At 71.5% G+C, this 112,165-nt stretch carries 107 protein-coding genes and 1 pseudogene (2 of these 108 only partly in view); 60 read left to right on the top strand and 48 right to left on the bottom strand.

The window, feature by feature from the left end:
- A protein-coding gene (locus ACH4F2_RS25100; protein ID WP_398134987.1) for a thymidine phosphorylase crosses the window boundary here: on the top strand, positions 1-471 show its 3' end. 813 nt of this gene lie to the left of the window's left edge; 471 of the gene's 1,284 nt are visible here — the last part of the coding sequence; its start codon lies beyond the left edge, outside the window; it ends in the stop codon at positions 469-471.
- A 244-nt stretch (positions 472-715) separates the two neighbouring features.
- Here the strand turns inward: ACH4F2_RS25100 and ACH4F2_RS25095 are convergent, their stop codons facing one another.
- Entirely contained in the window at positions 716-1,639 is a 924-nt protein-coding gene (locus ACH4F2_RS25095; protein ID WP_398134986.1) for an AEC family transporter, read from the bottom strand.
- 126 nt (positions 1,640-1,765) lie between these two features.
- Here ACH4F2_RS25095 and ACH4F2_RS25090 point away from each other — a divergent pair, with 126 nt between their 5' ends.
- Positions 1,766-2,152 carry an STAS domain-containing protein gene (locus ACH4F2_RS25090; RefSeq protein WP_398134985.1) on the top strand — a complete coding sequence of 129 codons (387 nt, stop codon included), beginning with the start codon at positions 1,766-1,768 and terminating at the stop codon, positions 2,150-2,152.
- Here the strand turns inward: ACH4F2_RS25090 and ACH4F2_RS25085 are convergent.
- Both ACH4F2_RS25085 and ACH4F2_RS25080 read right to left on the bottom strand, forming a co-directional pair.
- Positions 2,045-3,049 (bottom strand): sigma-70 family RNA polymerase sigma factor, encoded by a 1,005-nt coding sequence (locus ACH4F2_RS25085; protein ID WP_398134984.1) that lies wholly within the window; start codon positions 3,047-3,049, stop codon positions 2,045-2,047. The genes ACH4F2_RS25090 and ACH4F2_RS25085 overlap by 108 nt on opposite strands.
- A gap of 107 nt (positions 3,050-3,156) precedes the next feature.
- Positions 3,157-4,464, bottom strand: a complete 1,308-nt coding sequence (locus ACH4F2_RS25080; protein ID WP_398134983.1) for an MFS transporter — start codon at positions 4,462-4,464, stop codon at positions 3,157-3,159.
- Between the two features lie 63 nt (positions 4,465-4,527).
- Here ACH4F2_RS25080 and ACH4F2_RS25075 point away from each other — a divergent pair, with 63 nt between their 5' ends.
- Positions 4,528-5,481, top strand: a complete 954-nt coding sequence (locus tag ACH4F2_RS25075) for a LysR family transcriptional regulator (protein WP_398134982.1) — start codon at positions 4,528-4,530, stop codon at positions 5,479-5,481.
- A 23-nt stretch (positions 5,482-5,504) separates the two neighbouring features.
- Here the strand turns inward: ACH4F2_RS25075 and ACH4F2_RS25070 are convergent, their stop codons facing one another.
- Entirely contained in the window at positions 5,505-6,269 is a 765-nt protein-coding gene (locus ACH4F2_RS25070; protein ID WP_398134981.1) for a dienelactone hydrolase family protein, read from the bottom strand.
- 145 nt (positions 6,270-6,414) lie between these two features.
- Between ACH4F2_RS25070 and ACH4F2_RS25065 the strand changes: the two genes are divergently transcribed.
- On the top strand, positions 6,415-7,569 hold the full coding sequence (locus tag ACH4F2_RS25065; RefSeq protein ID WP_398134980.1) for an adenosine deaminase: 1,155 nt from the start codon (positions 6,415-6,417) through the stop codon (positions 7,567-7,569).
- Positions 7,570-7,747: 178 nt separating this feature from the next.
- Positions 7,748-8,109 (top strand): annotated as a pseudogene (locus ACH4F2_RS25060) (ATP-binding protein).
- A gap of 106 nt (positions 8,110-8,215) precedes the next feature.
- Here the strand turns inward: ACH4F2_RS25060 and ACH4F2_RS25055 are convergent.
- From ACH4F2_RS25055 to afsQ1, 5 genes are all read right to left on the bottom strand, one after another.
- A complete protein-coding gene (locus ACH4F2_RS25055) occupies positions 8,216-8,419 on the bottom strand; it encodes a PspC domain-containing protein (RefSeq protein WP_398134979.1) in 204 nt (67 codons plus the stop codon).
- A 94-nt stretch (positions 8,420-8,513) separates the two neighbouring features.
- Positions 8,514-9,065, bottom strand: a complete 552-nt coding sequence (locus ACH4F2_RS25050) for a VanZ family protein (protein ID WP_398134978.1) — start codon at positions 9,063-9,065, stop codon at positions 8,514-8,516.
- 138 nt (positions 9,066-9,203) lie between these two features.
- Positions 9,204-9,833: a hypothetical protein gene (locus ACH4F2_RS25045; RefSeq protein WP_398134977.1), complete on the bottom strand. Its 630-nt coding sequence runs from the start codon at positions 9,831-9,833 to the stop codon at positions 9,204-9,206.
- On the bottom strand, positions 9,833-11,470 hold the full coding sequence (locus tag ACH4F2_RS25040) for an ATP-binding protein (protein ID WP_398134976.1): 1,638 nt from the start codon (positions 11,468-11,470) through the stop codon (positions 9,833-9,835). Before ACH4F2_RS25040 ends, ACH4F2_RS25045 begins: the two co-directional genes overlap by 1 nt.
- On the bottom strand, positions 11,467-12,144 hold the full coding sequence (gene afsQ1, locus ACH4F2_RS25035; RefSeq protein ID WP_003974066.1) for a two-component system response regulator AfsQ1: 678 nt from the start codon (positions 12,142-12,144) through the stop codon (positions 11,467-11,469). The genes ACH4F2_RS25040 and afsQ1 overlap by 4 nt, the downstream gene beginning before the upstream one ends.
- Before the next feature lie 256 nt (positions 12,145-12,400).
- Between afsQ1 and ACH4F2_RS25030 the strand changes: the two genes are divergently transcribed.
- Positions 12,401-13,144, top strand: a complete 744-nt coding sequence (locus tag ACH4F2_RS25030; RefSeq protein WP_398134975.1) for a SigE family RNA polymerase sigma factor — start codon at positions 12,401-12,403, stop codon at positions 13,142-13,144.
- Positions 13,145-13,374: 230 nt separating this feature from the next.
- On the opposite strand, the gene ACH4F2_RS25025 is transcribed toward ACH4F2_RS25030, so the two are convergent.
- On the bottom strand, positions 13,375-13,977 hold the full coding sequence (locus ACH4F2_RS25025) for a uridine kinase (protein WP_398135010.1): 603 nt from the start codon (positions 13,975-13,977) through the stop codon (positions 13,375-13,377).
- A gap of 181 nt (positions 13,978-14,158) precedes the next feature.
- On the opposite strand from ACH4F2_RS25025, the gene ACH4F2_RS25020 reads away from it, so the two are divergent.
- The gene (locus ACH4F2_RS25020) at positions 14,159-14,518 is read left to right on the top strand and encodes a hypothetical protein (protein ID WP_398134974.1); all 360 of its coding nucleotides are present in this window, start codon (positions 14,159-14,161) and stop codon (positions 14,516-14,518) included.
- 271 nt (positions 14,519-14,789) lie between these two features.
- On the opposite strand, the gene ACH4F2_RS25015 is transcribed toward ACH4F2_RS25020, so the two are convergent.
- The 3 genes from ACH4F2_RS25015 to deoC are packed head-to-tail and all read right to left on the bottom strand — an operon-like array spanning position 14,790 to position 18,095.
- A complete protein-coding gene (locus ACH4F2_RS25015; RefSeq protein ID WP_398134973.1) occupies positions 14,790-15,683 on the bottom strand; it encodes an aldehyde dehydrogenase family protein in 894 nt (297 codons plus the stop codon).
- Entirely contained in the window at positions 15,676-17,124 is a 1,449-nt protein-coding gene (locus ACH4F2_RS25010; RefSeq protein WP_398134972.1) for an aldehyde dehydrogenase family protein, read from the bottom strand. The genes ACH4F2_RS25015 and ACH4F2_RS25010 overlap by 8 nt, the downstream gene beginning before the upstream one ends.
- 5 nt (positions 17,125-17,129) lie before the next feature.
- A complete protein-coding gene (gene deoC, locus ACH4F2_RS25005; protein ID WP_398134971.1) occupies positions 17,130-18,095 on the bottom strand; it encodes a deoxyribose-phosphate aldolase in 966 nt (321 codons plus the stop codon).
- Positions 18,096-18,208: 113 nt separating this feature from the next.
- Here deoC and ACH4F2_RS25000 point away from each other — a divergent pair, with 113 nt between their 5' ends.
- Positions 18,209-18,889, top strand: coding sequence for a PH domain-containing protein (locus ACH4F2_RS25000; RefSeq protein ID WP_398134970.1), 681 nt, complete (start codon positions 18,209-18,211; stop codon positions 18,887-18,889).
- Positions 18,890-19,130: 241 nt separating this feature from the next.
- Here ACH4F2_RS25000 and ACH4F2_RS24995 read toward each other — a convergent pair whose 3' ends face one another.
- From ACH4F2_RS24995 to ACH4F2_RS24985, 3 genes are all read right to left on the bottom strand, one after another.
- Positions 19,131-20,762 (bottom strand): phospho-sugar mutase, encoded by a 1,632-nt coding sequence (locus ACH4F2_RS24995; protein ID WP_398134969.1) that lies wholly within the window; start codon positions 20,760-20,762, stop codon positions 19,131-19,133.
- A 220-nt stretch (positions 20,763-20,982) separates the two neighbouring features.
- The gene (locus ACH4F2_RS24990) at positions 20,983-21,807 is read right to left on the bottom strand and encodes a purine-nucleoside phosphorylase (RefSeq protein WP_398134968.1); all 825 of its coding nucleotides are present in this window, start codon (positions 21,805-21,807) and stop codon (positions 20,983-20,985) included.
- Positions 21,808-22,009: 202 nt separating this feature from the next.
- On the bottom strand, positions 22,010-22,447 hold the full coding sequence (locus tag ACH4F2_RS24985; protein ID WP_398134967.1) for a gamma-glutamylcyclotransferase: 438 nt from the start codon (positions 22,445-22,447) through the stop codon (positions 22,010-22,012).
- 84 nt (positions 22,448-22,531) lie between these two features.
- On the opposite strand from ACH4F2_RS24985, the gene ACH4F2_RS24980 reads away from it, so the two are divergent.
- Positions 22,532-23,980, top strand: a complete 1,449-nt coding sequence (locus tag ACH4F2_RS24980; RefSeq protein ID WP_398134966.1) for an NAD(P)H-quinone dehydrogenase — start codon at positions 22,532-22,534, stop codon at positions 23,978-23,980.
- A gap of 179 nt (positions 23,981-24,159) precedes the next feature.
- Positions 24,160-25,164: a DeoR/GlpR family DNA-binding transcription regulator gene (locus ACH4F2_RS24975; protein WP_398134965.1), complete on the top strand. Its 1,005-nt coding sequence runs from the start codon at positions 24,160-24,162 to the stop codon at positions 25,162-25,164.
- 238 nt (positions 25,165-25,402) lie between these two features.
- Here ACH4F2_RS24975 and ACH4F2_RS24970 read toward each other — a convergent pair whose 3' ends face one another.
- Positions 25,403-27,175, bottom strand: coding sequence for an acetyl/propionyl/methylcrotonyl-CoA carboxylase subunit alpha (locus ACH4F2_RS24970; RefSeq protein WP_398134964.1), 1,773 nt, complete (start codon positions 27,173-27,175; stop codon positions 25,403-25,405).
- Positions 27,176-27,548: 373 nt separating this feature from the next.
- On the opposite strand from ACH4F2_RS24970, the gene ACH4F2_RS24965 reads away from it, so the two are divergent.
- A complete protein-coding gene (locus ACH4F2_RS24965) occupies positions 27,549-28,028 on the top strand; it encodes a hypothetical protein (protein ID WP_398134963.1) in 480 nt (159 codons plus the stop codon).
- Here the strand turns inward: ACH4F2_RS24965 and ACH4F2_RS24960 are convergent.
- From ACH4F2_RS24960 to ACH4F2_RS24945, 4 genes are all read right to left on the bottom strand, one after another.
- The gene (locus ACH4F2_RS24960) at positions 27,997-28,620 is read right to left on the bottom strand and encodes a Maf family protein (protein ID WP_398134962.1); all 624 of its coding nucleotides are present in this window, start codon (positions 28,618-28,620) and stop codon (positions 27,997-27,999) included. The two genes, ACH4F2_RS24965 and ACH4F2_RS24960, sit on opposite strands and share 32 nt — an antisense overlap.
- 47 nt (positions 28,621-28,667) lie before the next feature.
- Complete coding sequence (gene mmpB / locus ACH4F2_RS24955) at positions 28,668-28,796, bottom strand: morphogenic membrane protein MmpB (protein WP_398134961.1); 129 nt, start codon at positions 28,794-28,796, stop codon at positions 28,668-28,670.
- Between the two features lie 135 nt (positions 28,797-28,931).
- Entirely contained in the window at positions 28,932-29,138 is a 207-nt protein-coding gene (locus ACH4F2_RS24950; protein WP_398134960.1) for an acyl-CoA carboxylase epsilon subunit, read from the bottom strand.
- 18 nt (positions 29,139-29,156) lie between these two features.
- Complete coding sequence (locus ACH4F2_RS24945; RefSeq protein WP_398134959.1) at positions 29,157-30,749, bottom strand: acyl-CoA carboxylase subunit beta; 1,593 nt, start codon at positions 30,747-30,749, stop codon at positions 29,157-29,159.
- Between the two features lie 111 nt (positions 30,750-30,860).
- On the opposite strand from ACH4F2_RS24945, the gene ACH4F2_RS24940 reads away from it, so the two are divergent.
- Both ACH4F2_RS24940 and ACH4F2_RS24935 read left to right on the top strand, forming a co-directional pair.
- The gene (locus ACH4F2_RS24940; RefSeq protein WP_398134958.1) at positions 30,861-31,727 is read left to right on the top strand and encodes a biotin--[acetyl-CoA-carboxylase] ligase; all 867 of its coding nucleotides are present in this window, start codon (positions 30,861-30,863) and stop codon (positions 31,725-31,727) included.
- 139 nt (positions 31,728-31,866) lie between these two features.
- On the top strand, positions 31,867-33,009 hold the full coding sequence (locus tag ACH4F2_RS24935) for an adenylate/guanylate cyclase domain-containing protein (protein WP_398134957.1): 1,143 nt from the start codon (positions 31,867-31,869) through the stop codon (positions 33,007-33,009).
- Between the two features lie 120 nt (positions 33,010-33,129).
- Here the strand turns inward: ACH4F2_RS24935 and ACH4F2_RS24930 are convergent, their stop codons facing one another.
- Positions 33,130-33,867 carry a hypothetical protein gene (locus ACH4F2_RS24930; RefSeq protein WP_398134956.1) on the bottom strand — a complete coding sequence of 246 codons (738 nt, stop codon included), beginning with the start codon at positions 33,865-33,867 and terminating at the stop codon, positions 33,130-33,132.
- Between the two features lie 212 nt (positions 33,868-34,079).
- Between ACH4F2_RS24930 and ACH4F2_RS24925 the strand changes: the two genes are divergently transcribed.
- The 3 genes from ACH4F2_RS24925 (at position 34,080) to hutH (ending at position 37,760) form a co-directional block, all read left to right on the top strand.
- Entirely contained in the window at positions 34,080-34,880 is an 801-nt protein-coding gene (locus ACH4F2_RS24925; protein ID WP_398134955.1) for an enoyl-CoA hydratase/isomerase family protein, read from the top strand.
- A gap of 98 nt (positions 34,881-34,978) precedes the next feature.
- Entirely contained in the window at positions 34,979-36,127 is a 1,149-nt protein-coding gene (locus tag ACH4F2_RS24920; RefSeq protein ID WP_398134954.1) for a diguanylate cyclase domain-containing protein, read from the top strand.
- 94 nt (positions 36,128-36,221) lie between these two features.
- Complete coding sequence (hutH, locus tag ACH4F2_RS24915; protein ID WP_398135009.1) at positions 36,222-37,760, top strand: histidine ammonia-lyase; 1,539 nt, start codon at positions 36,222-36,224, stop codon at positions 37,758-37,760.
- 144 nt (positions 37,761-37,904) lie between these two features.
- Here hutH and ACH4F2_RS24910 read toward each other — a convergent pair whose 3' ends face one another.
- A complete protein-coding gene (locus tag ACH4F2_RS24910) occupies positions 37,905-38,222 on the bottom strand; it encodes a hypothetical protein (protein WP_398134953.1) in 318 nt (105 codons plus the stop codon).
- Positions 38,223-38,331: 109 nt separating this feature from the next.
- Here ACH4F2_RS24910 and ACH4F2_RS24905 point away from each other — a divergent pair, with 109 nt between their 5' ends.
- From ACH4F2_RS24905 to ACH4F2_RS24895, 3 genes are all read left to right on the top strand, one after another.
- The gene (locus ACH4F2_RS24905; RefSeq protein WP_398134952.1) at positions 38,332-38,685 is read left to right on the top strand and encodes a hypothetical protein; all 354 of its coding nucleotides are present in this window, start codon (positions 38,332-38,334) and stop codon (positions 38,683-38,685) included.
- Positions 38,686-38,908: 223 nt separating this feature from the next.
- The gene (locus tag ACH4F2_RS24900) at positions 38,909-40,156 is read left to right on the top strand and encodes an Ig-like domain-containing protein (RefSeq protein ID WP_398134951.1); all 1,248 of its coding nucleotides are present in this window, start codon (positions 38,909-38,911) and stop codon (positions 40,154-40,156) included.
- 377 nt (positions 40,157-40,533) lie between these two features.
- Positions 40,534-43,839 (top strand): S8 family peptidase, encoded by a 3,306-nt coding sequence (locus ACH4F2_RS24895; protein WP_398135008.1) that lies wholly within the window; start codon positions 40,534-40,536, stop codon positions 43,837-43,839.
- Between the two features lie 63 nt (positions 43,840-43,902).
- Here ACH4F2_RS24895 and ACH4F2_RS24890 read toward each other — a convergent pair whose 3' ends face one another.
- On the bottom strand, positions 43,903-44,796 hold the full coding sequence (locus ACH4F2_RS24890) for a helix-turn-helix domain-containing protein (RefSeq protein WP_398134950.1): 894 nt from the start codon (positions 44,794-44,796) through the stop codon (positions 43,903-43,905).
- Between the two features lie 169 nt (positions 44,797-44,965).
- On the opposite strand from ACH4F2_RS24890, the gene ACH4F2_RS24885 reads away from it, so the two are divergent.
- Together ACH4F2_RS24885 and ACH4F2_RS24880 are read left to right on the top strand one after the other, a co-directional pair.
- On the top strand, positions 44,966-46,006 hold the full coding sequence (locus ACH4F2_RS24885; protein WP_398134949.1) for an NAD(P)-dependent alcohol dehydrogenase: 1,041 nt from the start codon (positions 44,966-44,968) through the stop codon (positions 46,004-46,006).
- Positions 46,007-46,228: 222 nt separating this feature from the next.
- Positions 46,229-47,044, top strand: a complete 816-nt coding sequence (locus tag ACH4F2_RS24880) for an SDR family oxidoreductase (protein WP_398134948.1) — start codon at positions 46,229-46,231, stop codon at positions 47,042-47,044.
- Between the two features lie 9 nt (positions 47,045-47,053).
- On the opposite strand, the gene ACH4F2_RS24875 is transcribed toward ACH4F2_RS24880, so the two are convergent.
- Positions 47,054-48,073, bottom strand: coding sequence for an aldo/keto reductase (locus ACH4F2_RS24875; RefSeq protein WP_398134947.1), 1,020 nt, complete (start codon positions 48,071-48,073; stop codon positions 47,054-47,056).
- A gap of 202 nt (positions 48,074-48,275) precedes the next feature.
- Here ACH4F2_RS24875 and ACH4F2_RS24870 point away from each other — a divergent pair, with 202 nt between their 5' ends.
- A complete protein-coding gene (locus ACH4F2_RS24870; protein ID WP_398135007.1) occupies positions 48,276-48,866 on the top strand; it encodes a TetR/AcrR family transcriptional regulator in 591 nt (196 codons plus the stop codon).
- 10 nt (positions 48,867-48,876) lie between these two features.
- Here ACH4F2_RS24870 and ACH4F2_RS24865 read toward each other — a convergent pair whose 3' ends face one another.
- Both ACH4F2_RS24865 and ACH4F2_RS24860 read right to left on the bottom strand, forming a co-directional pair.
- A complete protein-coding gene (locus ACH4F2_RS24865) occupies positions 48,877-49,503 on the bottom strand; it encodes a DUF4291 domain-containing protein (RefSeq protein ID WP_398134946.1) in 627 nt (208 codons plus the stop codon).
- Between the two features lie 179 nt (positions 49,504-49,682).
- Positions 49,683-50,351, bottom strand: a complete 669-nt coding sequence (locus tag ACH4F2_RS24860; protein ID WP_398134945.1) for a maleylpyruvate isomerase family mycothiol-dependent enzyme — start codon at positions 50,349-50,351, stop codon at positions 49,683-49,685.
- A 293-nt stretch (positions 50,352-50,644) separates the two neighbouring features.
- On the opposite strand from ACH4F2_RS24860, the gene msrA reads away from it, so the two are divergent.
- Positions 50,645-51,157, top strand: a complete 513-nt coding sequence (gene msrA, locus ACH4F2_RS24855) for a peptide-methionine (S)-S-oxide reductase MsrA (protein WP_398134944.1) — start codon at positions 50,645-50,647, stop codon at positions 51,155-51,157.
- A gap of 57 nt (positions 51,158-51,214) precedes the next feature.
- On the opposite strand, the gene ACH4F2_RS24850 is transcribed toward msrA, so the two are convergent.
- Positions 51,215-52,333 carry a hypothetical protein gene (locus tag ACH4F2_RS24850; protein ID WP_398134943.1) on the bottom strand — a complete coding sequence of 373 codons (1,119 nt, stop codon included), beginning with the start codon at positions 52,331-52,333 and terminating at the stop codon, positions 51,215-51,217.
- A 97-nt stretch (positions 52,334-52,430) separates the two neighbouring features.
- Here ACH4F2_RS24850 and ACH4F2_RS24845 point away from each other — a divergent pair, with 97 nt between their 5' ends.
- Positions 52,431-53,585: a cystathionine gamma-synthase gene (locus ACH4F2_RS24845; protein ID WP_398134942.1), complete on the top strand. Its 1,155-nt coding sequence runs from the start codon at positions 52,431-52,433 to the stop codon at positions 53,583-53,585.
- 28 nt (positions 53,586-53,613) lie between these two features.
- On the opposite strand, the gene ACH4F2_RS24840 is transcribed toward ACH4F2_RS24845, so the two are convergent.
- The 3 genes from ACH4F2_RS24840 to ACH4F2_RS24830 form a co-directional block, all read right to left on the bottom strand.
- Positions 53,614-53,871, bottom strand: a complete 258-nt coding sequence (locus ACH4F2_RS24840; protein WP_398134941.1) for a hypothetical protein — start codon at positions 53,869-53,871, stop codon at positions 53,614-53,616.
- Between the two features lie 46 nt (positions 53,872-53,917).
- Entirely contained in the window at positions 53,918-54,433 is a 516-nt protein-coding gene (locus tag ACH4F2_RS24835) for a sigma factor-like helix-turn-helix DNA-binding protein (protein ID WP_398134940.1), read from the bottom strand.
- A 132-nt stretch (positions 54,434-54,565) separates the two neighbouring features.
- On the bottom strand, positions 54,566-55,072 hold the full coding sequence (locus ACH4F2_RS24830; protein ID WP_398135006.1) for a MarR family winged helix-turn-helix transcriptional regulator: 507 nt from the start codon (positions 55,070-55,072) through the stop codon (positions 54,566-54,568).
- 162 nt (positions 55,073-55,234) lie between these two features.
- On the opposite strand from ACH4F2_RS24830, the gene ilvA reads away from it, so the two are divergent.
- The 3 genes from ilvA to ACH4F2_RS24815 all read left to right on the top strand — a co-directional run bounded on the left by ilvA (position 55,235) and on the right by ACH4F2_RS24815 (position 58,642).
- Positions 55,235-56,464: a threonine ammonia-lyase gene (ilvA, locus tag ACH4F2_RS24825; protein WP_398134939.1), complete on the top strand. Its 1,230-nt coding sequence runs from the start codon at positions 55,235-55,237 to the stop codon at positions 56,462-56,464.
- 322 nt (positions 56,465-56,786) lie between these two features.
- Positions 56,787-57,788 carry an ATP-binding cassette domain-containing protein gene (locus ACH4F2_RS24820; RefSeq protein ID WP_398134938.1) on the top strand — a complete coding sequence of 334 codons (1,002 nt, stop codon included), beginning with the start codon at positions 56,787-56,789 and terminating at the stop codon, positions 57,786-57,788.
- Entirely contained in the window at positions 57,785-58,642 is an 858-nt protein-coding gene (locus tag ACH4F2_RS24815) for an ABC transporter permease (RefSeq protein WP_398134937.1), read from the top strand. Before ACH4F2_RS24820 ends, ACH4F2_RS24815 begins: the two co-directional genes overlap by 4 nt.
- A 96-nt stretch (positions 58,643-58,738) precedes the next feature.
- Here the strand turns inward: ACH4F2_RS24815 and greA are convergent, their stop codons facing one another.
- Entirely contained in the window at positions 58,739-59,236 is a 498-nt protein-coding gene (gene greA / locus ACH4F2_RS24810; protein ID WP_055418146.1) for a transcription elongation factor GreA, read from the bottom strand.
- A gap of 181 nt (positions 59,237-59,417) precedes the next feature.
- Complete coding sequence (locus ACH4F2_RS24805; RefSeq protein ID WP_398134936.1) at positions 59,418-59,816, bottom strand: DUF4307 domain-containing protein; 399 nt, start codon at positions 59,814-59,816, stop codon at positions 59,418-59,420.
- Between the two features lie 182 nt (positions 59,817-59,998).
- On the opposite strand from ACH4F2_RS24805, the gene mca reads away from it, so the two are divergent.
- Complete coding sequence (mca, locus tag ACH4F2_RS24800; protein ID WP_398134935.1) at positions 59,999-60,880, top strand: mycothiol conjugate amidase Mca; 882 nt, start codon at positions 59,999-60,001, stop codon at positions 60,878-60,880.
- Positions 60,873-61,109 carry a hypothetical protein gene (locus ACH4F2_RS24795; protein ID WP_398134934.1) on the top strand — a complete coding sequence of 79 codons (237 nt, stop codon included), beginning with the start codon at positions 60,873-60,875 and terminating at the stop codon, positions 61,107-61,109. The genes mca and ACH4F2_RS24795 overlap by 8 nt, the downstream gene beginning before the upstream one ends.
- A 138-nt stretch (positions 61,110-61,247) precedes the next feature.
- Here ACH4F2_RS24795 and ACH4F2_RS24790 read toward each other — a convergent pair whose 3' ends face one another.
- Positions 61,248-64,565 (bottom strand): tetratricopeptide repeat protein, encoded by a 3,318-nt coding sequence (locus ACH4F2_RS24790; protein ID WP_398134933.1) that lies wholly within the window; start codon positions 64,563-64,565, stop codon positions 61,248-61,250.
- A gap of 216 nt (positions 64,566-64,781) precedes the next feature.
- Between ACH4F2_RS24790 and ACH4F2_RS24785 the strand changes: the two genes are divergently transcribed.
- From ACH4F2_RS24785 to ACH4F2_RS24765, 5 genes are all read left to right on the top strand, one after another.
- A complete protein-coding gene (locus ACH4F2_RS24785; protein WP_398134932.1) occupies positions 64,782-66,824 on the top strand; it encodes a thioredoxin domain-containing protein in 2,043 nt (680 codons plus the stop codon).
- Between the two features lie 207 nt (positions 66,825-67,031).
- Positions 67,032-68,294, top strand: coding sequence for a glycosyltransferase (locus ACH4F2_RS24780; protein ID WP_398134931.1), 1,263 nt, complete (start codon positions 67,032-67,034; stop codon positions 68,292-68,294).
- Entirely contained in the window at positions 68,291-69,940 is a 1,650-nt protein-coding gene (locus ACH4F2_RS24775; RefSeq protein ID WP_398134930.1) for an ArnT family glycosyltransferase, read from the top strand. Before ACH4F2_RS24780 ends, ACH4F2_RS24775 begins: the two co-directional genes overlap by 4 nt.
- On the top strand, positions 69,937-71,127 hold the full coding sequence (locus tag ACH4F2_RS24770) for a glycosyltransferase (RefSeq protein WP_398134929.1): 1,191 nt from the start codon (positions 69,937-69,939) through the stop codon (positions 71,125-71,127). The genes ACH4F2_RS24775 and ACH4F2_RS24770 overlap by 4 nt, the downstream gene beginning before the upstream one ends.
- Positions 71,124-73,535 carry a galactose oxidase-like domain-containing protein gene (locus tag ACH4F2_RS24765; protein WP_398134928.1) on the top strand — a complete coding sequence of 804 codons (2,412 nt, stop codon included), beginning with the start codon at positions 71,124-71,126 and terminating at the stop codon, positions 73,533-73,535. Before ACH4F2_RS24770 ends, ACH4F2_RS24765 begins: the two co-directional genes overlap by 4 nt.
- Here ACH4F2_RS24765 and ACH4F2_RS24760 read toward each other — a convergent pair.
- The 3 genes from ACH4F2_RS24760 to ACH4F2_RS24750 form a co-directional block, all read right to left on the bottom strand.
- On the bottom strand, positions 73,522-73,890 hold the full coding sequence (locus ACH4F2_RS24760) for a hypothetical protein (protein WP_398134927.1): 369 nt from the start codon (positions 73,888-73,890) through the stop codon (positions 73,522-73,524). The two genes, ACH4F2_RS24765 and ACH4F2_RS24760, sit on opposite strands and share 14 nt — an antisense overlap.
- Before the next feature lie 71 nt (positions 73,891-73,961).
- Positions 73,962-74,693, bottom strand: a complete 732-nt coding sequence (locus tag ACH4F2_RS24755) for a Mut7-C RNAse domain-containing protein (RefSeq protein ID WP_398134926.1) — start codon at positions 74,691-74,693, stop codon at positions 73,962-73,964.
- Between the two features lie 113 nt (positions 74,694-74,806).
- Positions 74,807-75,511, bottom strand: coding sequence for a hemolysin III family protein (locus ACH4F2_RS24750; RefSeq protein ID WP_398134925.1), 705 nt, complete (start codon positions 75,509-75,511; stop codon positions 74,807-74,809).
- Between the two features lie 295 nt (positions 75,512-75,806).
- On the opposite strand from ACH4F2_RS24750, the gene ACH4F2_RS24745 reads away from it, so the two are divergent.
- On the top strand, positions 75,807-77,639 hold the full coding sequence (locus ACH4F2_RS24745; protein ID WP_398134924.1) for a phosphoenolpyruvate carboxykinase (GTP): 1,833 nt from the start codon (positions 75,807-75,809) through the stop codon (positions 77,637-77,639).
- A 269-nt stretch (positions 77,640-77,908) separates the two neighbouring features.
- Here the strand turns inward: ACH4F2_RS24745 and ACH4F2_RS24740 are convergent, their stop codons facing one another.
- Entirely contained in the window at positions 77,909-78,502 is a 594-nt protein-coding gene (locus ACH4F2_RS24740; RefSeq protein ID WP_398134923.1) for a TetR/AcrR family transcriptional regulator, read from the bottom strand.
- Positions 78,503-78,563: 61 nt separating this feature from the next.
- Between ACH4F2_RS24740 and ACH4F2_RS24735 the strand changes: the two genes are divergently transcribed.
- On the top strand, positions 78,564-79,436 hold the full coding sequence (locus tag ACH4F2_RS24735; protein ID WP_398134922.1) for an oxidoreductase: 873 nt from the start codon (positions 78,564-78,566) through the stop codon (positions 79,434-79,436).
- A 330-nt stretch (positions 79,437-79,766) separates the two neighbouring features.
- Here ACH4F2_RS24735 and ACH4F2_RS24730 read toward each other — a convergent pair whose 3' ends face one another.
- The 4 genes from ACH4F2_RS24730 to ACH4F2_RS24715 form a co-directional block, all read right to left on the bottom strand.
- Positions 79,767-80,189: a hypothetical protein gene (locus tag ACH4F2_RS24730; RefSeq protein WP_398134921.1), complete on the bottom strand. Its 423-nt coding sequence runs from the start codon at positions 80,187-80,189 to the stop codon at positions 79,767-79,769.
- Positions 80,190-80,270: 81 nt separating this feature from the next.
- Positions 80,271-81,482 (bottom strand): pyridoxal phosphate-dependent aminotransferase, encoded by a 1,212-nt coding sequence (locus ACH4F2_RS24725; RefSeq protein ID WP_398134920.1) that lies wholly within the window; start codon positions 81,480-81,482, stop codon positions 80,271-80,273.
- 79 nt (positions 81,483-81,561) lie between these two features.
- The gene (locus ACH4F2_RS24720; protein ID WP_398134919.1) at positions 81,562-83,172 is read right to left on the bottom strand and encodes an amidohydrolase family protein; all 1,611 of its coding nucleotides are present in this window, start codon (positions 83,170-83,172) and stop codon (positions 81,562-81,564) included.
- 21 nt (positions 83,173-83,193) lie between these two features.
- Positions 83,194-84,489 carry an amino acid deaminase gene (locus ACH4F2_RS24715; protein WP_398134918.1) on the bottom strand — a complete coding sequence of 432 codons (1,296 nt, stop codon included), beginning with the start codon at positions 84,487-84,489 and terminating at the stop codon, positions 83,194-83,196.
- A gap of 149 nt (positions 84,490-84,638) precedes the next feature.
- Between ACH4F2_RS24715 and ACH4F2_RS24710 the strand changes: the two genes are divergently transcribed.
- The 7 genes from ACH4F2_RS24710 (at position 84,639) to ACH4F2_RS24680 (ending at position 92,472) form a co-directional block, all read left to right on the top strand.
- The gene (locus ACH4F2_RS24710; protein WP_398134917.1) at positions 84,639-85,706 is read left to right on the top strand and encodes a sugar kinase; all 1,068 of its coding nucleotides are present in this window, start codon (positions 84,639-84,641) and stop codon (positions 85,704-85,706) included.
- The gene (locus ACH4F2_RS24705) at positions 85,703-86,506 is read left to right on the top strand and encodes an IclR family transcriptional regulator (RefSeq protein ID WP_398134916.1); all 804 of its coding nucleotides are present in this window, start codon (positions 85,703-85,705) and stop codon (positions 86,504-86,506) included. Before ACH4F2_RS24710 ends, ACH4F2_RS24705 begins: the two co-directional genes overlap by 4 nt.
- On the top strand, positions 86,503-86,913 hold the full coding sequence (locus ACH4F2_RS24700; RefSeq protein ID WP_398134915.1) for a RidA family protein: 411 nt from the start codon (positions 86,503-86,505) through the stop codon (positions 86,911-86,913). The genes ACH4F2_RS24705 and ACH4F2_RS24700 overlap by 4 nt, the downstream gene beginning before the upstream one ends.
- A 125-nt stretch (positions 86,914-87,038) precedes the next feature.
- On the top strand, positions 87,039-88,517 hold the full coding sequence (locus ACH4F2_RS24695; protein ID WP_398134914.1) for a GntP family permease: 1,479 nt from the start codon (positions 87,039-87,041) through the stop codon (positions 88,515-88,517).
- Positions 88,518-88,607: 90 nt separating this feature from the next.
- Positions 88,608-89,318 (top strand): hypothetical protein, encoded by a 711-nt coding sequence (locus tag ACH4F2_RS24690; protein WP_398134913.1) that lies wholly within the window; start codon positions 88,608-88,610, stop codon positions 89,316-89,318.
- A gap of 68 nt (positions 89,319-89,386) precedes the next feature.
- The gene (locus tag ACH4F2_RS24685; protein WP_398134912.1) at positions 89,387-90,709 is read left to right on the top strand and encodes an Nramp family divalent metal transporter; all 1,323 of its coding nucleotides are present in this window, start codon (positions 89,387-89,389) and stop codon (positions 90,707-90,709) included.
- A gap of 203 nt (positions 90,710-90,912) precedes the next feature.
- Complete coding sequence (locus tag ACH4F2_RS24680) at positions 90,913-92,472, top strand: carbohydrate-binding protein (protein ID WP_398134911.1); 1,560 nt, start codon at positions 90,913-90,915, stop codon at positions 92,470-92,472.
- Between the two features lie 152 nt (positions 92,473-92,624).
- Here ACH4F2_RS24680 and ACH4F2_RS24675 read toward each other — a convergent pair whose 3' ends face one another.
- The 3 genes from ACH4F2_RS24675 to ACH4F2_RS24665 form a co-directional block, all read right to left on the bottom strand.
- Positions 92,625-93,896 (bottom strand): hypothetical protein, encoded by a 1,272-nt coding sequence (locus ACH4F2_RS24675; protein ID WP_398134910.1) that lies wholly within the window; start codon positions 93,894-93,896, stop codon positions 92,625-92,627.
- Positions 93,897-93,966: 70 nt separating this feature from the next.
- Entirely contained in the window at positions 93,967-94,476 is a 510-nt protein-coding gene (locus tag ACH4F2_RS24670) for a SigE family RNA polymerase sigma factor (protein WP_398134909.1), read from the bottom strand.
- 265 nt (positions 94,477-94,741) lie between these two features.
- The gene (locus tag ACH4F2_RS24665) at positions 94,742-96,451 is read right to left on the bottom strand and encodes a chitinase (protein WP_398134908.1); all 1,710 of its coding nucleotides are present in this window, start codon (positions 96,449-96,451) and stop codon (positions 94,742-94,744) included.
- Positions 96,452-96,823: 372 nt separating this feature from the next.
- On the opposite strand from ACH4F2_RS24665, the gene ACH4F2_RS24660 reads away from it, so the two are divergent.
- From ACH4F2_RS24660 to ACH4F2_RS24585, 16 genes are all read left to right on the top strand, one after another.
- Positions 96,824-97,741, top strand: coding sequence for a hypothetical protein (locus ACH4F2_RS24660; RefSeq protein ID WP_398135005.1), 918 nt, complete (start codon positions 96,824-96,826; stop codon positions 97,739-97,741).
- 70 nt (positions 97,742-97,811) lie between these two features.
- Entirely contained in the window at positions 97,812-98,519 is a 708-nt protein-coding gene (gene cpaB / locus ACH4F2_RS24655; protein ID WP_398134907.1) for a Flp pilus assembly protein CpaB, read from the top strand.
- 8 nt (positions 98,520-98,527) lie between these two features.
- A complete protein-coding gene (locus ACH4F2_RS24650; RefSeq protein ID WP_398134906.1) occupies positions 98,528-99,787 on the top strand; it encodes a CpaE family protein in 1,260 nt (419 codons plus the stop codon).
- On the top strand, positions 99,784-100,197 hold the full coding sequence (locus ACH4F2_RS24645; protein ID WP_398134905.1) for a TadE/TadG family type IV pilus assembly protein: 414 nt from the start codon (positions 99,784-99,786) through the stop codon (positions 100,195-100,197). The genes ACH4F2_RS24650 and ACH4F2_RS24645 overlap by 4 nt, the downstream gene beginning before the upstream one ends.
- Positions 100,198-100,306: 109 nt before the next feature.
- Complete coding sequence (locus ACH4F2_RS24640) at positions 100,307-100,639, top strand: TadE/TadG family type IV pilus assembly protein (RefSeq protein WP_398134904.1); 333 nt, start codon at positions 100,307-100,309, stop codon at positions 100,637-100,639.
- A gap of 53 nt (positions 100,640-100,692) precedes the next feature.
- Positions 100,693-102,030, top strand: a complete 1,338-nt coding sequence (locus ACH4F2_RS24635; RefSeq protein WP_398134903.1) for a CpaF family protein — start codon at positions 100,693-100,695, stop codon at positions 102,028-102,030.
- A gap of 10 nt (positions 102,031-102,040) precedes the next feature.
- Entirely contained in the window at positions 102,041-102,985 is a 945-nt protein-coding gene (locus ACH4F2_RS24630; RefSeq protein WP_398134902.1) for a type II secretion system F family protein, read from the top strand.
- Positions 102,986-103,000: 15 nt separating this feature from the next.
- A complete protein-coding gene (locus tag ACH4F2_RS24625) occupies positions 103,001-103,894 on the top strand; it encodes a DUF5936 domain-containing protein (protein WP_398134901.1) in 894 nt (297 codons plus the stop codon).
- Positions 103,895-104,239: 345 nt separating this feature from the next.
- The gene (locus ACH4F2_RS24620) at positions 104,240-104,437 is read left to right on the top strand and encodes a hypothetical protein (RefSeq protein WP_398134900.1); all 198 of its coding nucleotides are present in this window, start codon (positions 104,240-104,242) and stop codon (positions 104,435-104,437) included.
- The gene (locus ACH4F2_RS24615; RefSeq protein ID WP_398134899.1) at positions 104,437-105,045 is read left to right on the top strand and encodes a pilus assembly protein TadG-related protein; all 609 of its coding nucleotides are present in this window, start codon (positions 104,437-104,439) and stop codon (positions 105,043-105,045) included. Before ACH4F2_RS24620 ends, ACH4F2_RS24615 begins: the two co-directional genes overlap by 1 nt.
- A gap of 16 nt (positions 105,046-105,061) precedes the next feature.
- On the top strand, positions 105,062-105,640 hold the full coding sequence (locus tag ACH4F2_RS24610) for a hypothetical protein (protein ID WP_398134898.1): 579 nt from the start codon (positions 105,062-105,064) through the stop codon (positions 105,638-105,640).
- An 8-nt stretch (positions 105,641-105,648) separates the two neighbouring features.
- Positions 105,649-106,275, top strand: a complete 627-nt coding sequence (locus ACH4F2_RS24605) for an OmpA family protein (protein ID WP_398134897.1) — start codon at positions 105,649-105,651, stop codon at positions 106,273-106,275.
- 73 nt (positions 106,276-106,348) lie between these two features.
- Positions 106,349-106,876, top strand: a complete 528-nt coding sequence (locus ACH4F2_RS24600) for a hypothetical protein (RefSeq protein WP_398134896.1) — start codon at positions 106,349-106,351, stop codon at positions 106,874-106,876.
- 443 nt (positions 106,877-107,319) lie between these two features.
- Positions 107,320-108,261: a hypothetical protein gene (locus tag ACH4F2_RS24595; RefSeq protein ID WP_398134895.1), complete on the top strand. Its 942-nt coding sequence runs from the start codon at positions 107,320-107,322 to the stop codon at positions 108,259-108,261.
- 69 nt (positions 108,262-108,330) lie between these two features.
- Positions 108,331-109,212, top strand: coding sequence for a lipase family protein (locus ACH4F2_RS24590; protein ID WP_398134894.1), 882 nt, complete (start codon positions 108,331-108,333; stop codon positions 109,210-109,212).
- On the top strand, positions 109,209-109,583 hold the full coding sequence (locus tag ACH4F2_RS24585; protein WP_398134893.1) for an IPT/TIG domain-containing protein: 375 nt from the start codon (positions 109,209-109,211) through the stop codon (positions 109,581-109,583). The genes ACH4F2_RS24590 and ACH4F2_RS24585 overlap by 4 nt, the downstream gene beginning before the upstream one ends.
- Before the next feature lie 9 nt (positions 109,584-109,592).
- Here the strand turns inward: ACH4F2_RS24585 and ACH4F2_RS24580 are convergent, their stop codons facing one another.
- The gene (locus ACH4F2_RS24580; protein ID WP_398134892.1) at positions 109,593-109,784 is read right to left on the bottom strand and encodes a hypothetical protein; all 192 of its coding nucleotides are present in this window, start codon (positions 109,782-109,784) and stop codon (positions 109,593-109,595) included.
- A gap of 10 nt (positions 109,785-109,794) precedes the next feature.
- On the bottom strand, positions 109,795-110,646 hold the full coding sequence (locus ACH4F2_RS24575) for a helix-turn-helix domain-containing protein (protein ID WP_398134891.1): 852 nt from the start codon (positions 110,644-110,646) through the stop codon (positions 109,795-109,797).
- Positions 110,647-110,912: 266 nt separating this feature from the next.
- Here ACH4F2_RS24575 and ACH4F2_RS24570 point away from each other — a divergent pair, with 266 nt between their 5' ends.
- Complete coding sequence (locus tag ACH4F2_RS24570) at positions 110,913-111,416, top strand: ATP-binding protein (protein ID WP_398134890.1); 504 nt, start codon at positions 110,913-110,915, stop codon at positions 111,414-111,416.
- A 649-nt stretch (positions 111,417-112,065) separates the two neighbouring features.
- Here ACH4F2_RS24570 and ACH4F2_RS24565 read toward each other — a convergent pair.
- Positions 112,066-112,165, bottom strand: partial view of a hypothetical protein gene (locus tag ACH4F2_RS24565; protein ID WP_398134889.1) — the 3' end only. 116 nt of this gene lie beyond the right edge of the window; the window shows 100 of its 216 coding nt (coding positions 117-216); its start codon lies off the right edge, out of view — the gene reads right to left on this strand; its stop codon occupies positions 112,066-112,068.

The following is a 112,165-nucleotide window of genomic DNA, read 5'->3' as shown; positions in this document are numbered from 1 at the left end:
GAGCTGACCCTCGCGCTGGCCCGCGAGATGCTCGACGCGGCGGGCCTGAAGGACGCCGACCCGGCGAAGGCGCTGGCCGACGGCTCCGCGATGGACGTCTGGCGCCGCATGATCGCGGCCCAGGGCGGCGACCCGGACGCGCCCCTGCCCACGTCGAAGGAGCAGCACGTCGTCAGGGCGGGCGCCTCCGGCGTCCTGACCCGGCTCGACGCCTACGACATCGGCGTCGCCGCCTGGCGCCTGGGCGCGGGCCGCGCCCGCAAGGAGGACCCGGTGCAGGCCGCCGCCGGCGTCGAGCTCCACGCCAAGCCCGGCGACACGGTCACCGAGGGCCAGCCCCTCCTGACCCTCCACACCGACACCCCGGACCGCTTCGAGTACGCGCTCGCGGCGGTGGAGAACTCGCACGACGTCGCCCCGTCCGGCACGGCCTTCACCGCCTCGCCGGTGGTGCTGGAGCGTATCGCCTGATCAGGGGGTTCCTCGATCGAGCGAACGGGACCGGTAGACCTCTACCGGTCCCGTTCGGCATGCTGGGATCGGTGACGCCCGATAGGAGAACCGCCATGAGCGCACTCACCGTCAGCCATGATCCCGAGCAGAGCTGGGACGAGCTCGTCCGGTTCTGGGAGCACTGTGAAGTTCGGCGAACCTCTCAAACTTCCCGCACCCTTCGACCTGACCCTCGACACGGGCGAGTTCCCCGCCTCCTGACTCACCCCAGAACCGCCGCCACCCCCACCAGCACCGGCACCGACACCACCGTCGACACCAGGATCGCGTCCCGCGCCAGCCGCTCGCCCACCCCGTAGGTCGACGCGTACGTGTACAGGTTCTGCGCCGCGGGCAATGCCGACGTCACCACCACGTCGAGCAGGTGCGCGCCCCGCAGCCCGAACACCCCGTACGCCAGCGCCCACGCCACCGCCGGCTGCCCCACCGTCTTCAACGCCACCGCCAGCAGCACCGGCCGCCGCTCCGCGCCCCGCAGCGGCATCGTGGAGCCGCACAGACCGATGCCGAAGGCCAGCAGGACCGCCGGGACCGACATGTTGCCGATCAGGGTCACCGGGTCCATGACCGCGTCCGGCACCCGTACGCCACCCGCGGCGACCGCGACCCCGGCCAGCGAGCCCAGCGCTATCGGATTGCGCAACGGCGTCAGCAGCACGCGCCACAGCGGTCCCTTGCCGCCCCCGCCCGACGACAGGTCCAGGATCGTCACCGCCACCGGCGTCACCAGCACCAGCTGGAACAGCAGCACCGGTGCCACCAGCGAGGCGTCGCCCAGGACGTACACGGCGATCGGGATACCGAGGTTGCCGGAGTTGACGTAACCGGAGCACAGCGCGCCGATCGTGGTCCGGCCCACGCCCCAGCCCCGTACGGCACCCACCGCGACGAAGACCCCGGCCACCGCTGCCGTGGACAGCGCCGTGACCAGCAGCCTGCTGGAGAAGACCACCGACAGGTCGGCCGTCGCCAGCGTGGTGAACAGCAGGGCCGGCGAGGCAACGTGGAAGGCGAGCTTGGTCAGTACCTCGCGGCCCTGTGGGCCGAGATGGCCCCGCAGCCCCAGCACATAGCCCACGCCGATGACGACCGCGATGACCGCGAAGCCGGTCAGCACCCCCTGCACGGCACCTCCCCGCCGAGCGGAGGGACCTGGCACGGCATGGCGCGGGGAGGGGATGCGTGGGGCATACAGCGAACCCTCCGGGGAAGGGCCCGCGCACGTCAATGTGATCTCTGACGGCGGGCACCGATGAGTTCCCGGCCCGCGCCCGGTCTACCGCACGTGGACGCCGTGACACCCGCCGTACTCGTGCTGCCGGGGCCTGTCTCCCGAGGGGAGACACCCCGGCTCTGCGACGAGGTGCGCGCGCTGATGGAAAGCACCCGGGCCAGGGTGGTCGTCTGCGACGTCGGCGGGCTGGGACCGCCGGGGCTCGCCGTCGTCGACCTGCTGGCCCGCCTGGAACTCACCGCCCGGCGGGCAGGGGGCCGGATCCGGCTGCGCGACCCCGACCCCGCCCTGCATTCCCTACTGGACCTCGTCGGCCTCCGCTTCGAGACGGAGCGGCAGGTCGAACAGCGGGAACCACCGCTTGGTGTCGAGGAAGCAGTGGAACCCGGTGATGCGGCCGTCTGAGATCTCCAGCACCTGGACCGCCCACGGGGCGTAGCCGCCCGCCTCCTCGTCCGGCTTGTAGTGCGCGAAGGCCGGCAGCCCGTTGGCCTCGACCGGCACCAGCCGCGAGCCCGCGCACGCGGCGCCGAGGGACGTCATGAAGCCGGTGATGTCCGCCGGGCCGGCCAGCCACAGGTCGAACGGCGGCATCGTCATGACGGCGTCCTCGTGGAGCAGCGCCGTCAGTGCCGTCATGTCGTAGCCCTCGAAGGCCGCGACGTAGCGGTCCAGGAGCTTTTGCTGCTCCTCGTCCAGCGGATCGGACACCGCCGCGCCGTCGCCCCTCTCCGCCCGCTCGGCGAGGGTCGCCCGGGCACGCTGCAGGGCGCTGTTGACGGACGCGACCGATGTGCCGAGCAGCTCGGCGACCTCGCTCGCCTTCCACGCCAGCACCTCGCGCAGGATCAGCACCGCCCGCTGCTTGGGCGGCAGCTGCTGCAGGGCGGCCATGAAGGCGAGCCGCACCGACTCCTTGGCGACCGCGGCCTCGGCCGGGTCGGCGGTCGAGGGCAGTACGCGGGCGTCGGGCATCGGCTCCAGCCAGGTGTTGTCCGGGCGGGGGGACAGGGCGGCCTGGGCGAGCGGCGTCGAGTCCGTCAGGTCCATCGGGCGGGCGCGTTTGTTGCCCGCGGTCAGCATGTCCAGGCAGACGTTGGTCGCGATCCGGTAGAGCCAGGAACGGAGGCTGGAGCGCCCCTCGAACTTGTCGTAGCTCCGCCAGGCGCGGACCAGGGTGTCCTGGACCGCGTCCTCGGCCTCGAAGGAGGAGCCGAGCATCCGGTAGCAGTACCCCGTCAGCTCGACCCGGTGCTTCTCCAGCGCGGAATCCAGCTCCGTCGTCACGGTGCCGTTGGTCATCGTCCACCCACCCCTGTGGCGTCCCGTCGTGCGCGTCTTCGCGCCTCGCACTTCGGAAGCTACCGCAGGGGACTGACAATGGCCTGTGCAGTCGGGAAAAGCGCAGGTCAGCGAGGCATGCTCAAGGCCCGCACCGGCGTGCCCCCGGCCTGCCGGCGCGCCGCGAGCGACCCGAGCCCCGTGATCGCCACGACGCCCAGCACCGCCAGCAGCCCGACCCCGACCGTCCCGGCCCAGCCGCCGGAGTGGAAGGCCACCGCGCCGACCGTGCTGCCCGCGCTGGAGCCGACGTAGTAGGCGGACTGGTACAGCGCCGACGCCTGGGCGCGGCCGTGCGTGGCCGTCTTGCCGACCGCCGAGGACGCCACCGCGTGCCCGGCGAAGAAGCCCGCCGTGATCAGCACCAGGCCCAGCAGGACCAGCGGCAGGGACGGGGCGAGGGACAGCAGCAGGCCCGCCGCAGTCGTACCACCGCCCAGGTAGAGAGCCCCGCGCCGGCCCAGGCGGCCCACCAGGCGGCCCGCCGTCGACGCCGAGACCGTACCGACCAGGTAGACCAGGAAGATCGAGCCGATGAGGCCCTGCGGCAGGGAGAAGGGCGCCTCGGCCAGGCGGTAGCCGATCACCGTGTACACGCCGCCGAACACCGTCATGAACAGCGCGCCGATCGCGTACAGGCGGCGCAGCAGCGGGTCGGCGAGGTGGTCGCGGACCGTGCGGACCAGGACGCGCGGGCGCAGCGAGCCCGGCGTGAAGTGCTTCGGCGCCGGCAGCAGCATCCGGAAGGCCACCGCGCACGCCACCGCGACCACGCCGATCACGCCGACGGCGATCCGCCAGCCCCACTCCTGGGCCACCCAGCCGGTGATGACCCGGCCGCTCATCCCGCCCACGCTGTTGCCGGCGACGAACAGGCCGATCGCGGTGACCAGCGCCCGCGGGGTGACCTCCTCCGCCAGGTACGCCGTCGCCGAGGCCGGCAGTCCGGCCAGCGCCGCGCCCTGCACCGCGCGCAGGGCGACGAGCGCCGGCAGCGACGGGGCGAACGGCACCAGCAGTCCGACGGTCACCGCGACCGCCAGCGACGCCGTCATGACCGTACGCCGTCCGAAGCGCTCCGACAGCGCGCTCATCGGCAGGACGAACACCGCGAGGCCACCGGTCGCGGCGGCCACCGTCCAGCTCGCGTCGCCCGCGGTGACGCCCATGTCGCCCGAGATCAGCGGCAGCAGGGCCTGGGTGGAGTAGAGGAGGGCGAAGGTCGCGACGCCCGCGAGGAAGAGGGCGAAACTCATCCGGCGGTAGCCGGGGCCGCCCGGCGCCATGCGCGAGTCGCGGGTGTCGGGGGCGTCGGGAGCGGAGACGGATGCAGCGGCGCCCACGGTGGTGGACGCCCCGGTATCGGCGGGAGTCATACCGGGACCGTACGGAGCCCGCGACTCATCCGTCCAATGCATGGAATGGTCATAATCGTTCCCATGGTGCATCAGCAAAGCTCACAGGCCCGCCTGTCACCTTCCGGTGACACAGAAGACATCGTCGCGCTGCTCGCGCCGCGCCTGGCGCACTTCGCCGGCGTCGCCCGCACCGAGCACGTCACCCGGGCCGCCCAGGAGATGAACGTCCCCCAGTCGACGCTCTCCCGCGCCCTCGTCCGCCTCGAAGCGGACCTGGGGGTCGACCTGTTCGTGCGCCGCGGCCGGACCCTCGCGCTGACCGTCGCCGGACGCACCTTCCTCGGCTCCGTCGAGCGCGCCCTCGCCGAGGTCGAGCGCGCCGCCGACGAGGTCCGCGCGGACGCCGACCCGGCCACCGGCAAGGTCGCCTTCGGTTTCCTGCACACCATGGGCGCCGAGACCGTCCCCGGCCTGCTGCACGCCTTCCGTGCCGACCACCCCCGCGTCCGCTTCAGCCTCGTCCAGAACTACGGCGAGGCCATGCTGGAGCGGCTGCGCGCCGGTGAACTCGACCTCTGCCTGACCTCCCCGGTCCCGGACGCCCCCGACCTGGTCGCCCGCCGCCTCGACGAGCAGAAACTGCGCCTGGTCGTCCCAGCCGACCACTCCCTGGCCGGGCGCAGGCGCATCCGCCTCGCCGAGGCCGCCGACGAGACCTTCGTGACCCTGGAGCCGGGCTACGGCCTGCGCCGCATCACCGACGCCCTGTGCAAGGAGGCCGGTTTCCGGCCCCGGGTGGCCTTCGAGGGGGAGGAGGCGGAGACGCTCCGCGGTCTGGTCGCGGCGGGTCTCGGCGTCGCGCTGCTGCCGCCGCCCGCGGTGCCCCGCCCCGGGGTGGTCGAGCTGACGGTCACGGCCCCGCGCGCCGCCCGTGAGATCGGCGTGGCCTGGCTGGCGGGCCGTACGGACACGCCCCCGGTGGCGGCGTTCAAGAAGTTCCTGCTGTCGAGGAGGGGCCACCTGCTCCCGTCCTGACCCCGGCCCGCCCGGACGCGGCGTCAGTGCCGCCGCAACGACTTCCCGAACCCCACCGCCAGCGGCATCCGCAGCCCCAGCGGCGGGGGAGCGGCCAGCGCGTCCTCCACCGGCCGCGAGAACGACTGCCCGAACAGCACACCCATCACGAAGTCCTCCGCCAGCGCGGCGACTTCCTCCCGGTAGTGCCGCAGGCCGTGGCCGTCGGAGTGCACTTCGAACCGGCACACGGAGCGGTTCGCCTTCTTCGCCCGGGCAGCGAGCCGGAACGAGAGTTCGGGGTCGCTGCGTTCGTCGTTCGTGCCGTGCACGATCAGCACCTGGCGCCCGACGAGCTGCTTCACCGGTTCGGGTGGTGCGGCCATGTCCTCGTCGGGCAGCCAAGGGGCGATCGCCAGCACCGCGTTGACGGCCTCGTGGCCACCCGCGCGCAGCGCCGCCCGTCCGCCCATGTCGACGCCGACCAGGCAGACGGGAACGTCGCCGTAGCGCCGGACGGCCTCGTCCGCGGCCCAGTCGGCGTCCCGGGCGAGGTGGGCCTCCGCGCCGTTCCAGCCGCGGTAGCGGTAGTGCACGACGTGTGTGGCCAGGCCCTCCTCCCGCCCCGCGCGTGCCAGCCGGCGCCCCAGCGTGCGTACGGAGGAGGCCGCCAGCAGTGAGGACGGTCTGCGGCTGGAGACCTCGTCGCCACCGGGGAGCAGCAGCACCACACCGCTCACCGCCGTCCCCTCCGGACCGAGCGTTCGCCCCAGCCGGGCCCGACGGACCGGCGTCGCTTGCTGTGCCATGGCAGAAGATTCTCAGAAGACCGGGTGTACGCCACCCGTCCTCGCAGTCACCGTTACATATCGTCGGATCCGTACACCGCGGCCGAGCCCCTTCTGTTCGCGTTTTCGCCCGGCGTTCTACGCGCGTAGGAGTTAGTGTGCGGAAATGACGAGCCAGAGCACCGCGAAGACCACCGCGACGACCACCGCGAAGAACATCGCGCGGACTCCGGCGCCGGACCAGATCCGCCGGGCGCCGAAGGTTCTGCTGCACGATCACCTCGACGGCGGGCTGCGTCCCGGCACGGTCGTCGAACTCGCCCGGGCCACCGGCTACCAGGGCCTCCCCGAGACCGATGCCGACCGGCTCGGCGTCTGGTTCCGGCAGGCCGCCGACTCCGGGTCGCTGGAGCGGTACCTGGAGACCTTCTCGCACACCGTCGGCGTCATGCAGACCCGCGACGCCCTGGTCCGGGTCGCCGCCGAGTGTGCCGAGGACCTCGCCGCGGACGGCGTCGTCTACGCCGAGGTGCGGTACGCCCCCGAGCAGCACCTCGAACAGGGGCTGACCCTGGAGGAGGTCGTCGAGGCCGTCGACGAGGGGTTCCGGGAGGGCGAGCGCCGGGCGCGGGTCAAGGGCCACCGGATCCGCGTCGGCGCCCTGCTCACCGCCATGCGGCACGCCGCCCGCGCCCTGGAGATCGCCGAACTCGCCAACCGCTACCGGGACCTGGGCGTCGTCGGCTTCGACATCGCGGGTGCCGAGGCCGGCTTCCCGCCCACCCGGCACCTGGACGCCTTCGAGTACCTCAAGCGCGAGAACAACCACTTCACGATCCACGCCGGCGAGGCCTTCGGGCTGCCGTCCATCTGGCAGGCCCTGCAGTGGTGCGGTGCCGACCGGCTCGGGCACGGCGTGCGCATCATCGACGACATCCAGGTCCACGAGGACGGCACGGTCGAACTCGGGCGGCTCGCCTCGTACGTCCGGGACAAGCGCATCCCGCTGGAACTGTGCCCCAGCTCCAACCTGCAGACCGGGGCGGCCGACTCGTACGCCGAGCACCCCATCGGGCTGCTGCGCCGGCTGCAATTCCGTGCCACCGTCAACACCGACAATCGGCTGATGTCCCACACCGGTATGAGCCGGGAATTCGAGCACCTTGTCGACGCGTTCGGTTACACGCTCGACGACATGCAGTGGTTCTCCGTCAATGCGATGAAATCAGCGTTCATTCCTTTCGATGAACGACTGGCCATGATCAATGACGTCATCAAGCCTGGATATGCGGAGCTGAAATCCGAATGGCTGTTCCAGTAGAAGGCTTCTACCAGCGGTTCTTCGGAAGATGAGAGCTGAAGGAGAGTCCACGGTATTACGGAAACGCGGACGGGTTTTCACAATCCGTCCGCATTTCAATGTTTGCCGTGAGGGGTGCCGCATGTTTACGGTCAAGGACCGCTCATATCCCCGTCATCTCATTTCGAGGATGCATTTCATGAAGCAGTCTGCTGTCAAGACCCTCGGCGTCGCCGCCCTCGGTGCCGCCTTCGCCGCCGTCGGCGCGGGCGCGGCCACCGCGGCCCCGGACGCCAACCAGGCGGTGGACTCCGTCGCCCGGACTCTTCCCGCGGAGACCGTCTCCGAGGTGGTGCCCGTCACGGGCAAGGTGGTACCCGTCACGGGCAACGTGCTGGAGCAGACCCGCCACATCTCCGGCGAGGGCCTGACCGCCGCGACGCCGTTCGCCGAGCAGGTGGTCGCCGAGCAGTTCTCCGACCTCCCGGTCAGGCCCGCCGCCCTGCTCGGCGGCCTGCCGGCCCAGGGCCTGGTGTGAACGGCCTGCCGCTCGGCGGCTGAGCCCCGACCCTCCCCACGCGCCGACGGGGCGCGCCCGGTGTCGCCGGGTGCGCCCCGTCGGCGTACCAGAGGGAAGGTACGTCCGTCGGTCCGCCGGTACGGCCCGTCACCAGGCCGTGCGGGCGGCCTTCTCCTCGGACGGCAGCAGGAACCACAGGGCGGCGTAGAGCAGGAACTGGGGGCCCGGCAGCAGGCAGGAGACCAGGAAGAGCACCCGCATCGTGGTGGTGGAGGTGCCGAAGCGCCGGGCCAGCGCGGCGCACACTCCGCCGATCATGCGGCCGTTGGTGGGGCGGGCGAGGCGGGACATCGCGGCTCCTTCGTGAGCGTGTGGTGGGGCTGCCGTTCGGCTTCCCCTTCATCTGCCCTCCACGCTACGGAGACGAACGGAACAAAGCGTCGCTCTACGGTGCGATACCGACCCTGGGAATCGTCGGGGTCCGACCCTGAGTGGGCTCCTCCCGGCGGACGTCCTCCCGGCCGGCCCGCCGCGACCTGCGGCGGAGCCGGGCGCGGCCGGCGGGGACCAGGGCGAGGTGCGCGAGGGCCACGCCCCCCGTGTTCAGCAGCAGGGAGTCGACGTCGACGACCTGACCGGGCACCCCGGTCTGCAGCAGTTCGATGCCCAGCGACACCAGGGCGCCCGCGGCCGTGGTGCGCAGCAGGGAGCCGAGCGGCGACACGTTCAGCCGGCCGCCCGCCATCGGCAGCAGGAAGCCCAGCGGGGCCAGCAGCGCGAGCGCCCCGCCGAGGGAGCGGGCCGCCGCGGGCCAGCCGAGCGCCAGGTCGCCGCGGATCCCGGCGCCCGGCTCCAGGTTGGGCGGCAGTACCCAGGGGACGTCCAGCGGCCGCAGCGTGTACCAGGCGACGAACGCGAGATGTGCGACCAGGAGGACACTTCCTGTCACACGGATGCGGAGCGCGGCGCTGCCGCCGAGGAACCCATGACGCTGCACGCACCCCTAGACGCGGCCGCCGCCGTACTCGGTTCCGGCCTCTCCCCCGCAAGGGTGAGGCTTGCGCCACATGGCCCCCACGCCGCCCTCCGAGCGCCGGCCCGCCGCTGCCGAGTGCCGCAGTCCGTCAGCCGGCCGTCAGCCGCCCGTGACCTCACCGGACGGCGGCTCGTTGCTGCCCGGCCGGGCGCGGACCTCGTCCGTGCAGACGTAGCGGAGTGCGGGCCGGTCGGCGGGGCCGGCCAGGACGACGGAGCCGTCGCCCTCGGCCGCGGCCGAGTCGGAGAAGGTGCAGACGACCTGGGCGAGGGCGTACGAGGTGAGGTCGTCGAGGTCGACGCCGAGGCGCAGTGTGTCCTCGGGATCGCCGGAGCGCGGTCCGGTCACGGTGATCCCGCGCTGGACGTCCGTGGTGTACCCGGCCTCCTTCTCCGCGGCCGACGGCGGCGCCGTGAGCTGGTTCAGCAGTGCCTGGGCCACCAGCACGCGCCGTTCGGAGTCCGCCGCGCCGTCCGGCACCCGCACCGTCCGGTCCACGGTCACCAGCGACGAGCCGCACAGCAGGAACACCTGCACCGGCACGCCGGGCGCTCCTTGCGCCGACCCGTCCGGCTCGGCGAGCGAGCAGCGCACCCGCGAGGGCGCGGGACCGTAGTCCGTGGGCACCTCCGTGGCACGGATGCCGCACCCGGCGAGCAGCGCGGCCAGCACGGCCGTCCCGGCGAGCCAGGCCGGCCCGCGGAGTGCCGGCAGGCGGCGTACGGTCATCAGACCTGTCCCTTCGCGTCCTTGCCCGTGCTCTCGTCGCCCGAGGCGCCCCCGGAGCCCCCGGAGCCCCCCGAGTCCCCGCGGCCTCCGGCGTCATCGGTGTCCTCCTCCTCCGCCGCCGGAGACGGATCCTGCGGCAGCCGCAGCGTGAACACCGCGCCCCCCTCGGAGGAGTTCGAGGCGGTGATCTCCCCGCCGTGGATGTGCGCGTTCTCCAGGGCGATGGACAGGCCGAGTCCGCTGCCCTCGGAGCGCGGCCGGGAGGCGCTCGCCTTGTAGAAGCGGTCGAAGACGTGCGGCAGGACGTCCTCGGGGATGCCGGGCCCGTGGTCCCGCACCCGGATGACCACCTCGTCGTCCGCCCGCGCCACCGACACCCGCACCGGCGACCCGCCGTGCTTGAGCGCGTTGCCGATCAGGTTGGCCAGGATGACGTCCAGGCGGCGCGGGTCGAGCCGGGCGTGGATGCCGCGCTCGGCGTCCAGGTCGACGGCGTCCAGCCAGGCGCGGGCGTCGATGCAGGCGGTGATCTGGTCGGCGACGTCGACGTCGTCCAGGACCAGCCGGGCGGTGCCCGCGTCGAAGCGGGTGACCTCCATCAGGTTCTCCACGAGGTCGTTCAGCCGCCGCGTCTCGCTGACCACCAGCCGTACGGCGGGCTCGATCATCGGGTCGAAACCGCCGCCCTCGAATTCCAGCTCCTCCTCCAGCACCTCCGTGACGGCCGTGATCGCCGTCAGCGGGGTACGCAGCTCATGGCTCATGTCCGCCACGAAGCGCCGCGAGGCCTGCTCCCGGCCTGCCATGTCGGCGACCCGCTTCTCCAGCGCCTCGGCGGCGCTGTTGAACGTCCGTGACAGATCGGCCAGTTCGTCGGTGCCGGAGACGCGCAGCCGGGTGTCCAGCCTGCCCTCGCCGAGGCGCCGTGCCGCGACCCCGAGCCGCTGCACCGGCTTCAGCACGGTCGTCGCCAGGGCCTGCGCGAGCAGCGCGGAACCGAGCAGGGCGAGTGCGGAGGCGATCCCCAGCGACCAGGCGAGCGAGTTCAGGTCCTTGGCCTCCGGTTCCAGGGACTTGAGCATGTAGCCGGTAGGCCCGCCGCCGATCACCTTCGTGCCGGCCACGAGCTGGGGGGTGTCGTCCTCGGTGATCCGCTGCCAGTACAGGTGGTACGGGTGCTTGTTGGCCTTGGTGACCTTCTGCTCCTTGTTCACCGCCGTGCGCAGCGACTCGGGTATGTCGGACAGCGAGAAGCCGCCCAGGCCGCCGGAACTGCCGTACACGGTCACGCCGTCGGCGTTCTCGGCGACCAGCAGCACGCTGAACCGCTGGCTGCTGCCCGCCATCTGCCCCGCGGCGTGCTGCAACTCGTCCTGGGAGGGGTGCGCGGGCAGTGCGCCCGCACGGTTCTGCATCTCCCGCTCGAAGTCACGCAGTACGGCGTCCTGGGTGCGGGTGAGGACCGCCTCCCGGTTCAGCCAGTAGGCGATGCCGGACGCGGACACGGCGGCGGTGAGCGCGACCAGCCCGAAGACGAGCACCAGCCGCAGGCGCAGGCTGGTGAAGCGCAGCCAGGACCAGACTCCCTTGCGAGCCGCGACCCAGCCGCGTGAACCCCCCTGGTGTTCCCGTGTCACTGAGGCGGGTCCAGCCGGTAGCCGACACCCCGCACGGTACGGATCAGGGTCGGGGACGACGGCACGTCCTCGACCTTGGCGCGCAGCCGCTGCACGCAGGCGTCCACCAGCCGGGAGTCGCCGAGGTAGTCGTGCTCCCACACCAGCCGCAGCAACTGCTGCCGGGACAGCGCCTGCCCCGGCCGCCGGCTCAGTTCGAGGAGCAGCCGCAGCTCGGTCGGCGTGAGCTGGAGGTCCTCGCCGTTCTTCGTCACGGTCATCGCCGACCGGTCGATGACCAGGCTGCCGAAGCTCGCCGAGTCGGTCGACTCCCGCTCCCCGCGGCGCAGCACGGCCCGGATCCGGGCGTCCAGGACCCGGCCCTGGACGGGTTTGACGACGTAGTCGTCGGCGCCCGACTCGAGACCGACGACCACGTCGATGTCGTCGTTGCGCGCGGTCAGCAGGATGATCGGCAGCTGGTCGGTGCGCCGGATGCGACGGCACACCTCGAAACCGTCGATGCCGGGCAGCATCACGTCCAGCACGATCAGGTCCGGCCGCTGCTCGCGCAGCAGCTTCAGACCGTCCTCACCGCTGGCAGCGGTGGCCACCCGGTGGCCCTGGCGGGTCAGGGAGAGCTCCAGGGCCGTACGGATGGCGTCGTCGTCCTCGATCAGCAACAGGGAAGGCACGGGCTCATTCTGGCCCATGGAGGGGGTGTGGTTCGACCTGCGGGTCGGTATGGGGCCCCGCCACGCCGCCGGACCCTGTGAAGGAACGGTGGTGCAACCGTGTCGGACCCCTGTGACAGGTCTGTGACAGTCGGCGGACACGGCCATGAAGTCCCCGGGGCAAGCTTTTCGGCACAGGCAACACAGCAAGTCGCAGCAGAGCCGAAGCCGCGGTACAGCAAGCCGAACACCGGAAGTCCACGACGGGGGGCGCGAGATGAACACGCTGAAGGGCACCAGCACCAGCGCAGTGGTCACGCGGCTGCACGACGTGCACGCACACCGGGGTTCCGAGAAGTCCGGTGTTGTGAGCGGGCGGGGGTGCGCTCGCGGCACCGGGCGTCAGCACACCGCCTACATGGCGGTGGTCGACACGCGTCAGGGGGAGACGCACGGGGGGCCGGCGTACGGGGAGGACCCGGGGGAGCGTCGTTCGCTGTCGGAGGCGGAGTTCACCGCCTACGTACAGGAACGCCGCGCCTCCCTGTACGCCACCGCCTACCACCTCACCGGCGACCGCTTCGAGGCCGAGGACCTGCTGCAGAGCGCGCTGTTCTCGACGTACCGGGCGTGGGACCGGATCACCGACAAGGCGGCGGTCGGCGGATACCTCCGCCGCACCATGACCAACCTGCACATCAGCGCCTGGCGGCGCCGCAAGCTCAACGAGTACCCGACCGAGGAACTGCCGGAGACGGCGGGCGACACGGACGCGATGCGCGGCACCGAGCTGCGCACGGTGCTGTGGCAGGCGCTGACCCGGCTGCCGGAGCTCCAGCGCACCATGCTGGTCCTGCGCTACTACGAGGGCCGCACGGACCCGGAGATCGCGGACATCCTCGACATCAGTGTCGGCACGGTGAAGTCCAGCATCTGGCGGTCGCTCCGCCGGCTGCGCGACGACGAGGTGCTCAGCTTCGGCCGTGACCGGGAGGACGCCTTCGGCGAGTTGGTCGCCTGAAGGACGAGGGCCCCGCGAAAAAAAACGGGGCCGGGGTGTATCAGGGGGAGGACACCCGGCTCTTACTCACGGGGAAGCACCACGGGGGAACAAGCGGGGGGACACGGGGGAACGGGGAAAAGGGGGGAAGTACGGGGGAGCACGGGGGAGCACAAAGGGAGCGGGGCTGGAGGGCCGGGGGGTCCGTCCAGTCCCGCTCTTGCGTGTCAGGGGCCTGTGCAGGGGCCGCGTCACACCGCCGTACGCGCCGTGGCGCACCGGCCGGCCGCGGCGTCGGCCAGCCGGCCCATCGCCTCGTCCCGGTCGCAGGCGTGGGCGCCCAGGGCCGTCTGCCGGGCGATGACCGACCGCTCCTGCCGCATCAGCCGCCAGCCGCGGCGCAGCAGGAACGGCACGGACTTGCGGCCCTCCCTCAGGTCCCGCAGGAAGCGGCGGCGGAAGGTCGTCAGCGGTCCCCGGCTCAGGCAGAGCGCGTCGGCCAGGACACCCAGGTCCCGGCAGCGTGCCACGAGTTCGGCGGCGAAGACGCCTTCCGCCAGGAACAGCGGAGTCCGCCCGATGTCGACCGTCTCCTCGCCGGTGCGTGCGCTCAGCGCGAGGTCGTAGACGGGCACCGGCGTACGGCCCGTGCGGCACAGCTCCGTGATGGCGGCGACGGCCGCGTCCGCGTCCCACGAGCCGGGGTGGTCCCAGTCGATGTCGGAGCTCCGGGGCACCAGGGGCAGCGTCGGGTCGGTGCCCTCCTTGTAGAAGTCGTCGAGGCGCAGCACCGGAAGACCGGAGTGGGCGGCGAGGAGGGACTTGCCGGAGCCGGAGGGGCCGCAGAGCAGCACGACTCGCGTCGGTATGGGCGGATGGGAGCTCACGGGACACCAGTGTGAGGCATCGAACGGCCGGCGTACGACCGCACGGGCCGGCTTTGAAGCAGGCATCACACCTCAACTACGCTTCGCGTGGCGCCGATTACTCTCCGCGGCGCTCCCGAGGTACTCCGAAGCACGAGGTGGCTCACCGATGGCCCGACACGCGTCCTCCTCCCGCACCCCGGCCGTCCGGCGCGCCCTGGTCGTCCTCGCGACCACCGGGGCCGCACTGGGCGCGGGCGCGGTCACGGCCTCCGCGGAGGGTGGCATGGATCCGCAGCCGGACCTCCGGGCGGTGACCGGCACGGTCGGACACGTCACCGGACCGGTCGCGGACCTCAAGCCCAACCCGCTGGCCGGCACCGGCGTCGACCCGCTGGACAACGGCGTCGGTACGCAGGTGGCCGACTTCCAGCCGCTCACCTCGACGGCCCTGACCGGTCCGGTCGCGCAGGCGCGGTCGGTCGGCGGCGTGCCGGTGGTGGGCCGGGCCGCGGAGCTGCTGCGCTGAGCGGGCCCTTCGGCCGGCCGGGCGATCCGGCGGTGGCGCGGCGACGTGCCCGTGGTCGGTGAGCGCGATGGTCTCGCGGCAGTGGGCGGCGCGCGCCCACGAGGTCGCCGAGCCGGGAGCGGGCGGCACCGATGGCGGTCTCAGTCGTGTACAGAAGATCACTGAAGGGTGGTCTTGTGGGTGTTCGCGGGCTGGGGTGAGGTCATGGACGCGGAAAGGCCGCGGCTCCTCCGGACGGAGAGGAGCCGCGGCCCTGATCGTGCGAGCGGTGTCAGTACGACGAGCCGGACGCGCCCAGGGCGCCCGTCGGGTGCCAGACCGTCTTCGTCTCCAGGAACGCCGTCATGCGGTCGGTGCCGGGAGCCGTCGACCAGTCCACGTCGTCCACAGGCTGTGGACGCAGGACGCGCTTGAGGTTGTCCGCCGCCGCGATCTCCAGCTCCTTCGCCAGCGTCTCGTCGGCGCCCGTGAGGTCGATCGCGTTGACGTCCTGGTGGGCGGCGAGGGGGGTGGCGATCTCCGCCGTACGGCCGGAGAGGATGTTGACCACGCCGCCGGGGACGTCGGAGGTGGCCAGTACCTCGCCGAGGGAGAGGGCGGGGAGCGGGGACTTCTCCGACGCCACCACGACCGTCGTGTTGCCCGTCGCGATCACCGGGGCGACGACCGAGACCAGGCCCAGGAGCGACGACTCCTGCGGGGCCAGGACGGCGACCACGCCCGTCGGCTCCGGGGAGGAGATGTTGAAGAAGGGGCCCGCGACCGGGTTGCCGCCGCCGACCACCTGGGCGATCTTGTCGGTCCAGCCCGCGTACCAGACCCAGCGGTCGATCGCGGCGTCGACCTGCGCCGCCGCCTTCGACTTCGACAGGCCCTCGGCGTCGGCGACCTCCGCGACGTACTGGTCGCGGCGGCCTTCCAGCATCTCGGCGACGCGGTAGAGGACCTGGCCGCGGTTGTACGCCGTCGCGCCCGACCAGCCGCCGAACGCCTTGCGCGCGGCGACCACCGCGTCACGGGCGTCCTTGCGGGAGGAGAGCGGGGCGTTCGCCAGCCACTTGCCCTTTGCGTCGGTCACCTCGTACACCCGGCCGCTCTCGGAACGCGGGAACTTCCCGCCGACGTACAGCTTGTAGGTCTTCAGCACATTGAGTCGCTCAGACATCGAGGTATGCCTCCAGGCCGTGGCGGCCGCCCTCGCGGCCGAAGCCCGACTCCTTGTAGCCGCCGAACGGCGACGTCGGGTCGAACTTGTTGAACGTGTTGGACCAGACCACGCCGGCGCGGAGCTTGTTCGCGACCGCCAGGATGCGCGAGCCCTTCTCCGTCCAGATGCCCGCGGAGAGCCCGTACGGCGTGTTGTTGGCCTTGGCGACCGCCTCGTCGGGCGTACGGAAGGTGAGGACGGACAGGACGGGGCCGAAGATCTCGTCGCGGGCCACCGTGTGCGCCTGGGTGACGTTCGTGAAGAGCGTCGGGGCGAACCAGTAGCCGTTCTCCGGGATGTCGCAGGCCGGGGACCAGCGCTCGGCGCCCTCCGCCTCGCCCTGGTCGGCCAGCGCGGTGATCCGGGCCAGCTGCTCGGCCGAGTTGATCGCGCCGATGTCGGTGTTCTTGTCCAGCGGGTCGCCGAGGCGCAGGGTGGAGAGCCTGCGCTTGAGGGAGTCCAGCAGCTCGTCGTGGAGCGACTCCTGGACCAGCAGACGGGAGCCCGCGCAGCAGACCTGGCCCTGGTTGAAGAAGATGCCGTTGACGATGCCCTCGACGGCCTGGTCGATCGGGGCGTCGTCGAAGACGATGTTGGCGCCCTTGCCGCCCAGCTCCAGCGTCAGCTTCTTGCGGGTGCCCGCGACCGTCCGCGCGATCTGCTTGCCGACGGCCGTGGAGCCGGTGAAGGCGACCTTGTTCACGTCGGGGTGGGCGACGAGCGCGGCGCCCGCGCGGCCGTCGCCGGTGATGATGTTGACGACGCCCTTGGGCAGGCCCGCCTGACGGCAGATGTCCGCGAAGAAAAGGGCGGAGAGGGGGGTCGTCTCGGCGGGCTTGAGGACGACCGTGTTGCCGGTCGCGAGCGCCGGGGCGATCTTCCACGCCAGCATCAGGAGGGGGAAGTTCCAGGGGATGACCTGGCCCGCGACGCCCAGCGGCTGCGGGTTCGCGCCGTAGCCGGCGTGGTCGAGCTTGTCGGCCCAGCCCGCGTAGTAGAAGAAGTGCGCGGCGACCAGGGGGAGGTCCGCGTCGCGGGTCTCCTTGATGGGCTTGCCGTTGTCCAGGGTTTCCAGGACGGCCAGCTCGCGGCTGCGTTCCTGGATGATGCGGGCGATGCGGAAGAGGTACTTCGCGCGCTCGGATCCGGGGAGCGCCGACCACTTCTCGAACGCCTTGCGGGCGGCCTTCACCGCGCGGTCGACGTCCGCCTCACCGGCCTCGGCGACCTCGGAGAGGACCTCCTCGGTGGACGGGGAGACCGTCTTGAAGACCTTGCCGTCGGCGGCCTCCGTGAACTCGCCGTCGATGAACAGTCCGTAGGAGGCGGCGATGTCGACGACGGCCCGGGACTCGGGCGCCGGTGCGTACTCGAATGCGGATGCGGATGCAGATGCCATGGTGATCAGTCCACCGTCACGTAGTCGGGGCCGCTGTAACGGCCCGTGGCCAGCTTCTGACGCTGCATCAGCAGGTCGTTCAGGAGCGAGGAGGCGCCGAAGCGGAACCAGTGGTTGTCCAGCCAGTCCCCGCCCGCGGTCTCGTTGACCAGGACGAGGAACTTGATCGCGTCCTTGGTGGTACGGATACCGCCGGCCGGCTTCACGCCGACCTGCACGCCGGTCTGCGCGCGGAAGTCGCGGACCGCCTCCAGCATCAGAAGGGTGTTGGACGGGGTCGCGTTGACCGCGACCTTGCCGGTGGACGTCTTGATGAAGTCGGCGCCCGCCAGCATGCCGAGCCAGCTCGCGCGGCGGATGTTGTCGTACGTCGACAGCTCGCCCGTCTCGAAGATGACCTTCAGGCGGGCGTCCGCTCCGCAGGCCTCCTTCACGGCGACGATCTCGTCGTACACCTTCATGTAGTCGCCCGCGAGGAAGGCCCCGCGGTCGATGACCATGTCGACCTCGTCGGCGCCCGCCGCCACGGCCTCGCGCACGTCGGCCAGCTTGACGGCGAGCGAGGCGCGGCCCGCCGGGAACGCGGTGGCCACCGAGGCGACCTTGACGCCGGAGCCGGCGACTGCCGCCTTGGCGGCGGGCACCATGTCGGGGTAGACGCAGACGGCCGCCGTGGTGGGGGCCGTGCGGTCGGTCGGGTCGGGGTGGACCGCCTTCGCGCCGAGCGCCCGGACCTTGCCCGGGGTGTCCGCGCCTTCCAGCGTCGTCAGGTCGACCATCGAGATGGCGAGGTCGATGGCGTACGCCTTCGCGGTGGTCTTGATGGAACGGGTGCCGAGCGAGGCGGCGCGCGCCTCCAGGCCGACCGTGTCGACGCCGGGCAGCCCGTGCAGGAAGCGGCGCAGCGTGCTGTCGGACGCGGTGACGTCGGCGAGTCCGTGTGCGGGAACAGCGGATGCAGTGGTGGGCATGGTCACCAGGCGAGCATATCTACGCGCGTAGCGGCTGTACAGTCCCGTGCGCTCGTTCCGTCGGCCGGCACCGCCCATGAGCGGCGCCGGAGCTGTCGGGCACAATCGGCACCATGACGACCCCGGAGTCCCAGTCACCGCCGCCGCAGCCGCCGGTACCCGTGTCGAAGGACCGGATCTACCGCTCGCCCGCGGGCCTCGCCGGCGGCGTCCTGCTGCTCGCCCTCGCTCTCTGGCTCGGTATCGACGCCCTGGTCGCCGGCGAGGGGCGCACTCCCTGGCTGGCGCTCGCGGCGCTGCTGTTCCTCGTGCCGCTCATCGCCGCCTACACCGTGCGGCCCGCCGTCTTCGCGGGCGACGACCGGCTGCGCGTGCGCAATCCCTTCCGGGTGATCGTGCTGCCCTGGGGGCAGGTCGCCTCGCTGCGGTCCGGTTACTCCAACGAGGTCCTCACCGAGTCCGGCGACAAGTACCAGTTGTGGTCCATTCCCGTCTCGCTGCGCGCCCGGAAGAAGGCCGCGCGGCGGGAGACGCGGCGGGCCTCCGGGGGCGGCCAGGGGCGCGGTGGGATGCTCGGCGCTCTCGGCGGGGGCGGTGCCGGGACCGCCGCCGGGGCGGACGGGCCGGTGCGGGCGGAGACCGACAAGGTCATGGACGACCTGCGCGAGACGCTGGAGGCGCGGAAGCCGGCCGACACCTCCCAGGGTGAGGTGACGGTGCGCTGGGCCTACGAGGTCGTCGTGCCGGCAGCGGCCGGGGCGGTGCTGCTCGCGGTGCTGCTGGGGACGGGCTGACGCTCCACGCCGCGGGCGCGGGCCTCGGCGCCCGTGCCGCCGACGCCGCGGGCCGGGCCGTGCCGGGGGTCAGGGGATCGCGAGGGTGCCGCAGTGTGTCCGTCCGGGGTGGTCACGGGCGCGGTCGAGGACGCGGCGGCGGCTCCCTGGTGCTTCGGCGGCGCACGTACGGGAAGAGGACCCGGTGGGGTGCCTCCAGGTGGGGGCACCCCATCGGGTCCGGGTGGTCGGCCTCGCGGGGTCAGATGCCCGCCGCCGACGACAGGTCCCGCTTGAGCGCCGTCAGCAGGTCCGCCGCCTTCGCGCGGGCGCCGGGGAGGTCGGCGTGCGCCGCGACCGGGACGACCACCTCCAGGTAGCACTTCAGCTTGGGTTCCGTACCGCTCGGGCGGACGATCACCCGGGCGCCGTCGAGGGTGTAGCGCAGGCCGTCCGTGGGCGGCAGCGTGTCCGTGCCCCGGGTGAGGTCCTGCGCGTCGGTGACGGGCAGGCCGGCGAGGTCCGCGGGGGGCCGTTCCCGCAGGCGGCGCATCGCGGCGGCGATGACGGAGAGGTCCTCGACGCGGACCGAGAGCTGGTCGGTGGCGTGCAGGCCGTGCTCCACGGCGAGGTCGTCGAGGAGGTCGAGGAGGGTGCGGCCCTCCTCCTTGAGGGTGGAGGCCAGTTCCGTGATCAGGAGGGCCGCGGTGATGCCGTCCTTGTCGCGCACCCCCTCGGGGTCGACGCAGTAGCCGAGGGCCTCCTCGTAGCCGTAGCGCAGGCCCTCGACGCGGGCGATCCACTTGAAGCCGGTGAGGGTCTCCTCGTACGGGAGGCCCGCCTTCCCGGCGATGCGGCCGAGGAGGGAGGAGGAGACGATCGACTCCGCGAAGGTGCCGCGTGCTCCGCGTCCGACCAGGTGGGCGGCGAGGAGGGCGCCGACCTCGTCGCCGCGGAGCATGCGCCAGTCGGCGCCGTCCTGTACGGCGACGGCGAGGCGGTCGGCGTCCGGGTCGTTGGCGATGACCAGGTCGGGGTCGGTCTCACGGGCCTTGGCGAAGGCCAGGTCCATCGCGCCGGGCTCTTCCGGGTTGGGGAAGGCGACGGTGGGGAAGTCCGGGTCGGGGTCGGCCTGCTCGGCCACGAGGACGGGCTCCGGGAAGCCGGCACGGGCGAAGGCCGCGAGGAGGGTGTCCTTGCCGACGCCGTGCATCGCGGTGTAGACGGTGCGCGCGGTGCGCGGGGAGCCCTCGGAGAGGACGGCGTCCGTGCGGGCGAGGTAGGCGTCGAGGACGGAGTCGTCCAGGGTCTGCCAGCCGGTTTCCGGGCGGGGTACGTCGTTCAGCGAGCGTACGGCGTCGATCTCCGCGGCGATCCCGGCGTCGGCGGGGGGCACGATCTGGGAGCCGTCGCCGAGGTAGACCTTGTAGCCGTTGTCGCGGGGCGGGTTGTGGCTGGCGGTGACCTCCACGCCGGCTACCGCGCCGAGGTGCCGTACGGCGAAGGCGAGTACGGGGGTGGGCAGCGGGCGGGGCAGGACGGCCGCCCTCAGGCCGGCGCCGGTCATCACCGCGGCGGTGTCGCGGGCGAAGTCCTCGGACTTGTGGCGGGCGTCGTAGCCGACCACGACCAGGCCGTCGGTGTGGCCCAGCTCCTTCAGGTACGCGGCGAGGCCGGCGGCGGCCCGGATGACGACGGCGCGGTTCATGCGCATCGGACCGGCGCCGAGTTCGCCCCGCAGGCCCGCGGTGCCGAACTGGAGGGTGCCGGAGAAACGTGCGGTGAGCTCGGCGTGGTCCTCGGCGTCGATGAGCCTGGCGAGTTCCGCGCGGGTGTCCGCGTCGGGGTCCTCGGCCAGCCATGCCCTGGCCCGTGCGAGGAGGTCGTCGTGCACGTCGGTCAGCCTCTCGTGAGTGTTCGTGTGCGGCGCCTGCGGCGGCCGGTGCGGTTTGTCGGGGGTGCGGGGTGCCCGCGGCGGCCGGTGCGGGCCGGTCCGCGGCGGCCCGCACTCCCGTCGACGCCGGCGCTGATCCCGCACTCCGGCAGTCCCGCCGGACGCCGGTGCCGAGGCCGTACGCCGACGCCGGCACCGAACGCCGCCTACGGGCCGGCGACTACAGCCGTCCCAGCACCTGTGTCAGCAGCGATCCCATCCGTGCGGCCGAGTCGCGGCCCGCCTGCAGGACCTCCTCGTGGTTGAGGGGCTCCCCCGTCATGCCCGCCGCGAGGTTGGTCACCAGCGAGATGCCCAGCACCTCCGCGCCGGCCTCGCGGGCGGCGATCGCCTCCAGGACCGTCGACATGCCCACCAGGTCGGCCCCGATGACGCGGGCCATGCGGATCTCGGCCGGCGTCTCGTAGTGCGGGCCGGGGAACTGGGCGTAGACGCCCTCCTCCAGCGTGGGGTCGACCTCCTTGCACAGGGCGCGCAGGCGCGGCGAGTACAGGTCGGTGAGGTCGACGAAGTTCGCGCCGACGATCGGGGAGGTGGCGGTGAGGTTGATGTGGTCGCCGATCAGGACCGGCTGGCCGGGGCGCATGCCCTCGCGCAGGCCGCCGCAGCCGTTGGTCAGGATGATCGTCTTGGCGCCGGCGGCGACGGCCGTGCGGACGCCGTGGGCGACGGCGGCCACCCCGTGACCCTCGTAGTAGTGGGTGCGGCCCAGGAAGACCAGCGCGCGCTTGTCACCGATGGAGTAGGAACGGACCCTGCCGCCGTGTCCCTCCACCACCGGCTTCGGGAAGCCGGGGAGCTCGGTGACCTGGAGATCGGCCTCGGGATCGCCCAGTGCGTCCACGGCCGGAGCCCAGCCGGAGCCCATCACGAGGGCGACGTCGTGGGTCTCCGCGCCGGTGAGTTCGCGCAGGCGGGCCGCGGCGGCGTCGGCGGCGGCGTAGGGGTCGCCCTGGATGTCGTCCGGAAGAAGAGATGCGTTCACGCCGAAGAGGGTAGCCGGTTTACGCCTACGCGCGTAGATGACAGAGCTCACGGGATTGCGATCGTTGTCCTGTCGTTTCCGACGAGGGGCCGTTTCCGAGGAGGGGGCCGTTCCGGCGAGGGGGCCGTTCCGGCGAGGCGAGGGGCCGTTCCGACGGGGGGCCGTTTCTCGCGAGGGACCGGGGGGCGAGAGCGACCGCGGCTCAGCACGGGCGCTTGCGGAGCTCCATGACGTAGTCGTGCGGCGCGCCGGCCGATTCCGCGGCGTCCGCGACCCCGCCCAGGTAGCGGGCGGAGGGCAGGCCGCCCTCGTATCCGTTCAGGACGTACGTCCAGGCCTTCTCTTCGCCTTCCAGGGTGTGGACGCGTACGCGCGTACGGCGGTATATGTCCAGCCCCACGCCCTCCCAGCGGTCCATCGACTCCTCGTCCATCGGAGCGATGTCGTAGAGGGCCACGAAGACCTGGGAGATCGGGTCCTCGACGAGGGTCGCGAGGGCGCCCTCCCAGCCCATGTGCTCGCCCCCGAAGGTCAGCCGCCACCCGTTCAGCCAGCCCGTGGCGCGCAGCGGCGAGTGCGGGGCGCGGCGGGTCATCAACCGCGCGTCGAGGTTGCCGGCATAAGCGGCGTAGAGCGACATGGGGAGAGGGTACGGCAGGGCCCCGGGAGTCGCTCTTGTAACAGACGTGCCCCCGGGCGGCCCCACATTGAAGGGTGCGGGACAATGGAGTACGTGACTCGGATCGTGATCATTGGCGGCGGACCCGGCGGATACGAAGCGGCGCTGGTGGCCGCGCAGCTCGGCGCGGAGGTGACCGTCGTCGACTGCGACGGTCTGGGCGGGGCGTCGGTGCTCACCGACTGCGTGCCGTCCAAGACTCTGATCGCCACGGCCGAGGTGATGACCACCTTCGACTCGTCGTACGAAGAGCTGGGGATCATCGTCGCCGACGACACCCCGCCGATGGAGCAGACCGCCCGGGTGGTGGGCGTGGATCTGGGGAAGGTCAACCGGCGTGTGAAGCGGCTCGCGCTGGCGCAGTCGCACGACATCACCGCCTCCGTGACCCGCGCGGGTGCGCGTGTGATGCGCGGACGTGGGCGGCTGGAGGGTATGCAGGCGCTCGACGGGTCGCGGAAGGTCGTGGTGCGCGCCGCCGACGGGAGCGAGGAGACGCTCACCGCGGACGCGGTGCTCATCGCCACCGGTGGGCACCCCCGTGAGCTGCCCGACGCCCGGCCCGACGGTGAGCGGATCCTCAACTGGACCCAGGTGTACGACCTCGATGAGCTGCCCGAGGAGCTCATCGTCATCGGTTCGGGTGTGACCGGTGCCGAGTTCGCCGGTGCCTACCAGGCCCTCGGGTCCCGCGTGACGCTCGTGTCGTCGCGGGACCGGGTGCTGCCCGGTGAGGACCCGGACGCCGCCGCCGTGCTGGAGGACGTGTTCCGCCGGCGCGGCATGAACGTGATGTCGCGGTCGCGGGCCCAGTCCGCCAAGCGCGTCGGGGACCGGGTGGAGGTGACGCTCGCCGACGGGCGCGTCATCACCGGGTCGCACTGTCTGGTGGCCGTGGGTGCCATCCCCAACACCGAGGGGATGGGGCTCGAGGAGGCCGGGGTCAAGCTGAAGGACTCCGGGCACATCCGGACCGACCGGGTGTCGCGGACCTCGGCTCCCGGCGTGTACGCCGCCGGTGACGTGACCGGCGTCTTCGCGCTCGCCTCGGTCGCCGCCATGCAGGGGCGCATCGCCATGTACCACTTCCTGGGCGACGCCGTGACCCCGCTCAATCTCAAGACCGTCTCGTCCAACGTCTTCACCGACCCCGAGATCGCCACGGTCGGGTACTCGCAGGCGGACGTCGACGCCGGCCGGATCGACGCCCGCGTCGTCAAGCTGCCGCTGCTGCGCAACCCCCGGGCCAAGATGCAGGGCATCCGGGACGGCTTCGTCAAGATCTTCTGCCGGCCGGGCACCGAGATCGTGGTGGGCGGTGTCGTGGTGGCGCCGCGCGCCTCGGAACTCATCCACCCCATCTCGATCGCGGTCGACAACAATCTGACGGTCGAACAGATCGCGAACGCCTTCACCGTGTACCCCTCCCTTTCGGGGTCGATCGCGGAGGTGGCACGGCAGCTGCACACGCGGAAGGCCGGCGGCGAAGGCTAGGGCGGGAACCGGCGGCCGGAATCGACTCCCCGCCGGTCACGGGGAGTTGCGGAGCGTGCGGATGGCATAGGCAGCCGGAGCAGGCACGTATACCACTTCCCGCCCTGCCCTGCGAACAACTTCTGTTATTCGGCGCATACTGCTGAAAGCAGACGGTCGTTGGGGTTACTGTCAGTTTCGTGTTCGCTGCAGAACGTCGCCAATTGATCCTCGAAATGGTGCGAGCGAACGGGGCCGTGTCGCTCCGTGAGCTCGCCCGCGTCGTCCAGACCTCCGAAGTGACCGTACGGCGGGACGTGCGCGCACTGGAGGCAGAAGGACTCCTCGACCGCCGGCACGGCGGTGCGGTACTGCCGGGCGGTTTCACGCGAGAATCCGGCTTCCCGCAGAAGTCCCATCTCGCGACCGCCGAGAAAACGGCCATAGCCGACCTCGCCGCGGGCTTCGTCGAAGAGGGCGAAGCCATCGTGGTGGGGGCGGGCACCACCACGCAGGAGCTGGCCCGCCGGCTCGCGCGGGTGCCCGGCCTGACCGTCGTCACCAACTCGCTGCTCGTGGCCCAGGCCCTCGCCCACGCCAACCGGGTCGAGGTCGTGATGACCGGCGGCACCCTGCGGGGGTCCAACTACGCCCTGGTCGGCTCGGGTGCCGAGCAGTCCCTGCAAGGGCTGCGGGTGTCCAAGGCCTTCCTGTCCGGAAGCGGACTGACGGCGGAGCGGGGGCTGTCCACGTCCAACATGCTGTCGGCGTCCGTCGACCGTGCGCTGGTGCAGGCCGCCGCCGAGGTCGTGGTCCTCGCGGACCACTCCAAGCTGGGCACGGACACCATGTTCCAGACCGTGCCCACGGACCTCATCACCCGCCTGGTCACGGACGAGCCGACCGCCCACGACGACCGCGCCGCCACCGAACTCCAGGCCCTGGCCGACCAGGGCGTGCAGATCGCCGTGACCGGGGCGTCGGGGGGTGCGGCGACCGGCTCGGGAGGCCCCGCGGCCCCCGGGGTCCCGGGGACCTCCGGAACTGATGCCGTCCCGGCGCGTCAGCAACGCCGGGACGTGCCGCTTCCGGGGCCACGCCGACAGGTCCCGGGCGCCGCGGCAGGCCTGCGGTCGGCAACGGCCCTGGGCGAGCAGAACGCCGGGGCGGAACGGGCGCGCGTCGCCGACATGCGCCGACGCTGAGCCACCGCACGGTCCGTCGCGTCCTCCGGCACCAACGGCGGGGGCGCCCGGCGGACCACTGTGGTCCACCGGGCGCCCCCGCCGTGCGTACGGTCGGCAGGTCCTCGTCGGACCTCGTCGGACCTCGTCAGGTCCTCCTCCTCGCGTCGGACCCAGGACCTCTCGTCAGGTCCTCCGGCGGGTCCTCGTCAGGCCCGCTGCCGGGCCCCGTCGCCCGGCCCTTCGCTCAGTCCTTCGCTCAGTCCTTGATCTCGCAGATCGCCGCGCCCGACGTGACGGACGCGCCGACCTCGGCACCCAGGCCCTTGACGGTGCCGGACTTGTGCGCGTTGAGAGGCTGTTCCATCTTCATGGCCTCCAGGACGACGATCAGATCGCCTTCCTGGACTTCCTGGCCCTCCTCCACCGCGATCTTCACGATGGTGCCCTGCATCGGGGAGGCGAGGGTGTCGCCCGACGCCGCCGGGCCGGACTTCTTCGCCGCGCGCCGCTTGGTCTTGGCGCCGGCCGCCAGGCCGGTGCGGGCCAGGCTCATGCCGAGGGACGACGGGAGGGACACCTCCAGGCGCTTGCCGCCGACCTCGACGACCACCGTCTCCCGCCCGGAGTCCTCGTCCGCCTCGGCGTCGGCCGGCGCGGTGAAGGGCTTGATCTCGTTGACGAACTCCGTCTCGATCCACCGGGTGTGGACCGTGAACGGGTCGGTGGAGCCGGTCAGCTCCGGGGCGAAGGCCGGGTCCCGGACCACCGCACGGTGGAACGGGATCGCCGTGGCCATGCCCTCCACCTGGAACTCCTCCAGGGCCCGCGCGGCGCGCTGGAGGGCCTCGGCGCGGGTACGGCCCGTCACGATCAGCTTCGCGAGCAGCGAGTCCCACGCCGGGCCGATCACCGACCCGGACTCCACGCCCGCGTCCAGGCGGACGCCCGGGCCGGTCGGGGGAGCGAAGGTGGCGACGGTGCCGGGGGCGGGGAGGAAGCCCCGGCCGGGGTCCTCGCCGTTGATGCGGAACTCGAAGGAGTGGCCGCGCAGGACGGGGTCGCCGTAGCCGAGTTCCTCGCCGTCGGCGATGCGGAACATCTCGCGGACCAGGTCGATGCCGGCGACCTCCTCGGTCACCGGGTGCTCGACCTGGAGGCGGGTGTTGACCTCCAGGAAGGAGATCGTGCCGTCCACGCCGACCAGGAACTCCACGGTGCCGGCGCCGACGTACCCGGCCTCCTTCAGGATCGCCTTGGAGGCCGAGTACAGCTCCTCCATCTGCGCGTCGGACAGGAAGGGGGCCGGGGCCTCCTCCACCAGCTTCTGGTGGCGGCGCTGGAGCGAGCAGTCACGGGTGGAGACGACGACCACGTTGCCGTGCTGGTCGGCCAGGCACTGGGTCTCCACGTGGCGGGGCTTGTCGAGGTAGCGCTCGACGAAGCACTCCCCGCGGCCGAACGCGGCCACCGCCTCACGGACGGCGGAGTCGTACAGCTCGGGGACCTCTTCGAGGGTGCGGGCGACCTTCAGGCCGCGGCCGCCACCACCGAAGGCCGCCTTGATCGCGATCGGCAGACCGTGCTCCTGCGCGAAGGCGACGACCTCGTCCGCGCCCGAGACCGGGTCCGGGGTGCCGGCGACCAGCGGGGCACCGGCCCGCTGGGCGATGTGCCTCGCCGCGACCTTGTCACCCAGGTCGCGGATGGCCTGCGGCGGCGGGCCGATCCAGATCAGGCCGGCGTCCAGGACGGCCTGAGCGAACTCGGCGTTCTCGGACAGGAATCCGTAGCCGGGGTGGATGGCGTCCGCGCCCGACTCGCGCGCCGCCTTCAGCACCTTCTCGATGTCCAGGTAGCTGCCGGCGGGGGTGTCACCACCCAGGGCGAACGCCTCATCAGCGGCGCGGACATGCAGAGCGTCCCGGTCCGGGTCCGCGTAGACGGCCACGCTCGCGATCCCGGCGTCCCGGCAGGCCCGGGCCACGCGGACAGCGATTTCGCCACGGTTGGCGATGAGCACCTTGCGCACGATTGAGGCTCCCTCCTTGAAACAAGCCGAGTTTAGGGACTGCCGACACGGCACTTCGACCCGTCCCCAATGGTGAGCTTGCCCACACGGAGCGTGATTCGAGGCTCACTCGACCCGCGAGATCCCTTGCAGTGCCGCGAAGCGCAGCACTCTTCGGGCAAACCCTAGCCCTCCGATGTGGGCAAGGTCTCTGTAAGAGGGTGCTGCGGGCCACTCCGTTTCTTTGTGGAGTCCCTACGAATGGCCCAATGATTCTTTGCCCGCGGCAGGCCCCTTGCCGCGAGGTTTACTCGTTAGTAACGTTCTGGACGTCTCGAACGTACTTGGGGTAACAGCTGTCCTGCGGGCAGCGGTCGAAAGTGGGTGGGGACCGGTGACGGTGCGCAGGCCGGTGGCGTGGACCGTGGCGGTCGTGCTCTTCGCGGAGGCGGTCGGCGTCGCGGCGCTGAACTGGTTCCTGGGAGTCGTCGTCGACCGGCAGAACATGTCCCTGGCCGGTCTCGACCCGGACATGATGTCCGTGTCCTCGAAGACCGGTGGTGTCGTCTTCGGGCTCTACTTCGCGCTGTGCGGGCTGGTCGCCCTGCTCGTGGCACTGCGCGACCGACCGCCCGCCGGCCCCGGCCGGGCCCTGCTGATCAGCGCCGCCGTGGTGCACGGGCTGCTCGGTGCCTTCACCTGGGGACTGGTCGGCCTGCGGGCCTTCCTGTTCATGGTCGTCGTCCTCGCCCTGATCGTGCTGCTGCTGATGGCCTACGACGCGGACGGGGAGCCCGCGGCAGGGCTCCCCGAGGACCGCGAGGGCGACGGCGGCTCCCCGGTCAGCCCGCCGTCGGCGCCCACAACTCCGTGATGCCGACCCCGAGCTCGGCGAGCAGCCGGCGTACGAGGGGCAGGCTGATGCCGATCACGTTCCCGTGGTCGCCCTCGATGCCGTCGATGAACGGGGCCGAACGGCCGTCCAGCGTGAACGCCCCGGCGACGTACAGCGGCTCGCCGGAGGCCACGTAGGCCGCGATCTCCTCGTCGGTCGGCTCGCCGAAGCGGACGACGGTGGAGGCGGTGGCCGAGACGTGGCGGCCCGAGGCGGTGTCCCAGACGCAGTGGCCGGTCTGGAGAGTGCCCGCCCGGCCGCGCATCGCCTTCCAGCGGGCGGTGGCCTCCTCGGCGTCCGCGGGCTTGCCGAGGGCCTGGCCGTCCAGGTCGAGCACCGAGTCGCAGCCGATCACCAGGGCGCCGTGCACCTCGGGCTTCGCGGCCACGACGGAGGCCTTGGCCTCGGCGAGGGCGAGGGCCAGCTCGGCGGGGGTGGGTGCGGTGACGGCGTCCTCGTCGACGCCGCTCACGAGCACCTCGGGGGAGAGCCCGGCCTGGCGCAGCAGGCCGAGCCGGGCCGGGGACTGGGAGGCGAGGACGAGCCGGCGGCGCGGCTGCTGGTCTGTCATGGGCTCAGGGTATCGGCGGCGCCGGGGGAGCCCGGGGCGCCGGTGCCTCAGCTCAGGCCGATGACGATCATCGCGAGGACCATGGCCGTCGCCAGGAAAACGCTCAGCCGCCGCAGCATGTCCTGCATGTCGCGCAGTTCCTTGGGCGGCTCGTTCTCGGGGTCGGACCACAGCATGCCACCAGCGTGGGCCTTGGGCCGGGGGCGGCGCTTGAGTACGGGTACTCATTCGGGGCGCGGGGTTTGCGTGCGGTGCGCTCACGCGGCGCAGCCGCATGCCGACACGGCCTCGCGCCCCCAGGGGCGTGTTTCTCAGCTCGGCCAGTAGGTGCGGCCCCAGGACGCCGGACCCGGGTGGGGCAGATGGTGGCCTGCGATGCGGGAGGGGTCGGACCACGCGTCGCGCGGGCCCTTCGCGCCGGACGGCTCGGCGGCTGCCGCCCCGGCGCGGGCGCGGACCACCGCCAGGGCGGCGGCCAGCTCCTCCGGGGTCGGGTTGCCCCGTACGACCTTGATCACAGCGGCTCCTTACCGGGCTCAGAGGGGGATGTTGCCGTGCTTCTTCGGGGGAAGGGATTCCCGCTTGGTGCGCAGCTGACGCAGGCCGCGGACGATGTGGCGGCGGGTGTCGGACGGCATGATCACGGCGTCGACGTAGCCGCGTTCGGCCGCGACGTAGGGGTTGAGGAGGGTGTCCTCGTACTCCTGGATCAGGCGCGCGCGGGTGGCCTCGGCGTCGTCACCCGCGTCGGCGATGGTGCGGCGGTGCAGGATGTTGACCGCGCCCTGGGCGCCCATGACGGCGATCTGGGCGGTGGGCCAGGCCAGGTTGAGGTCGGCGCCCAGGTGCTTGGAGCCCATGACGTCGTAGGCGCCGCCGAAGGCCTTGCGGGTGATGACCGTGATGAGCGGGACGGTGGCCTCGGCGTAGGCGAAGATCAGCTTGGCGCCGCGGCGGATGATGCCGTCGTGCTCCTGGTCGACGCCCGGCAGGAAGCCGGGGACGTCCACGAAGGTCAGGACGGGGACGTTGAAGGCGTCGCAGGTGCGGACGAAGCGGGCCGCCTTCTCGGAGGCGGTGATGTCCAGGCAGCCGGCGAACTGCATCGGCTGGTTGGCGACGACGCCGACCGGGCGGCCCTCGACGCGGCCGAAGCCGGTGAGGATGTTCGGCGCGAACAGCGGCTGCGTCTCGAGGAACTCGGCGTCGTCGAGGACGTGCTCGATGACGGTGTGCATGTCGTACGGCTGGTTCGCCGAGTCCGGGACGATCACGTCCAGCTCGCGGTCCTCGTCGGTGACGGCGAGGTCGGCCTCCTCGGGGAAGGCGGGCGGGTCGGAGAGGTTGTTGGACGGCAGGTACGAAAGCAGCTGCTTGACGTACTCGACGGCGTCCTTCTCGTCCCCGGCCATGTGGTGGGCAACGCCCGAGGTGGAGTTGTGGGTGCGGGCGCCGCCCAGCTCCTCGAAGCCGACGTCCTCGCCGGTGACCGTCTTGATGACGTCGGGGCCGGTGATGAACATGTGGCTGGTCTGGTCGACCATCACCGTGAAGTCGGTGATCGCGGGGGAGTACACCGCGCCGCCCGCGCACGGGCCGACGACCAGGCTGATCTGCGGGATGACACCGGAGGCGTGGGTGTTGCGGCGGAAGATCTCCCCGTACGCCCCGAGCGAGGCCACGCCCTCCTGGATGCGGGCACCGCCGGAGTCGTTGATGCCGATGACCGGGCAGCCGGTCTTCAGCGCGAAGTCCATCACCTTGACGATCTTCTGGCCGTAGACCTCGCCCAGTGCCCCGCCGAAGACCGTGAAGTCCTGCGAGAAGACGGCGACCGGGCGGCCGTCGACGGTGCCGTAGCCGGTGACGACGCCATCGCCGTAGGGGCGGTTGGCGTCCAGGCCGAAGTTGGTGGAGCGGTGCCGGGCGAACTCGTCCAGCTCGACGAAGGAGCCCTCGTCGAGGAGGAGGCCGATGCGCTCACGGGCCGTCAGTTTGCCCTTGGCGTGCTGCTTCTCGACGGCGCGTTCCGAACCGGCGTGCGTCGCTTCCTCGATACGGCGCCTGAGATCCGCGAGCTTGCCCGCGGTCGTGTGGATGTCGGGCTGCTGCTCTTCCGGCTCGGACATCGGGATGCGGCTCCCTGCCTGCTCAAACGGTGGGGACGGTTACTCATCCGTAGAGTAGTGGGGGGCCTTCCGATCGGCAGTGCGGTGTTTCCCACACCTAGTGTGGGTTGCATGACGCCCCGAGATGCCTCCGACTCCCCCCGCGGCCGTTGGTCCGACCTGGACCGGCCGCCCCTCAACACCACGGCCCTGCGCCGGGGACTGGTGCGGGAGGGCGGGCTGTGGCGACAGGTGGACGTGGTGCAGCGCACCGGCTCCACCAACTCCGACCTCGTGGCCCGCGCCGCCGAGGGGAAGCAGGCGGAAGGGGTCGTCCTCGTCGCCGAGGAGCAGACCGCCGCGCGGGGCCGCCTGGACCGGCGGTGGACGGCACCGCCCCGCTCCGGGCTCTTCTTCTCCGTACTGCTGCGGCCCGCCGAGGTGCCCGTGGCCCGCTGGGGCTGGCTGCCGCTGCTCACCGGCGTCGCCGTGGCGACCGGACTGTCCCGGGCAGCGGGTGTCGACACGGCCCTGAAGTGGCCCAACGACCTGCTGGTGACCGTCGGCGACGAGGAGCGCAAGGCCGGCGGCATCCTCGCCGAACGGGCCGGGGACGACGGGGTCGTCATCGGCGTCGGCATCAACGTCAGTCTCCGCGCCGACGAGCTGCCGGTCCCGCGGGCCGGGTCCCTGGCGCTGGCCGGCGCCGTCGGCACCGACCGGGACCCGCTGCTGCGGGGGGTGCTGCGGTCGCTGGAGGACTGGTACGGGCGGTGGCGGGCGGCCGGGGGCGACCCGGCGGCCAGCGGGCTGCAGGAGACGTACGCCGCGGGCTGCGCGACGCTCGGGCGGACGGTGCGGGCGGAGCTTCCGGGGGACCGGTCGCTCGTGGGGGAGGCGGTGGCCGTGGACGGGGACGGGAGGCTCGTGCTGGCCACCGAGGCGGGAGTGCAGGAGCCGGTGGGGGCGGGGGACATCGTGCACCTGCGGCCGGCGTGAGCACGTCCGCCCGTGCGGCCCCCGACGAGCCTTTGCCCGCAGGCTGCGGCCGGAGGCTCGTCGGGAGTGAGCTGGGGCACACCTGACGTAAAGTTGGGGCCGGTCGAACCTGACCGCAGCAGATCGGAAGGCAGCAGGCGTGACCGTCGACGACACCGGCTCCGGCGCGGACGGGGACGGCCGGGTGGACCCCGAGCCCGACCCGGAGTCCGGCGACTCCGGCGATGACCCGCTCGCGCTGCGCCTCGAAGGGCTCATCCTGGGCGCCGAGCGCCGCTACACCCCCTTCCAGGCCGCCCGCAGCGCGGGTGTCTCCATGGAGCTGGCGTCCCGTTTCTGGCGGGCCATGGGCTTCGCCGACATCGGCCAGGCCAAGGCACTCACCGAGGCGGACGTCCTCGCCCTGCGGCGCCTGGCCGGTCTGGTCGAGGCGGGGCTGCTCAGCGAGGCCATGGCGGTGCAGGTGGCCCGGTCCACCGGGCAGACCACGGCCCGGTTGGCCGAGTGGCAGATCGACTCCTTCCTGGAGGGCCTCACCGAGCCTCCGGAGCCCGGGATGACGCGCACCGAGGTGACGTACCCCATCGTCGAGCTGCTCCTGCCCGAGCTGCAGGAGTTCCTCGTCTACGTCTGGCGGCGCCAGCTCGCCGCCTCGGCCGGCCGGGTCATCCAGACCGGTGACGACGAGGAGATGGTGGACCGGCGTCTCGCGGTCGGCTTCGCGGACCTGGTCGGATTCACCCGGCTGACCCGACGGATGGAGGAGGAGGAACTCGGCGAGCTGGTCGAGGCCTTCGAGACCACCGCCGCCGACCTGGTGGCCGCACGCGGCGGACGGCTGATCAAGACCCTCGGCGACGAGGTGCTCTACGCCGCCGACGACGCCGGCACGGCCGCCGAGATCGCCCTGCTTCTCGTCGAGACGATGGCGAACGACGAGACCATGCCGGAGCTGCGCGTCGGCATCGCCTTCGGCACGGTGACCACCCGGATGGGCGATGTCTTCGGTACGACCGTCAACCTGGCGTCCCGGCTCACCTCCATAGCCCCCCGGGACGCAGTCCTGGTCGACAGCGCCTTCGCGGAGGAGCTGATCCGTACGCGGGACGCCCCGGCCTCGGAGGCGGTGGCGGCCGAGGAGGCCGCCGCGGCGGAGAAGGAGAGCGAGGAGCCGCCCGCGTACCGCTTCGCGCTCCAGCCGATGTGGCAGCGGCCGGTGCGCGGCCTCGGCGTGGTCGAGCCGTGGCTGCTCACGCGGCGCGGTGACGGCGGGAAGTCGTAGGTCGTAGGTCGTCTGCCGCAGCCGGTCAGTCGTCAGCCGCGGCCATCAGCCCGTCGGCCGTCAGCCCGTCGGCCGCCATCACGCCGTCAGCCACTGGCCGGTCAGCCGTCAGGTCAGGCGTCAGTCGCCGTCATCGCCGTCGAGGAGGTCCGCGCACAGGCCGATGACCGGCACGCACAGGACCGGACCGCCGGGCTCCGGGGCGGGCGGTGTGCCACGGGGCGGTGGCGGGGCCGGCATGGGGTGCGGCGCGGGAGTGCCTGGCCGGGGCGGCTGCGAGGACCGGGGTGGCTGCGCCGGCCCTGGCGGGCGGGGCGGCTGTGGAGCGAGAGGGGGCCGAGCCCCCCGGCTCGTGTTCGGAGTGTCCGGGATGGTCGTCGTGGAGGGGAGCGCGGCCGAGGGGCCGTTCGCGGACGGTTCCGGCCCCGGGACGGGACCCGGCCCCGGGAGGCCGCTCGGACCGCCCATGGCCGAAGTCGCCGACGGACTCACCCCGGGCGAACCGGCGGTGCCCGCGGCGGCGGGGGTCGTCGCCCGGTCCGACGCGGCGCCCCGCGTCCCGCCCGTCTCCACGCGTGACCCCGCCTCGGCGCCGACCCCGGCCACCTCGCCGCCGCCGGGCCCGGACACCAGACGTACGACGCTCAGGGCGCCGGCCGCCAGGGCGAGGCCGCCGACGGCGAGTACCGCCTTGTGGGGGCGGGGCCTGCGGTGCCGGCCTCGGCGTCCCCGCGGGTGCTGCGGACTCGCCGGTGTGCCGGTCGTGCCGAGCCCGGTGCCGGTCCTGCCGGTCGCGCCGGTCGTGCCGAGCCCGGTGCCGGTCCTGCCGGTCGCGCCGGTCGTGCCGAACGTCGTCATGATCCCTCCCCGGTGCGCACGCGCCCCCGCCGCGCCGTGGCGGAGCGAGGCTAGGCGCTCCCGCCCTGCCGGGGCGTGGCGGTCGGCCGGATGTCACTCGAACGGGTGGGCGGAGCACGGTGGCAGGCGGACGCGTCCGGCCTTTCGCCGCGCGGGTGGGCCTGCGATGATCGGGTGGTCGACTTGTTAACACGCGTTAACCGGAGGGTGTCATGAGCGAGGAGCGGTTCGGAGAGTTCGTGCTGGTGCGGCGGCACGGGGACGGGCATGTCGCGGAGCTCGCGCTCGACCGGCCGAAGGCCATGAACGCCGTCTCCACCGCGATGGCCCGGTCCGTCGCGGCGGCGTGCGCGGCGCTGGGCGAGGACCGGAGCGTACGGGTGGTGGTGCTGACCTCGACCCACGAGCGGGCGTTCTGTGTCGGGGCCGACCTGAAGGAGCGCAACTCCTTCTCCGACGCCGATCTGCTGCGGCAGCGGCCGGTGGCGCGGGCGGCGTACACCGCGGTGCTAGAGCTGCCGGTGCCGACGATCGCGGCCGTGCACGGGTTCGCGCTGGGGGGAGGATTCGAGCTGGCGCTGTCGTGCGACGTGATCGTGGCCGACCGCACCGCGGTGGTGGGGCTGCCCGAGGTGTCCGTCGGGGTGATTCCGGGCGGCGGCGGTACGCAGCTGCTGCCGCGGCGGGTGGGGGCGGCGCGCGCCGCCGAGCTGGTGTTCACGGCACGGAGGGTGGAGGCCGGGGAGGCGCGCGAGCTGGGGCTCGTGGACCAGCTGGTGGACGAGGGGCGGGACCGGGAGGAGGCGCTGGACCTCGCGTCCCGGATGGCCGCGAACTCGCCCGTGGGGCTGCGGGCCGCCAAGCGGGCGCTGCGGCTCGGGCACGGGCTGGATCTGCGGGCCGGGCTGGAGGTCGAGGACGCGGCGTGGCGGTCGGTGGCGTTCTCGGGTGACCGGGCGGAGGGAGTGGCGGCGTTCAACGAGAAGCGGGCGCCGCGGTGGCCGGGGGAATGAGGACACTGTGCGAGGCCGGCACCGGCACCGGCGGATCGGTCGTCCCCGTTCGCCCTACTTGAGTCTCGTTCGGGCGTGAATCTCCCTAGCCTGGAGTGATGGGTGAGGACGGGCGGCTCGCGGCCGTAGTGGCACTGGCGCAGGGCATGGCCGCCGCGCACAGCGCGCGCGACGCGTGGCGGGCGGCGGCCGTCGGCGGGTGCCTGGCGCTGGGCGGCAGCTTCGCCGCGCTGTCGGTGTGGGAGCGCGAGCTGGGCCGTCTCCGGGTCCTGGTGAACATCGGCCGGCTGGCCGAGGGCGAGGAGGAGTTCCCGGAGGACGAGTCCTACCCGGTGCACCAGTTCGCGGAGATCACCGAGTTCCTGCACGAGCGGTGGGCCGGCGGCGGTGAGCCCGACGCCTGGGTGGAGACGGCCGAGGGGCCCGCCGCCGGGCGTCCCGGATACGTCCACCAGCGCGTCGCGGCCCTGCGCCGCCGGGGGCGCGGCTGCTGTGTGGTCGCGCCGATCGTGCTGCACGGCCGCGCCTGGGGCGAGCTGTACGTGGCCCGTCCGGTGGGGGAGCGCGTCTTCGAGCGGGCCGACGCGGACTTCGCCACCGTGCTGGCCTCGGTCGTCGCCGCCGGGATAGCGCAGACCGAGCGGCTGGAGGAGGTCCGGCGCCTCGCGTTCACCGACGCGCTCACCGGGCTGGCCAACCGTCGCGCCGTCGACTCCGCGCTGGACGAGGCCGTCGAGCGGCACCGCGAGGAGAGTGTCGTCGTCAGTCTCGTCGTATGTGATCTGAACGGCCTGAAGCGGGTGAACGACACGCACGGGCACGCCGTCGGCGACCGGCTCCTGGAGCGTTTCGGGTCGGTGCTGTCGCTGTGCGGGGCGATGCTGCCGGGGGCGCTCGCGGCGCGGCTCGGCGGGGACGAGTTCTGTCTGCTCGCGGTCGGGCCGTCCGCCGACGAGGTGGTCAAGGCGGCCGAGGAGCTGTGCCGCCGGGCGGCCGAGCTGGAGCTCGGTGACGGCGTGGCCTGCGGGGTCGCGTCCACGGAGGACCCCGTGGGGCCGGTTCTCAGTGCCCGCCGGCTGTTCCGGCTCGCCGACGCCGCCCAGTACCGCGCCAAGGCCGAACGGTCGGCCGGGCCGGTCGTCGCCGGGCGTGAGGGGCCCGACGATCCCGTCGTACGGCTCGCGGACGAGCCGTCCCGGGAGGAGGACGGGGAGCGCAGGCGGTTCCGCGGGCGGCACTCTCCGTAGGGCCGACGCCGGTAAGGGGTGAAACCGGGGCTCGCTGGTGACGTACCGCCTCGTGACATCATCGAATTCAGTGCGTACGCTCCTGAATATGGATATGCACAGTGTGGTGGTGGGGACCACCGGAGTCACCGCGTCCGACGTCCTCGCCGTGGCGCGCGCCGGCACCCGGGTCGAGCTCTCCGACGACGCGGTGGCCGCCCTGGCCGCGGCCCGCGGGATCGTGGACGCGCTGGCCGCCAAGCCGGACCCCGTGTACGGCGTGAGCACCGGTTTCGGCGCCCTGGCGACCCGGCACATCAGCCCGGACCTCAGGGCTCAGCTGCAGCGCAACATCGTCCGCTCGCACGCCGCCGGGATGGGCCCGCGCGTCGAGCGCGAGGTGGTCCGCGCGCTGATGTTCCTGCGGCTGAAGACCGTCTGCTCCGGGCACACCGGCGTCCGCCCCGAGGTCGCGCAGACCATGGCCGACGTCCTCAACGCGGGGATCACCCCGGTCGTGCACGAGTACGGCTCCCTCGGCTGCTCCGGCGACCTCGCCCCGCTGTCGCACTGCGCGCTCACCCTCATGGGCGAGGGGGACGCGGAGGGCCCCGACGGCACCGTGCGGCCGGCCGGCGAGCTGCTCGCCGAGCACGGGATCACCCCCGTCGAACTGCGCGAGAAGGAGGGCCTCGCCCTCCTCAACGGCACCGACGGCATGCTCGGCATGCTGATCATGGCCCTCGCCGACCTCGACACCCTCTACAAGTCCGCCGACATCACCGCCGCGCTGACCATGGAGGCCCTGCTCGGCACCGACCGCGTACTCGCCCCCGAGCTGCACGCCATCCGCCCGCACCCCGGGCAGGCCGCCAGCGCCGCCAACATGGCCGCCGTGCTCAAGGGCTCCGGCCTCACCGGGCACCACCAGGACGACGCCCCCCGCGTCCAGGACGCCTACTCGGTGCGCTGCGCCCCACAGGTGGCCGGCGCCGGACGCGACACCATGGCCCACGCCGGCCTGGTCGCCGAACGCGAGCTGGCGGCGGCGGTGGACAACCCGGTCGTTCTCCCCGACGGGCGCGTGGAGTCCAACGGGAACTTCCACGGCGCCCCGGTCGCCTACGTGCTCGACTTCCTCGCCGTCGCCGTCGCGGACCTCGGCTCCATCGCCGAGCGGCGCACCGACCGGCTCCTCGACAAGAACCGCAGCCACGGCCTGCCGCCGTTCCTCGCGGACGACGCCGGCGTCGACTCCGGCCTGATGATCGCCCAGTACACGCAGGCCGCCCTGGTCAGCGAGTTGAAGCGGCTCGCCGTACCGGCCTCGGCGGACTCGATCCCGTCCTCCGCGATGCAGGAGGACCACGTGTCGATGGGCTGGTCGGCGGCGCGCAAGCTGCGCACGGCCGTCGACAACCTCACCCGCGTGATCGCCGTCGAGCTGTACGCCGCCACGCGCGCGATCGAGCTGCGCGAGGGCCTCACCCCCGCCCCCGCCACGCAGGCCGTCATCGAGGCCGCCCGCGCGGCCGGTGTCGAGGGTCCAGGGCCGGACCGCTACCTGGCGCCCGACCTCGCCGCGGCGGACGCGTTCGTGCGCGCCGGGCACCTGGTCGCGGCGGCGGAGACGGTCACCGGGCCGTTGCGCTAGCGGAGCCGGCGACGCACGAGGGGCCCTGTCGGGACGACGGGGCCCCGCTGCGCTGCCTCCGAACGGCCGCCCTCCGAACGGCCGCCACTCCCGACGGTCGCTGCTCCCGTACGGTCAAAAAAGCCAAAAGAACGTCAAGCGCTTTCAAAATCCGAGGCGTTCCCGGCGCACCGAATACCCGACGAAGCCGACACCGAGACTGAGGCAGAGGGCACCGCCGACGACGTACGGCGTGCTGTCGAAGCTTCCGGTGTCGGCCAGGCGGGTCGTGCCCTCACCGGTGATCGCCGTGCCCGTGGACGCGACTCTCGCCTGCTGGGTGACCTGCGGAGACGGTGTCGCGGCGGCGGACTCGAGCGCCGGTGTGTCGGGTGTCGCGTTCGCGGACGGGACGAACCACATGGCGCACAGCAGGCCGCCTGCGGCGGCGGCGGTCAGCAACGGACGGCGAGCGGATGACACGGAATATCGATCCCCTTGTGGCGCTGGCGAATTGGCCGTGTGGGCAGATGTTAGTGAAAGTCGCGGGTCACAGGAAAGTCACGGGAGCGGCCGGCCTTACGCTCCGGGCATGAGCACTCCAGAGACATCACGTTTTGTACGGATTCGCGTAGAGCTCGTTCTGGCGGTCGACGACGAGGAGGCCGTCACCGGGGCCGCGCTGCAGTCCCTCGCCGACGACGTCGAGCTGCCCGACGCGGAACGGGCCCACGCCGAGCGCGCTGTGACGGAGGACACCGCCGAGGCGCTGGCCCATCTCGTGGACCCGTTCGACCTGGTCAGCCAGGTGCCCGGCGTCGAGCTCCAGCAGGCCTCCTGGAGCAGCGAGCTGGTCGACTACGACCCCGATTCGCCCGAATGGGACCTCGACGAGGAAGATGGCGGCGAGAACGACCCGGAAGACGATGAAATGACGGTCGGCTGACGCAGTGTGGGGAAAAACGTGCCCCCGGGCGGCAACCGCCGCCCGGGGTTTCGTCGTCTCACGGGGCGCGCCGGCCGGCCCCCGCATCCCCCGCCCTTGCGGCAAACGTGGTATGCCCCACACATGCGAGCGATGTGGAACGGGACGAACCGGTCGTAGCGTTGGAAGTTCTTGACGGGGAATCTCGGGGTTTCCGGAATCGGCAACGATGGAGAAGCGTGTGATGACGGACGGTAAGCGGCGCAAGGGTCTGGTGGCCGCGTCCGCACTGCTCGGCGGTGTGCTGGTGCTCTCGGCATGTTCCAGTAGCGACGCCGACACCTCCGGGGGTGGGGACGGCAGGACGTCGCAGGCCGAGGTGGACGAGGCGGCGGCCGAGAAGGCGTCCGAGGCCCAGATCAAGATCACACCCGAGGACAACTCGGACAACGCCTCCATCAACAACTCCGCCGGCGTCACCGTGAGCAAGGGCACGCTCACCGAGGTGAAGATGACCGCCACCGACGGCACCGTGGTCAAGGGTGAGATATCCGCCGACAAGACCAGCTGGAAGCCCAGCGGGCAGCTGGAGCGGGCCACCACCTACAAGCTGACGGCGACCGCGAAGGACTCCGAGGGCCGCGCCGCCCACGAGAACGCGTCGTTCACCACGGTCTCCCAGAAGAACAGCTTCATCGGCACCTTCACCCCGGACGACGGCACCACCGTCGGCGTCGGCATGCCCGTGTCGATCAACTTCGACAAGCAGATCACCGACAAGGCCGCCGTCCAGAAGGGCATCACGGTCAACACGACCAGCGGCCAGGAGGTCTCCTGCCACTGGTTCAGCACCCAGCGCATGGACTGCCGCCCCGAGGACTACTGGCAGGAGGGCTCGACCGTCACCCTCAAGCTGGCGCTCGACGGGGTGGAGGGCGCCGAGGGCGTCTACGGCGTGCAGCAGAAGTCGGTCAGCTTCAAGATCGGCCGCAACCAGGTCTCGTACGTCGACGCGAAGACCAAGCAGATGAAGATCACGCAGGACGGCAAGACCGTCAAGACGATCCCGATCTCCGCCGGCTCCCCCGAGAACAAGACCTACGAAGGCCAGATGGTGATCTCCGAGAAGTTCAAGGAGACCCGGATGGACGGCTCGACGGTCGGCTTCACCGACGACGACGGCAAGGGCGAGTACGACATCAAGGACGTGCCCCACGCCATGCGCCTGAGCACCTCCGGCACCTTCATCCACGGCAACTACTGGAGCAAGGGCATCTTCGGCAGCGCCAACACCAGCCACGGCTGCGTGGGCCTGGCCGACACCCAGGGTGCCGACGACCCGAACACGCCGGGTGCCTGGTTCTACAACAACTCCATCGTCGGCGACGTGGTCGTCGTCCAGAACACCGGCGACAAGACCATCGCCCCGGACAACGGCCTCAACGGCTGGAACATGGACTGGGCCCAGTGGAAGGCGGGTTCGGCGGTCTGACGCCGAACGCACCGCGGCCGGCCGCGACTTCACCCGGACGCCCGTCGCCCCTCACCGGGGCGGCGGGCGTCCGGCGTTCAACACCCTTGAAATGTCACGGAGTTCGCGCGAACGCGTAACGCCTGACGGCGGTCTCGTAACAGGCGGCAGGCGGTTTCCCGACCGTCCCCGCCACCGCCGCTGCCGCCCTTGAGGGGCCGATCTTCCCTCGGCATACTCCGAGTTCCGGGGGAGCACGCGCGTGCGAGACCACCCCCCGGCCGGGTGAACGGGGAATTCTCCCGGTACTTCCGCAAGGGGGAACGTTGCGCAGACAAGTGAAAAGGGCCGGGGCGGCCACGGTCGCCACGGCGGCGGCCGTGGCCCTCGCGGCGGGCATGACCAGCCCGGCCGCGGCGGACGGGGCACGGACGGCGGACGGGGGCCGTACGGCGGCCACGGCGCAGGCCGAGGCCGCACAGGCCGGTGCCGCACAGGCCGCCTCCGGCACGGCCGGGCACCGCGTCACGCTGATCACCGGCGACCGGGTCACCGTCGACGCCAAGGGCCGCGTCGTCGGCCTGGAGCGGGCCGAGGGCCGCGAGCACATACCCGTCCAGATACGCAGAGCCGGCGGACACACCCTCGTCGTCCCGGCCGACGCCGCCCGCCTGGTCGCCACCGGCAGGCTGGACCAGCGCCTCTTCGACATCACCGAGCTGAACAAGGCCACTACCCGCAAGGCCCAGAAGAACGGCCTGAAGGTCATCGTCGGCTACCGGGGCAGCGCGAAGGCCACCAAGGCCGACGTCCGCGACGCGGGCACCCTCCGCCGCGCCCTCACCTCGCTGAACGCCGACGCCGTGCAGACCCCGCACGAGGACGCGCCCGAGCTGTGGGACGCGGTCACCGACGGCGAGAAGACCGCCTCCGGTATCGCGCACGTCTGGCTCGACGGCGTCCGCAGGGCCAGCCTCGACAGGTCCGTCCCGCAGATCGGCGCCCCCGAGGCGTGGGCCGCCGGCTACGACGGCAAGGGCGTCAAGATCGCCGTACTGGACACCGGAGTGGACACCAGCCACCCCGACCTGAAGAACCAGGTCGTCGCGTCCAGGAACTTCTCCCTCTCACCCGACGCCACCGACCGGCACGGTCACGGCACCCACGTCGCCTCCATCGCCGCCGGCACCGGCGCGAAGGCGGGCGCCACGTACAAGGGCGTGGCCCCAGGCGCCGAGGTGCTCAACGGCAAGGTGCTCGACGACGGCGGCTTCGGCGACGACTCCGGCATCCTCGCCGGCATGGAGTGGGCGGCCGCGCAGGGCGCCGACGTCATCAACCTCAGCCTGGGCGGCGGCGACACCCCGGAGATCGACCCGCTGGAAGCCGAGGTCAACAGGCTCTCCGAGGAGAAGGGCATTCTCTTCGTCATCGCCGCCGGCAACGAGGGCGGACTCGGCGACCGCACCGTCGGCTCCCCGGGCAGCGCCGCCGCCGCACTGACCGTCGGAGCGGTCGACGACGGGGACGAGCTCGCGCCCTTCTCCAGCACCGGCCCCGGCCTCGACGGCGCGATCAAGCCCGACGTGACCGCCCCCGGCGTCGACATCACCGCCGCCTCCGCCCAGGGCAGCGTCCTCGCCCGGGAGGAGGGCGAAAAACCCGCCGGGTACGTCACCATCTCCGGTACGTCGATGGCGACCCCGCACGTCGCGGGCGCCGCGGCCCTCCTCAAGCAGCAGCACCCCGACTGGACGTACGCCGAGCTGAAGGGCGCGCTGACGGGATCGGCGAAGGGCGGCGCGTACACGCCCTTCCAGCAGGGTTCGGGCCGCGTCCAGGTCGACAAGGCGGTCAGGCAGACCGTGATCGCCGACCCGGTGTCGGCCACCTTCGGCACCCAGCAGTGGCCGCACACCGACGACGAACCGGTCACCAAGCAGCTGACCTACCGCAACCTCGGCACCGAGGACGTCACGCTCAAGCTGACGTCGACCGCGACCGACCCCGGGGGCAGGGCGGCCCCCGCGGGCTTCTTCAAGCTGGGCGCCACCTCGGTCACCGTCCCCGCGGGCGGCAAGGCCTCCGTGGCCCTCACCGCCGACACCAGGCTCGGCGGCACCGTCGACGGCACCTACTCGGCGTACGTCACGGCGGACGGCGGCGGGCAGACCGTCCGCACCGCCGCCGCCGTACAGCGCGAGGTGGAGACGTACGACGTCACGCTGAAGGTCATCGGACGCGACGGAAAACCGACCCCGAAGTACGAGACCGACCTGTTCGGTACCTCCGGCCTCGGCAAGGACACCTGGTTCACTCCGTACGAGGCCGACGGCACCGTCACCGCCCGTCTGCCCAAGGGCGGTTACATCCTCAACTCCTCGATCCGCGTGAGCGACGACCCGGAGACCTGGAAGGGCGCCGACTGGATCGCCCAGCCGAAACTGGACGTCACCGGGAACACCACCATCACCCTGGACGCGCGCACCGCGAAGCCGGTGAACATCACCGTCCCGGACAAGACCGCGAAGCCCGAGCTCGCCGCCGTCGACTTCACCGTGGAGGCGGACGGCAGCCACTACGGCTACGGCTGGTGGCTGGACTCCTACGAGGGCCTGCGCACCCGGCACCTCGGCCCGCGCATCACCGACGGCTCGCTCAGCCAGCAGTGGGACGGCCACTGGAGCAAGGGCGCCGAGGAGCAGTACGACACCGTCACCGGCGGCCGGACCGAACAGCTCGCCACCGGCTACACCCGGCACTACAAGGCGGGCGAGCTGGCCACCCTCAAGGCCGGCCTCGGCGCCTCCGCGAGCGGGAAGAAGGGCGCGATCTCCGCGGTCGGCTGGCTGCCCGGCGGCCTCAGCGGCTCCTCGATCGGCATCGAGCAGTCCCTGCCCGGCACCCGCACCCTGCACCTGTCCACCGGGGGCGGCGTGACGTGGGACCTCGGCTTCGAGCAGTACGGCGGCGAGGACGCCGACGGCTTCTCCGTCGTCGAGGCCGGCTACACGCTCGCCACGCCCCAGCGCTACAAGGCGGGCAGGAGCTACGCGCAGACCTTCAACACAGCCGTCTTCGGTCCGCGCCTCACCTCGGACTTCGGCCTCTACCGCGACGGCGACGCCATCACCGGCTTCGTCCCGCTCTTCGCCGACGGCAAGGGCCACGCGGGCTCCTCGGCTTTCACCTCGGTCGCCACCACGCTCTACCGCAACGGCACCAAGGTCGGCTCCCACCAGGACCCGCTGTTCGGCGAGGACGAGTTCCAGGTCCCCTCCGGTGACGCCCGGTACCGGCTGACGACGTCGGTCAAGCGTTCCGCGAAGGTCGCCGCGGCCTCCAGCCGCATCGACGCGAGCTGGACGTTCCGCTCCAAGCGGACGGCCGAACTCACCGAGCTGCCCGCGTCCGTCGCCCGTTTCGCCGCGGCCACCGGTCTGGACAGCAGGGTCACGGCAGGCAAGCAGGTCACCGTCCCGGTCACCGTCGAGGGCGCGGCCGCGGGCCGCAACCTCAAGTCCCTCACGGTGCACGTCTCCTACGACCACGGCAAGACCTGGAAGAAGGCCACCGTGAAGAAGGGCAAGGTGACCGTCAGGAACCCGGCGAAGGGGAAGTCCGTCTCCTTCCGCGCCACGATCACCGACAAGCAGAAGAACGAGTCGGTGATCACGCTGTACGACGCGTACTTCGGCAAGTAGACCGTGAGCAGGCGGCCCGCCGGGGGAGCAGTCCCCCGGCGGGCCGCCCGTACGGCTTCCCGGTCAGGACGCCGGCGTCCCGGTGCCCGTACCCGTCCGTGCGGCGTCCGCCCCCCAGCTCGCCAGCAGCCGCAGGCCCTCCGCGGAAGGGGAGCCCGGCTCGGCGTGGTACGTGACGAACGCCTGTTCGTCGTCGTCCACCAGGCGGAACGTCTCGAAGGACAGCATCAGGTCACCGACCAGCGGGTGCCGCATCCGCTTGACGCCGTGGCTCTTCTCCTTGACGTCGTGCGTGGCCCACAGCCGACGGAACTCCTCGCTCTTCACGGACAGTTCGCCGACCAGCGCCGACAGCCGGGGATCGTCCGGGTGCCGGCCCGCGTCCATGCGCAGGAAACTGACCATGTCGTACGCCTTCTGGTCCCAGTCCACGAACAGGTCGCGGTAGTCCGGGTTCAGGAAGACCAGCCGCGCCCAGTTGCGCTCCTCGGCCGGCAGCCTGCCCCAGTCGCCGAAGAGGGCCGCCGCCATCCGGTTCCAGGCGAGGATCTCCGAGCGCCGGCCCGTCACGTACGCGGGCACCGTGTCGATCGACTCCAGCAACTGGAGCAGCGCCACCCGCACCGGCTGCTGCGCCCGTGCCGCCGACGCACGCCGGCGCTGCTGCTTGGGTTTCGCCAGATGCGTCAGGTGCGCCTGCTCGGCGTCGGACAGCCTCAGCGCGCGGGCGATCGCGTCGAGGACCTCCGCTGACACGTTCCGCCCGTTGCCCTGCTCCAGGCGTGTGTAGTACGCCACCGACACCCCGGCCAGCTGCGCCAGCTCCTCCCGGCGCAAGCCCGGTACCCGGCGGTGCCGCCCGAACGACGGCAGTCCCACGTCCTCCGGCTTCAGCCGGGCCCGCCGGGTGCGCAGGAACTCGCTCAGTTCGGCACGCCGGTCCAGCTGTCCATCCATGTCCTCCAGTATTGCCGGACGTATTCCCGGTCGTACGCCCCGGAGCCTGTCCCCGCCAGTGGTACGCACGCTGGTCGTAGGCAAAGCCGTGGTCTGGGTGGATGTCCGCAGCGCAGGCAGGCTGGAGGCCATACCCACACCGCTGTCACGAGAATTCCGGAGACCCGGCATGACCACTGTCGCCGCATACGCCGCACCCGCCGCCAAGGCACCGCTGGAGCGGACCACCATCGAGCGGCGCGAGGTGCGCGAGCACGACGTCCTGATCGACATCAAGTTCGCCGGCATCTGCCACTCCGACATCCACCAGGTACAGGAAGGCTGGGGCGAGGCCATCTTCCCGATGGTCCCCGGCCACGAGATCGCCGGCATCGTCTCCGAGGTCGGCGCCGGCGTCACCAAGTACGCCGTCGGCGACCGGGTGGGCGTCGGCTGCATGGTCGACTCCTGCGGAGAGTGCGACAACTGCGAGGCCGGCCAGGAGCAGTACTGCGCCGCCGGCAACATCGGGACCTACAACGCCGTGGGCAAGGACGGCGAGCCGACCTACGGCGGCTACTCCGAGAAGATCGTCGTCGACGAGAACTTCGTCCTCGGCATCCCCGAGGGCATCGCGCTGGACGAGGCCGCGCCCCTGCTGTGCGCCGGCATCACCACGTACTCCCCGCTCAGGCACTGGAACGCCGGCCCCGGCAAGAAGGTCGCCGTCGTCGGCATGGGCGGCCTCGGCCACATGGGCGTCAAGCTCGCGCACGCCATGGGCGCGGAGGTCACCGTGCTGTCGCAGTCGCTGCGCAAGCAGGAGGACGGCCTGAAGCTGGGCGCCGACCACTACTACGCCACCAGCGACCCGGCCACCTTCGAGCAGCTGGCGGGCACCTTCGACCTGATCGTCTCGACGGTCTCGGCCCCGCTCGACTTCGGCGCCTACCTGGGCCTGCTGAAGACGGACGGCGCCCTGGTGAACGTCGGCGCCCCCGAGGAGCCGGTCTCCCTCAACCTGTTCACGCTGCTCGGCGGCCGCAAGACCCTCGCCGGGTCCATGATCGGCGGCATCCGGGAGACCCAGGAGATGCTGGACTTCTGCGCCGAGCACGGCATCGGCGCCGAGATCGAGCTGATCGCCGCGTCCGAGGTCAACGAGGCGTACGAGCGGGTCCTGGCCAGCGACGTGCGGTACCGCTTCGTGATCGACACGGCGACGATCTGACGCGCCTGACGCGCCTGACGCGCCCGACGCGCCTGACGCGCCCGACGCGCCGGTCCGGCCGGTCCCGCCGGGAAATCTTTTCTGGATTTTCTCCCCCCGGCTGTCACACGGCTGCGACGCCCCGGGTCATACCGCCGTAGACACACACGGCGGACGCCCGGACGGACAGGAACCAGGAACCAGACTCCTGTCCGTCCGGGCGCCAGGACCCCGGGAGCAGTCATGACGTACCCCTCGTCCCCCACCACCCCCCTCCTGGTCACCGGCGGCACGGGCACCCTGGGCGGCCACGTCGTCCCGCTGCTGCGGGCGGCCGGCCACGAGGTACGGATCCTCACCCGCCGCCCCCGCCCCGACGAGGACGGCGTCACGTACGTCACCGGCGACCTCCTCACCGGCGAGGGCGTCGAGGCCGCCGTCGACGGCGTGCACACCGTCCTGCACCTGGCGGGCGGCCCCAAGGGTGACGACGAGGCGACCCGCACGCTGGTGCGCGCCGCCGCGCAGGCGGACGTACGGCACCTCGTGTACATCTCGGTCGTGGGCGCCGACAGCGTCCCGCTGGCGTGGCTGCGTACCAAGCTGGACTCGGAGCGGGCGATCGCCGACTCGGGCATCGCGTGGACGGTGCTGCGGGCGGCCCAGTTCCACGAGCTGACCCTGACGATGATCGAGAAGATGGCCAAGCTGCCGGTCCTCCCCGTCCCGGGCGGACTGCGCCTCCAGCCGGTCGACTCCCGCGAGGTCGCCGCCCGCCTGGCCGAACTGACCCTCGCCGCACCCGCCGGCCGGGTCCCCGACATGACCGGCCCCGAGGTCCACGACCTGGCCGCCCTGGCCCGCCCGTACCTCGCCCTGCACGCGAGGCGTCGGCGCCCCCACCTGCCGGTCCGCATCCCCGGCAAGGCCGGCCGGGCCTACCGCGCGGGGGCGAACCTCACGCTGGAGGGGGCGCGGGTGGGCCGGCGGACGTGGGAGGAGTTCCTGACGGAGCGGGCGGGGCGCCGAACGGCGACGGCTCCCGCGCACCTCGGGTGACTCCGACGGTCAGCGGCGCCGCAGCGACGCGTCCAGCAGCGCGGGCGGGGTGTCGAACTTCTCGTGCGCGGCCAGGTCGGTCCCGGGAGCGACGATCCCGTCGATCGCGTCGAGTACGTCGGCGGGGAGCACGGTGTCGGCGGCGGCGAGCTGCGAGCGCAGGTGGTCCAGGGTGCGGGGACCGATCAGTGCGCTGGTCACGGCGGGGTGCGCGGTCACGAAGCCGAGCGCGAGCTGGATCAGGGTCAGGCCGGCCCCGTCGGCGACCTCGGTCAGCCGCTCGACGGCGTCGAGCCTGGCCCGGTTGGCGGGCAGGGAGGTGTCGAAGCGCTCCGGCAAGAGCGCCGAGCGGTGCGTGGCGACCTCCCGCCCCGCGCGGACCGCGCCCGACAGCCAGCCCGAGGCCAGCGGGCTCCACGCCAGCACACCGAGCCCGTACCGCTCGGTCACGGGCAGCACGTCGGTCTCGATCCCGCGCTGCAGGATCGAGTAGCTGGGCTGCTCGGTGACGTAACGGCCCAGGCGCCGCTCGCGGGCGGCCCACTGGCCCTCCACGATGCGGTACGCGGGGAAGGTCGAGGAGCCGAAGTAGCGGATCTTTCCCGCGCGTTGCAGGTCGGTGAGCGCCGACAGCGTCTCCTCGTCGCTGGTGGCCGGGTCCCACCGGTGGATCTGGTAGAGATCGACGTGGTCGACGCCGAGGCGGCGCAGGCTGTTGTCCAGCTCGGTGACCAGCCAGCGGCGCGAGGCACCCCGGTGGTTGCGCTCCTCGTCCATGGGCATGCCCGCCTTGGTGGCCAGCACGATGTCGTCGCGGCGGCCGGCGATGGCCTTGCCGACCATCTCCTCCGACTCGCCGGCGCCGTACATGTCGGCCGTGTCGATGAGGTTGACCCCGGCCTCCAGTGCGGCGTCGACGATGGCGGTGGCCTCGTCCTGGGTGGTGCGCCCGATGCTGCCGAAGTTCATGGCGCCGAGCGCGAGGGTGCTGACCTGCACGCCGGTGCGGCCCAAAGTGCGGTATCGCATGACGGTGTTTTCCTCTGTTCGCGAGTGAAGTGAGGTGTGAGCGCGACACAGCGACATGACGAGGCCATGCCAAGGTGAACTCGCCGGGCTTGGTGGCGGTTCCGTCCTCTGGCATCATGGCGGTCAAGTGGGACTGTGTCCCGTTTGACGATACGGAACGATGTCCCGTTTAGCAATCCCGGGTGGCGGAGGAAACGGCGTGGTGAAGGACGGCGACGAGGCCACGGGGCGCGCGGCCCGGCCCAAGCGGGCGGACGCCCGGCGCAACCAGGAGACCCTGCTGGACGCGGCCGCCGCGGTCTTCGTCGAGTCGGGCGTCGAGGCGCCGGTACGCGACATCGCGGCCAGGGCCGGCGTCGGAACGGCCACGATCTACCGCCACTTCCCGACGCGGGCCGACCTCATCATCGGCGTCTACCGGCACCAGGTGGAGGCCTGCGCCGAGGCAGGCCCGGCCCTGCTGGCGAGCGGACCGACCCCGTACGCCGCACTGGGGCGGTGGATCGACCTCTTCGTCGACTTCCTGGTCACCAAGCACGGACTCGCCGCCGTACTGCAGTCCGACAACGCCGGCTTCGAGACGCTGCACGCGTACTTCCTCGACCGCCTCGTGCCCGTCTGCACCCAGCTCCTCGACGCCGCGACCGCCTCCGGCGAGATCCGGTCCGACCTGTCCGCCCTCGAACTCATGCGAGGCGTCGGCAACCTCTGCATCGGCGCGGAGAACGACCCCCGCTACGACGCGCGCCGACTCGTGGAACTCCTCGTCGCCGGGCTGCGCCGGCCGGACTGACCACGAGCGGTCACCCCTCGTGCGGCTCCCGGGCCTGGGAAGGCCCGTCTGCCAAGTGGCTCAGCAGTCCGTCCGCGCCAGGGTAGGGGCGCTCCTGTGGCAGCAGGCGCGTCGCCGCGTCGAGGGCGCCCTCGCGTACGAGGGCGTGGACCTCGTGGGCGAGCGGGGTGACGTCGCGGATGGCGACCGTCCACTCGTCGGCGTAGCACCGTGCGGCCTCGCCGGAGAGGCCGAGTTGCAGGGAGCGGTGGGGCAGGGGGCGTAGGTACAGGTCCCGCTCGGGGTCCCACTGGACACGAGCCGGCGCACGCTTCAGCTCGCGTTGCCAGGCGGCGCGGTCGGGGTGCACGCCGCGGACGTAGCTCGACAGGCAGGCGTGTCGCAGTGCCCACTCGAAGCCGGCCCGGGTGATCTCGACAGCCAGAACGGTCTCCTGGCCCGCCTTCGTGGCCCAGCCGCAGCGGTACATCATCCACAGGAACGACGGCTTGATCCACGTCATCCTGTCCCGCTTCCAGGCAGCGGGAAACCTTGCCTCCCGGACGGCGGGCAGGCCGAGCTCCGGTCGGTACGCCTGGTAGACGGTGATCGTGGACGCTCCGAAGGCCGCGCGGATCTCGCGTCGCGGTTGTTCCATGGAGTACAGCATCGGATCGGCCTGCGTGGGTGGCCACTGATTTTCGCCGCGGACGCACCGGGTGACGGCAGACTCCCCGTCGTCGGCACGACGACGGGGAGTCCACGACGAGCAGGCTCCGGCCCCCGACCTCACGTCGGCCACCGGTCAGGGGCCGGGCCGCGCGTCACGACATCGGGTCACCCTGTCCCACAGCGGCTGCGGAGGAGTTCCACACCGTCGCCTTCGAGGTCGTCGCAGTACGTCGCGCGCCCGGTCATGGCCATCACCAGTGCCAGCGTGGGGCCGGACACGAGGGGCCCGGAGCCGGTCGTGAACGGGCCGTCGTCCGCGACGAGTCGCAGGCCGCCTATGCGTCCCTCGGCGACCACCACGAGGTCCGAGCCCCGGTAGTACTCGGCCACCCGTGTGACGACCTCGACCGGCCGGTCGCGGCGGATGCCCAGCGGGCGTCGGATGTCCTCGCCGTGCACGATCGTCTCGCCCAGCATGGCGATGGCGGGCAAGGGAGGCTTGGTCGTGCTCGGGACGACGCGCCGGAAACGTTCGAGGGTCTCGGCCGGGGTCTCGCCGAGCTGCTCGGCCAGCCGCACGGCCACCTGCTTGTCGAAGTCGAACCGGCAGCGGATCACACCCGCCAGCCAGCGCACGGTGTTGAGACTGGCGCCCGCGGTCAGGTGCGCCAGCACCTGCCGCACCGACAGGCCGGCGCACAACGACGGCATGGCCCACTGCTCGTCCGTCAGGTCCGCGAGGTCCGCCGCCAGCGCCGCTCGCTCGGTGCGGATCAGGGGCCAGGCCGCCCCGGTCCCGCGGCTCCGGGCTGTCGTCGGTTCCGGATCAGTCATGGGGGAAGGTCTCCTGTCTGTGGCCGTGGTCCGCGTCGTCCCGAGTCGGAACAGGCAGGCGGACGCCGGGCGGGTGCGTTCCCGATCAAGACTCCTGTACCGGAGCGCAGTCATCGCCCGTGCGTGATCTTCTTTCGGCACCGGACCCGGGCCGCCCGCGCATCGACGGGACGTCACGGGCGTGCGCGGAATCGCCCGGGTCCCTCAAGCGTTGGGTGGAGAGGGCGTGGACGCCGTTGGTGTGCGAGCCGAGTAGCCCGAGTGACCGAGCTGACAGATGGAGGAGGGCCGCAATGGCTGCGCAGACGCAGAGGGCCGTGCTGGCGGGCGGATGTTTCTGGGGCATGGAGGAGCTGATCCGCCGGCTCCCGGGCGTGACGGCGACCCGGGTCGGATACACCGGGGGAGACGTGCCGAACGCGACGTACCGTGACCACGGCACGCACGCGGAGGCCATCGAGATCCTTTTCGACCCCGAGGAGACCGACTTCCGCGCGATCCTGGAGTTCTTCTTCCAGATCCACGACCCGAGCACCGAGAACCGCCAGGGCAACGACATCGGCCTCAGCTACCGCTCGGCGATCTACTACGTGGACGACGAGCAGAAGCGGATCGCCGAGGACACGATCGCCGATGTGGACGCCTCCGGGCTGTGGCCCGGCAAGGTCGTCACCGAGGTGGAGCCGGTCGGTCCCTTCTGGGAGGCCGAGCCCGAGCACCAGGACTACCTGCAGCGTTACCCGGACGGCTACACCTGCCACTTCCCGCGCCCGGGATGGCGGCTGCCGGCTCGCACCGAGGGCTGACCGCGAGACGGCCCGGCGGCAGTTCCGCCGGGCCGCCGGGCCGCCGGGCGGAGGCCGTCAGTGCGGCAGCGTCGCCGGGCTGCCGCCGTTCGCCTCGTAGCCCGCCACGGCCAGGGCGCGGTAGACGGCGAACTCCGCTGCCGGGTCGGTGGACAGGGTCCAGGGCAGGGCGCCGACGTGGCCGTCGATGAGTATCAGCTGGTTCATGGCCTCGGCCCAGCGCTCGCCGCGGACCAGGAAGAAGACCAGCAGGTGGCGGACGTGTGCCTGCATCGGGTCCTCGGCACGGGCCGAGTGGACCGCGTGCAGGGCGCCGTGCACCGCCTTGGTGACGACCTCGCTCTGGTAGAAGCCGCTGACCAGGTTGACCTCGGGCAGGTGCTCGAAGACCGCGAAGAGGGGCATCGCCGCGAGCAGTGAGCCCTGCGGGGCGCGGGCCGCCGCCGCCTCCGCGAAGGAGTACGCCAGGTCGCGGGAACCGTGCCACTTCTCGCACCAGTAGTGCAGGGCCGCCAGGTGCGCGCCCATGTGGTTCGGGGCGCGGTCGAGGATCTTCAGCCAGAGCTGCTCGAAGTCCTCGCGCGGGTAACCGAGACCACGGGCGACCGAGAGCTCGACGATGTACGGGACCGGGTCACCGGGGGCGAGCAGTGCCGCTTCTCCGCAGGCCGCCTTGGCCTCCTCCATGATGATCCGGAAGTCGTCCGTGCCCGGCGTCGCGGTCCGCCACGCCTGCTGCACCAGGAACTCCGCGTGCACGGCCGCGCCGCCCGCGTCCTTGGGCGCCTCGGCCCGCCACACCCGCAGCCACTGCCCGCCCGGCGTCTGACCGGCGCCGCCGGGCCGCTGCGCCAGCTCCAGCGACGCGGCGCCCGCGAAGGCCTGCACACGCTGCCAGCGCCGCTCGCCCGCCGCCTCCGTGCCGGCGAGCAACTGCTGGGCACCCCGGTAGTCCTGCGTGCGCTGCACCAGGTCGAGGACGTCCAGCAGGTCCTGGTCGGGGCCGGGCATGCGGATGTCCAGCTCCTCCTCGCGGGCGAAGCCGTAGTTCGCGGGGTCCGCCGCGTCCGGGTGGCCGGCGGGTACCAGGCCGACCGCGCTCCGTCGGCGCCGCAGAACGGGAAGCAGCACGAAGGCCAGCATGACCAGTGCGATCAGGACCCAGAGAATCTCCATGTCTCAAGCGAACCAGACGGCGCCGACAATTGGCCAACCTGCGCCGTGGGCCTGTGGAAAACGCGTGGCGTCGTTCGCGCCGCTACCCTCGGTGCTCATGAGCGACAGGCACATCAGTCAGCACTTCGAGACGCTCGCGATTCACGCGGGCAACACCGCCGACCCCCTGACGGGCGCGGTGGTCCCGCCGATCTACCAGGTGTCGACGTACAAGCAGGACGGTGTCGGCGGGCTGCGCGGCGGATACGAGTACAGCCGCAGCGCGAACCCGACCCGGACGGCCCTGGAGGAGAACCTGGCCGCACTGGAGGGCGGCCGTCGCGGCCTCGCGTTCGCGTCCGGACTGGCGGCCGAGGACTGCCTGTTGCGTACGCTGCTGCGCCCCGGCGACCACGTGGTGATCCCGAACGACGCGTACGGCGGTACCTTCCGGCTCTTCGCCAAGGTCGCCACGCGGTGGGGCGTGGAGTGGTCCGTGGCCGACACGAGCGACCCCGCCGCCGTGCGGGCCGCCCTCACCCCGAAGACCAAGGCCGTGTGGGTGGAGACGCCCTCCAACCCGCTGCTCGGTATCACCGACATCGCCGCCGTCGCCCAGGTCGCCCGGGACGCCGGCGCCCGGCTCGTCGTCGACAACACCTTCGCCACGCCGTACCTCCAGCAGCCGCTGGCGCTCGGCGCGGACGTCGTGGTGCACTCCCTGACCAAGTACATGGGCGGCCACTCGGACGTCGTCGGCGGCGCGCTGATCGTCGACGACCAGGAGCTGGGGGAGGAGCTGGCGTTCCATCAGAACGCGATGGGCGCGGTCGCCGGGCCCTTCGACTCCTGGCTGGTGCTGCGCGGCACCAAGACGCTCGCCGTGCGCATGGACCGGCACAGCGAGAACGCCGGCAAGGTCGCCGAGATGCTCTCCCGGCACGCGCGCGTGACGGACGTGCTGTACCCGGGGCTGCCGGAGCACCCCGGGCACGAGGTCGCCGCCAAGCAGATGAAGGCCTTCGGCGGCATGGTGTCGTTCCGCGTCGAGGGCGGCGAGGAGGCGGCCGTCGAGGTCTGCAACCGGGCGAAGGTGTTCACGCTGGGTGAGTCCCTGGGCGGCGTGGAGTCGCTGATCGAGCACCCCGGCCGGATGACGCACGCCTCCGCCGCCGGTTCGGCCCTGGAGGTGCCCGCCGACCTGGTGCGTCTGTCGGTCGGCATCGAGAACGTCGACGACCTGCTCGCGGACCTCCAGCAGGCCCTCGGCTAGTCCGGCGGGTACGACGCGCACGACGGGCTCACCAGCCCTCCCAGCCCGTCACCGGTGGGGTCGTCTCCGACGGCGGCTCCACCCAGGGCTGCACGGTCAGCGCCCACACCGTGAACGCCACCGCCGCGGCGCACAGCACCAGCCACATCAGGCGGCGGGCGGCGGCCCTGCGACGCAGCACGCGGCCGCCGCGGCGCACGGCGTGCGCGTACAGCTCGGGCGGCACCCGGGGCGGCGACTGCTCCATGATCCGCCGTACGGCGGCCTCTCGCTGGGGGCGGTTCACCGGCGTCTCCCGGTGCGCCACGCGCGCGTGCCGGTCGCCGTGCCCGTCATGACGTCGCCGCCTTCGCCGCCTTGGTCTCCGCGACCGGGCGGGCCGGTTCCGCGGGCGGGTGCAGCAGGGTGGCCGTCGCCCGGTCGCAGATGGTCCGTACGCGTTCCACGGGCAGGCCCAGCAGGGCGGCGGTCTGCTCCTCGGCGACTCCCTCGTACATCCGGAGCACCAGGACCAGGCGTTCCTGCGGGGCGAGCCCGCCCAGGGTGCCGACGGGGCGCCGACGGGCCCGGCCGAGGCCGCCGCCGTACCGGTGCCAGGCCTCGCGTGCGAAGCGGGTGGCCAGGTACTGGCGGGCCCGGTCGTACGGGTCCTCCCCGCGCAGCCGGTCCCAGTACGCGTACGTGTGGGCGAGGGACAGGGCGAGCAGGCGCCGCGCGCGCGGGTTGTCGTCGGGCGGCTCGGCGGTGAGCAGGGTCGCGGCATGCAGCAGCCGCCCTGCCGCGCCCGCGACGAAGGCCGCGAACTCGCGGTCCCGGCGGGCACTCCGGGACGCTTGCCGTTCTCGCACCGCGCCTCCCGACCGGACGGCGACGACCCCTGGGGTCTCGTACGACGAACCCTGAGGTCTCATATCAGGCCAGGGCGGCCCGCCGGTCAAGAGTGCGGTGCGAACCGCCCGGGAAAGCCGGTGAAAGGTGGCTCAGGAAGCCGACGGCGACACCGGGCCGGCCACGCCCGGCAGGGCCATACGGGCGGACAGGGCCCCGTTGAAGCGGGTGAGGAGCGTGCAGAACGCCTCGCGCTCCTCCGGTGCCCAGTCCTGGGTCAGTTCGGCCATCAGCTGACGCCGGGAGGACCGGACCTCCTCCAGCCGCGACTCGCCGCGCGGGGAGAGCTGGAGTACGACCGCGCGGCCGTCCTCGGGGTGCGAGGTCCGCTTGACGAGCCCGGTGTCGACGAGCGGCGCCACCTGCCGGGTGACCGTCGAGGAGTCGATGCCCATGCTCGCGGCGAGCGCCTTCACACCCATCGGGCCCTCTTTGTCGAGGCGGTTGAGGAGCAGGTAGGCGGCGCGGTCCATGGAGTTGCGCACCTGCCCGACCCCGCCGAGCCGGGTCTGTTCGGCACGACGGGCGAAGAGCGCCACCTCGTGCTGGAGCGTCTCGAGAAGACCGGTGTCACCGGCGGTCGTCATGTCCATCGACATTTCAGGTGTTGTGGGCATGGCCGGGGGCTCACTTCGTGGAGGGCTGCTAATTGGGGGACAGGGTACGCGGCCGGGCGGCGAGGCGTACGGGCGCTGCGCAAAGCGGGTCTCGGGTGTTGGTCACAACGGTGCTCGGCGTCCGTGAACTGCGATGCTGGAGACATGAGCTACAGCACGGCCGCCCTGGTCCGCCCCGTCACCCTCGACGACGTGCGCGGAGCCCAGAAGATGCTCTCGGGTGTGGCGCGGGTGACGGCGATGGAGGGCAGCCGGCACCTGTCCCAGCTGGTCGGCGCGCCGGTGCACCTCAAGTGCGAGAACCTCCAGCGGACGGGTTCGTTCAAGCTGCGCGGCGCCTACGTCCGTATCGCCGGGCTGCTGCCCGAGCAGCGGGCCGCCGGTGTGGTCGCGGCGAGCGCGGGCAACCACGCGCAGGGCGTGGCACTGGCGTCGTCGCTGCTGGGGGTGCGTTCGACGGTGTTCATGCCGAAGGGCGCCCCGCTGCCGAAGATCAGCGCGACCCGGGAGTACGGCGCCGAGGTGCGGCTGCACGGCCAGGTGGTCGACGAGACGCTGGCCGCGGCGCAGGAGTACGCGGAGCGGACGGGCGCGGTGTTCATCCATCCCTTCGACCACCCGGACGTCATCGCGGGCCAGGGCACGGTCGGGCTGGAGATCCTGGAGCAGTGCCCCGAGGTGCGGACCGTCGTGGTCGGCATCGGCGGGGGCGGGCTGGCGGCCGGGATCGCGGTCGCGGTGAAGGCGCTGCGGCCGGACGTGCGGCTCGTGGGCGTGCAGGCGGAGGGTGCGGCGGCCTATCCGCCCTCGCTGGCGGCGGGGCGTCCGGTGGCCGTCGAGAATCCGGCGACGATGGCCGACGGCATCAAGGTGGGGCGGCCCGGTGACGTGCCGTTCGGGATCGTCGGCGAGCTGGTGGACGAGGTCCGTACGGTCTCCGAGGACGAGTTGTCCACCGCCCTGCTGCTCTGCCTGGAGCGGGCCAAGCTGGTCGTGGAGCCGGCCGGGGCGAGCCCGGTGGCGGCGCTGCTGAGCGAGCCGGGCGCCTTCGAGGGGCCGGTGGTGGCGGTGCTGTCCGGCGGCAACGTGGACCCGGTGCTGATGCAGGGTGTGCTGCGGCACGGCATGGCCGCGCAGGGACGCTACCTGGCGGTCCGGCTGCGGCTGACGGACCGGCCCGGCGCCCTCGCCACGCTCCTCGGGGTGCTGTCGGTGGTCGACGCCAACGTTCTCGACGTGAGCCACGTCCGGACCGATCCGCGGCTCGGGCTCACGGAGGCGGAGGTCGAGCTGCACCTGGAGACGAAGGGCCCGGAGCACTGCGCCGAGGTCGGCCGGGCGCTGCGGGAGGCGGGGTATCCCGTCATCGGCTGACCGGCGGCGGCTCACCGGCTGTCCGGCGGCGGCTGACCGGCTGTCCGGCGGAGGCTCACCGGCGGTGCGGCGGAGGCTCACCGGCGGTGCGGGCTGTGACTCACCGGCGGTGCGGGCAGTGGCTCACCGGCGGTGACCGACCCGGCAGCGGCTGACCCGTCACCGCTGCCCCGACCCGTCATCGGCTTGGGTCACACGTTCGGGTAATCGCCATTGTGAGACGCGATACATCGCGTTACGGTGGATCGTATTCGCTCGCTGAGCGGAGCGGAACGGACAAACCTAGGCTTTCCGAAGTATCCCCGAAGACGTGGAGACTTGTATGCCAGGCGCCATCCATGCCGAAGGCCTGGTGAAAACCTTCGGTGACGTAAGGGCTCTGGACGGCGTCGACCTCGACGTTCGCGAGGGCACGGTCCTGGGCCTGCTCGGGCCGAACGGCGCGGGCAAGACGACCGCCGTCCGCTGCCTCACGACCCTGCTGCGCCCCGACAGCGGCAGAGCGGTCGTCGCGGGCATCGACGTGCTCAGGCAGCCCAACGAGGTGCGGCGGTCGATCGGCCTCTCCGGCCAGTTCGCCGCCGTCGACGAATACCTGACCGGCCGGGAGAACCTCCGGATGGTCGGCCAGCTCTACCAGATGAGGGCCAAGGCCGCGAAGGCCCGGGCCGGTGAGCTGCTCGAACAGTTCCACCTCGCGGACGCCGCCGACCGCCCGACGAAGACCTACTCGGGAGGCATGCGCCGCCGGCTCGACCTGGCGGCCGCCCTGGTCGTCTCCCCGCCCGTCATGTTCATGGACGAGCCGACGACCGGCCTCGACCCGCGCAACCGCCAGGAGCTGTGGGGGGTCATCGAGCAGCTGGTGGCCGGCGGTACGACCCTGCTGCTGACCACCCAGTACCTGGAGGAGGCCGATCACCTCGCGCACGACATCGCGGTCGTCGACCACGGCCGCGTCATCGCCCGGGGCACCTCCGACCAGCTCAAGGCCCGCACCGGCGGAGAGCGCGTCGAGGTCGTGGTCCACGAACGCGACCACATGGGGGAGGCCGCCGAGGTGCTCGCCGGGTTCGGCAAGGGTCCGACCACCCTCGAAGAGCACACCCGCAAGCTCACCGTCCCCGTCACCGGCGGTGCGAAGCTGCTCGCCGAGGTCATCCGCGAACTGGACGTCCGCGGCATCGAGATCGACGACATCGGCCTGCGCCGCCCCACCCTCGACGACGTCTTCCTCTCCCTCACCGGCCACATGGCCGAGGCCGGGACGAACGGCCCGGCCCGGGACGCCGGCCACCAGCAGGAGAAGGAGGAGTTCAGGTGAGCGCCGACACCGACGCCACGCGGGTCGCGGCGCCCGCCAACCCCCTGGGCCAGTCCGTCCGGGACTCCCTGGTCATCGCCCGCAGGAACCTGATCCGGATGACCAGGATCCCCGAGATGGTGCTGTTCGGGGTCATCCAGCCGGTGATGTTCGTGATCCTCTTCACGTACGTCTTCGGTGGCTCGATGAAGATCGGGAACACCACCGACCCGGACGTCTACAAGGACTTCCTGATGGCGGGCATCTTCGCGCAGACCGTCACGTTCGCCACCGCGGGATCGGCGGCCGGTATCGCCGACGACATGCAGAAGGGGCTCGTCGACCGCTTCCGCTCCCTGCCGATGGCCCGCGGTGCGGTGCTGACCGGCCGCACCGTCGCCGATCTCGTGCAGACGGCCATCACGCTGCTCGTCCTCGCGATCGTCGCGTTGATCGTGGGCTGGCGCACCGGCTCCGCGGAACCGACCAACACCGGAAGGATCCTGGCCGGGTTCGGCCTGCTGCTTCTCCTGGGATACGCCTTCACCTGGATCGGCGCGCTGATCGGCCTTTCCGTGCGCACCCCGGAGGCGGCGACCTCCGGCGGCATCATCTGGCTGTTCCCGGTGACGTTCGTGTCGAACGCCTTCGTGGACTCCAGCCAGATGACCCCGTGGCTTCGGCACATCGCCGAGTGGAACCCGTTCAGCGCCACGGTCCAGGCCTGCCGCGAACTGTTCGGCAACCCGGGCGTCGTGCAGTCCGACGCCTGGCCCATGCAGCACCCCCTGTGGGCCTCGGTGATCTGGTCCGTCCTGATCATCGTGGTCTTCCGGACCCTGGCGGTGCGCAAGTACCGCTCGGCCGCCACCTGACGACACGGCCCCCGGCGTCACCGGAATTCACCGGGACGCCGGGGGCTCGTCGACGACGGACGGCCGGGTGCACCACCGGCCGGGGAGGGAGCCTGGTCAGCCGTTGTAGGGCTCGGCCTTGAGGATCTTCACGGACGCCGGCTTGCCGTTGGGCAGCTCGTACTGCGCGTCCTCGCCGACCTTGTGGCCCATGACGCCCGAGCCCAGCGGGGACTGCGGCGAGTAGGTCTCGATGTCCGAGCTCGCGTACTCGCGCGAGGCGAGCAGGAAGGTCAGCGTGTCGTCCTCGTCACCGTCGAAGGCGATCGTGACGACCATGCCGGGCGCCACCGCGCCGTCCGCGGCCGGAGCCTCACCGACCTTGGCGCTCTCGAGCAGCTGGGTCAGCTGGCGCACACGGAGCTCCTGCTTGCCCTGCTCCTCCTTCGCCGCGTGGTACCCGCCGTTCTCACGCAGGTCACCCTCCTCACGGGCCGCGGCGATCTTGGCAGAGATCTCGGTGCGCGCAGGACCAGTAAGGTATTCAAGCTCCTCCTTGAGCTTGTTGTACGCCTCCTGGGTCAGCCAGGTGACGTTCTCGCTGGTCTGGGTCACGGGTGCTCCTCGTTGGTGCTGGGAATACAAATCAACGCCCTACCCAGAAGGATGTTCCTTCACGGAAGGGCGAAACCACGAGCCTAACAATTCAGTGGCCAAAGGGGGAGGACATAAGCCACCAGATTCATGTCACCGCAGGTCAGCGCCCGTGTTTTCGCGCCGAAGGGGCTGCGCGGGGTCAGTCCGCGTGGCAGCCGAGCAGTTCGGCCGTCGTACCCGCGGCCTTCGTCCGCAGGGTGACGACCTCGTCGATGCGCGTGGAGTCCCCGTCGAAGCGGAAGTCCGCCCGGCCCACCTCGTCGCCGTCCTCCGCCTGGGAGCGCACCGTGCAGTAGCCGACGGCTCCGGCGTCCTTGCGGACCTCCAGGTGCACCTGCACCGAGTCCTCGGCGAGTTCGAACCCGATCAGCTCGCCGCTGATCTTGTTCTGGCCGACGTAGTGGTAGCCGAACCAGCCGATCACCGCGAGCAGGACGACGCCGAGCACGGCGCCGACGACCTTGAGCGTGCGGTCGGCCCGTTCGTCCGAGGAGCGGCCGTAGCGGCTCTCGGGCGTCTGCGTGCTCGCCGTACTCATGATCGTCCTCCCGGAAGGAGCCGGTCTTCCCGGGCTCCGGAATTATTCGCCCCCCGATTCGGTCACTATAGAAGCCTCCCACCCGCCACCCGACCGCCGCCCCTCGACGACGCCCCTGCGGGGCGGCACCTATTGGATTGCGCCGATGCACACAGGGCGCCGACCGACTTGAGGATTGAGTCTTGACTGACCAGCTGCGACTGATGGCCGTCCACGCGCACCCCGACGACGAGTCGAGCAAGGGCGCGGCCACCATGGCGAAGTACGTGTCCGAGGGGGTGGACGTGCTGGTGGTGACCTGCACGGGTGGGGAACGCGGTTCCATCCTCAACCCGAAGCTCCAGGGTGACGCGTACATCGAGGAGAACATCCACGAGGTACGCAAGAAGGAGATGGACGAGGCCCGGGAGATCCTGGGCGTGGGACAGGAGTGGCTCGGCTTCGTCGACTCCGGCCTGCCCGAGGGCGACCCGCTGCCCCCGCTGCCGGACGGCTGCTTCGCCCTGGAGGACGTCGACAAGGCGGCCGGCGAACTGGTGCGGAAGATCCGCTCCTTCCGTCCCCAGGTGATCACCACCTACGACGAGAACGGCGGGTACCCGCACCCCGACCACATCATGACCCACAAGATCACGATGGTGGCCTTCGAGGGCGCGGCCGACACCGAGAAGTACCCGGAGGCCGAGTACGGAGCGGCGTACCAGCCGCTGAAGGTGTACTACAACCAGGGCTTCAACCGCCCCCGCACCGAGGCGCTGCACAACGCGCTGCTGGAGCGCGGCCTGGAGTCGCCCTACGGGGACTGGCTCAAGCGCTGGTCGGAGTTCGAGCGCAAGGAGCGCGTCCTCACCACGCACGTGCCCTGCGCCGACTTCTTCGAGATCCGTGACAAGGCGCTGATCGCGCACGCCACGCAGATCGATCCCGACGGCGGCTGGTTCCGGGTCCCGATGGACGTCCAGAAGGAGGTCTGGCCCACCGAGGAGTACGAGCTCGCCAAGTCCCTCGTCGACACCTCCCTCCCCGAGGACGACCTCTTCGCGGGCATCCGGGACAATGCCTGACATGAGTGCAAGCGCAAGCCTGGCAATGACGCACCTCGTCACTCTCGCCGAGCTCGACGAGGACAAGGTCACCCCCGGTGTCCTCGGGTTCATCGTCTTCGCGGTGATGGCCCTGGCGGTGTGGGGTCTGATGCGGTCCATGAGCCGGCACATGGGCAAGGTCGACTTCAAGGAGGCGCCGGAGCCGGAGGCGGAGGCCTCCGGCCGGGTGGAGCCGCAGAAGGGGTGACGCCGGGTCCCCGGCGCCGGCGCGGGCCGGGAGCGGGTGCGCGGCCCGGCGTTCCGGTGCCTCCCCCACTCCCGCTCGGCTCGGGCGGGGACCCCCACCGCCCGCCGGTGCCGCCCCGTGCCGCCCCGCGGCGTCGTCCTACGTGGCCGGCACCGCCACCCCCATGACCTCCCGGGCCTGGCGGTTCGGGACCATGCCCAGGCGCCAGGCCTGCCAGCCGGACTCCAGCTGGACGCCCCGCTCCAGGAGCAGCTGGTACGCCTCCACGTAGTCGTCCAGCTTCGCGTCCCGTGCCGGGTGGCGGGCGCGGGCCAGCTGGGCCAGCTCCTCCTGGGCCACCGCTGTACCGACCTCCACGCCCCCGGGGGCGGCGTACGGCAGCAGCGTGCAGCGCAGGAAGCGGGCCCAGTCCTCGCCCCGCCGGTCGCCGTACGCCGCGAACAGCGCCGCCGCCTCGTCGCACAGCGCCAGTGCCTGCGGCGTACGGGCGTTGCCCGCGTCCACGACCGCCAGCTCCAGGCAGGTCCACGCCTCGCCGTGGCCGACGCCGACGCGCTGGAAGTCGGCGCGGGCGTCGACCAGGAGCTGCCGGGCGAAACCGGAGTTCCGCAGCGAGCCGGTCTGGGCGGCGCGCTGGTCGCGGGTCACGCGCGCCGAATGGTGCCGGGCGCAGGCCAGGCCGTACGCGTCCCGCATCCGCGAGAACATCGTGCGGGAGCGCTCCAGTGCCCGCACCGACTGGTCCAGGGCGCCGGTCTCCTCCAGCGCCTGGCCCAGGTAGTAGATGCTCCACGCCTTGCCGCGCGCGTCCTCGTTCTCCCGGTGCCGGGCCGCCGCCTGCCGCAGCCCCTCCACCGCCGCGGGCACGTCCCCGTCCACCAGCCGGGCCCGTGCCAGCTGGGTCAGCGCCCACGCCTCGCCGCGGGCGTCCTGGGTGCGGCCGTACAGCTCCAGGGCCTCCCGCAGGTCCGCCTCGGCCCGCGGTACGTCCCCCATGCGCAGCCGCAGCTGGCCGAGCTGGAAGTGGGCCCACGCCTGGCCGTGCACCGACTCGCCCGCGCGGTGCAGCACCAGTGACTCGGCGAGCAGGTCCATGGCCTCCGCGAGCCGCGCCCTGTCCCGCTGCACCGCCGCCAGCGCGTGCAGCGTCCACGCCCGGTCCGTGGCCAGCTCGGGCACGGCCTGGAGCTCCCGCGCCTCCCGCAGCTTCGCCGCCGCGTCGGTCAGGTTGCCCTGGTGGTGCAGCGTGATGCCCAGCGAGCACAGCGCGCGGGCCGCCCCCGCGTCGTGGTGGGCCTCCCGGTACAGGTCGACCACGGAGGTGAGCGTCGTCCGCGCCTTGTCCAGCTCGCCGAGCTGCCGGGCCGCGATACCGGTACGCCACTGCACCGAGCGCACCAGCAGACCCTGGTCCACGGACTGCGCCAGCTCACTGATCTCACCCAGCCGGTACAGGTCGCCGCGCAGCAGGCAGTAGTCGCAGAGCGCGCCCAGCAGGTTCAGTACCGTCCCCTGGTCGACGCCCTCCGCGTGTCTGAGCGTCGCCGTGATGAAGCTCGACTCGTCGTCCAGCCAGCGCAGCGCCTCGTCCAGGGAGGTGAATCCGTACTGCCCGAAGCGGTCCGAGCGGGTCGACATGTTGCCGTCGACGAGGCGCAGCACCGAGTCGGCCAGCTCGGCGTAGTTCGCGATCAGCCGTTCCTGTGCCGCCGTCCGCTCGGCCGGCTCCTCCTCGTCCGCGAGCCGGGCCCGCGCGAACGCGCGCACCGAGTCGTGGAGCCGGTAGCGGTTGCCGCGCACGTGGTCGATGAGTCCCGCCCGCGAGAGCGCCGCCAGCCGCCGGGCCGCCTCCGTCTCGTCGGTGGCCAGCAGCGCGGCGGCGGCCGGGGCACCCAGCGAGGTGCGCCCGGCCAGCGCCAGCCGGCGCAGCAGCCGCCGGGCCGGCTCCGGCTGGTCGGTGTAGCGCAGCCACAGCGCCCGCTCGACGGGGTCCACCGGCCCGTACGCGCCCAGGTCGGTGGCCAGGGCGCGCGGCGAGCGCGGGCCCAGCGACGACCCCGCGACCCGCAGCGCCAGCGGCAGCCCGCCGCACAGCTGCCGGATCCGGTCGGTGGACTCGGCGTCGTACGGCCCCGACGTGTCCTCGGCGGCGGCGCCCAGCAACTCCTCCGCGCCCGCCGCGTCCAGCGCCTCGACCGGCAGGTCGTACACCCGCGCGGGAAGGTCGGCCGGCAGCTCCAGAGCCTCCCGCGCGGTGATCAGCACCAGACTGTCCGACCGCTCCGGCAGCAGCGCGCGCACCTGCTCGGCGTCCGAGGCGTCGTCCAGTACGACGGTGACCGGCACGTCCGTCAGATGCTGGCGGTACAGCTCGCTGAGCCGCTTGACCTGCTGGTCCGCCGAGGACCGCTCACGGAACAGCAGCTGCTCGCGGGGCGCCCCGAGCCGGTTCAGCAGATGCAGCAGGGCGTCCCGGGTACTCAGCGGCGCCTCACCGCCCGACGCGGGGCCGCCCCCGCCCGGACCGACCCGGCCCTCCCGCGTACCGGCCCGGCCCTCCCGCGTACCGGCACCGTCCTCGTACGTACCGGCACCGTCCCCGTACAAACCGGCACCGTCCCCCCGCAGGTCGACCACGCACGCCCCGCGGAAGTAGTCCCGCAGCTCGTGGGCGGCCCGGACCGCGAGCGTCGTACGGCCGCTGCCGGGCGCCCCGTGCAGCACCACCACCGTCGGCTTCGTCTCCGTGCTCGCGCGGGCCGCCTGCACCCACTGCCGCAGCCGTGCCATCTCCTGCCGCCGGCCCGCGAAGGTGCCCTCCGGCTCCGGGAGCTGCGAGAACGACTGCTCCAGCGCGCTGCGCCCCCGGGCCGCGGCGCTCTTGTCGGCGCCCCGCAGCTTCGGCCCGGCCGCCGCCTTCTTCGGCCCGGTCGACGCGGCGAGCATCCGCTGCTGGTCCAGGAACGGCCGGATGCCGCGCACCTCCAGCGCCGTCAGCCACTGCAACCGCAGCTGCTCGGGTCCCCCGGGCTGGCTCACGGCCCCGGCGCGGTGATGGGCGGCCGGCACATGGGAGCCGACCACTTTCACCACGGTCGCCGCGGCACCGACGACCCCGACGGTCACTCCCGCGCCCACGGCCGTACCCGTGCCGGTGCCGAGCGCCATGTCGGCCGCCACCGCGGCGACCGCCGCCACGGCGGCCACCAGCAGGGGAGTGCCGGCGCCCTCCCGGGCGTACCGCTGCCGGAAGGTGAGCTGTCCGGCCGCCGCCTCGTCGAGGGCGCGGGTGTAGGCCTCGTACTCCTCGGCGGCCGACCCCGCCATCGCGTCCAGGGCCCCGCGCGCCCGGGACAGCAGCACGTTCCCGTCCGTGCGCCCGCCCGAGCGCCGGACCTCCTCCTCCACGGCCCGCCTCAGTAGCCCCTCGGCCTCCGACCGATGACTGTCCCGCATGTCGCGCCCCCTCCGGCGGCATCGGTGTCACCCGGGCGTCCCCAGACCTCGCTGAGACTCCCCCGGCGTTTGGACCCTCCCGGCCCATCCCCGGGTCCTTCCCCGGTTGTGCGTCGGTCAAGTGTCCTGCGACGAGGAGACCCTGGGGAGGGGTCGGCGCGGGGTACGACGGTGTGCCGTCCGGGGACGTGCGGGTACTGGGGCAGGATGGACACCATGCCGAACCGACTGGCCCATGAGACGTCCCCCTATCTCCTTCAGCACGCCGACAACCCCGTCGACTGGTGGCCCTGGTCGGACGAGGCGTTCGAGGAGGCACGGCGGCGGGACGTGCCGGTGCTGCTCAGCGTCGGGTACTCGAGCTGCCACTGGTGCCACGTGATGGCGCACGAGTCGTTCGAGGACGGCCCGACGGCCGAATTCCTCAACTCCCACTTCGTGAACGTCAAGGTCGACCGCGAGGAGCGCCCCGACGTCGACGCCGTCTACATGGAGGCCGTGCAGGCGGCGACCGGGCAGGGCGGCTGGCCCATGACCGTGTTCCTCACGCCGGACGCGGAGCCCTTCTACTTCGGCACCTACTACCCGCCCGAGCCGCGGCACGGCATGCCGTCCTTCCGCCAGGTGCTCCAGGGCGTCCACCAGGCCTGGGCGGAGCGGCGGGACGAGGTCACCGAGGTCGCGGGGAAGATCGTCCGGGACCTCGCCGGGCGGGAGATCTCCTACGGCGACGCGCAACCGCCCGGCCAGGCGGAGCTCGGACAGGCGCTGCTCGGGCTGACCAGGGAGTACGACCCGCAGCGCGGCGGGTTCGGCGGGGCGCCGAAGTTCCCGCCGTCCATGGTGATCGAGTTCCTGCTGCGCCACCACGCCCGCACCGGCGCCGACGGCGCGCTGGAGATGGCGCGCGACACCTGTGAGCGGATGGCACGCGGCGGAATCTACGACCAGCTGGGCGGCGGCTTCGCCCGCTACTCCGTCGACCGCGAGTGGGTCGTGCCCCACTTCGAGAAGATGCTCTACGACAACGCCCTGCTGTGCCGCGTCTACGCCCACCTCTGGCGCGCCACGGGGTCGGACCTCGCCCGCCGGGTCGCCCTGGAGACGGCCGACTTCATGGTGCGTGAACTGCGCACCGCCGAGGGCGGCTTCGCCTCCGCGCTGGACGCGGACAGCGACGACGGCATGGGGAAGCACGTCGAGGGCGCGTACTACGTGTGGACGCCCGCGCAGCTCACCGAGGTCCTCGGCGCCGACGACGCCGCGCTCGCCGCCCAGTACTTCGGGGTGACCGTGGAGGGCACCTTCGAGCACGGCTCCTCGGTGCTGCAACTTCCGCAGCACGAAGGCGTGTTCGACGCGGACCGCATCGCCTCGGTCCGTCAGCGGCTGCTGGCCGCCCGCGACGGGCGTCCGGCACCGGGCCGGGACGACAAGGTGGTCGCCGCCTGGAACGGGCTCGCGATCGCCGCGCTCGCCGAGACGGGCGCCTACTTCGAGCGCCCGGACCTGGTGGAGGCCGCCGTCGCCGCCGCCGACCTGCTCGTGCGGCTGCACCTCGACGAGCAGGCCCGGCTCTTCCGCACCAGCAAGGACGGCCGGGCCGGTGCCCACGCCGGGGTGCTGGAGGACTACGCCGACGTGGCGGAGGGCTTCCTCGCGCTCGCGTCGGTCACCGGGGAGGGCGTCTGGCTGGACTTCGCCGGGCTGCTCCTCGACCACGTCCTCACCCGTTTCACCGACGACTCCGGCTCCCTCTACGACACCGCGTCCGACGCCGAGCGGCTGATCCGCCGCCCGCAGGACCCCACCGACAACGCCACGCCGTCCGGCTGGACCGCCGCCGCCAACGCCCTGCTGTCCTACGCCGCCCACACCGGTTCCGCGCCACACCGCACCGCCGCCGAACACGCCCTCGGCGTGGTGAAGGCGCTCGGCCCGCGGGTCCCGCGCTTCGTCGGCTGGGGGCTGGCCGCCGCCGAGGCGCTGCTCGACGGGCCGCGTGAAGTCGCCGTCGTAGGGCCCGCGGTGGGCGACGATGCCACGCGGGGACTGCACCGCACGGCGCTTTTGGGGACGGCGCCCGGCGCGGTCGTCGCCGTCGGTGCCGAGGGGAGCGACGAGTTCCCCCTGCTCGCCGGCCGGCCGCTGGTGGGCGGGGCACCGGCCGCGTACGTCTGCCGGAACTTCACCTGCGACGCGCCGACGACCGACCCGGAGCGTCTGCGTACCGCGCTGCGTACCGCTCTGAACAGCTGAAACGGCAGAACCGAAAGCATTCGGCACGTGATCGGCGGGCGAACCGCTCAGACCCGGTCCTCATTGTGAGGAAACACGCTCTTCACTCAAACACCTTATGGGTTTCACAGGTTGCCCCTAATCTCTTCACCGTGACGCGGCGCGCGGGCGCCCGGTTCGGGTGCTCCGCCGCGTCAGGGGGAGTCCGGAGATCTGGGGGGATCTTTCTTGCTGACGTCCGTCTTCATCGCTGCCGTTTCACTGGCGCTCTTCTGGATGGCGGCGTTCACGCTGTGGTGGCAGATGCACGCCTGGCGCACGCCGGAGGTTCTCGCCTCCACCCGGTTCAGCCGGCCCGACGGTGACGAGCACGTCTCGTTCTCGCTGCTCGTGCCGGCGCGCCACGAGCAGGCCGTGCTCGACCACACCATCCAGCGGCTGCTGACCTCGTCCCACACCGACTTCGAGATCATCGTCATCGTCGGGCACGACGATCCGGAGACCACCGCGGTCGCCGAACGGGCCGCCGACCGTGATCCGCGGGTGCGGGTCGTCGTCGACACCCACGAGAAGAAGAACAAGCCGAGGGCGATGAACACGGCGCTGCCGCACTGCCGCGGTGACGTCGTCGGGGTCTTCGACGCCGAGGACCAGGTCCACCCCGAACTGCTCGCCCACGTCGACCACGCCTTCCGCACCACCGGCGCCGACGTCGTGCAGGGCGGGGTCCAGCTGATCAACTTCCATTCCAGCTGGTACAGCCTGCGCAACTGCCTGGAGTACTTCTTCTGGTTCCGCTCCCGGCTGCACCTGCACGCGCAGAAGGGGTTCATCCCGCTGGGCGGCAACACCGTCTTCGTGCGTACGGACGTACTGCGGGCGGCCGACGGCTGGGACCCGGACTGCCTGGCGGAGGACTGCGACCTGGGCGTGCGCCTCTCCAGCATCGGCAAGAAGGTCGTCGTCGCCTACGACTCCGACATGGTCACCCGGGAGGAGACGCCGGGCACGCTGGTGTCCCTGCTCAAGCAGCGCACCCGCTGGAACCAGGGCTTCCTCCAGGTGTACCGGAAGAAGGACTGGACGCAACTGCCCACCTTCACCCAGCGGTTGCTGGCCCGCTACACCCTGATGACGCCGTTCTTCCAGGCCTTCACCGGCGTGATCATCCCGCTCAACGTGGCCGTCACGCTCTTCCTGGACGTGCCCGTCGGCATCGCCTTCATCACCTTCCTGCCGGCCGTCACCGCCCTGGTCACCTTCGTCTTCGAGGTCGTCGGCCTGCACGACTTCGGCAAGCAGTACGGCCTGCGGGTCCGCTTCACGCACTACCTGAAGCTGATCGTCGGCGGCCCCTTCTACCAGGTCCTCCTCGCCGTGGCCGCCGTCCGCGCCGTATGGCGTGAGCAGCGCGGCCGCAACGACTGGGAGCTGACCAGCCACGTGGGCGCCCACCTCGCACCCGCGGACCGAGAGGACGTTCCCGCGTGACCTCCACCCTTCCCGCGGCGACCGGCACCACGGTCCCCGCGCAGCGGCAGCCTGCCCACGACACCGTCCCGGCCCCCGGAACACAGGCGCCACCGGGCCGCCTGCGCTCCTCGCGCCCCGACCTGCTGCTGTGCGGCGGGCTCCTCGTGGCGATCATGCTCGTGCAGGGCTGGAACATCTCCGACTACCCGACCCTCAGCGACGACGAGGGCACCTACCTGGCCCAGGCCTGGGCGGTCCAGCAGGGCGAGGGACTGGCCCACTACACCTACTGGTACGACCACCCGCCGCTCGGCTGGATCCAGATAGCCGTGCTGACCTGGATACCCGCCCTGATCAGCCCCGAGTCGATGACCGTCGGCGCCATGCGCGGCGTGATGCTGATCATCAGCGCCGTCTCCGCCGTCCTCGTCTACGTCATCGCCCGCCGGCTGTCCCTGCCGCGCTGGGCGGCCGGACTCGCCATGGCCCTCTTCGGGCTGTCCCCGCTGTCGGTGATCCTCCAGCGGGAGATCTTCCTGGACAACCTCGCGGTGATGTGGACGCTGCTGGCGTTCGCGCTCGCCGCCTCCCCGAGCCGACACCTGTGGCATCACTTCGGTGCGGGCGTCGCCGCCGCCACGGCCGTGCTCACCAAGGAGACGATGCTTCTCGTCCTGCCCGCCGTGCTGGTCACCATGTGGCGGCACAGCCACCGGGACACCCGCAAGTTCGCGGTGACCGGCGCCGTCACGGCCTGCGCGCTGATCGGGTTCTCCTACCCCCTGTTCGCCCTGCTCAAGGGCGAGCTGCTGCCGGGCAGCGGGCACGTCTCGCTGTGGGAGGGCATCGAGTACCAGCTGACCCGACCCGGGTCCGGCTTCATCCTCGACGAGGGTTCCGGCTCGTGGGGCGTCCTCCAGTCGTGGCTGTACTACGACCGTGTCCTGCCGCTCGGCGGACTCGCGGGCGCGCTGCTCCTGCTGGCCACCTGGCGCTGGTCGGTCACCGCGCGGGCCCTGGCCGGCCCCGCCCTGACGGTGGCGATCCTCGCCGGCCTCGCCCTGCGCCCCACCGGCTACCTGCCCGCGATGTACGTCATCCAGGCCCTGCCCTTCCTCGCCCTGGTGCTGGCCGGCGGCGCCGCGAGCATCGCCCACGCCGTACTGCGCAGATGGCGCACACAGGCCGAGAAACGGGGTGTCACCCTCGGCCGGTACGCGCTCGCCGGCGTCCTGGTGCTCGCCGCCGGCGCCTACGTCGTGCCCCGCTGGTACGACGGCGACCGCACCGCCGTCACCGCCGACGCCAACGCGCCCTACGAGGCCGCCGCCGACTGGCTGGCCAGCGAGGTGCCGGACCCGGAGGACACCCGGGTCCTCGTCGACGACGCGCTCTGGCTGGACCTCGTGCACGCCGGATACGAACCCGGGCTCGGAGTCATCTGGTTCTACAAGGCGGACCTCGACCCGGCCGTCACCGAGACGATGCCGGGCGGCTGGCGCGACATCGACTACGTGGTCGCCTCCCCGACGGTGCGGCGCGACGCGGTCGACCTGCCCAACGTCAAGGCGGCCATGAACCACTCGGCCCCGGTCGCCGTCTTCGGCACCGGTGCGGACCGTATCGAGATCCGCCGTATCCAGCCCACCGGAGCCGCCCGATGAGCCACGAGTCGACCGTCCCCGACGAGCTGGGCCATCCGGCCGTACGCGCCCCGGAGGTGCCCGAGCCGGGCGCCGTCACCATCGTCGTACCGACCTTCAACGAGTCGGGGAACGTGCGCCGGCTGCTGCGGCTGATCACCGAGTCCGTGCCGGCCCGGCTGCCCTGCGAGGTCGTCTTCGTGGACGACTCCACCGACGACACCCCGGACGTCATCCGCGAGGCGGCGCTCGACTGCCCCTTCCCGGTCACCGTCCTGCACCGGGACGAACCGGCCGGCGGACTCGGCGGCGCGGTCGTCGAGGGCATGAAGGCGGCCGGGTCGGACTGGATCGTCGTCATGGACGGCGACTGCCAGCACCCGCCCGCCCTCGTGCCGGAGCTGGTCGCCACCGGCGAGCGGGCGAACGCCGGACTCGTCGTCGCCTCCCGCTACATCAAGGGCGGCAGCCGCGCCGGACTCGCGGGCAGCTACCGGATCGCCGTCTCGCGTGCGGCGACCTGGCTGACCAAGGCGCTCTTCCCGCGCCGGCTGCACGGCGTCAGCGACCCGATGAGCGGCTTCTTCGCCATCCGCCGCAGCGAGGTCACCGCCGAGGTGCTCAGGCCCCTCGGCTACAAGATCCTCCTGGAGCTGGCCGTACGCAGCCGCCCCCAGGGGGTCACCGAGGTGCCGTTCGTCTTCGAGGAGCGGTTCGCCGGCGAGTCCAAGTCCACGGCGCAGGAGGGTCTGCGCTTCCTGCGGCACCTGGCCGGGCTGCGGACCGCCTCGCCGCTGGCGCGCATGGTCGCCTTCGGGCTGATCGGGCTGAGCGGCTTCGTGCCGAACCTGGCCGCCCTGTGGGCGCTCACCGGGGCCGGGCTGCACTACCTGCCCGCCGAGATCCTCGCCAACCAGTTCGGCGTGGCCTGGAACTTCCTGCTGCTGGAGCGGCTGCTCTTCCGCGACCGGCGCGGGCACCGGCACTGGGCCGACCGCACCGTGCGGTTCGCGCTGATCGCCAACGCCGACCTGGTGCTGCGCATCCCGCTCATCGCCCTGCTCGTCAGCCAGTTCGGGCTGGCCGTGCTGCCGGCCACCGCCCTGGCCCTCGTCATCACCTTCGTCCTGCGCTTCGCCGGGACCGAAGCGCTCGTGTACCTCCCGCGCCGACGCCGTACGGCCCGCACAGCAAGGAGTGAGGCATGAGAGTCAGAGCCCGCAGGAGAACCTCCGCCCTGCTGGCGGTGTCCGCGCTCACCGGCGGCCTCCTCCTCACCGCACCGCAGCCCGCCTCGGCCGCGAACCTCATCAAGAACCCCGGCTTCGAGACCGCCGGCACCGGCGACATGCCGTACTGCTGGGAGAAGTCCGGCTGGGGCGACAACGACTTCACGTACGAGACCGTCGGCGACGCCCACTCGGGCGAGAGGGCCATGAAGGTCGAGCTGACCCGCCGGACCGACGGCGACCGCAAGGCCCTGATCACCGAGTCCGCCGAGTGCGCGCCGGTGGTGACGGCGGGCAAGCAGTACGACCTGTCCCTCTGGTACAAGACGACGACCCCGGACGCCTCCCTCACCCTCTTCCGGCACGACGCCACCGCCGGCTGGCAGTACTGGACCGACCTCAAGACCCTGGAACTGGCCGCCGACTGGACCGAGGCGGGCGTCCGCACCCCCGAGGTCCCGGCCGGCACCGACCGCATCAGCTGGGGCGTCTCCGTCTACGGCACCGGCTCGGCGACCACCGACGACTACACGATGGAGCAGGTCGCCGATCCCGTCCCGGACCCGGAGTGCACGGGCACCGCCGAGGAGTGCGCCGACGGCCGCTGGGACGTGCTGGCCACCGAGAACCCGGTCCGCTCCATGCACTCCGTCGTCCTCCACAACGGCAAGGTGCTGCTGATCGCGGGCTCCGGCAACGACCCGGAGATGTTCGAGGCGGGCACCTTCACCTCGGCGGTGTACGACCCGCAGACCGGCGACTACAAGACGATCCCGACGCCCAAGGACATGTTCTGCGCCGGGCACGTGCAGCTCAAGGACGGCCGGGTCCTCGTCATGAGCGGCAACCTGGGCTACCCCTCGGCGGACGGCACGGTCGGCTACCAGGGCTACAAGGACTCGTACATCTTCGACCCGGAGACCGAGACCTACGTCAGAACCAACGACATGAACGACGGTCACTGGTACCCGTCGGCGACGATCCTCGGCAACGGCGACGTCATCTCCTTCGGCGGGCTGCGCGAGGACTCCACCGGCTCGGTGACGGCGGAGCTGTGGTCGGACGAGCAGCAGAAGTGGCTGCCGACCTGGCAGGTCAACCAGACCTGGTCGTACTGGGGCCTGTACCCGTCGATGATCCTGATGCAGGACGGCCGGCTCTTCTACTCGGGCAGCCACGTCTTCGGCAACAACATCCCCGGCACCGGCTCGGCCATCTACGACTACGAGGGCAACACGGTCACCCAGGTGCCCGGCCTGCAGAACAAGGACGAGCGGGACCAGTCGATGAGCGTCCTGCTGCCCCCGGCACAGGACCAGAAGGTGCTGACCGTCGGCGGCGGCAACATCGACTCCAACCCGGAAGCCAACCGCCTCACCGACATCATCGACCTCAAGCAGCCCAACCCGACGCACGTCGCCGGACCCCCGCTCCCGCAGGGCACCGTCGACCTGGGCAACGGCCCGGTCCCGCAGACCGGCGACCAGGGCAAGATGTACGTCTCCACCGTCCTGCTGCCCGACGGCAAGGTGCTGGAGACCGGCGGCGCGCTGCACAACCGGGCCAATCCGGTCTTCGAGACGTCGATCTTCGACCCGGAGACGGAGACCTTCGACCCGGTGGCCGTGGACCCGGAGGCCCGCGGCTACCACTCCTCGGCGTTCCTGCTGCCGGACGGCCGGGTGATGACGACCGGCGACAACCCGGGCAACGGCTCCTGGAACCACGACGTGTCCGTCTACACCCCGCCCTACCTGATGAAGGGCGAGCGGCCGGCGATCACCTCGGTCATCGACACCGAGTGGAACTACGGCGACACCCAGCGGATCACCGTCGACCGTCCCATCGCCAAGGCCGAGCTGATCCGCCCGGCCGCCGTCACCCACTCCTCCGACCCGAACCAGCGGTTCGTGGACCTGCCGCTGTCCGTCGACGGGAACAACGTCGACCTCAACGTCACCAGCAACCCCAACCTGGCCCCGCCCGGCTGGTACATGCTCTTCGCGGTCGACGCGAACGGCGTGCCGTCGGTGGCGAAGTGGGTGCACCTCGACGGCCCGCAGGCGCTCAGCACCAAGGACGCCTCCGCGCACGTCCACTCCTTCGCCGACGCCCCGCGGGGCAAGGCGGCCGGGCCCGGCGGGAAGCGGACCTCGCAGCCGGTCAGCCCCACCGTCTCCGGCTGCGACCGGCACTACGGCTCCGCCAACGTCTGCGTGCCGACCGCCTTCCCGGCCGACGTGAAGAAGACGACGGCCGACCGCTGCGACTGGCTGAAGCGCAACGACTACGGCCGCCTGACGGTCAACGGCCAGGACGACCCGCTGCGCCTGGACCCGGACGGGGACGGGACCGCCTGCGGCAAGGGCGACGTCAGGCGCCGCTGAGGATCAGCGCGCCCAGCGTGAGCTGAGCACCCCACTGCAGGGCGACGGCCCCGTACCTGGCGGACCTCCACCGGGTGCGGGGCCACGCCAGTGCCAGTACGCCCAGGACGGCCGCCGCCCAGAAGCAGGCCCACAGCGCCTCGCCCGGGACGGTCGAGCACCGCTCGCCGTAGGTGAGACAGCGGCCGCCGCGTTCGGTGGCGAGCACGGCGAGCCACGCGACGACGACGGTCGGCAGCAGCAGGACGAGTCCGGCCACGGACCACCCGGTCAGGGCGCGGGCGGCAGGCGGCGGCGCGGCGGCGGACGGCGGCGCGGCGGGCGGCGGCGGGGTGGGCGAGGACAGGGCGCTCATGCCGTCCATCACACCGCGTCGGCCGCCCCCGGTGACGGGCCCGCGTACTCAGTCGCCGTACGGAACTCCGCTCAGCCGCCCTGAGTACTCCGGCGCACCGCCGCGTCCACGATGGCCTCCAGCTGCTCGTGGTGCGCGCCCTTCCAGTACGCCCGCCCGCACGCGCGGCACTGCGCGAACACGTCGTACGACCGCTGGGTACCGCCCTTGAGCTGGTCCGCGACCTCCTCCTTGGTGGCCTGCTCCAGCAGTCCGTTGCAGGCGGTACATCTGGTCCAGGGGCGCAGCTCGGGCCGGAACCGGTCCAGGATTTCGCGGAGCTGGTCGTCGGGGCGGTTGCTGTAGACGTAGGCGCCGGCCCACAGTTCGCGGCGGCGCAGCAGGCCGCGGTCGCGGCTGAGCATGACCCGTTTCTCGGCGGCGGACAGCGCGGCGAGCGCCGGATCGCCGAGGTCCGTCGACTCGTAGGCCGTGTCCACGCCGAGCAGCCGCAGCCGGCGGGCGAGGGTGCCGAGGTGCACGTCGAGCAGGAAGCGCAGGGGCGCGCCCGGGACCCGCTGCGGGCGTTCGACGGCCCGGACGCTGACCGACTCGCCGCCGCTGGGGACGTGTCCGGGCGGCACCTCGCGGCCGTCCACGAGGAGCGTGCCGACCTCGGTCAGCGGGACGCCGAGGGACTCGACGACGTGGCCGAGCGTGGAGACGCCGTCGGTGGCGGCGCGGGCGGCGCCGGTGGGGCGGGCCCGCGGGACGAACAGGTGCAGTTCGGGGGCGAATTCGACGCGGATCTCGGGACCGTTCACCGGGTCAGGATGCCATGGGGCGGGGGCGCGGCCTCAGCCTTCTCCGGGCGTCGGCCGGCCGCGCTCGCGGCCTTCGTACCGGCCGTTGTCGGGCATCGGCCGTCGGGCGGGTCCTAGTAGGCGATGAGTGAGATGCCCACGTAGTGCGCGATGAAGGCCGCGAGCGTGAAGGAGTGGAAGACCTCGTGGAAGCCGAACCAGCGCGGTGAGGGGTTGGGCCGCTTGAGGCCGTAGATCACGCCGCCCGCGCTGTAGAGCAGCCCGCCCACGATCACAAGGACGAGGACGGCGATGCCGCCGGCCCGCATGAACTCCGGCAGGTAGAAGACGGCCGCCCAGCCCATGGCGAGGTAGCAGGGGGTGTAGAGCCAGCGCGGGGCGCCGACCCAGAAGACGCGGAAGAGGATGCCCGCCGCCGCGGCGGCCCAGATGCCCCACAGCAGCCACTGGCCCTTGGCGTCCGGCAGCAGGAGCATCGTGAGCGGGGTGTAGGTGCCCGCGATGATCAGGAAGATGTTGGCGTGGTCGAGGCGGCGCAGTACGCCGTCCATCCGCGGGCTCCAGTCGCCCCGGTGGTAGAGGGCGCTGACGCCGAACAGCAGACAGGCCGTGAGGACGTAGATCCCGCAGGCGATGCGTGCTTCGGTCGACTCGGCGAGGGCGGTGAGGACCAGGCCCGCGACGAGGACGGCGGGAAACATACCGAGATGCAGCCAGCCGCGCAGCTTCGGCTTGACCGGATGCGGCAGAGAGAGCGCTACGGGACCGCGGCCGGCGGCCGGCGTGTCCCTGGGCGCGTCGGAGGCGGACGCAGTCATGGGGGCATCGTACCTACGGGACCGTAAGTTACGCATCCGTACGGACATCGGCGGTCGCTGAGTGGTCATCGTCTCACGGGGTACCCGGCGCCGCACCCCCTTAAATCTCCGCCGTGGGTACGTGGCGATCCTCACGCCGCTCAGGTGTGACGCCCTCTGGACAGATGGGCGCTCGCGTCGGATGATCAAATGAGTGCGGTCGACACCGGATGAGCGCCCAAGAGGTCATCGTCACGCATCCGGGTCGCAGCCCCCACGGGGCCTCCAAACAAAAATCCCTCATTTAGGAGCAATCGTGGCGCGCGACATCGCTGCTCCCCCCGCCGTCCCCACCGACCACCAAGAGCTGGTCTCGTGGGTGAACGAGATCGCCGAACTGACCCAGCCGGACGAAGTGGTCTGGTGCGACGGATCCGAGGCCGAGTACGAGCGCCTGTGCGAGGAGCTCGTGGCGAAGGGCACCTTCCGCAAGCTCGACCCGGTCAAGCGCCCCAACTCCTACTACGCGGCCTCCGACCCCTCCGACGTCGCGCGCGTCGAGGACCGGACCTTCATCTGCTCCGCGAAGGAGGAGGACGCCGGCCCGACCAACCACTGGAAGGACCCCGCCGAGATGCGGGAGATCTTCACCGGTGAGAAGGGTGAAGGCGGTCTGTTCCGCGGCTCCATGCGCGGCCGGACGATGTACGTCGTGCCCTTCTGCATGGGCCCGCTCGGCTCGCCGCTGTCCGCGCTCGGCGTGGAGATCACCGACTCCGCGTACGTGGCCGTCTCCATGCGCACGATGACCCGCATGGGACAGCCCGTCCTGGACGAGCTCGGCGACGACGGCTTCTTCGTCAAGGCCGTGCACACCCTCGGCGCCCCGCTGGAGGAGGGCCAGGACGACGTCCCGTGGCCCTGCAACAGCACCAAGTACATCTCGCACTTCCCCGAGGACCGCGAGATCTGGTCCTACGGCTCCGGCTACGGCGGCAACGCCCTGCTCGGCAAGAAGTGCTACGCCCTGCGCATCGCCTCCGTCATGGCCCGCGACGAGGGCTGGCTCGCCGAGCACATGCTGGTGCTGAAGCTGACCCCGCCCACCGGGGAGCCCAAGTACGTCGCCGCGGCCTTCCCGTCGGCCTGCGGCAAGACCAACCTCGCCATGCTGGAGCCCACCATCTCCGGCTGGACGGTCGAGACGATCGGCGACGACATCGCCTGGATGCGCTTCGGCGAGGACGGCCGCCTGTACGCCATCAACCCCGAGGCCGGCTTCTTCGGCGTCGCGCCCGGCACCGGGGAGCACACCAACGCCAACGCGATGAAGACCCTGTGGGGCAACTCCGTCTTCACCAACGTCGCCCTCACCGACGACGGCGACGTGTGGTGGGAGGGCATGACGGAGGAGACCCCCGCCCACCTGACGGACTGGAAGGGCAACGACTGGACGCCCGAGTCGGGCACCCCCGCCGCGCACCCCAACGCCCGCTTCACCACCCCCGCCGCGCAGTGCCCGATCATCGCGCCGGAGTGGGAGGACCCCAGGGGCGTGCCGATCTCGGCGATCCTCTTCGGTGGGCGCCGCGCCACGGCCGTACCGCTGGTCACCGAGTCCTTCGACTGGAACCACGGCGTCTTCCTCGGCGCCAACGTGGCCTCCGAGAAGACCGCCGCCGCCGAGGGCAAGGTCGGCGAGCTGCGCCGCGACCCGTTCGCCATGCTGCCGTTCTGCGGCTACAACATGGGCGACTACATGGGCCACTGGGTCGACGTGGCCAAGGGCAAGGACCAGTCCAAGCTGCCCAAGATCTACTACGTCAACTGGTTCCGCAAGGACGACGAGGGCAAGTTCGTGTGGCCCGGCTTCGGTGAGAACGGCCGCGTCCTGAAGTGGATCGTGGAGCGCCTGGAGGGCAGGGCGGACGGCGTCGAGACCCCGATCGGCGTGCTGCCGACCAAGGAGTCCCTGGACACCGACGGCCTCGACCTCGCCGACGCCGACCTGGACTTCCTGCTCAGTGTCGACAACGAGGTGTGGCGCGAGGAGGCGGCGCTCGTCCCCGAGCACCTCGACACCTTCGGCGACCACACGCCCGCCGAGCTGTGGGACCAGTACCGGGCCCTGGTGCGGCGCCTGGGCTGACGTCCCCCGCAGTCTCCGCGGCCGGTCCGACTAGCCCTGACCCGCGAAGTCGTCACGAAGGCCGGCCGCGAGGGGGTCTCCCCTCCGCTCCAGTAGCTCGTAGTACCCGGAGCGCGGGGGAGGTCCCGCTCGGGCCGGGTCACCGCACAACGGCGTGCGGAGGACCCGGCCCTTCGGCGTGTCCGGCGCTCGGGCGTGTCCGGTCCCGGCCGCCGTCAGCGCGCGGAGCAAGCCGGTACGCCTCGCATTCGGGTATCAGCCCGGCACGCTCAGCCGGCGGCGTTGCCGCGGATGAACGTCGACACCGCGTCGGACACGAGTGAGTCCGCCACCTCGGGTTCGAGGCCGCCGCCGGCGATCAGGCTCGCGAGGCCTTGGGCCCACGCATAGAGCAGCAGCCCGTAACGCTCGGGATCACCCGGGGCGAGCGCCCCCTCGGTCACGCCGTCGCCGATCAGGTCGTACACCACCGCCAGGGCTTCGGCCGCCGCCGGCAGCCCCGCCTTGTCCCCGTACGGCTTCGCGGAGAACATCAGGTCCAGCAGCACGGGCCTGCTGTTCGCGAAGGTGATGAACCCGGCTATCACCGCCCGCAACCGCTCGCCGAAACCCGGACCGGCGCCGTCGCGTGCCGCCTTCAACTGCGCGCCCAACCGGTCGAAACCCCGCTCCGCCAACGCGACCAGCAACGCCTGGCGATCGGTGAAGTGCGCGCGCGGCGCCGCGTGGCTGACCCCGACGGCCCGTGCCAGTTCCCGCAGCGACAGCCGCTCCGTCCCGGACTTCTCGATGGTGCGCTCGGCCGCGTCGAGCAGCGCGGCGCGCAGGTTGCCGTGGTGGTACGGGCGGGCTTCATCGGGCACAGGCAGATCCTACCCTTATCTTGCCATTGCCAAGATTCTTGACAGTGTCTAGATTGGCGCCATGAGCGAATCCCACGCCACTCACCTTCCCGATCTCTCCGGCAGGACCGCGATCGTCACCGGTGCGAGCGGCGGCCTCGGGCGCGAGACCGCGCGAGCGCTCGCCGCCGCCGGGGCCCGCGTCGTGCTCGCGGTGCGCCACGTCGACAAAGGGCGAGCCGTCGCCGCGGAACTGCCCGGGCGGACCGAGGTCCGCGCGCTCGATCTCGCCGACCTCGCTTCCGTCCGGCGCTTCGCCGACGACTGGCAGGGCGACGTCTCCTTGCTGGTCAACAACGCCGCCGCCATCTACCCGCCCGAGCTGACCCGCACCAAGGACGGGTTCGAGGCGCAGTTCGGCGTCAACCACCTCGGTCACTTCGCCCTGACGCAGCTCCTGCGCGAGCACCTCACCGGCCGCGTCGTCTCGATCTCGTCCGCCGCTCACGCGGCTCGCCTCGACCTCGACGATCCGAACTGGGAACGCAGGCGCTACAACGCGTTCCGTGCCTACAACGAGTCGAAGCTCGCCGTGCTGCTGTTCACCCTCGAACTGCAGCGACGGCTCACGGCGGCGGGTTCGGCGGTCCTCGCCACCGCCGCGCACCCGGGCTGGGCGGCGACCGGCGCGCTGTCGGACGCGCGCGGCTTCGTGCCTTCGCTGATGCGGCTGACCACTCCCCTGTTCGCCTCCTCGGCGGCGACCGGCGCGCGGCCGACCCTGTACGCCGCCACGGCCGACATCCCCGGCGGTACCTACGTGGGGCCGGGAGTGCTGCAGATGTACGGCGCACCCAAACCGGCGCAGCTCTCGAAAGCGGCCCGCGACCCCGAGCCGGCGCGCCGTCTCTGGGAGGTCTCCGAGCGGCTCACCAAGGTGCTGGTGCGCGACTGAGGTCTCACCGTCCCGGCGTGTCGTGCGGCTCGACGGGGCCGCAGCGGTGCCGCAGGCGCACCGCGTGCCCCGGCACACATGCCCCGGTGTCCACCCGGGCGTACCGCACACCGGCCCGCCCGCTCGCTGAGCGGTCAGCCGGGCGCGACGGATGCCGGCGGGGCAAAGGACAGGTCCGTGCCGCCGGCCGCGTCCTTGCGGGTGGCCGTGGCTGCCCGCCGGCGGAAGCCGATCGCGACGGCCGGGGTGGCGGCAGGCTGATGGCGCCCGGTCCGCGCGTCGCTGCGGGTGCACGCGGACCGGGGCCGTTCGAGGGAGCCCCGAAAGGGCTCAGCGGGAAGCGAGTTCGCGCGGCTCGGTGGCCGCCGTGTGCGCGTCCATCCGTTCGGCGGCGAGGATCGCCGCCGCCGTGTCGGCGCGGGAGGCGGCGACGACCAGGGCGCGGCCGGCGAGCGCGTGCGCCCGCCGGTGCAGGGCCGCTGCGTTCGGCTCGCGGCCCCTCGTGGTCGCCGACGCGCGGGCCGGCGTACGTCCTCCCCGCAGGCGGGTCACCTGCTCGGCGAGCCGCTCGGCCGCCGTGTCCAGATCGGCCGAGGGTGCCGCCACGCGCAGCTCGTCGGTGACGGCGAGCAGCGCGGCGAGATGGCCCGCGAGCTGGATGTCCAGCTCTTCCTCACGGGAGCGGTGGGGGAAGTCGTGGGGGGTGCCGGCCATCGTGCTGTGGACCGACTTGTCACGGATCGGTTCGTACATGGATGGCCTCCTGGGTGCTAACAGGAATCCATCCTAGCTTAGATACTGTCTAAAGTTGATTCGTTGACGAAAAAGGGAGCCTCAGAGCTGCCCGTAACCGTCCAGGAAGCGGCCGATACGGCCCACCGCGTCCCGCAGATCGGTGACCGAGGGAAGCGTGACGACCCGGAAGTGGTCGGGTTCGGGCCAGTTGAAGCCGGTGCCCTGGACGACCATGATCTTCTCGCGGCGCAGCAGGTCCAGGACCATCCGCCGGTCGTCCTTGATCTTGAAGACGTCGGGGTCCAGGCGCGGGAAGAGGTACAGCGCCCCCTTCGGCTTCACGCAGCTCACGCCCGGGATCTGGGTCAGCAGCTCGTACGCCGCGTCGCGCTGCTCGCGCAGCCGGCCGCCGGGGAGGACGAGGTCGTTGATCGTCTGGCGTCCGCTGAGCGCCGCGACCACTCCGTGCTGGCCCGGCATGTTGGCGCACAGGCGCATGTTCGCCAGGGTCGTGAGGCCCTCGATGTAGGAGTCGGCGTGGGCGCGCGGCCCCGAGATCGACATCCAGCCCACCCGGTAGCCGGCCACCCGGTACGCCTTCGACATGCCGTTGAAGGTGAGGGTGAGCAGGTCGGGTGCGACGGAGGCGGTGGGGATGTGCCGCGCGTCGTCGTAGAGGATCTTGTCGTAGATCTCGTCCGAGCAGACCAGCAGGTTGTGCCGGCGGGCGATGTCGGTGAGGCCCTTGACGACGGCCTCGTCGTAGACCGCGCCGGTCGGGTTGTTCGGGTTGATGATGACGATCGCCTTGGTGCGGTCGGTGACCTTGCGTTCCACGTCGGCGAGGTCCGGCATCCAGTCGGACTGCTCGTCGCAGCGGTAGTGCACCGCCGTGCCGCCGGAGAGCGCGACGGCCGCCGTCCACAGGGGGTAGTCGGGCGCGGGGACGAGCACCTCGTCGCCGTCGTCCAGCAGGCCCTGCATCGCCATCACGATCAGCTCGGACACGCCGTTGCCGATGAAGACGTGCTCGACGTCCGTCTCGATGCCGATGGTCTGGTTGTGCATGACCACGGCACGACGGGCTGCCAGCAGGCCCTTCGCGTCGCCGTAGCCGTGTGCCGTCGAGGCGTTGCGGAGGATGTCCTCCAGGATCTCGGGCGGGCACTCGAAGCCGAACGCCGCCGGGTTGCCGGTGTTCAGCTTGAGGATCCGGTGACCGGCCGCTTCCAGCCGCATCGCCTCCTCGAGCACCGGGCCCCGGATCTCGTAACAGACGTTGGCGAGTTTCGTCGACTGGATCACCTGCATGCTGGGAGCTTACGGCCCGCCGTCGTCCGGCGGGCCGTGTTCTCCGCCACGCGGTACGCGTCGCTCCGGACGGGCGCGGTCAGCGGGGGGTCCTGCGGACCGACCGCCCCGCCAGTACGTCCGTCCGCCGCCCGTCCTCCATCACGAAACGGCCGTCGACCAGCACGTACGGAATGCCCGTCGGAGTCACGCGCGGGACCTCGTACGTGCTGCCCGCGGCGACCGTCACCGGGTCGAAGAGCACCAGGTCGGCCCGGTACCCCTCGCGGACCAGCCCGCGGTCCGGCAGTCGCAGCCGGGCGGCCGGACGCGAGGTGAGGTGGGCGACGCACTCCTCCAGCGACAGCACGCCCAGCTCGCGCACGTAGTGGCCCAGGTAGTGCGGGAAGGTGCCGTAGGCGCGCGGGTGCGGCTTGCTGCCCTGGAGGATGCCGTCCGAGCCGCCGGTGTGCACACGGTGCCGCATGATCGCGCGGACGTTCTCCTCGTGGCCGACGTGCTGGAGGATGGTCGGCGCCAGCCGGTCGGTCAGCAGGAGGCGGCGGGCGACCGTCCACGGGCTCTCGTCGCGCAGCCGCGCCGACTCCAGGACCGTACGGCCGACGTACTCGGCGAGGGCCGGCTCGGTCACGCCGGAGATCTCGATCGTCTCCCACTCCACGGGCACGCCGTGGCAGCCGTCGGAGCCGGTCTCCTCCAGGTGGTGCCGGATGCGTTCGGCCGTGTCGTCGTCCGCGAGCCGCTTGAGGATCTGCTCGGGGCCGCCCTCGCTCGCCCAGCTCGGCAGCAGCGCCACGAGGGTGGTGCAGCCGGGGGTGTACGGGTAGGTGTCGAGGGTGATGTCGGCGCCGGCGGCCAGCGCGTCGTCGAGGAGCGTCAGCAGCTCGGGCGCCCGGCCCTTGTTGACGCCGAAGTTCATGGTGGCGTGGGCGAGGTGCAGCGGGCAGTCCGCCTCGCGGGTGAGCTCCACCATCTCCTCGTAGGCGCGCAGCGCCCCGGCCCCGTACGAGCGGTGGTGCGGGCAGTAGTAGCCGCCGTACGACGCCACCACCCGGCACAGCTCGGTCAGCTCGGCGTCCTTGGCGTACATGCCGGGCGTGTACGTCAGCCCGGACGACATGCCGACCGCGCCCTGCTCCATGCCCTCGGCGACCAGCCGGCGCATGTGCTCCAGCTCGGCCTCGGTCGCCTCCCGGTCGTCCCAGCCGACCGCGAGGGCGCGCACCGTGCCCTGGGGGATCAGGTAGGCGGCGTTGACCGCGATGCCCCCGTCGAGCCGGTCCAGGTACTCGCCGACCGACCGCCAGTCGAAGTCGATGTCGTCGCCGGAGCCGTTCCACCCGGCGATGGCGCGGCGCACCTCGCCCAGGGTGCGGTCGTCGACCGGCGCGTACGACAGCCCGTCCTGGCCGATGACCTCCAGGGTGACGCCCTGCGCGGCCTTCGCGCTGTGGTCGGGGTCCCGCAGCAGCGCCAGGTCACTGTGCGCGTGCATGTCGATGAAGCCGGGGGCCAGGACCAGGCCCTCGGCGTCCAGCTCGCGGCGCGCCTCGGGGCGCTGGCAGCCGGCGGCCGCCGCCTCCTTGACGATCGAGACGATCCGGCCGCCGTCGACCACGACGTCCGCGCGGTACGAGTCGGCGCCGGAGCCGTCGACGACGTCCGCGTCCCTGATGACCAGCTCTTCCATGCCCAGCTTCTCCCGGCTCCTCTAGAAGAACGTGCGGATGTAGTCGACGACCGTCCCGTCCGCCTCGGTGACCGGGATGAGCTGCCACTTGTCGAAGGACGTGCAGGGGTGCGACAGGCCCGTCCCGAGCCAGTCGCCCACCTCCAGGTCCGCGTCCGCGCTCGTGCGCAGCCAGGCGTGCTGGTCGGACAGGCCGGTCACCTCGATGCCGGTGGCGGGGCGCTCGGCGCCGTCGCGGCGCACGGCCTGCGCGAAGGGCAGGTGGAGGTCGTAGGCCGCGTCCCGCTTGCCGGCGTTGGTGAACGCCTGCTCGGGGGAGGGGCGGGAGACGACCTGGCTCCACAGGCGGAAGGCGGGCTCCAGGGCGCCCTCCTCGGGGACCCGGTTGAAGGGGGTCAGCTCGCGGTAGTGGCCGTCGTCGTGGGAGACGTACGCGCCCGAGCGCAGCAGCTTCAGCACCGGCAGGGACAGGCCGGGGACCTCGGCGAACACGTCGGCTACCGCGTCGAACCAGGCGCTGCCGCCTGCGCTCAGCACGATCTCCTCCAGCCCGGCGAACCGTCCGGCCTTGTCGAAGGCGACGGCGAGGTCGACCAGCCGCCGCAGCCAGGCGCGCACCTTCTCGGGGTCGGCGTCCGGCACCTCGCCCTCGTACCCGGCGACACCGGCCAGCCGAAGCGTCCGCGCCCCGGCCACCGCGTCGGCGACCGCCGCGCACTGAGCCTCGGTGCGCACGCCGGTCCGCGCGCCCTCACCGGCGGCCAGCTCCACCACGACGTCCACCGGGCGACCGGCGCCCGTCTCCGTCAGCGCCGCGTCCATCAGGGCGACCCCGCGCACGGAGTCGACGTAGCAGACGAAGCGGAAGTCCGGGTCGGCGTCCAGCTCGGCGGAGAGCCGGCGCAGGGCGGCGGCGTCGACCAGCTCGTTGGCGAGGAAGATCCGCTGGATGCCGAAGGCCCGTGCCACCCGCACCTGGTGCGGCACGGCGAGGGTGATGCCCCAGGCGCCGTGCTCGATCTGGCGGTGGAAGAGCTGCGGGGCCATGGAGGTCTTGCCGTGCGGCGCGAAGGCGAGGCCGTGCCGGGCGGAGTACGTCTCCATGAGCTCCAGGTTGTGCTCCAGGCGCTCGGCGGACAGGGCCAGCACGGGCGTGGTGAAGCCGCCGGTGAAGAGGTTGCGGCGCTGGTCGGCCAGCTCGGCGACGGTCAGGCCGTACGCGTCCGGCGGGAGGCCCTTGAAGCGGTGGTCGACGTGTTCCCCGGCCAGCTCGGCGAGGGCTTCGCGGCCGCCCGCAGGTCCGATGTCGAGGGCCATGGAGCCTCCCTGATCTGATGCGTTGCGAGTGCGTTGCAACACTTGCAACGACCGTTGCGTATATCGCTTACTGCTGTCTAACATCTCGGCCAACGCGGGGTCAACGGATCCGCCGGGACCCGCGGATGCGACGAGGAGCCCCCACCATCGTGACCGCCACCGGACCGACCAGCACCGCCCCCGGCGTCGTGGACGTCGTCGCGCTCGGCGAGTCCATGGTCACCTTCCTCCCCTCGGAGCCCGGGCGCCTCGCCGACGTACCCTCCTTCGACCGGGCCATCGGCGGCGCCGAGTCCAACGTGGCCTGCGTGCTCGCCGCCGCCGGGCACTCGGCGCGCTGGGCCGGCCGGGTCGGCGCCGACGGCTTCGGCGACCACCTCGTCGAGGCGATCGGCGCGTACGGCGTCGACGTCCGTGCCGTACGCCGCGACCCCGACCGCCCCACCGGCGTCTACTTCCGCACCGCCGGCGACCGGTCCACCGACGCGCACGAGGTGGCGTACTACCGGGCGGGCTCGGCCGCCTCCGCGATGTCGGTGCGGAACATGGACCTCGACGTGATCCGCTCCGGGCGCGTCCTCCACCTCTCCGGCATCACGCCCGCGCTCTCCGCCGACTGCCTCGCCCTGATGCGCGAACTCACCGCCCGCCGCCCCGGCCGGCCCCTCGTCTCCTTCGACGTCAACCACCGGCCCGGACTGTGGCGCGGGAACGCCGACGGCCCGCGGATCCTCCTGGAGCTGGCGCGCGGCGCCGACCTCGTCTTCGTCGGCGAGGACGAGGCCTGGGGACTGGGCGGCCCCGAGGCCGTGCGCGCCGCGCTGCCCGAACCCGAGCTGCTCGTCGTCAAACAGGGCGCGACCGGCGCCACCGCCTTCCACCGGACCGCCGGCGCCGACGGCACCCGGGCCACCCACGTCACCTCCGTGCCCGCCCTCACCGTCGACGTCGTCGCCGCCGTCGGCGCGGGCGACGCCTTCGCCGCCGGATTCCTCTCCGCCACCCTGCGCGGCCTGCCCGTGCGCGAGCGGCTGCGCCACGGCCACCTGATGGCCGCCGCCGCCCTCACCGTCCCCGGCGACCTCGCCGCACCCCCGGCCCGCGACCACGCCGACCGTCTGGCCGCCCTCGACGACGACGCGTGGGGGAGACTTCGACTCGGCCCCGGCTGGACACAGGCCGACGCGAGGGCCGAGGAGGAGGTACGCACCCCATGAGCCAGACCGTCGACCGCGCGCTGAGCATCCTGCCGCTGCTCGCCGAGGGCCCCGCCGACCTGGGCCGGGTCGCCGACCGCCTCGGCGTCCACAAGTCCACGGCGCTGCGCCTGCTGCGCACCCTCCACGAGCACGGCTTCGTGTACCGCCAGTCCGACCAGCGCTACCGCCTCGGCGCCCGGCTCATCGCCCTCGCCCAGGAGGCGATGGAGAACCTCGACGTCCGGGAGATCGCCCACCCCCACCTCGTACGCCTCAACGAGCAGTGCGGACACACCGTCCACCTCGCGGTCCACGAGGAGAACGAGGTGCTCTACATCGACAAGGTGGAGAGCCGCTACCCGGTCCGCATGTACTCGCGGATAGGCAAGCCGGTCGCCATCACCGTCGCGGCGGTGGCGAAGCTGCTCCTCGCCGACCTCCCCGAGAACGAGCGCCGGGCCGTGGTCGAGAAGCTCGACTACCCCCTCTACACGGCCCGTTCGACACCGAACGCCGAAGGCTTCCTCAAGGAGCTGGCCAAGGTGCGCGAACAGGGCTGGGCCACCGACCTCGGTGGCCACGAGGAGTCCATCAACTGCGTCGCCGCGCCCATCCGGGGCGCCGACGGCCGGGTGACGGCCGCGATGTCGGTCTCCGCGCCGAACGTCGTCGTCACCGCCGACGAACTCCTCACCCTGCTCCCGCTGGTGCGCCGTACGGCGGACGCCATCAGCGGCGAGTACTCCGGCAGGACCCCCGTGCGGCACACAGATTCCGTGCACCACCCCGAGCACCACCCCGAGAAGGACACGGTATGACCGACAAGACCGCCCTCACCCCCGCGACCCACACCACCCCGCCGGCGAAGTTCTCCCACGGCGTCAGGAAGGGCAACATCCTCCAGGTCGCCGGCCAGGTCGGCTTCCTCCCCCACGAGGAGGGCAAGGCCCCCACCCCGGCCGGCCCGACCCTGCGCGAGCAGACCCTCCAGACCCTCGCCAACGTCAAGGCGATCCTGGAGGAGGGCGGCGCCTCCTGGGACGACGTGATGATGATCCGCGTCTACCTCACGGACGTCGACCACTTCGCCGAGATGAACCAGATCTACAACGCCTACTTCGAGGAGCAGGGCCTCACCCAGCCGCCCGCCGCGCGCACGACCGTCTACGTCGGCCTGCCCGCCGGACTCCTCATCGAGATCGACGCGCTCGCCGTCCTCGGCTGACCCGCGCCCCGGCCCTTCCTTCCCCCCTCTGTCTGTCGCACGGCACGGCGCCCCTCACCCCCGGGGCGCCGTGCCGCGCCCCGCCCTGCCCGAAAGCTTTATGTGTTTACCCAGAGGACCCCCGTATGTCCGCCATATCCCTCCAGCTCGCCGCCTCGGAGACCCCGCCCCACACCGGTGGCCTGCTCCACCTGATCGACGGCACGGCGGGCCTGCTGACCGTCGCCGCGATCGGCATCGCGCTCCTGCTCTTCCTGATCATCAAGGTGCGGCTGCAGCCGTTCGTCGCGCTGCTCGCCGTCTCCATAGCCGTCGGCCTGCTCGCCGGCCTGTCGGTCACCGAACTCTTCGGCACCGTCCAGAAGTCCGACGCCGTCTCCACCATCGAGTCCGGCATGGGCGGCATCCTCGGCCATGTCGCCATCATCATCGGCCTGGGCACCATGCTCGGCGCCATCCTCGAGGTCAGCGGCGGCGCCCAGGTGCTGGCCACCCGGCTGCTGGGCCTGTTCGGCGAGAAGCGCGCGCCCCTCGCCATGGGTTTGACCGGCCTGATCTTCGGCATCCCGGTCTTCTTCGACGTGGGCATCTTCGTCCTCGCGCCCATCGTCTACGCCGCCGCCAAGCGTTCCGGCAAGTCGGTCCTGCTCTACTGCCTGCCGCTCCTCGCCGGCCTGTCCATGACCCACGCCTTCCTGCCGCCGCACCCCGGCCCGGTGGCCGCCGCCGGACTGCTGAAGGTGGACCTCGGCTGGGTGATCCTCATGGGCATCGTCTGCGGCGTCCCGGCCGTGCTCGCCGCCTGGGCGTTCTCCGCGTGGATCGGCCGCCGCATCTTCGTGCCCGTGCCGCAGGACATGGTCGAGGCGGCCGAGGAGGCCAAGCAGGCCGTCATCGACGAGCAGAGCAAGGCCGGTGTCGCCCCGCACGAGAGCCCGGTCGCGCTCGGCACGGTCCTCGGCATCATCGGCACCCCGCTGGTCCTCATCCTCGCCGCGACCTTCTCCTCCATCGCCCTGGACCCCTCCACCACCCGCTCGGTGATCGAGTTCTTCGGCAACCCGTTCGTGGCCCTGACCATCGCCCTGTTCCTCGCCTACTACCTGCTCGGCATCCGGCGCGGCTGGTCCCGCAAGTCCCTGGAGACCGTCTCGACGGCCTCGCTGAAGCCGGTCGGCAACATCCTGCTGGTGGTCGGCGCGGGCGGTGTCTTCGGCGCCGTCCTCAAGGCCAGCGGCGTCGCCCAGGCCCTGTCCGACACCTTCAACGACGTCGGCCTGCCGGTGATCGTCCTCTCCTACCTGATCTCCCTGGTGCTGCGGGTCGCCCAGGGCTCGGCGACGGTGGCCATCGTGACGACGGCGGGCATCGTGGCGCCGCTGCTCGCCGAGGGCGACCACTCGCAGGCGTTCGTCGCGCTGGTCATCATGGCCATCTCGGCGGGTTCCATCTTCGCCTCGCACGTCAACGACGGCGGCTTCTGGATGGTCGCCAAGTACTTCGGCATCAGCGAACGGGACACGCTGAAGACGTGGACGGTGCTGGAGAGCGTGCTGTCGGTCGCCGGGTTCGTGGTGGCGGCGTTGCTGAGCCTGTTCGTGTAGGCGTCTCGTGCAGGCGTCTGGTGTAGGCGTCTGATAACGAAGTTGGGGCTGGCTGTGTCCGGCACAGGATCGTCGACCATACTGCCCGCTGTGGAGCAGCGCAGAGGATCGACCAGCCAGCCCCTGGAAGGCGCCGGATTCGACCCGGCTTTCATCCCCGGGCTCACCTCGCCCGTGTCCGGTGGACCGGAGGACGTGAGACCGGCGAAGACGGAGCCGAAGGCGGAGCCGGAGTCCGAGGCCGTGGACGTCCGCGACGCGGACGAAGCCGCTGCCGGGGAGCCGCCCGCCGAGGATCTTGCGGGGGAGTCCGCCGAGAAGTCCGGGGAACCGGACGAACAGGAGGCACCCGAAGGCCCCGTCTTCGAGGCGTCCGACCGCCGCGCGAGGATCGTCGCCGACCGCAGGGGCGTACGTCTCGCCCTCGACGACCAGAGCTGCGAGTTCCGGTGGGACGAGGTGGGGGCCGTCGAGACGGAGACGGGACGCTTCGGCAAGCGGTTCACCGTCACCGTGCACACGCCCGACAGCCGCTGGTACCCGATCGAGATCGAGGCCACGTCCAGGAGCCGGTTCAAGGAGTGGGAGGCCGCCCTGGACGAGGTCCTGGACGCCTACTTCGACGACGGCGAGGCGGAGGCCGGCGCGGAGTCCGACCTGACGGACGGCGAGGCGGACGGCGAGGCGGACGACGTGAAGGCCGAAGCCGAGCCCGACGGGAAGCCGGAGCCGGCGCCCGAGGCCGGCGCGGACTCCGACGCCGGCTCCGAAGCGAAGACAGACCTGGGACGCAAGGAGTAGGCACGATCGGGTGAAGATCCGCGCGCGCCCTCTTGTCCCATCGTCGGCCATGGGCTTGGTTGACCCGCATGGCGGACACCACGGGCAACATCGCAGACACCGGCGGGCCGAAAGCGGCCGACTCGGCTCCCCGTAAGTCCAGTTGGCGCTACATCGGCCCCGGCATCGTCGTCGCGGCGACCGGTGTGGGAGCCGGCGACCTCGTGGCCACTCTCATCGCGGGCAGCAACTTCGGTTACACCCTGCTCTGGGCGGCGATCATCGGCTGCCTGGTGAAGATCTCCCTCGCCGAGGCGTGCGGCCGGTGGCATCTGTCCACCGGCCGCACGCTTTTCGACGGCTGGGCGAGCCTCGGCCGCTGGACGACGTGGTTCTTCGCGGTCTACGCCGTGATCTGGGGCTTCGTCTACGGCGCGGCGGCGATGTCGTCCAGCGCCCTGCCGCTGCAGGCCCTCTTCCCGGACGTGATGGGCCTCGAATGGTGGGGTATCGCGTGCGGCCTGGTGGGCCTGGTCTTCGTCTGGTTCAACCAGTACCACGTCTTCGAGAAGGTCATGACGGTCCTGGTGGGCGTCATGTTCGTGGTCACCGTCTACCTGGCGATCCGCGTCACCCCCAACCTCGGCGACGCCTTCGCCGGTCTCCTCCCGGTCATCCCGGACGAGAAGGACTCGGTCCTCAACACCCTCGGCCTGATCGGCGGCGTGGGCGGCACGATCACGCTGGCCGCCTACGGCTACTGGGTCAACGCCAAGGGGTGGACCCACACCGGCTGGATGAAGGTCATGCGCGTCGACAACCGGGCGGCCTACGCGACGACCGGCATCTTCGTCATCGCCATGCTCCTGGTCGGCGCCGAGCTGCTCCACTCGGCGAACATCGCCATCGCGAGCGGCGACAAGGGCATGATCCAGCTCGGTGACATCCTGGAGGACGAGTACGGCACGGCGACCGGCAAGCTCTTCCTGATCGGCTTCTTCGCCACCTCCTTCACCTCCCTGATCGGCGTCTGGCACGGCGTCAGCCTGATGTTCGCCGACTTCCTGGCCCGGCAGCGGGGCGAGCGGCAGGCGCGGGCCACGGAGCTGGCGTCGGGCCGCCGCGAACGCTCCTGGACCTTCCGCGCCTACCTGCTCTGGCTCACCTTCCCGCCCATGGTCCTGCTCTTCCAGGACGAGCCCTTCCGCCTGATCATCATCTACGGCGTCCTGGGCGCCGCCTTCATGCCCTTCCTCGCCCTGACCCTGATCTGGCTCCTCAACTCCTCCCGCACACCGCGCGAGTGGCGCAACGGCTGGCTGAGCAACGGCATGCTGTCCGTGGCCGGGCTGCTGTTCCTGGTGCTGTGCGTGAAGCAGATCTGGGACCAGGACTGGTCGGAGTTCTTCTGAGTCCGGCGGCCCGCGGGACCGGGGGAGTTCGGGTCCCGCGGCGTTCGTCGATCTGAACAAGAATCACGTACACAGTCATTGACGTGTCCGTGACACGGTCTTAACTTGCAGGAAAGCGCTTTCTCCGTCCTGTGGGCCGACCGCTTCCCCTCCGTCGTTCGGCGGCCCACCCGTGGCTCCATCGACGAATCGGAGATCAACCGATGCAACGCAGACCCGTCATCGCCTGCGTCGGCCTGCTGGCCGGCACGCTCGTCACCCTGTCCGGCACCCCGGCACAGGCCGCCACCGCCCGGTACGAGGCGGAGTCCTCTCCGGCGAGTTGCACGGGCACGATCGACTCGGACTGGTCCGGCTTCTCGGGCAGCGGATTCTGCAACGGCACCAACGCGACCGGCGGGCACGCCCAGTTCACCGTGAACGCCCCGGCGGCGGGCACGGCCACCCTGCGGGTCCGCTACGCCAACGGAACCAGCACGGCACGTCCCGCGAACATACTCGTGAACGGCTCGACCGCCGCCTCAGCCTCCTTCGACGGCACCGGTGCCTGGAGCACCTGGGCGACCCGGACGCTCACGGTGACGCTGAAGGCGGGCGACAACACCGTCCGCCTCACCCCGACCACGTCGGCCGGCCTGCCGAACATCGACTACGTGGAGGTGGAGACGGACGGCGGCTCCACCACTCCGTCCCCCGGCACCGGCACGATCCACGTGTCCCCGAACGGCACCGACGGCGCCACCGGCACGGAGTCCGACCCGACCACGCTCACCTCGGCGATCAGCCGCGTCGCCCCCGGCGGCACGATCTACCTGCGGGGCGGCACCTACCGCCACTCCCAGACGGTCACCATCCCCCAGGGCAACGACGGCAGCTCGTCCGCCCGCAAGACACTGGCCGCCTACCCGGGTGAGACGCCGGTGCTGAACTTCTCGGCCCAGAGCGAGGACCCGGCCAACCGCGGGCTCGCGGTGAACGGGTCGTACTGGCACGTCAAGGGTGTCGTCGTCGAGCGTGCCGGGGACAACGGCATCTTCGTCGGCGGCAGCAACAACATCTTCGAACGCACGGTGACCCGCCACAACCGCGACACCGGCCTGCAGCTCTCGCGGATGCTCTCCAGTACGCCCAAGGCCCAGTGGCCTTCTCACAACCTCGTCCTGAGCGCGGTATCGCACGACAATGCCGACTCCGACGGCGAGGACGCCGACGGGTTCGCCGCCAAGCTCACCTCCGGCCCCGGGAACGTCTTCCGCTACGCCGTGGCCCACAACAACATCGACGACGGCTGGGACCTCTACACCAAGTCCGACACCGGCGCGATCGGCGCGGTGACCATCGAGGACTCCCTCGCGCTCGGCAACGGCACCCTGAGCGACGGTTCCCAGGCCGGCAACGGGGACCGAAACGGCTACAAACTCGGCGGCGAGGACATCGAGGTCGACCATGTCGTCCGGCGCAGCATCGCCTACCAGAACGGCAAGCACGGCTTCACCTACAACAGCAACCCCGGCACCATGCAGGTGTCGGACAACATCAGCATCGGCAACGAGCAGCGCAACTTCAACTTCGACGACGGTGACTCGGTGTTCCGGAACAACACCTCGTGCGACAGCGGCTCGAACGACCGGATCATCGGCAACGCCGACGGCTCGAACCAGTTCTGGTCGGGCTCGAACGGGTCCCGCTGCTCCTCCTACCCCGGAGCCCTGCGCTGGTCCTTCGCCGCGGACGGACGCCTGGTGGTGACCTTCGGCGGATGACCGTGACCCGCTAGCCCGTCCCGTCCGCCCCGGTGCCGCCGCCCGCCCGGCACCCCGTCCCGGTCCGCCGCGCCCCACCCGGCGGCCGGGCCACGGGCCGGCGGCGGCGCCCCTGATCGCCGTCGGCCCGTGGCCCCACGGGTTACGACCCGTTACCGCAGCTTCTCCCACTCCGGGCTGAGCGCGATCTTCCGCAGCTGTTCGACCGTCAGCGCGGGAGCCTCGCGGGTGGGCTCGGCGTGCGCGGCACCGTTGTTGAAGGCGCTGATCACCACGCGGAAGCCGTCCTCGCCGGGCCGCAGGGTGTCGGCGGTCCACATCAGGACCCCGGCGACCCGGTCGTCCCCGTTCCCCTGCCGGACGGCGACGCGGGTGCCGTCGGGCAGCGTCTCACCGTCGGCGTAGAGCTGGTCGGCGACGTCGTTCATGCCGTACTGGACGTTGACCTGGACGAGGCTCTCGCCCTGCCCGTCGTCGACGACGACGTACGTGAACTCGTCCTCCTGGCCTCCCTTCCTGACCACGTCGAGTCCTTCCGGGAGCAGCCCGACCAGCGTCTCGTTGGCGTCCTTGCCGGAGACTGCGGCGGGGGGCACTTCGGCGGTCGGTGCGTCCTTGCCGGACTTCGGGTCCTCGGGCATCGCGTCCACCACCCGGCGCCACACCCCGGCCGTCACGACCTCCTTCAGCTGCTCGGCCGACAGCGGCGGCTCGGCACGGGAGACGGGCGCACCCTTCTGGGCGGGCGCGTTCCACTCGCCGAGGCTGACGTGGTGCCCCTTGGCCGTGACCAGGTCGGCGGACCAGTGCTTGGTTTCGGCGCGCTTGTCGGGATACTCGTAGCCCTTGAACAGCCGCAGCAGCGAACCGTCGGGCAGGCGGGTGGCGGAGCAGTCGTCGTACGGGGTGAACGTCTTGTCGGGACACTGCGTCAGCTCTCGGACCCGAGCACTGCCCGGCTCCACCCGGTCCATCCCCATGCTGATCGCGGCGGCTCCCTTCCCGTCGTCGTACACGAGGTACGCGTACGGCGAGTCGGCCGACCCTCGGGCGTCCTCCTGGCTGAACTCGCCCTCCGGAAGGAGCGCTTTCAGCTCGCTGAGGACGGTGTCGGCGGAGACGGGATCCGGCGCGGGCGCCGTGGCGGAGGCGGACGGCCGGGAGGTGGCCGTGGTGGCCGCGGCGGAGATGTCGGGGCCGTTGGACTTCCCCTGCGGCAGGAGCATCGCCCCGCCCACCCCGACGAGGGCGACCCCGGCGACCCCGCCGAGCATGCCGGCCCGGCGCCGCGTGAGCGCCCGGCGCCCTCGGGTCCGTCCACCGGCGACGAGGGCCGTACCGTCGGCCTGGAAGTCGCCGCCTGTGTCGTGCAGGGCGGCGGTGAGCCGTTCCTCGAAGGGGTCCTGGTGCTGGTTCTCGGGCATGGCGAACCACTCTTTCCGCATGATGAGGGTCGTGTGAGAGTCGCAAGGGGAATACGGCAGCAGGCGGGCGTCAGGGTCTGGCGTACTCGGAGAGGTCCTCGCCCAGCAGCTCGCGGAGCTTGCCGAGCGCCCGTGAGCACCGCGTCCGTACGGCCGCCGAGCTGACGTTCAGCACGTCGGCGGTCTGCTCGACCGAGCGGTCCTCCCAGTACCGCAGGACGATGACGGCCCGGTCCTTGGCGGGCAGCCGCGCGAGCGCGTCCAGCAGCGTCAGCCGCAGCGAGGCGTCCCCGTCCCCGGCGCCGGGCAGGTCGGGGAAGACGTCCGTCGCCCGCTCACGGCTGCTGCGCCGCCGCTGATGGGCGAGGAAGGCCCGGGTGAGCACGGTCTGCGCGTATCCGGCCGGGTTCCCGACCCGTGAGACGCGGCCCCAGCGGACGTACAGCCGCCCGAAGGTCTCCTGTACGAGATCCTCGGCCAGGTGCGTGTCCCCGGCGGTGAGCAGACACGCCGACCGGTACAGGTGGCCGGCCCGCGCCGCCGCGAACTCGGCGTACTCGTCCGCACGTCCCTGCCTCATGTACCCGTTCCCCCGTGCTCACCGTCGCCCTGTGCTGCCTTCACCTCATTGATGCGGTGGACCCCGGGAAATGTTTCATACGCGGTCGGGGTTCCCGCGCGGTCGGGGTTCCCGCGCGGTCAGGGCTCCCGCGGGGTCAGGGCTCCCGCGGGGTCAGGGCTCCCGCGCGGTCCGCGGGGGTGCACGGGACGCACGACGAGGAGCCCCCGCCCACATGTCCGCGTGGGCGGGGGCTCCTCGGCCGGTTCGTGTCCGGGTCGGCAGGCTACGGCAGCGCGTCCACGTGCGGACCCACCGCGTTGGACCAGGCGTTGCCGGCCGTCGCGTCCCAGTTCGTGGACCAGGTCATCGCACCCCGCAGGCCGGGGTACGTCTTCGACGGCTTGAAGGAGCCGCAGTTCGTGCCCTTGGTCAGGCAGTCCAGGGCGTTGTTGACCACGGAGGGCGCGACGTAGCCGCCGCCCGCCGCACGGGTGGAGGCCGGTACGCCGAGGCCGACCTGGGACGGGTCGAGGCCGTTCTCCAGCTGGATGCAGGCCAGGGCGGTGAGGAAGTCGACCGTGCCCTGGGAGTAGACCTTGCCGTCGCAGCCCAGCATGGAGCCGCTGTTGTAGTACTGCATGTTGACGACCGTGAGGATGTCCTTCACGTTCAGCGCGGTGCGGAAGTACGAGCCGGACGTCGACTGCATGTCGATGGTCTGGGGCGCCATCGTCAGGACCATGTCCGGGCCCGCCTTCGCCGACAGGGCGCGCAGGGCCTGCGTCATGTAGGTCGGGTTGAGGCCGTTCTCCAGGTCGATGTCGACGCCGTCGAAGCCGTACTCCTGCATGACCGAGTGGACGGAGTCGGCGAAGTTCGTCGCGGAGGCCGAGTCGTTCACCGAGACGGTGCCCTTCTCGCCGCCCACCGAGATGATGACCTTCTTCCCGGCGGCCTGCTTGGCCCGGACGTCCGCCTTGAACTGGTCGACCGTGTAGCCGTCGAGCCCGGCCGTGTCGAGGTTGAAGGTCACCGCGCCCGGCGTCGTGGTGGCGTCCGCGAAGGACACCGCGATGATGTCGTAGTGGGGGGAGACGTCCGAGATCCTCTGGACGGCCGCCCCGTTGTCGAAGTTCTGCCAGTAGCCGGTCACCGCGTGCTTCGGCAGGTCGCCTCCCCCGCCGTCGCCCCGCTCCGTCGTGCGGGCCGTCACCGCCGCCGACCTGGCGGACTCACCGGCCGCGTTCGTCGCCGTGACCTGGAAGGAGTACGAGGTGGAGGCCGCGAGGCCGGTCACGGTCGCCGACGTGCCGGTGACCGCCGTCACCTTCGTACCGTCGCGGTAGATGCTGTAGCCGGTGGCGCCGGAGACGGCGTTCCAGGTGAGTGACGCCGAGGAGGACGTCGTACCGGACACGCTCAGGCCGGCCGGAGTGGCCGGCACCGTCGGCTCGGGGCCGCCGTCGTCACCGCCGCCTCCGTCCGGGCCGAAGACGGACAGGCTGTCGGCGTAGTAGGCCGACTGCCCGTACCAGCCGTGCGTGTAGACCGTGACCGAGTTCGTCGAGGAGCCCGTCGTGAACGTCGTCGACAGTTGCTTCCAGGAGGCCGAGCCCGGGGTCCAGGTCGACACGTCCGTCGTTCCCGTGCCGGTCACGCCCAGGTAGGAGTAACCGCCCTGGACCCAGGCGCTCAGCGTGTACGTCGAGCCGGGCTTCACCTTGACCGTCTGAGCGCACCGGGCGTTGTCCTGCCCGCTCGGTGTCGCCTTGAGCGCGGCGGCGCCGGCGTGTGCCGGGGAGGAGACGGTCGTACCGCTGTTCGCGGAGCAGGTCCAGTTGCTCAGGCCGGCCTCGAAGCCGGCGTTCTTCGCGTTGTTGACGTCGGCGGCGGACGCCTGCCCTACGGCCGTGACCGAGAGGGCGAGCGCGGCGGTGACGGCTCCCGCCCAGAACTTCGTCCGTCTGCCGAGCGGTCTGTGCACGGGCTCCATGGAGGCCTCCGGTGGGGGAGTGGGGGCGTTGACGTACAAGGTGGTCCAGACCAATTGAGGGTGTCAAGGGGTAGGTCCGGACCAAGTTCATCGCCGTGTCCGCGACTTGGCGCACCGCGTACCGGAGCCCGGAGGCGCCCGGTCCCCGGCCGGGAAATGCTCAACCTGCCCCGATTTGCCGCACCTTGTGCAACACAAGTTGTTCCAGAGCTACAGAAACGCTGTTCTCCGGTCACAGACGCGTGGATACAGTGCTCAGGTAGTCACGCAGTGAAGTCATCCGGGTGTGCCGGGGTAACGCCCGCGCATCGACGGGCATGGGGAGACGGGGAGCCGCGCGTGCCAACTGCCATTGCCGTGACCAGTGCCGACATGGCACTGCCGCCGCAGGACGAACGGACGCTGCCCGCGGTCGTGCTCCAGGACGTCGACCAGCGTCCCCTGGAACACGCGCTGACCGAGCTGCAGACGCTGGTCGACCAGCACGGGCACGTGATCGTGGTGTGCTCGCAACTCCTCCCGGCGCGCGTGGAACGACGGCTGCACACCGTCCGCGCCCTCCTGGAGACCGACCGGATCGCGATGTTCCGGCCGCCCCTGCCCCCGCTCGGCATCGCCGTGCTGGCCCGCCAGTTGAGGCAGCTGGCCTCCTGCGACCTCAGCCCCGGCGTCCTCGCCTCGGCCGGCCGGCTCCTCACCCACTACATCCACTCCGGCGCGCTGCTCGGCTCCGTCGCCCGCCTCGACCGCGTCCCCGTGGGCCTCAAGGCGCACGCCAGGTCCTGGATGCCGGGCAGCCAGTTCGGCGTCATGGCGCACCCCGTGCCGCAACTGGTGCGGATCGGCCCCGAAGCCGCCCTCGACGGGCCCGAGTTCGGCACCAGCCTGCTGGTCGCGAAGGGCCAGCTCCCGTCCGACTGGGTAACCGGCACCCTCGCCCCGTCCTGGCACGTACAGGGGCTGCGCGAGGCACCCCTGCCCGCCGAGTCCCCCGGCTGGTGGGGGACCGGACGCCTGACCGAGTTCTGCGCCTACCTGCCCGACCTGTCGGTCCTCTACCAGCTGGTCACCTCGGTGCGGCGGAGCACCTGCCACTGGTGCGGCATCGACGTCATCGGCGACCGCTGCGTCTTCTGCTCCGCGACACCGCCGGTGTACGACGCCCGCGAGGAGGCCGCCCTCGGCCACCGCCGTGACACCGCCCTCGGCCACCGCGACGACGCGGCGCTCGGCCACCGCCGTGCCGCCGCGCTCGGCCGTCGCCGTGAGAGACGAGCCCTCACCGGGTAGGCCCGCACCGCTCCGCCCGCCCCGCCATCCGACCCGGTCAGACCGATCCCCCAACGAGGTTGCACGGTTCATGAACTCCCGTCAGCGCCGCGGCATCATCCTGCTGATCCTGTCGGTCCTCTGCGCCCTCGGCGCGTTCGCCGGCGTGCTGTCCGTCATCAACGACGTGAAATCCAAGGTCGGGCCCGAGGTCACCGCGTACCGGCTCAAGGCCGACGTGCAGCCCTACACGCCGCTGGGCGCGGGCCAGTTCGAGAAGATCGAGATGCCCGAGCGCTGGCTGTCCGAGAACGCCGTCACCGACCTCGGCCAGGTCCGCGGCAAGATCGCGGTGACGACGCTGAAGGCGGGCTCGCTGCTGCAGAGCGACATGATCGTCGACCAGCCCGCCCTGCGGCCGGGGCAGCAGGAGGTCGCCATCATGATCGACGCGGCGACCGGCGTCGCCGGCAAGATCACCCCGGGCTCCTCCGTCAACGTGTACGCCACCTTCGAGGGAGCGCGGGAGGGCGATCCCGCCCAGTCCAAGATCATCGTGACCAACGCCAAGGTCATCGACGTCGGTCCGCTCACGCCGCTGAAGCCCGACGAGAACAGCCGCGACCGGGAACCCACCGACGGCGTCCCCATCACCTTCGCACTGTCCACCATCGACGCCCAGCGCATCACCTACGCCGAGTCGTTCGCCCAGCGGGTCCGGCTCGCGCTGGTGGCGCCCGGCAGCGACACCCCGGTCCCGGACAAGGACCGGACGTACGAACTCGCGAAGGACAAGTGAGAGCCCGTATGCCCACGAGGATCCTCCCGGCAGTCGGCGACCCGGACGCCGTACGGTCCATCACGACCCTGCTCAGCCAGCTCCCGGACGCCGAACCGGTCGCCCCGGTGACCGACTCCACCCAGCTCGTGGACACCCTCGCCCGCCTCGCCGCCGAGTCGGTCGACGAACTGCCCGAGGTCGTCGTCGTCCACGAGCGCATCGGCCCCGTCCCGGCCCTGGAACTGATCCGCGAGGTCGCCCTCCGCTTCCCGGCCGTCGGCGTCATCCTCGTCACCTCCGACCCCGGCCCCGGCCTCTTCCAGGCCGCCATGGACTACGGCGCCCGCGGCCTGGTCGCCCTGCCGCTCAGCTACGAGGAACTCGCCAGCCGCGTCCAGGCCGTGGCCCAGTGGTCGGTGGGCGTGCGCCGGCACCTCGGCAGCGGCGTCGAGGTGTTCACCGGGACCGGCGGCACCGTCGTCACGGTCAGCGGCGCGAAGGGCGGGGTGGGAACCTCCCTGACGGCCATCCAGCTGGCCCTCGCCGCCCAGGCGTCGGGCCGGCCCACGGCCCTGGTCGACATGGACCTGCAGACCGGCGACGTCGCCTCCTACCTGGACGTCCAGTTCCGCCGCTCGGTGGCCGACCTCGCCACCATCACGGACATCTCCCCGCGCGTCCTGGCCGACGCCGTCTTCCGGCACGACACCGGCCTCGCCCTGCTGCTCGCCCCCGGCGAGGGCGAACGCGGCGAGGAGGTCACCGACCGCGCCGCCCGCCAGATCGTCAGCGCCCTGCGCTCCCGCTACGAGGTCGTCGTCCTCGACTGCGGTGCCCAGCTCGGCGGGGCGGGCGCCGCCGCCGTGGAGATGGCGGACACGGCGCTGCTGGTCACCACCCCGGACGTGGTCGCCGTGCGGGGCGCCAAGCGGGTGGTGCGGATGTGGGACCGGCTGCAGATCCGCAAGGCGGAGGAGACGACCGTGGTCGTCAACCGGCACACCCGGGGCACGGAGATCCAGCCCTCGCTGATCCAGAAGATCACCGGCACGGCGGTCGCCCGGACCGCCGTCCCCGCCAACTTCAAGGAACTCCAGGCCGCCGTGGACGCCGGCCGCGTCCACGAACTGGACGGCAAGAGCACGGTGAAGCAGGCACTGTGGGCCCTCGCCGGTGAACTGGGGCTGGTCAGGGCCGTCGAGGCGGACCACCGCAAGGGCGGCGGCCGGCTCCGCGGCGACCGGGGGTCGGTGAGCTTCCGGCGCCGGAAGGACGGTGCGGGATGAGCGGGTTACCCGGGCGGTGGGGGCAGCGACGGCGGCGGTGCCGCCGGGACGACGGCCAGGTCGCCGTCGAGTTCCTCGGCATGCTGCCGACGATCATCGTCACGCTGGTGGTGCTGTGGCAGCTCGTGCTCGTGGGATACACGTACACGCTCGCGGGTAATGCTGCGGACGAGGCGGTACGGGCGGCGACCGCGGCCGACCGGGGGGCGCGGCAGGGAGCCTGCCAGGAGGCGGGCCTGGACAAGCTGCCGGGCTCGTGGGAAGGGGGCGCCGGGGTGGACTGCGGCACGGCGGGCGGCTATGTCACGGCCGACGTGGAGATCGACGTACCCATCCTCTTCCCGGGCACGATCAGCTTCCCGTTCACCGTGCGCGGGCACGCCGGAGCCGTCGAGGAGGAGGACGACTGAGATGCCGTACTCCTTGTGGGGCAGTGGCAGTGGCGGGGGCGGGGTTCGAGCACGGGGCCGAGCCCGAGCCCGAATCCGAATCCGGACCCGGGTCAGGGACCGCGGCCAGGTGGCCATCGAGTACCTCGGCTTCCTCCCGATCCTGATCATCGTCGGCATGGCCGCCGTACAGCTCGGCCTGATCGCGTACACCGCCCAGCAGGCCGGAACCGCGGCCCGCGCGGGCGCCCGCAGCGCCTCGCTCCAGGAGAGCGCCCAGGAGGCGTGCGCGGCGGCGGTCAGCGGCTGGCTGGCCGACGGCACCGACTGCCCTGCGGCGTACGGCGGTGACGAGGTGACGGTCAACGCCACCGTCGACATCCCCTCGATCGTCCCCGGCTGGGACTTCGGGGACGCCACCAAGACCGCCACCATGCCGCTGGACCACCCGGCGGACGAGTGACCCGTGTACGAGACGAGTGACCCCGTGAACGAGGAGCAAGGAGCCCCGGACGCATGAGCCTGCGCGCACGCATCCACTCCCCCGAGGAGCACGGCAGCCGGGGCGAGGACGGACACCTGGTCGCCTCCTACCGGGCCAAGCTCCTGGAGGAGATCGACCTCGCCGAGATGAGCTCGCTCGCGATGGCCGAGCGGCGGGCCCGCCTCGAACGGGTCCTCGGCCACATCATCAGCCGCGAGGGCCCGGTCCTGTCGACGGTCGAGCGCTCGCAGCTGATCCGCCGGGTCGTGGACGAGGCCCTCGGCCTCGGCATCCTGGAGCCGCTGCTCGAGGACGCGTCCATCACGGAGATCATGGTGAACGGCCCGGACGCGATCTTCGTGGAACGCGGCGGCCGGGTCGAACAGCTCCCGCTCCGCTTCGCCTCCCACGACCAGCTGATGCAGACCATCGAACGCATCGTCTCGACGGTCAACCGCCGCGTGGACGAGTCGAACCCGATGGTCGACGCCCGCCTGCCCTCCGGCGAGCGCGTCAACGTCATCATCCCGCCGCTGTCGCTGACCGGCGCCACCCTCACCATCCGCCGCTTCCCGCGCTCCTTCACCCTCCAGGAGCTGATCGGACTCGGCTCACTCGACGAGCACATGCTGTACCTGCTGGCCGGCCTGGTGCAGGCCCGCTTCAACATCATCGTGTCCGGCGCCACGGGCACCGGGAAGACCACCCTCCTCAACTCGCTGTCCGGCCTGATCCCCGAGTCCGAACGCATCATCACCATCGAGGACTCGGCGGAGCTCCAGCTCCAGCAGGCCCACGTCATCCGCCTGGAGTCCCGCCCGCCGAACGTCGAGGGCCAGGGCCGCGTCACCATCCGCGACCTCGTCCGCAACTCCCTCCGTATGCGCCCGGACCGCATCGTCGTCGGAGAGGTCCGCGGCGGCGAGTCCCTGGACATGCTCCAGGCCATGTCGACCGGCCACGACGGCTCCCTCGCCACGGTGCACGCCAACAGCGCCGAGGACGCCCTGATGCGCCTGCAGACCCTGGCGTCCATGTCGGACGTCGAGATCCCCTTCGTCGCCCTGCACGACCAGATCAACAGCTCCGTCGACGTCATCGTCCAGCTCACCCGCTTCGCCGACGGCGCCCGACGCATCACCGAGATCGCCCTGCTGGCCAGTCACGGCGGCGAGCCGTACCGCCTGGCGACGGTCGCCCGTTTCAACGCCCAGCCGATGACGTCCGACGGCCGCGTCCCCGGCGCCTTCGAGTACTACCCCCTCCCGCGCCGTACCGCCGAGCGCCTCTACATGGCGAGCCAGCCCATCCCGCAGGCCTTCGGCGTGGCCCACACCGCAGACCAGCTCGCCACCCGAGAAGCCAGGTAGGAACGGCCCGATGGAACTGGAAACGCTCGTCACGCTCACCACCGGCGTCACCCTGCTGACCTGCGCCCTGACGGTCATGGGCGTGCACTCCTACGCCGCCGGCAAGGCCCAGCGGGCGGCCCTGGTCGACCGCCTCTCCGCCACCGGCGTGCCGACTCCCGCAGGCCGCCCGCGCCGGTTCCGCTCCCTGGATCGCCGCCTGCGCCGTACGAAACTCGGCCGGAACCTGGAAGTGCGCCTGGCGGCGACCGGCCTGGACGTGACCCCCGGCGAGTTCTTCGCCTGCATGCTCGCGGTGGTCGCGGGACTGTGGCTGATCGGCCAGGCGGCCCTGGCCCCGTTCTTCGGCCCGATCGCCGCACTGCTGGGTGTCGCGGCGGCGATGCGGTTCCTCAACTGGCAGCACCAGAAACGCATCGAGAAGTTCATCAACCAGCTCCCCGAGATCGCCCGGATCATCGCCAACGCCACCCAGGCCGGCCTCGCCCTGCGCACCGCCATCGGCATGGCGGCGGAGGAACTGGAGGCCCCGGCCGGCGAGGAACTCGGCAAGGTGGCCGACCAACTGGCCATCGGCGCCTCGATGGACGACGCCCTCGGCGAACTCGCCGACCGTCTCCCCTCCCGCGAGCTGGTCGTCCTGGTCACCACCCTCGTCCTCTCCAACCGCGCCGGCGGCCAGGTGGTCAGCGCCCTGCGCAACCTCACGGAAACGCTGGAGGAGCGCAAGGAGACCCGACGCGAGGTCCGCACCCAGCTCGCCCAGGTCAGCATGACCTCGTACGCGGTCCCCGTACTCGGCGTCGGCTCGCTCTTCCTGATGAACGGCGTGAAGGACGGCGCGCTGGAACGCATGACGGGCTCCCCGGCCGGCCAGGCAGCCGTGATCATCGCCTTCGCGCTCTACGCCGTCGGCTTCGTCCTCATCCGCCGCATGTCCCGCATCGACGTCTGAGAGGGGGTGCACGACATGGAACTGGGCCTGCTCCTCGCACTGCTCATGGCCCTGAGCGTCTGGGGCGTCTTCGCCGGCATCCGCATGTACCGGGCCGACGCGAAACTCCCCGACGACCTCGCCCTCGCCCTGGAGGTCGGCTCCACCCGCACCGGAGCCGTCGACTCCCTCATCGACCGCATGGGCATGCGGTACGCCCCCGCCGTACTGCGCCTGATGGGCCCGGCCCTGGTGGCCAAGTACCGCCGCAGGATCGACCTGGCCGGCAACCCCGGCGGCCTGACCATAGACCGCTACGCCGCCCGCCGCGCGGTCTACGGCTTCCTGGGCGCGGTCGGCTTCCTGGTCTTCGTCCTGCGCGGCCAGTACGTGGTGGCCCTGCTCCTGCTGGCCTTCGGGGCGTTCTGGACGGAGGTCGGCATCTGGTCGGCGATCCGCATCCGCAAGGACGTCATCGAGCGCACCCTCCCCGACTTCCTGGACGTCCTGGCGGTCGTGGTCAGCGCGGGACTCGGCTTCCGCCAGGCCCTGGACCGCGTGGCGATGCGCTACGAGGGCCCCTGGGCCGACGAACTCCGCATCACCCTGCGCCAGATGGACCTCGGCATGAGCCGCCGCCAGGCCTTCACGGAGCTGCGCCGGCGCAACGACTCCGAACAGGTGGCGATGTTCGTGACAGCACTCCAGCAGGGCGAGGAACTGGGCGCCCCCATCGTCGACACCCTGGTCTCCCTGGCCAAGGACATGCGCCGCACCGACGCCCAGAACGCCCGCCGCAAGGCGGCCCGCGCCGTCCCCAAGGCCACGATGATGATCACCACCTTCATGGTCCCGGCCACGATGATCCTCCTCGGCGCCGGGCTGATCCTGGGCTCGGGGACGGACTTCGGGACGATCACGGGGGAGTAGGGGGGGAGAACGGGATGATGCCGAACGCGCGACCGGGAGCAGGGGAGGGCACACATCAGAAGAGTGCGAGTGCACACGAATCGCTGACGTCAACAAGCAGAGACCTACAGCCCAGTCGGGCTACTTTCCCGCATAACCTTTCGCACTTGCAATCCGCTGTGAGACAGTCGGTGTCCGGTACTCCCGACAGGTCGAGGTCTCAACTGAACGCAGGAGAGGTGGAGATGGTGAACCGCGTCGCATCCGGCGTGACCAGCCGGCAGACCGCCACCCCCCGTCGCGTCGACGAGACCCCGATGGACCGACTCACGGCACACCACGTCGTCCATCCTGGAGGGGAACACCATGAGCAACTGGCTTCACACGACCGCCGCGTACCTGCGCTCTCGCACCACCCGGCACGACAAGGGGCAGACGGCGGTGGAGTACCTGGGGATCATCGCGGTGGTGGTGGCGATCGTGCTGGCGATCACGGGGACGGACATCGGCCAGACGATCTTCGATGCGATCACGGCGAAGATCGCCGAGGTCACCGGCATCTGATGCCCCTTCGTGTGAACGGCGACGCAGGGCAGGCTTTCCCCATCTACATCACGGTGGTGGGAGGTCTGCTCCTTCTCGCGTTCGCCTACTTCGCAGTTGGCCAGGCCGCAGTGACTCGCAGTGAGGCACAGACGGCGGCGGACGCGGCCGCACTTGCGGCTGCCCTGGAGACCAGGGACCAACTCGCGGACCAGTGGCTGGAGAACGTGCTGGAACCGGACTCTTGGCAGGACATCTTCGACGGAGAGGTGCCGGTTCCCGATGGGTGCTGGCGCGCCCAGGAATTGGCGGCCCGTAACGACGCGAGCGCGGATTGCGAACAAGATGGGCTCTTGGGCTACACCGTCGTAGCGGAGACCAATGAGGCCGTCGGGGACACCATCGTTCCGGGCACGGAGGATCAAAAGGCCATGGAATCGGCCACTGCCGTTATCGAAGCTCGCTGCACGTTCGAACTGCCAGCTGAGGATGCCGGTGAAGATGTGCTGCCCGCGCTTTCGTGCAAGGGCGAGGAGTGGGGCCTGAGCCCGGACGATCTCAATGATCTACCGAAGGCCGAGGATTTGTTCGATGTCCACCTCGCCGACGGACAAGCGAACGACGAGTGACGAAGGAAAACACGACATGAGCATTCGGTTCACGACGACGGCCCGCAGGGGGACGTTCGCACTGGCCGTTCTAGCCGGCCTGACCCTCGGTGCTGTTGGCTGCGGTGGTGGCGGCGACGACGAGAAACCGAAGGCATCGGCGTCTGCTTCGAACGAGGACGGGTCCGGACCGAGCGCTCAGGAAGGCGAGGCCAAGGAGCCGATGGCTGAGCTGCGAGGTTCCAATGGCCTACTTCTGCAGATCATCTCTGCTGAGCGGGATTCGGGTGGCTTCGTGACTGTGAATGGCGAGCTGAAGAACGACGGTGACAAGAGTGTCGCGATCCCCTCCGCGCTGAGCGGGAACGAGACGGAGATCATCAGAAACGGCAGGTCGCTCGGCGGTGCGACACTTGTCGATTCCAAGAGCAAGAAGCGCTATTACGTGCTGCGTGACACCGAAGGTCGTCCGTTGACGACCGCAGGTTTCTCGACGATCAAGGCTGGTGACCGCCTGGCCGTGTTCATGCAGTTCCCCTCCCCGCCCACCAGCACCACCGAGGTCACGTTCCAACTGCCGACCTTCGCCAGTGCGACCATCTCCATCTCCGGGTGAGGGCCACCATGACCCCAATCCCGCGCCTCACCCTGGCCCTGTCCACCGCCACCCTCATGCTCGCCACGACCCTCTACGGCACCACGGCCCACGCTGCCGACGACCCGATCGACCCCCCAGGCACCGAACCCTCCGCCTCCGCCCCCGTAAAGGTGGACCCCAACGACCCGGACCTCAAGATCCCGGACGGTGCCACCCTCGCTCAGGCGAAGGTCCTCGACATCAAGACGGTCGTGGAGGAGCAGAGCGGTGACGAACGCCGCGAGGACACCAACACGAGCGTGACGCTGGCGCTGCAGGCCGAGGTGCTGTTCGGCAAGAACAGCGCGAAGCTCGGCGCCGCGGCGAAGTCCCGTATCTCGGGGATCGCGGAGGAGATCAAGACGCAGAACGCCACCAGGGTCAGAGTCTTCGGCTTCACCGACAACCTCGGCTCGTCCGCCCACGGCGATGCACTTTCCAAGCAGCGGGCCAACGCCGTACACGACGTCCTGTCCCAGGCGCTGAACGACGCCGGAATCACCTACGAGGTCCGCGGCTACGGCGAGGACTACCCCATCGCCGACAACTCGACGGAGGCCGGCCGCAAGAAGAACCGCAGGGTCGAGGTCTCCTTCCCGCGCTCGGAGGGCTGACCGGCCGGTGGCGGAGCAAGGGGGCTCCGTAGGGGCGCGAAGGCCACGGCGCTCACCGTCGGCGCATGGACGAGTGACGACCCTCGCGGCGCTGACGGCGCTGACCGTGCTCACGGTGGCTGCCTGTGGGGGCCCGGACGGGACGGACGCGGTGCCGGCGTCATCCCCGGATCGGCCGGCGGCGTCCCGGTCGGCCGCGCATTCAGCCGTCGCGGAACCCGAACCGTCCGCATCGGCGGCGGACGGCGATGACGTCAGCGCCTGTAGTGACGGAAACTGCGAGGTCACGGTGTCCAAACCCGTGACGATCCGCTTGCGGGGCCCGGGCGGCGCGGTAACGCTGTCCGTGACCGAGGTCGGCCCGAACGAGATCGCCTACGCGGTGACGTCGGGCAACGGTCAGTCGAAGGGCTCCGCGAGCGGACCGGGCCAGGGGTGTCTCACTGTCATCGGCGAGAACGGCAGCGGCAACTCCTGCGGCGGCTTGTCCGACGGCCGCCCCGTCGCTCAGCGCGATGCCGTAGTGATCCAGGTGACGACCGGGACGGACGGTACGGCACTCCTGTACATCCGTGTCCCCTTCGGATTCCACGGCAACTGAATGTCCGGCCGCGAGACCGGCGCGTAGGCGCCGAATGAGACACGACCTCCACCGCAGCCGGCACATCAAGCCCCAGCGTCCTTTCTTCCACGCAGTACCCTGTCCGCCTTGCGGGGACGGGGTGTCTGTGATGCCCTGGAATCAGGGTCTGCGTAAGAGGTGACGCCGAACCGGCAATGGCAGCGATCACCCTGATGATTCGCCCTGGTGATTCGTGCCTTGCCCGCGCCGTCTGCACTCCGTGGATCAGATGGGTCGAGGGTCGGCCTCTGGGAGTTGACAGAGAAGAAATCAATTCCTTGAAACTTCTGGGCATGCCTTTGCTGTCCGATCCGTGCCGCACCGCCATGCGCGAGCGGTCAGCCGGCGGTACAGAAATCCCGAACGATGGGAGTCGAAGCTGAGGTGCGATTTCGGACAGGACCATGGAGGGAGACGCGATTATGTTGCCGGACCGCCCGATCTCGGTGCCCCAGGATGCTGTCGAGGCTGCGGTGGCACTGCGTGACAAGCTCAATGAGAACAGCGCCGGAAAGTATGCGACCGGTGTCGGGCTGAAGCAGACCGCCGGGGAGTTCACCAGCCAGATAGCACTGTTCGTCTACGTCCCGCGGAAGCGGGGTGAGGAGGAAATCGCAGAACCTGAAGTCGTCCCGCCCGAGTTCGGTGGATATATCACTGATGTGGTCGAGGCCCGGCCGGAGCTCATCGACGACACCACACGGTACGATCCTCTTCGCGGTGGCATCGAAATCTCCAGGGAACGTACGCTCGCTGACGGCATATTCGCCCCACCGACGGGCACAATGGGAGCCGTAGTAAAGAAGCGCGGAAGCGGTCAGCAGCAACTGCTCACAAACGCTCACGTGGCTCACCAGACCAATCTCAACATCTATCAGCCGGGTCAGGTATTCATTTCTCCGCTGACGGACATCGTCGGTTCGGTAGCCGACCTGCGGAACGAAAACAATCCCCTGTTCCTCGACTGCGCGACGATCGAACTCAACGGGTCACGTGGCAGCAAGGCCGCCATCGAGGAAATCGGTCCGGTGCAAGGGGCGTTCATTCAGGTCCCCCCTTTGGGGGAAGTGGTGAAGAAGCGCGGCAAGCGGACTCTGTTGACACAGGGTTTCGTGGTGAGGACTGTCGCGTCACTGTTCGCGCCGGTCATCGACCAGATCGAGTTCAGCGGAGCTGTTCCGTTCGTGACGGTGTTCTGCGGGAAAGGTGACTCTGGATCGGTGGTCCTCAATTCGAGCAACCAGGTCATCGGTCTGCTTTACGGGACGTCGGGTCTGGATCTCGGAAACGGCCTGAGCAGCCACGGTCTCGCCATGCCCATTCACAATGTTCAGGAAGCTCTCCAGGTGGACATCGCCACATGACAGCGAGCCGGCCTGCAATCCAGCGAAATGCCGTCTCGACTCCGTTCTCGTGAGAACCCAGGAGTGAGCATGACGACGGCACAACAGTCCGGACCGACCCCAGCCCAGGTGTGCATGACCCTGTCCGCGATCGCCGCGTCCGGGGCGACCCGGCGGCCGTCCGGGGAGACCCGGCACGAGCACGAGCAGCGCATCATGCTCGGCATCAGGACCCAACTGGCCGACCCGTCCCTCGCGACCGGCGGCACCTGGCAGCTGCTGTGGTTCGGGCTGACCCCGGACAACGGAAACCTGGCGTACATCGCCGGGAACTCCGCGGTCCCGGGCGAGTTCGCGGTGGCCGTTCGAGGGACGGTCTTCAGCAACGTGATCGACCTTCTGGAGGACTTCGAAGTCGGCACGGCGGTCCCCTTCGACACCGGCGGAGCACTGGATCACGGCAAGGTGTCGAAAGGGGCCATGGACGCGTTCCGGTCGATCGTGAAGCAGCGGGGCGCGTCGCTGAAGCCAGAGGGGGCGGAGGGCGCCGGCGCCATCTTCGGCAGGACGCTCGCGGAGGCGCTCGAAGCCGTCACCGCACCGGTGCATGACGCGACCGTCTACGTCACCGGTCACAGTCTGGGCGGCTGCCTCGCGACGATGCTGGCGCCGTACCTGAAGGCGCGGCCGCGCCAGGCAGCACAGTTCGCTCTCCTCACCTTCGCGGCACCCACCGCAGGCCTGCAGAGTTTCGCCGACTACGTCGAATCCGTTCCCTGGAGCCTCCAGGAGCGCCACGTCAACGCCTACGACCTCGTGCCGATGGCGTGGGCGGACATCACGGCCGCTGAGAAGTGGTACCCGACGCCGCCCGGGCCGAAGGCGGACGACGAGGTGAGTCGCTGCTGGCGAGCATCTCCGCGCTGCCCGGGCCCAACACGTACGTCCAGCCGGGCGCTCCCGTCACCGTGAACTCCGACTACTCGGTGTTCGATCCGAGCGAAGTCCAGAAATTCCTGGGCCAGGTCGCCTTTCAGCACGCCAACCCCACCTACCTGACCCTGCTGGACGCACCCGCCACCCTCACCGGGCCGGCGGTGACGGACCTGGCCCCCGCCGCCGGGCCTGCCCAGACCCCGGTCAGGATCACCGGCACCGGCTTCACCGACGACAGCGTGGTGGACTTCGGCCGGGTCCCGGTCCCGGTCTCCGACGTCACCGTCGACTCCCCGACCCTCATCACCGCGACGGCACCGGCCGGAACCGGCGAGGTCAAGGTCCGCGTCACCAACATGATCGGCACCTCGCCGGCCGTCCCGCAGGGGAACTTCACGTACAGCTGACGCCGGTCCCTACAGCAGGTGGTCGGCCTTGCCCGCCTTGATCCCGGCTATCAGGGCCCGCAGGGCCTCCCGGCTGTCGACCAGGTGGCTGTCCTCCTGCCCGGCCACCGCGATGTAGGCGTTCCCCTCGGCGTCGGTGCCGATGCGGAAGCAGTTGTTGCCTTCACCGCAGAACGGTTCTTCCCATTCGATGCCAGTCATCGAGACTCCCTCAGCGTTCACGGGCGATGTCGTTGATGAGGTCGCGGGAGGCTGCCACAGTCAGAGCGGCCTCGTCCATCCAGTGCAAGTGGGCGCGATACTTGGCGAGCTGTGCCTCCGCACCCGTGAACTCCGGCCCATGCGCGGAGTCCAGCTGAACCGTGTCGAGTTCCGGTACGTCACCGTCCGCGTACAGCAGCGCGTGCCCGGCGCCGGGAAAGCCCTCCATACCGTTGGGGATGACCCGTACATCGATGTTCTCCCGCTCCGACTGACCAGCCAGATAACGGAGTTGGCGCTCGGTGACTGTACTGTCGCCGTAGGGCATGCGCAACGCTGCTTCGTGGATGTACGCCACGTACCGGAGCGGCGCGGCCCTCTCGATGGCCTGTCGGCGTTCCATGCGGTGTGCTACTCGCAGCTCCACCTCAAGTCGGCTGAGTGCGGGGAGTACGGCTGTGAAGACCGCTCGGGCGTACTCCTCAGTCTGGAGCAGGCCGGGGACGTGCATGACCTGCGCGGTCCGCACGCGCCGCGCGTGCCACTCCAACTCGGCGATATCCAGCAGGCCCGCGGGCAGCGTGCCGCGGTAGTGCTCCCACCAGCCGCGTGCGCGGTGCTCGGCCATGGCGACGAGGGCGTCGACGTAGTCCGCGTTCGGACAGGCGTAATTGCAGGCGAGAGTGCGGATGCGTTCCGGAGAGAAGGAGCGGATCCCGGACTCCATGTTGGACAGTCGGGTGCGGTCGATGCCGAGCAGCCCGGCTGCGTACTCCGTGCTGACCCCTGCCGCGAGGCGCATCCCGCGCAACTCGGCCCCCAGTCTCTTCTGCCGGACTGTCGGCGTGCTTCTCGTCGCCATGCCGCCCCTTCTCCTGGTCTGCCGGGCAACAGTCTGCCTTGCGCGGTACGAAGGGTCCATCATCTGTGGGGGTAATTATCACCAATCGCGTGGACACTGTGACCTCGTGGTGCCTACAGTCGGTGAGGCATCAGCTACAAAGAGCTGTTCCGGAAGCGCATCACGCGTGCCCGCCCACGTACTCCTGCCCTGGGAGGGCGGCCACGCGTCAGGGAGACAGGCCACCGGACGGCGTACCACCGCATCCACACACCATGGGAGTTGCCGTGCCTCTGCTCACCACCGCCTGCTCCGTACCCACCGGCTCGCACACGCCGCCCACACCCCCGCCCCCGGAGTCCCTCGCCTACAGCCTCACCCTCCCCGCCGCCCCGCACAGCCCGGCGGTCGTGCGGGCAGCCACCCGCACGGTCCTGCGGGTTCACGGGCTCGTCGGCATGACCGACGCGGCGGTGCAGGTGGCCAGCGAACTGACCACCTGTGCCTGCGACTTCGCGCCCGCGTCTGAGGTGTACCTGTCCCTGCGCTACCGCGACGGCACACTGCGGGTGGTCCTCTACGACGGTCACCCGCGCCACAGCCATCCCCGTCTCGCCGCCGCCTGCGACACCCGGCGCCGGGCCGCCCTGCGCGTGCTGGGCTGCGTGGTCCGGGCGTGCGCCGGCGACTGGGGCTTCGGCGACGCCCGCGAGCCGGGCGGCGGCACCCGAATGTGGGCGGTGCTGCCACGCGCCGGGGCATCCGGCTACACCGGCGGCCGAGCCGCGTGAGGATCGGGCCCAGGATTGAGGTGGTAAGCCTGATCGGCCCGTGCGGAACGTACGTGCTGCGCCACCGTCAGCCCTCGGCCCTACAGCCAGACCTTGTCCCCGAGTGGGAGGCCCGCCGGTAGCGGCGCCAACGAGGTGGTCCTCTTCTGATCGACGGGCTGGGGCTGGGAAGTCGACGTGCTCGCGCCCCACACGTCGGCGCCCTTCACCGGCGCTGACACCTACCGCGTTCCGGCTTCGTTCGGGCCGTAGCCAGTCCAAGCCGGGCTACAGCAAGTGGTCGGCCTTGCCCGCCTCGATCTCGGCTATCAGGGCCCGAAACGCTTCCCGGCTGTCGACCAAGTAGCTGTCGTCCTCGTGCTGACAGGCGGAGTGATCGTTGTCGGGTGATCGTCTGTCACCGCTGGACTTCGCGGTTCGCCAGAACGAGTAGGGCTCGTAGCAGCGTGGTGGCGTCATGGGCGTTCATGCGGTTGCCTGCTGCGCATGTGTGTGACGCGCTCCGTCGGACAAGCTGGCGCCCGCCCCCGAAGTCGTAGCGGGTCTTCCGCAGATCCCGATGCGCTCAAAACCCGGTGAACCAATTCACGACCGACTTCGTCTAGACGGTTGAGATTCGTAGACGCTGTTATCCGGGTCGCTCTTACTGTCAAGCTGCAATCATTCCGTAGAGGTAGATATGCCCCTTTCCGTAATCCTGCTCTTCTTTGTCGCAGCCGTCACGCTTTTTGTATACAGGTTCGGGCGGC

It is taken from the genome of Streptomyces sp. NPDC017890 (assembly GCF_044328675.1).
In the GTDB taxonomy this organism is placed as follows: Bacteria; Actinomycetota; Actinomycetes; order Streptomycetales; family Streptomycetaceae; genus Streptomyces.
Note: the sequence above shows the minus strand (reverse complement) of the source record. Positions and strands in the feature narration are given on the sequence as shown.

Coding starts and splice junctions, on each gene's coding strand:
- ACH4F2_RS25090 (WP_398134985.1), top strand. CDS start 1,766: ATGAGTTCCCGGCCCGCGCCCGGTCTACCGCACGTGGACGCCGTGACA.
- ACH4F2_RS25085 (WP_398134984.1), bottom strand. CDS start 3,049: ATGACCAACGGCACCGTGACGACGGAGCTGGATTCCGCGCTGGAGAAG.
- ACH4F2_RS25080 (WP_398134983.1), bottom strand. CDS start 4,464: ATGACTCCCGCCGATACCGGGGCGTCCACCACCGTGGGCGCCGCTGCA.
- ACH4F2_RS25075 (WP_398134982.1), top strand. CDS start 4,528: ATGGTGCATCAGCAAAGCTCACAGGCCCGCCTGTCACCTTCCGGTGAC.
- ACH4F2_RS25070 (WP_398134981.1), bottom strand. CDS start 6,269: ATGGCACAGCAAGCGACGCCGGTCCGTCGGGCCCGGCTGGGGCGAACG.
- ACH4F2_RS25065 (WP_398134980.1), top strand. CDS start 6,415: ATGACGAGCCAGAGCACCGCGAAGACCACCGCGACGACCACCGCGAAG.
- ACH4F2_RS25055 (WP_398134979.1), bottom strand. CDS start 8,419: ATGTCCCGCCTCGCCCGCCCCACCAACGGCCGCATGATCGGCGGAGTG.
- ACH4F2_RS25045 (WP_398134977.1), bottom strand. CDS start 9,833: ATGACCGTACGCCGCCTGCCGGCACTCCGCGGGCCGGCCTGGCTCGCC.
- ACH4F2_RS25030 (WP_398134975.1), top strand. CDS start 12,401: ATGAACACGCTGAAGGGCACCAGCACCAGCGCAGTGGTCACGCGGCTG.
- ACH4F2_RS25020 (WP_398134974.1), top strand. CDS start 14,159: ATGGCCCGACACGCGTCCTCCTCCCGCACCCCGGCCGTCCGGCGCGCC.
- ACH4F2_RS25015 (WP_398134973.1), bottom strand. CDS start 15,683: ATGTCTGAGCGACTCAATGTGCTGAAGACCTACAAGCTGTACGTCGGC.
- ACH4F2_RS25010 (WP_398134972.1), bottom strand. CDS start 17,124: ATGGCATCTGCATCCGCATCCGCATTCGAGTACGCACCGGCGCCCGAG.
- deoC (WP_398134971.1), bottom strand. CDS start 18,095: ATGCCCACCACTGCATCCGCTGTTCCCGCACACGGACTCGCCGACGTC.
- ACH4F2_RS25000 (WP_398134970.1), top strand. CDS start 18,209: ATGACGACCCCGGAGTCCCAGTCACCGCCGCCGCAGCCGCCGGTACCC.
- ACH4F2_RS24985 (WP_398134967.1), bottom strand. CDS start 22,447: ATGTCGCTCTACGCCGCTTATGCCGGCAACCTCGACGCGCGGTTGATG.
- ACH4F2_RS24980 (WP_398134966.1), top strand. CDS start 22,532: ATGGAGTACGTGACTCGGATCGTGATCATTGGCGGCGGACCCGGCGGA.
- ACH4F2_RS24960 (WP_398134962.1), bottom strand. CDS start 28,620: ATGACAGACCAGCAGCCGCGCCGCCGGCTCGTCCTCGCCTCCCAGTCC.
- mmpB (WP_398134961.1), bottom strand. CDS start 28,796: ATGCTGTGGTCCGACCCCGAGAACGAGCCGCCCAAGGAACTGCGCGAC.
- ACH4F2_RS24945 (WP_398134959.1), bottom strand. CDS start 30,749: ATGTCCGAGCCGGAAGAGCAGCAGCCCGACATCCACACGACCGCGGGC.
- ACH4F2_RS24940 (WP_398134958.1), top strand. CDS start 30,861: ATGACGCCCCGAGATGCCTCCGACTCCCCCCGCGGCCGTTGGTCCGAC.
- ACH4F2_RS24930 (WP_398134956.1), bottom strand. CDS start 33,867: ATGACGACGTTCGGCACGACCGGCGCGACCGGCAGGACCGGCACCGGG.
- ACH4F2_RS24925 (WP_398134955.1), top strand. CDS start 34,080: ATGAGCGAGGAGCGGTTCGGAGAGTTCGTGCTGGTGCGGCGGCACGGG.
- ACH4F2_RS24920 (WP_398134954.1), top strand. CDS start 34,979: ATGGGTGAGGACGGGCGGCTCGCGGCCGTAGTGGCACTGGCGCAGGGC.
- hutH (WP_398135009.1), top strand. CDS start 36,222: ATGCACAGTGTGGTGGTGGGGACCACCGGAGTCACCGCGTCCGACGTC.
- ACH4F2_RS24905 (WP_398134952.1), top strand. CDS start 38,332: ATGAGCACTCCAGAGACATCACGTTTTGTACGGATTCGCGTAGAGCTC.
- ACH4F2_RS24900 (WP_398134951.1), top strand. CDS start 38,909: ATGACGGACGGTAAGCGGCGCAAGGGTCTGGTGGCCGCGTCCGCACTG.
- ACH4F2_RS24895 (WP_398135008.1), top strand. CDS start 40,534: ATGACCAGCCCGGCCGCGGCGGACGGGGCACGGACGGCGGACGGGGGC.
- ACH4F2_RS24890 (WP_398134950.1), bottom strand. CDS start 44,796: ATGGATGGACAGCTGGACCGGCGTGCCGAACTGAGCGAGTTCCTGCGC.
- ACH4F2_RS24885 (WP_398134949.1), top strand. CDS start 44,966: ATGACCACTGTCGCCGCATACGCCGCACCCGCCGCCAAGGCACCGCTG.
- ACH4F2_RS24880 (WP_398134948.1), top strand. CDS start 46,229: ATGACGTACCCCTCGTCCCCCACCACCCCCCTCCTGGTCACCGGCGGC.
- ACH4F2_RS24875 (WP_398134947.1), bottom strand. CDS start 48,073: ATGCGATACCGCACTTTGGGCCGCACCGGCGTGCAGGTCAGCACCCTC.
- ACH4F2_RS24865 (WP_398134946.1), bottom strand. CDS start 49,503: ATGGAACAACCGCGACGCGAGATCCGCGCGGCCTTCGGAGCGTCCACG.
- ACH4F2_RS24860 (WP_398134945.1), bottom strand. CDS start 50,351: ATGACTGATCCGGAACCGACGACAGCCCGGAGCCGCGGGACCGGGGCG.
- msrA (WP_398134944.1), top strand. CDS start 50,645: ATGGCTGCGCAGACGCAGAGGGCCGTGCTGGCGGGCGGATGTTTCTGG.
- ACH4F2_RS24850 (WP_398134943.1), bottom strand. CDS start 52,333: ATGGAGATTCTCTGGGTCCTGATCGCACTGGTCATGCTGGCCTTCGTG.
- ACH4F2_RS24845 (WP_398134942.1), top strand. CDS start 52,431: ATGAGCGACAGGCACATCAGTCAGCACTTCGAGACGCTCGCGATTCAC.
- ACH4F2_RS24830 (WP_398135006.1), bottom strand. CDS start 55,072: ATGTCGATGGACATGACGACCGCCGGTGACACCGGTCTTCTCGAGACG.
- ilvA (WP_398134939.1), top strand. CDS start 55,235: ATGAGCTACAGCACGGCCGCCCTGGTCCGCCCCGTCACCCTCGACGAC.
- ACH4F2_RS24820 (WP_398134938.1), top strand. CDS start 56,787: ATGCCAGGCGCCATCCATGCCGAAGGCCTGGTGAAAACCTTCGGTGAC.
- ACH4F2_RS24805 (WP_398134936.1), bottom strand. CDS start 59,816: ATGAGTACGGCGAGCACGCAGACGCCCGAGAGCCGCTACGGCCGCTCC.
- ACH4F2_RS24795 (WP_398134934.1), top strand. CDS start 60,873: ATGCCTGACATGAGTGCAAGCGCAAGCCTGGCAATGACGCACCTCGTC.
- ACH4F2_RS24790 (WP_398134933.1), bottom strand. CDS start 64,565: ATGCGGGACAGTCATCGGTCGGAGGCCGAGGGGCTACTGAGGCGGGCC.
- ACH4F2_RS24785 (WP_398134932.1), top strand. CDS start 64,782: ATGCCGAACCGACTGGCCCATGAGACGTCCCCCTATCTCCTTCAGCAC.
- ACH4F2_RS24770 (WP_398134929.1), top strand. CDS start 69,937: ATGAGCCACGAGTCGACCGTCCCCGACGAGCTGGGCCATCCGGCCGTA.
- ACH4F2_RS24765 (WP_398134928.1), top strand. CDS start 71,124: ATGAGAGTCAGAGCCCGCAGGAGAACCTCCGCCCTGCTGGCGGTGTCC.
- ACH4F2_RS24760 (WP_398134927.1), bottom strand. CDS start 73,890: ATGAGCGCCCTGTCCTCGCCCACCCCGCCGCCGCCCGCCGCGCCGCCG.
- ACH4F2_RS24750 (WP_398134925.1), bottom strand. CDS start 75,511: ATGACTGCGTCCGCCTCCGACGCGCCCAGGGACACGCCGGCCGCCGGC.
- ACH4F2_RS24735 (WP_398134922.1), top strand. CDS start 78,564: ATGAGCGAATCCCACGCCACTCACCTTCCCGATCTCTCCGGCAGGACC.
- ACH4F2_RS24730 (WP_398134921.1), bottom strand. CDS start 80,189: ATGTACGAACCGATCCGTGACAAGTCGGTCCACAGCACGATGGCCGGC.
- ACH4F2_RS24725 (WP_398134920.1), bottom strand. CDS start 81,482: ATGCAGGTGATCCAGTCGACGAAACTCGCCAACGTCTGTTACGAGATC.
- ACH4F2_RS24720 (WP_398134919.1), bottom strand. CDS start 83,172: ATGGAAGAGCTGGTCATCAGGGACGCGGACGTCGTCGACGGCTCCGGC.
- ACH4F2_RS24715 (WP_398134918.1), bottom strand. CDS start 84,489: ATGGCCCTCGACATCGGACCTGCGGGCGGCCGCGAAGCCCTCGCCGAG.
- ACH4F2_RS24705 (WP_398134916.1), top strand. CDS start 85,703: ATGAGCCAGACCGTCGACCGCGCGCTGAGCATCCTGCCGCTGCTCGCC.
- ACH4F2_RS24700 (WP_398134915.1), top strand. CDS start 86,503: ATGACCGACAAGACCGCCCTCACCCCCGCGACCCACACCACCCCGCCG.
- ACH4F2_RS24695 (WP_398134914.1), top strand. CDS start 87,039: ATGTCCGCCATATCCCTCCAGCTCGCCGCCTCGGAGACCCCGCCCCAC.
- ACH4F2_RS24685 (WP_398134912.1), top strand. CDS start 89,387: ATGGCGGACACCACGGGCAACATCGCAGACACCGGCGGGCCGAAAGCG.
- ACH4F2_RS24680 (WP_398134911.1), top strand. CDS start 90,913: ATGCAACGCAGACCCGTCATCGCCTGCGTCGGCCTGCTGGCCGGCACG.
- ACH4F2_RS24675 (WP_398134910.1), bottom strand. CDS start 93,896: ATGCCCGAGAACCAGCACCAGGACCCCTTCGAGGAACGGCTCACCGCC.
- ACH4F2_RS24670 (WP_398134909.1), bottom strand. CDS start 94,476: ATGAGGCAGGGACGTGCGGACGAGTACGCCGAGTTCGCGGCGGCGCGG.
- ACH4F2_RS24665 (WP_398134908.1), bottom strand. CDS start 96,451: ATGGAGCCCGTGCACAGACCGCTCGGCAGACGGACGAAGTTCTGGGCG.
- ACH4F2_RS24660 (WP_398135005.1), top strand. CDS start 96,824: ATGGCACTGCCGCCGCAGGACGAACGGACGCTGCCCGCGGTCGTGCTC.
- cpaB (WP_398134907.1), top strand. CDS start 97,812: ATGAACTCCCGTCAGCGCCGCGGCATCATCCTGCTGATCCTGTCGGTC.
- ACH4F2_RS24650 (WP_398134906.1), top strand. CDS start 98,528: ATGCCCACGAGGATCCTCCCGGCAGTCGGCGACCCGGACGCCGTACGG.
- ACH4F2_RS24645 (WP_398134905.1), top strand. CDS start 99,784: ATGAGCGGGTTACCCGGGCGGTGGGGGCAGCGACGGCGGCGGTGCCGC.
- ACH4F2_RS24635 (WP_398134903.1), top strand. CDS start 100,693: ATGAGCCTGCGCGCACGCATCCACTCCCCCGAGGAGCACGGCAGCCGG.
- ACH4F2_RS24630 (WP_398134902.1), top strand. CDS start 102,041: ATGGAACTGGAAACGCTCGTCACGCTCACCACCGGCGTCACCCTGCTG.
- ACH4F2_RS24625 (WP_398134901.1), top strand. CDS start 103,001: ATGGAACTGGGCCTGCTCCTCGCACTGCTCATGGCCCTGAGCGTCTGG.
- ACH4F2_RS24620 (WP_398134900.1), top strand. CDS start 104,240: ATGAGCAACTGGCTTCACACGACCGCCGCGTACCTGCGCTCTCGCACC.
- ACH4F2_RS24615 (WP_398134899.1), top strand. CDS start 104,437: ATGCCCCTTCGTGTGAACGGCGACGCAGGGCAGGCTTTCCCCATCTAC.
- ACH4F2_RS24610 (WP_398134898.1), top strand. CDS start 105,062: ATGAGCATTCGGTTCACGACGACGGCCCGCAGGGGGACGTTCGCACTG.
- ACH4F2_RS24605 (WP_398134897.1), top strand. CDS start 105,649: ATGACCCCAATCCCGCGCCTCACCCTGGCCCTGTCCACCGCCACCCTC.
- ACH4F2_RS24595 (WP_398134895.1), top strand. CDS start 107,320: ATGTTGCCGGACCGCCCGATCTCGGTGCCCCAGGATGCTGTCGAGGCT.
- ACH4F2_RS24590 (WP_398134894.1), top strand. CDS start 108,331: ATGACGACGGCACAACAGTCCGGACCGACCCCAGCCCAGGTGTGCATG.
- ACH4F2_RS24580 (WP_398134892.1), bottom strand. CDS start 109,784: ATGACTGGCATCGAATGGGAAGAACCGTTCTGCGGTGAAGGCAACAAC.
- ACH4F2_RS24575 (WP_398134891.1), bottom strand. CDS start 110,646: ATGGCGACGAGAAGCACGCCGACAGTCCGGCAGAAGAGACTGGGGGCC.